117 protein-coding genes, 8 tRNA genes, 2 pseudogenes, 1 riboswitch and 1 other annotated feature (2 of these 129 cut by a window edge) are annotated in these 113114 nt (G+C 44.9%); of the genes and pseudogenes, 54 read left to right on the top strand and 73 right to left on the bottom strand.

The annotated features are described in order from the left end of the window. Positions 1–799: the 3' portion of a tRNA dihydrouridine synthase DusB gene (gene dusB / locus AB3F25_RS00920; protein ID WP_373603660.1), read on the top strand. The gene continues 182 nt to the left of window position 1, outside the view; 799 of the gene's 981 nt are visible here — the last part of the coding sequence; the start codon falls outside the window, past its left edge; the stop codon is at positions 797–799. After that, complete coding sequence (gene fis / locus AB3F25_RS00915; RefSeq protein WP_373603659.1) at positions 793–1095, top strand: DNA-binding transcriptional regulator Fis; 303 nt, start codon at positions 793–795, stop codon at positions 1093–1095. The genes dusB and fis overlap by 7 nt, the downstream gene beginning before the upstream one ends. 85 nt (positions 1096–1180) lie before the next feature. Here fis and AB3F25_RS00910 read toward each other — a convergent pair whose 3' ends face one another. Continuing rightward, positions 1181–1879: a tRNA1(Val) (adenine(37)-N6)-methyltransferase gene (locus AB3F25_RS00910; protein WP_373603658.1), complete on the bottom strand. Its 699-nt coding sequence runs from the start codon at positions 1877–1879 to the stop codon at positions 1181–1183. Positions 1880–1960: 81 nt separating this feature from the next. Between AB3F25_RS00910 and srmB the strand changes: the two genes are divergently transcribed. From srmB to mtgA, 8 genes are all read left to right on the top strand, one after another. Beyond that, positions 1961–3283, top strand: a complete 1323-nt coding sequence (gene srmB, locus AB3F25_RS00905; RefSeq protein WP_373603657.1) for an ATP-dependent RNA helicase SrmB — start codon at positions 1961–1963, stop codon at positions 3281–3283. Positions 3284–3611: 328 nt separating this feature from the next. Next, positions 3612–4418: a hypothetical protein gene (locus tag AB3F25_RS00900; RefSeq protein ID WP_373603656.1), complete on the top strand. Its 807-nt coding sequence runs from the start codon at positions 3612–3614 to the stop codon at positions 4416–4418. Continuing rightward, a complete protein-coding gene (locus tag AB3F25_RS00895) occupies positions 4419–4988 on the top strand; it encodes a septation protein A (RefSeq protein WP_373603655.1) in 570 nt (189 codons plus the stop codon). It abuts the gene before it with no gap. Continuing rightward, positions 4988–5467 carry an acyl-CoA thioester hydrolase YciA gene (yciA, locus tag AB3F25_RS00890; RefSeq protein WP_373603654.1) on the top strand — a complete coding sequence of 160 codons (480 nt, stop codon included), beginning with the start codon at positions 4988–4990 and terminating at the stop codon, positions 5465–5467. The genes AB3F25_RS00895 and yciA overlap by 1 nt, the downstream gene beginning before the upstream one ends. A gap of 11 nt (positions 5468–5478) precedes the next feature. Then, positions 5479–5775: a YciI family protein gene (locus tag AB3F25_RS00885; RefSeq protein WP_373603653.1), complete on the top strand. Its 297-nt coding sequence runs from the start codon at positions 5479–5481 to the stop codon at positions 5773–5775. Positions 5776–5971: 196 nt separating this feature from the next. Then, the gene (locus AB3F25_RS00880; RefSeq protein ID WP_373603652.1) at positions 5972–8137 is read left to right on the top strand and encodes a transglycosylase SLT domain-containing protein; all 2166 of its coding nucleotides are present in this window, start codon (positions 5972–5974) and stop codon (positions 8135–8137) included. Between the two features lie 32 nt (positions 8138–8169). Further along, on the top strand, positions 8170–8475 hold the full coding sequence (gene trpR / locus AB3F25_RS00875) for a trp operon repressor (RefSeq protein ID WP_373603651.1): 306 nt from the start codon (positions 8170–8172) through the stop codon (positions 8473–8475). After that, the gene (mtgA, locus tag AB3F25_RS00870) at positions 8456–9202 is read left to right on the top strand and encodes a monofunctional biosynthetic peptidoglycan transglycosylase (RefSeq protein WP_373603650.1); all 747 of its coding nucleotides are present in this window, start codon (positions 8456–8458) and stop codon (positions 9200–9202) included. Before trpR ends, mtgA begins: the two co-directional genes overlap by 20 nt. A gap of 45 nt (positions 9203–9247) precedes the next feature. Here the strand turns inward: mtgA and rplQ are convergent, their stop codons facing one another. From rplQ to AB3F25_RS00760, 22 genes and pseudogenes are all read right to left on the bottom strand, one after another. After that, positions 9248–9631, bottom strand: coding sequence for a 50S ribosomal protein L17 (gene rplQ, locus AB3F25_RS00865; RefSeq protein WP_373603649.1), 384 nt, complete (start codon positions 9629–9631; stop codon positions 9248–9250). 40 nt (positions 9632–9671) lie between these two features. Next, positions 9672–10655, bottom strand: coding sequence for a DNA-directed RNA polymerase subunit alpha (locus AB3F25_RS00860; RefSeq protein ID WP_373603648.1), 984 nt, complete (start codon positions 10653–10655; stop codon positions 9672–9674). A 31-nt stretch (positions 10656–10686) separates the two neighbouring features. Continuing rightward, positions 10687–11307 carry a 30S ribosomal protein S4 gene (gene rpsD, locus AB3F25_RS00855; RefSeq protein ID WP_373603647.1) on the bottom strand — a complete coding sequence of 207 codons (621 nt, stop codon included), beginning with the start codon at positions 11305–11307 and terminating at the stop codon, positions 10687–10689. A 30-nt stretch (positions 11308–11337) separates the two neighbouring features. Beyond that, a complete protein-coding gene (rpsK, locus tag AB3F25_RS00850) occupies positions 11338–11727 on the bottom strand; it encodes a 30S ribosomal protein S11 (RefSeq protein ID WP_373603646.1) in 390 nt (129 codons plus the stop codon). Positions 11728–11739: 12 nt separating this feature from the next. Continuing rightward, on the bottom strand, positions 11740–12096 hold the full coding sequence (gene rpsM, locus AB3F25_RS00845; RefSeq protein ID WP_373603645.1) for a 30S ribosomal protein S13: 357 nt from the start codon (positions 12094–12096) through the stop codon (positions 11740–11742). A 144-nt stretch (positions 12097–12240) separates the two neighbouring features. Then, on the bottom strand, positions 12241–12354 hold the full coding sequence (gene rpmJ / locus AB3F25_RS00840; protein WP_373603644.1) for a 50S ribosomal protein L36: 114 nt from the start codon (positions 12352–12354) through the stop codon (positions 12241–12243). 31 nt (positions 12355–12385) lie between these two features. Next, complete coding sequence (secY, locus tag AB3F25_RS00835) at positions 12386–13708, bottom strand: preprotein translocase subunit SecY (RefSeq protein ID WP_373603643.1); 1323 nt, start codon at positions 13706–13708, stop codon at positions 12386–12388. A 7-nt stretch (positions 13709–13715) separates the two neighbouring features. Further along, positions 13716–14150, bottom strand: a complete 435-nt coding sequence (rplO, locus tag AB3F25_RS00830; RefSeq protein WP_373603642.1) for a 50S ribosomal protein L15 — start codon at positions 14148–14150, stop codon at positions 13716–13718. Between the two features lie 2 nt (positions 14151–14152). Further along, entirely contained in the window at positions 14153–14332 is a 180-nt protein-coding gene (rpmD, locus tag AB3F25_RS00825) for a 50S ribosomal protein L30 (protein ID WP_373604300.1), read from the bottom strand. 6 nt (positions 14333–14338) lie between these two features. After that, positions 14339–14839 (bottom strand): 30S ribosomal protein S5, encoded by a 501-nt coding sequence (rpsE, locus tag AB3F25_RS00820; RefSeq protein ID WP_373603641.1) that lies wholly within the window; start codon positions 14837–14839, stop codon positions 14339–14341. Between the two features lie 14 nt (positions 14840–14853). After that, a complete protein-coding gene (gene rplR, locus AB3F25_RS00815) occupies positions 14854–15207 on the bottom strand; it encodes a 50S ribosomal protein L18 (RefSeq protein WP_373603640.1) in 354 nt (117 codons plus the stop codon). Positions 15208–15220: 13 nt separating this feature from the next. Further along, the gene (rplF, locus tag AB3F25_RS00810) at positions 15221–15754 is read right to left on the bottom strand and encodes a 50S ribosomal protein L6 (protein ID WP_373603639.1); all 534 of its coding nucleotides are present in this window, start codon (positions 15752–15754) and stop codon (positions 15221–15223) included. A gap of 15 nt (positions 15755–15769) precedes the next feature. Next, on the bottom strand, positions 15770–16162 hold the full coding sequence (gene rpsH, locus AB3F25_RS00805) for a 30S ribosomal protein S8 (RefSeq protein WP_373603638.1): 393 nt from the start codon (positions 16160–16162) through the stop codon (positions 15770–15772). Between the two features lie 36 nt (positions 16163–16198). Beyond that, positions 16199–16504 (bottom strand): 30S ribosomal protein S14, encoded by a 306-nt coding sequence (rpsN, locus tag AB3F25_RS00800; protein ID WP_373603637.1) that lies wholly within the window; start codon positions 16502–16504, stop codon positions 16199–16201. A gap of 11 nt (positions 16505–16515) precedes the next feature. Next, the gene (gene rplE, locus AB3F25_RS00795) at positions 16516–17055 is read right to left on the bottom strand and encodes a 50S ribosomal protein L5 (RefSeq protein ID WP_018356926.1); all 540 of its coding nucleotides are present in this window, start codon (positions 17053–17055) and stop codon (positions 16516–16518) included. A gap of 17 nt (positions 17056–17072) precedes the next feature. Beyond that, entirely contained in the window at positions 17073–17384 is a 312-nt protein-coding gene (gene rplX, locus AB3F25_RS00790; RefSeq protein ID WP_005635734.1) for a 50S ribosomal protein L24, read from the bottom strand. Positions 17385–17394: 10 nt separating this feature from the next. Further along, a complete protein-coding gene (rplN, locus tag AB3F25_RS00785; RefSeq protein ID WP_005548786.1) occupies positions 17395–17766 on the bottom strand; it encodes a 50S ribosomal protein L14 in 372 nt (123 codons plus the stop codon). A gap of 154 nt (positions 17767–17920) precedes the next feature. Next, positions 17921–18208 carry a DsrH/TusB family sulfur relay protein gene (locus AB3F25_RS00780; protein WP_373603636.1) on the bottom strand — a complete coding sequence of 96 codons (288 nt, stop codon included), beginning with the start codon at positions 18206–18208 and terminating at the stop codon, positions 17921–17923. A 9-nt stretch (positions 18209–18217) separates the two neighbouring features. Continuing rightward, positions 18218–18577 carry a sulfurtransferase complex subunit TusC gene (tusC, locus tag AB3F25_RS00775; RefSeq protein ID WP_373603635.1) on the bottom strand — a complete coding sequence of 120 codons (360 nt, stop codon included), beginning with the start codon at positions 18575–18577 and terminating at the stop codon, positions 18218–18220. Then, a complete protein-coding gene (gene tusD / locus AB3F25_RS00770) occupies positions 18574–18954 on the bottom strand; it encodes a sulfurtransferase complex subunit TusD (protein ID WP_373603634.1) in 381 nt (126 codons plus the stop codon). Before tusD ends, tusC begins: the two co-directional genes overlap by 4 nt. Before the next feature lie 127 nt (positions 18955–19081). Continuing rightward, positions 19082–19309: pseudogene (locus tag AB3F25_RS00765) on the bottom strand (PAS domain-containing protein); the annotation flags it as partial. Positions 19310–19414: 105 nt separating this feature from the next. Next, positions 19415–20137 carry an FKBP-type peptidyl-prolyl cis-trans isomerase gene (locus AB3F25_RS00760; RefSeq protein WP_373603633.1) on the bottom strand — a complete coding sequence of 241 codons (723 nt, stop codon included), beginning with the start codon at positions 20135–20137 and terminating at the stop codon, positions 19415–19417. Between the two features lie 90 nt (positions 20138–20227). Between AB3F25_RS00760 and AB3F25_RS00755 the strand changes: the two genes are divergently transcribed. Then, positions 20228–20449 carry a SlyX family protein gene (locus tag AB3F25_RS00755; RefSeq protein ID WP_373603632.1) on the top strand — a complete coding sequence of 74 codons (222 nt, stop codon included), beginning with the start codon at positions 20228–20230 and terminating at the stop codon, positions 20447–20449. Positions 20450–20561: 112 nt separating this feature from the next. On the opposite strand, the gene AB3F25_RS00750 is transcribed toward AB3F25_RS00755, so the two are convergent. Both AB3F25_RS00750 and AB3F25_RS00745 read right to left on the bottom strand, forming a co-directional pair. Next, positions 20562–21971 (bottom strand): multicopper oxidase domain-containing protein, encoded by a 1410-nt coding sequence (locus tag AB3F25_RS00750; RefSeq protein ID WP_373603631.1) that lies wholly within the window; start codon positions 21969–21971, stop codon positions 20562–20564. Continuing rightward, positions 21964–22704: a 1-acylglycerol-3-phosphate O-acyltransferase gene (locus AB3F25_RS00745; protein WP_373603630.1), complete on the bottom strand. Its 741-nt coding sequence runs from the start codon at positions 22702–22704 to the stop codon at positions 21964–21966. Before AB3F25_RS00745 ends, AB3F25_RS00750 begins: the two co-directional genes overlap by 8 nt. Positions 22705–22810: 106 nt before the next feature. Here AB3F25_RS00745 and lpxH point away from each other — a divergent pair, with 106 nt between their 5' ends. From lpxH to AB3F25_RS00715, 6 genes are all read left to right on the top strand, one after another. Continuing rightward, positions 22811–23527 carry a UDP-2,3-diacylglucosamine diphosphatase gene (lpxH, locus tag AB3F25_RS00740; protein ID WP_373603629.1) on the top strand — a complete coding sequence of 239 codons (717 nt, stop codon included), beginning with the start codon at positions 22811–22813 and terminating at the stop codon, positions 23525–23527. A 133-nt stretch (positions 23528–23660) separates the two neighbouring features. Beyond that, a complete protein-coding gene (locus AB3F25_RS00735; RefSeq protein ID WP_373603628.1) occupies positions 23661–24206 on the top strand; it encodes a carboxymuconolactone decarboxylase family protein in 546 nt (181 codons plus the stop codon). Positions 24207–24367: 161 nt separating this feature from the next. Beyond that, positions 24368–25162, top strand: a complete 795-nt coding sequence (locus AB3F25_RS00730) for a formate/nitrite transporter family protein (protein WP_373603627.1) — start codon at positions 24368–24370, stop codon at positions 25160–25162. 495 nt (positions 25163–25657) lie between these two features. Next, positions 25658–27265, top strand: a complete 1608-nt coding sequence (rmuC, locus tag AB3F25_RS00725; RefSeq protein WP_373603626.1) for a DNA recombination protein RmuC — start codon at positions 25658–25660, stop codon at positions 27263–27265. 79 nt (positions 27266–27344) lie between these two features. Beyond that, positions 27345–27896 (top strand): TIGR00645 family protein, encoded by a 552-nt coding sequence (locus AB3F25_RS00720; protein WP_373603625.1) that lies wholly within the window; start codon positions 27345–27347, stop codon positions 27894–27896. Beyond that, entirely contained in the window at positions 27896–28579 is a 684-nt protein-coding gene (locus tag AB3F25_RS00715) for an rRNA large subunit pseudouridine synthase E (protein ID WP_373603624.1), read from the top strand. Before AB3F25_RS00720 ends, AB3F25_RS00715 begins: the two co-directional genes overlap by 1 nt. 44 nt (positions 28580–28623) lie before the next feature. Here the strand turns inward: AB3F25_RS00715 and AB3F25_RS00710 are convergent, their stop codons facing one another. The 4 genes from AB3F25_RS00710 to selA form a co-directional block, all read right to left on the bottom strand. Continuing rightward, entirely contained in the window at positions 28624–30081 is a 1458-nt protein-coding gene (locus AB3F25_RS00710; protein ID WP_373603623.1) for a DASS family sodium-coupled anion symporter, read from the bottom strand. 154 nt (positions 30082–30235) lie between these two features. Continuing rightward, the gene (locus tag AB3F25_RS00705) at positions 30236–31135 is read right to left on the bottom strand and encodes a DUF3298 domain-containing protein (RefSeq protein WP_373603622.1); all 900 of its coding nucleotides are present in this window, start codon (positions 31133–31135) and stop codon (positions 30236–30238) included. Positions 31136–31143: 8 nt separating this feature from the next. Continuing rightward, positions 31144–33003 carry a selenocysteine-specific translation elongation factor gene (selB, locus tag AB3F25_RS00700; RefSeq protein ID WP_373603621.1) on the bottom strand — a complete coding sequence of 620 codons (1860 nt, stop codon included), beginning with the start codon at positions 33001–33003 and terminating at the stop codon, positions 31144–31146. Beyond that, complete coding sequence (gene selA, locus AB3F25_RS00695; RefSeq protein ID WP_373603620.1) at positions 33000–34385, bottom strand: L-seryl-tRNA(Sec) selenium transferase; 1386 nt, start codon at positions 34383–34385, stop codon at positions 33000–33002. The genes selB and selA overlap by 4 nt, the downstream gene beginning before the upstream one ends. A 120-nt stretch (positions 34386–34505) precedes the next feature. On the opposite strand from selA, the gene AB3F25_RS00690 reads away from it, so the two are divergent. Then, a tRNA-Sec gene (locus tag AB3F25_RS00690) sits at positions 34506–34600 on the top strand. A gap of 146 nt (positions 34601–34746) precedes the next feature. Here AB3F25_RS00690 and AB3F25_RS00685 read toward each other — a convergent pair. Continuing rightward, the gene (locus AB3F25_RS00685; protein WP_373603619.1) at positions 34747–35382 is read right to left on the bottom strand and encodes a hypothetical protein; all 636 of its coding nucleotides are present in this window, start codon (positions 35380–35382) and stop codon (positions 34747–34749) included. Positions 35383–35497: 115 nt separating this feature from the next. Next, entirely contained in the window at positions 35498–36799 is a 1302-nt protein-coding gene (locus AB3F25_RS00680; protein WP_373603618.1) for an anaerobic C4-dicarboxylate transporter, read from the bottom strand. A gap of 351 nt (positions 36800–37150) precedes the next feature. Between AB3F25_RS00680 and AB3F25_RS00675 the strand changes: the two genes are divergently transcribed. The 5 genes from AB3F25_RS00675 to AB3F25_RS00655 are packed head-to-tail and all read left to right on the top strand — an operon-like array spanning position 37151 to position 40812. After that, positions 37151–37597: a rhodanese-like domain-containing protein gene (locus AB3F25_RS00675; RefSeq protein ID WP_373603617.1), complete on the top strand. Its 447-nt coding sequence runs from the start codon at positions 37151–37153 to the stop codon at positions 37595–37597. An 11-nt stretch (positions 37598–37608) separates the two neighbouring features. Continuing rightward, positions 37609–38121: a protein-export chaperone SecB gene (gene secB / locus AB3F25_RS00670; RefSeq protein WP_373603616.1), complete on the top strand. Its 513-nt coding sequence runs from the start codon at positions 37609–37611 to the stop codon at positions 38119–38121. A 54-nt stretch (positions 38122–38175) separates the two neighbouring features. Beyond that, positions 38176–39180 (top strand): NAD(P)H-dependent glycerol-3-phosphate dehydrogenase, encoded by a 1005-nt coding sequence (gpsA, locus tag AB3F25_RS00665; RefSeq protein ID WP_373603615.1) that lies wholly within the window; start codon positions 38176–38178, stop codon positions 39178–39180. Positions 39181–39189: 9 nt separating this feature from the next. After that, positions 39190–39987 (top strand): serine O-acetyltransferase, encoded by a 798-nt coding sequence (cysE, locus tag AB3F25_RS00660; RefSeq protein WP_373603614.1) that lies wholly within the window; start codon positions 39190–39192, stop codon positions 39985–39987. Between the two features lie 9 nt (positions 39988–39996). Then, on the top strand, positions 39997–40812 hold the full coding sequence (locus AB3F25_RS00655) for a shikimate 5-dehydrogenase (RefSeq protein WP_373603613.1): 816 nt from the start codon (positions 39997–39999) through the stop codon (positions 40810–40812). A 51-nt stretch (positions 40813–40863) separates the two neighbouring features. Here the strand turns inward: AB3F25_RS00655 and AB3F25_RS00650 are convergent, their stop codons facing one another. From AB3F25_RS00650 to AB3F25_RS00640, 3 genes and pseudogenes are all read right to left on the bottom strand, one after another. Beyond that, entirely contained in the window at positions 40864–41349 is a 486-nt protein-coding gene (locus tag AB3F25_RS00650) for a hypothetical protein (RefSeq protein WP_373603612.1), read from the bottom strand. Between the two features lie 204 nt (positions 41350–41553). Beyond that, positions 41554–42311 (bottom strand): annotated as a pseudogene (gene udp, locus AB3F25_RS00645) (uridine phosphorylase). A gap of 286 nt (positions 42312–42597) precedes the next feature. Next, complete coding sequence (locus AB3F25_RS00640) at positions 42598–44082, bottom strand: helicase HerA-like C-terminal domain-containing protein (protein ID WP_373603611.1); 1485 nt, start codon at positions 44080–44082, stop codon at positions 42598–42600. 116 nt (positions 44083–44198) lie between these two features. Here AB3F25_RS00640 and AB3F25_RS00635 point away from each other — a divergent pair, with 116 nt between their 5' ends. From AB3F25_RS00635 to dtd, 4 genes are read left to right on the top strand one after another with little or no spacing between them, the layout of a single operon-like run. Further along, positions 44199–44873, top strand: coding sequence for an MOSC domain-containing protein (locus tag AB3F25_RS00635; RefSeq protein WP_373603610.1), 675 nt, complete (start codon positions 44199–44201; stop codon positions 44871–44873). Beyond that, on the top strand, positions 44863–45360 hold the full coding sequence (locus AB3F25_RS00630; protein ID WP_373603609.1) for a YchJ family protein: 498 nt from the start codon (positions 44863–44865) through the stop codon (positions 45358–45360). The genes AB3F25_RS00635 and AB3F25_RS00630 overlap by 11 nt, the downstream gene beginning before the upstream one ends. After that, on the top strand, positions 45357–46238 hold the full coding sequence (locus AB3F25_RS00625; RefSeq protein WP_373603608.1) for a virulence factor BrkB family protein: 882 nt from the start codon (positions 45357–45359) through the stop codon (positions 46236–46238). The genes AB3F25_RS00630 and AB3F25_RS00625 overlap by 4 nt, the downstream gene beginning before the upstream one ends. Then, complete coding sequence (gene dtd, locus AB3F25_RS00620; protein ID WP_373603607.1) at positions 46192–46626, top strand: D-aminoacyl-tRNA deacylase; 435 nt, start codon at positions 46192–46194, stop codon at positions 46624–46626. Before AB3F25_RS00625 ends, dtd begins: the two co-directional genes overlap by 47 nt. A 13-nt stretch (positions 46627–46639) precedes the next feature. Here dtd and AB3F25_RS00615 read toward each other — a convergent pair whose 3' ends face one another. Together AB3F25_RS00615 and coaA are read right to left on the bottom strand one after the other, a co-directional pair. Continuing rightward, positions 46640–46774, bottom strand: a complete 135-nt coding sequence (locus tag AB3F25_RS00615; RefSeq protein ID WP_373603606.1) for a hypothetical protein — start codon at positions 46772–46774, stop codon at positions 46640–46642. A 27-nt stretch (positions 46775–46801) separates the two neighbouring features. Beyond that, positions 46802–47737, bottom strand: coding sequence for a type I pantothenate kinase (gene coaA, locus AB3F25_RS00610; RefSeq protein ID WP_373603605.1), 936 nt, complete (start codon positions 47735–47737; stop codon positions 46802–46804). A gap of 216 nt (positions 47738–47953) precedes the next feature. On the opposite strand from coaA, the gene AB3F25_RS00605 reads away from it, so the two are divergent. The 5 genes from AB3F25_RS00605 (at position 47954) to tuf (ending at position 49632) form a co-directional block, all read left to right on the top strand. Continuing rightward, positions 47954–48029: transfer RNA gene (locus AB3F25_RS00605), tRNA-Thr, on the top strand. 31 nt (positions 48030–48060) lie between these two features. Beyond that, positions 48061–48145, top strand: a tRNA-Tyr gene (locus AB3F25_RS00600). A 41-nt stretch (positions 48146–48186) separates the two neighbouring features. Then, positions 48187–48261, top strand: a tRNA-Gly gene (locus AB3F25_RS00595). A 5-nt stretch (positions 48262–48266) separates the two neighbouring features. Next, a tRNA-Thr gene (locus AB3F25_RS00590) sits at positions 48267–48342 on the top strand. A gap of 105 nt (positions 48343–48447) precedes the next feature. Further along, entirely contained in the window at positions 48448–49632 is a 1185-nt protein-coding gene (gene tuf, locus AB3F25_RS00585) for an elongation factor Tu (protein WP_314885774.1), read from the top strand. Positions 49633–49922: 290 nt separating this feature from the next. Here tuf and ispF read toward each other — a convergent pair whose 3' ends face one another. From ispF to ftsB, 3 genes are read right to left on the bottom strand one after another with little or no spacing between them, the layout of a single operon-like run. Continuing rightward, the gene (gene ispF / locus AB3F25_RS00580; protein ID WP_373603604.1) at positions 49923–50399 is read right to left on the bottom strand and encodes a 2-C-methyl-D-erythritol 2,4-cyclodiphosphate synthase; all 477 of its coding nucleotides are present in this window, start codon (positions 50397–50399) and stop codon (positions 49923–49925) included. Next, positions 50396–51079, bottom strand: a complete 684-nt coding sequence (gene ispD / locus AB3F25_RS00575) for a 2-C-methyl-D-erythritol 4-phosphate cytidylyltransferase (RefSeq protein ID WP_373603603.1) — start codon at positions 51077–51079, stop codon at positions 50396–50398. Before ispD ends, ispF begins: the two co-directional genes overlap by 4 nt. After that, the gene (gene ftsB, locus AB3F25_RS00570) at positions 51079–51357 is read right to left on the bottom strand and encodes a cell division protein FtsB (RefSeq protein ID WP_373603602.1); all 279 of its coding nucleotides are present in this window, start codon (positions 51355–51357) and stop codon (positions 51079–51081) included. The genes ispD and ftsB overlap by 1 nt, the downstream gene beginning before the upstream one ends. A gap of 240 nt (positions 51358–51597) precedes the next feature. Between ftsB and AB3F25_RS00565 the strand changes: the two genes are divergently transcribed. Continuing rightward, positions 51598–52419 carry a 5'-nucleotidase, lipoprotein e(P4) family gene (locus tag AB3F25_RS00565; protein WP_373603601.1) on the top strand — a complete coding sequence of 274 codons (822 nt, stop codon included), beginning with the start codon at positions 51598–51600 and terminating at the stop codon, positions 52417–52419. A gap of 448 nt (positions 52420–52867) precedes the next feature. Continuing rightward, positions 52868–53452, top strand: coding sequence for a Crp/Fnr family transcriptional regulator (locus AB3F25_RS00560; protein WP_373603600.1), 585 nt, complete (start codon positions 52868–52870; stop codon positions 53450–53452). Between the two features lie 3 nt (positions 53453–53455). On the opposite strand, the gene AB3F25_RS00555 is transcribed toward AB3F25_RS00560, so the two are convergent. Together AB3F25_RS00555 and glpT are read right to left on the bottom strand one after the other, a co-directional pair. Further along, complete coding sequence (locus AB3F25_RS00555) at positions 53456–54325, bottom strand: DMT family transporter (RefSeq protein WP_373603599.1); 870 nt, start codon at positions 54323–54325, stop codon at positions 53456–53458. A 242-nt stretch (positions 54326–54567) separates the two neighbouring features. Further along, entirely contained in the window at positions 54568–56007 is a 1440-nt protein-coding gene (gene glpT / locus AB3F25_RS00550; protein ID WP_373603598.1) for a glycerol-3-phosphate transporter, read from the bottom strand. Positions 56008–56320: 313 nt separating this feature from the next. Between glpT and glpA the strand changes: the two genes are divergently transcribed. The 3 genes from glpA to glpC are packed head-to-tail and all read left to right on the top strand — an operon-like array spanning position 56321 to position 60574. Further along, complete coding sequence (glpA, locus tag AB3F25_RS00545) at positions 56321–58012, top strand: anaerobic glycerol-3-phosphate dehydrogenase subunit A (protein WP_373603597.1); 1692 nt, start codon at positions 56321–56323, stop codon at positions 58010–58012. Continuing rightward, the gene (gene glpB, locus AB3F25_RS00540; protein WP_373603596.1) at positions 58002–59285 is read left to right on the top strand and encodes a glycerol-3-phosphate dehydrogenase subunit GlpB; all 1284 of its coding nucleotides are present in this window, start codon (positions 58002–58004) and stop codon (positions 59283–59285) included. The genes glpA and glpB overlap by 11 nt, the downstream gene beginning before the upstream one ends. A gap of 8 nt (positions 59286–59293) precedes the next feature. Continuing rightward, positions 59294–60574, top strand: a complete 1281-nt coding sequence (glpC, locus tag AB3F25_RS00535; RefSeq protein WP_373603595.1) for an anaerobic glycerol-3-phosphate dehydrogenase subunit GlpC — start codon at positions 59294–59296, stop codon at positions 60572–60574. Positions 60575–60668: 94 nt separating this feature from the next. On the opposite strand, the gene hslU is transcribed toward glpC, so the two are convergent. From hslU to pckA, 4 genes are all read right to left on the bottom strand, one after another. Beyond that, a complete protein-coding gene (gene hslU, locus AB3F25_RS00530; protein WP_373603594.1) occupies positions 60669–62003 on the bottom strand; it encodes an HslU--HslV peptidase ATPase subunit in 1335 nt (444 codons plus the stop codon). Positions 62004–62021: 18 nt separating this feature from the next. Then, complete coding sequence (locus tag AB3F25_RS00525; RefSeq protein WP_373603593.1) at positions 62022–62339, bottom strand: multidrug efflux SMR transporter; 318 nt, start codon at positions 62337–62339, stop codon at positions 62022–62024. Then, positions 62339–62863 (bottom strand): ATP-dependent protease subunit HslV, encoded by a 525-nt coding sequence (gene hslV / locus AB3F25_RS00520; protein WP_373603592.1) that lies wholly within the window; start codon positions 62861–62863, stop codon positions 62339–62341. Before hslV ends, AB3F25_RS00525 begins: the two co-directional genes overlap by 1 nt. Before the next feature lie 405 nt (positions 62864–63268). Next, positions 63269–64885: a phosphoenolpyruvate carboxykinase (ATP) gene (pckA, locus tag AB3F25_RS00515; RefSeq protein WP_373603591.1), complete on the bottom strand. Its 1617-nt coding sequence runs from the start codon at positions 64883–64885 to the stop codon at positions 63269–63271. A 294-nt stretch (positions 64886–65179) separates the two neighbouring features. Between pckA and AB3F25_RS00510 the strand changes: the two genes are divergently transcribed. Further along, the gene (locus AB3F25_RS00510; protein WP_373603590.1) at positions 65180–67234 is read left to right on the top strand and encodes a TonB-dependent receptor domain-containing protein; all 2055 of its coding nucleotides are present in this window, start codon (positions 65180–65182) and stop codon (positions 67232–67234) included. A 40-nt stretch (positions 67235–67274) separates the two neighbouring features. Beyond that, the gene (locus AB3F25_RS00505) at positions 67275–68141 is read left to right on the top strand and encodes an alpha/beta hydrolase (RefSeq protein ID WP_373603589.1); all 867 of its coding nucleotides are present in this window, start codon (positions 67275–67277) and stop codon (positions 68139–68141) included. A 206-nt stretch (positions 68142–68347) separates the two neighbouring features. On the opposite strand, the gene AB3F25_RS00500 is transcribed toward AB3F25_RS00505, so the two are convergent. Then, positions 68348–70669 carry a Tex family protein gene (locus AB3F25_RS00500; RefSeq protein WP_373603588.1) on the bottom strand — a complete coding sequence of 774 codons (2322 nt, stop codon included), beginning with the start codon at positions 70667–70669 and terminating at the stop codon, positions 68348–68350. Between the two features lie 94 nt (positions 70670–70763). Between AB3F25_RS00500 and AB3F25_RS00495 the strand changes: the two genes are divergently transcribed. Beyond that, positions 70764–71342 carry a Uma2 family endonuclease gene (locus tag AB3F25_RS00495; RefSeq protein WP_373603587.1) on the top strand — a complete coding sequence of 193 codons (579 nt, stop codon included), beginning with the start codon at positions 70764–70766 and terminating at the stop codon, positions 71340–71342. Positions 71343–71344: 2 nt separating this feature from the next. After that, positions 71345–71824: a transcription elongation factor GreB gene (gene greB / locus AB3F25_RS00490; RefSeq protein ID WP_373603586.1), complete on the top strand. Its 480-nt coding sequence runs from the start codon at positions 71345–71347 to the stop codon at positions 71822–71824. A gap of 333 nt (positions 71825–72157) precedes the next feature. On the opposite strand, the gene slyD is transcribed toward greB, so the two are convergent. From slyD to rraB, 3 genes are all read right to left on the bottom strand, one after another. Then, positions 72158–72802, bottom strand: coding sequence for a peptidylprolyl isomerase (gene slyD, locus AB3F25_RS00485; protein WP_373603585.1), 645 nt, complete (start codon positions 72800–72802; stop codon positions 72158–72160). Between the two features lie 66 nt (positions 72803–72868). Further along, positions 72869–73603, bottom strand: coding sequence for an SIMPL domain-containing protein (locus AB3F25_RS00480; protein ID WP_373603584.1), 735 nt, complete (start codon positions 73601–73603; stop codon positions 72869–72871). Positions 73604–73650: 47 nt separating this feature from the next. After that, positions 73651–74103, bottom strand: a complete 453-nt coding sequence (gene rraB, locus AB3F25_RS00475; RefSeq protein ID WP_373603583.1) for a ribonuclease E inhibitor RraB — start codon at positions 74101–74103, stop codon at positions 73651–73653. Positions 74104–74208: 105 nt separating this feature from the next. Between rraB and truD the strand changes: the two genes are divergently transcribed. From truD to nlpD, 5 genes are read left to right on the top strand one after another with little or no spacing between them, the layout of a single operon-like run. Next, positions 74209–75222: a tRNA pseudouridine(13) synthase TruD gene (gene truD / locus AB3F25_RS00470; protein WP_373603582.1), complete on the top strand. Its 1014-nt coding sequence runs from the start codon at positions 74209–74211 to the stop codon at positions 75220–75222. 52 nt (positions 75223–75274) lie between these two features. Further along, positions 75275–76015, top strand: a complete 741-nt coding sequence (surE, locus tag AB3F25_RS00465) for a 5'/3'-nucleotidase SurE (protein WP_373603581.1) — start codon at positions 75275–75277, stop codon at positions 76013–76015. Between the two features lie 40 nt (positions 76016–76055). Further along, positions 76056–76631: a YqaA family protein gene (locus AB3F25_RS00460; RefSeq protein ID WP_373604299.1), complete on the top strand. Its 576-nt coding sequence runs from the start codon at positions 76056–76058 to the stop codon at positions 76629–76631. 13 nt (positions 76632–76644) lie between these two features. Further along, complete coding sequence (locus tag AB3F25_RS00455) at positions 76645–76830, top strand: lipoprotein (RefSeq protein ID WP_373603580.1); 186 nt, start codon at positions 76645–76647, stop codon at positions 76828–76830. A 13-nt stretch (positions 76831–76843) separates the two neighbouring features. Beyond that, positions 76844–78028 carry a murein hydrolase activator NlpD gene (gene nlpD, locus AB3F25_RS00450; protein ID WP_373603579.1) on the top strand — a complete coding sequence of 395 codons (1185 nt, stop codon included), beginning with the start codon at positions 76844–76846 and terminating at the stop codon, positions 78026–78028. 354 nt (positions 78029–78382) lie between these two features. Here the strand turns inward: nlpD and AB3F25_RS00445 are convergent, their stop codons facing one another. The 11 genes from AB3F25_RS00445 to AB3F25_RS00395 form a co-directional block, all read right to left on the bottom strand. Further along, the gene (locus AB3F25_RS00445) at positions 78383–78934 is read right to left on the bottom strand and encodes a transposase (protein WP_373603578.1); all 552 of its coding nucleotides are present in this window, start codon (positions 78932–78934) and stop codon (positions 78383–78385) included. A gap of 685 nt (positions 78935–79619) precedes the next feature. Then, complete coding sequence (locus AB3F25_RS00440) at positions 79620–80249, bottom strand: YkgB family protein (RefSeq protein ID WP_005697450.1); 630 nt, start codon at positions 80247–80249, stop codon at positions 79620–79622. Between the two features lie 201 nt (positions 80250–80450). Beyond that, on the bottom strand, positions 80451–84344 hold the full coding sequence (gene purL / locus AB3F25_RS00435; RefSeq protein WP_373603577.1) for a phosphoribosylformylglycinamidine synthase: 3894 nt from the start codon (positions 84342–84344) through the stop codon (positions 80451–80453). A 335-nt stretch (positions 84345–84679) separates the two neighbouring features. Beyond that, positions 84680–85399 carry a purine-nucleoside phosphorylase gene (gene deoD / locus AB3F25_RS00430; RefSeq protein WP_373603576.1) on the bottom strand — a complete coding sequence of 240 codons (720 nt, stop codon included), beginning with the start codon at positions 85397–85399 and terminating at the stop codon, positions 84680–84682. A 91-nt stretch (positions 85400–85490) separates the two neighbouring features. Further along, positions 85491–86741, bottom strand: a complete 1251-nt coding sequence (locus AB3F25_RS00425) for a NupC/NupG family nucleoside CNT transporter (protein ID WP_373603575.1) — start codon at positions 86739–86741, stop codon at positions 85491–85493. Positions 86742–86931: 190 nt separating this feature from the next. Then, a complete protein-coding gene (pdxH, locus tag AB3F25_RS00420; RefSeq protein WP_373603574.1) occupies positions 86932–87564 on the bottom strand; it encodes a pyridoxamine 5'-phosphate oxidase in 633 nt (210 codons plus the stop codon). An 80-nt stretch (positions 87565–87644) separates the two neighbouring features. Then, positions 87645–88292, bottom strand: coding sequence for a bifunctional phosphoribosyl-AMP cyclohydrolase/phosphoribosyl-ATP diphosphatase HisIE (hisIE, locus tag AB3F25_RS00415; protein ID WP_373603573.1), 648 nt, complete (start codon positions 88290–88292; stop codon positions 87645–87647). 272 nt (positions 88293–88564) lie between these two features. Beyond that, positions 88565–89338 carry an imidazole glycerol phosphate synthase subunit HisF gene (gene hisF / locus AB3F25_RS00410; protein WP_373603572.1) on the bottom strand — a complete coding sequence of 258 codons (774 nt, stop codon included), beginning with the start codon at positions 89336–89338 and terminating at the stop codon, positions 88565–88567. Then, positions 89320–90066, bottom strand: a complete 747-nt coding sequence (hisA, locus tag AB3F25_RS00405; RefSeq protein WP_373603571.1) for a 1-(5-phosphoribosyl)-5-[(5-phosphoribosylamino)methylideneamino]imidazole-4-carboxamide isomerase — start codon at positions 90064–90066, stop codon at positions 89320–89322. Before hisA ends, hisF begins: the two co-directional genes overlap by 19 nt. 168 nt (positions 90067–90234) lie before the next feature. Then, entirely contained in the window at positions 90235–90831 is a 597-nt protein-coding gene (gene hisH / locus AB3F25_RS00400; RefSeq protein ID WP_373603570.1) for an imidazole glycerol phosphate synthase subunit HisH, read from the bottom strand. A 390-nt stretch (positions 90832–91221) separates the two neighbouring features. Beyond that, positions 91222–91953 carry a glutathione peroxidase gene (locus tag AB3F25_RS00395; RefSeq protein WP_373603569.1) on the bottom strand — a complete coding sequence of 244 codons (732 nt, stop codon included), beginning with the start codon at positions 91951–91953 and terminating at the stop codon, positions 91222–91224. Positions 91954–92073: 120 nt separating this feature from the next. Between AB3F25_RS00395 and oxyR the strand changes: the two genes are divergently transcribed. Together oxyR and fabR are read left to right on the top strand one after the other, a co-directional pair. Continuing rightward, on the top strand, positions 92074–92979 hold the full coding sequence (gene oxyR, locus AB3F25_RS00390) for a DNA-binding transcriptional regulator OxyR (protein ID WP_373603568.1): 906 nt from the start codon (positions 92074–92076) through the stop codon (positions 92977–92979). Beyond that, entirely contained in the window at positions 92979–93605 is a 627-nt protein-coding gene (gene fabR / locus AB3F25_RS00385; RefSeq protein ID WP_373603567.1) for an HTH-type transcriptional repressor FabR, read from the top strand. Before oxyR ends, fabR begins: the two co-directional genes overlap by 1 nt. A gap of 38 nt (positions 93606–93643) precedes the next feature. Here fabR and ribB read toward each other — a convergent pair whose 3' ends face one another. After that, complete coding sequence (gene ribB / locus AB3F25_RS00380; protein WP_373603566.1) at positions 93644–94291, bottom strand: 3,4-dihydroxy-2-butanone-4-phosphate synthase; 648 nt, start codon at positions 94289–94291, stop codon at positions 93644–93646. Positions 94292–94376: 85 nt separating this feature from the next. Continuing rightward, positions 94377–94650, bottom strand: a riboswitch (FMN riboswitch). Positions 94651–94756: 106 nt separating this feature from the next. Between ribB and nadR the strand changes: the two genes are divergently transcribed. Both nadR and AB3F25_RS00370 read left to right on the top strand, forming a co-directional pair. Beyond that, positions 94757–95863 carry a multifunctional transcriptional regulator/nicotinamide-nucleotide adenylyltransferase/ribosylnicotinamide kinase NadR gene (nadR, locus tag AB3F25_RS00375; RefSeq protein WP_373603565.1) on the top strand — a complete coding sequence of 369 codons (1107 nt, stop codon included), beginning with the start codon at positions 94757–94759 and terminating at the stop codon, positions 95861–95863. A gap of 1 nt (position 95864) precedes the next feature. Beyond that, complete coding sequence (locus AB3F25_RS00370) at positions 95865–96554, top strand: metallophosphoesterase (RefSeq protein ID WP_373603564.1); 690 nt, start codon at positions 95865–95867, stop codon at positions 96552–96554. A gap of 50 nt (positions 96555–96604) precedes the next feature. Here AB3F25_RS00370 and AB3F25_RS00365 read toward each other — a convergent pair. The 9 genes from AB3F25_RS00365 to tal form a co-directional block, all read right to left on the bottom strand. After that, a tRNA-Arg gene (locus tag AB3F25_RS00365) sits at positions 96605–96681 on the bottom strand. 55 nt (positions 96682–96736) lie between these two features. Continuing rightward, positions 96737–96813, bottom strand: a tRNA-Arg gene (locus AB3F25_RS00360). 20 nt (positions 96814–96833) lie between these two features. Then, a tRNA-Ser gene (locus AB3F25_RS00355) sits at positions 96834–96927 on the bottom strand. A gap of 189 nt (positions 96928–97116) precedes the next feature. Continuing rightward, positions 97117–98205: a bifunctional histidinol-phosphatase/imidazoleglycerol-phosphate dehydratase HisB gene (hisB, locus tag AB3F25_RS00350; RefSeq protein ID WP_373603563.1), complete on the bottom strand. Its 1089-nt coding sequence runs from the start codon at positions 98203–98205 to the stop codon at positions 97117–97119. Between the two features lie 227 nt (positions 98206–98432). Continuing rightward, on the bottom strand, positions 98433–99491 hold the full coding sequence (gene hisC / locus AB3F25_RS00345; protein ID WP_373603562.1) for a histidinol-phosphate transaminase: 1059 nt from the start codon (positions 99489–99491) through the stop codon (positions 98433–98435). A 12-nt stretch (positions 99492–99503) separates the two neighbouring features. After that, a complete protein-coding gene (gene hisD / locus AB3F25_RS00340) occupies positions 99504–100790 on the bottom strand; it encodes a histidinol dehydrogenase (protein ID WP_373603561.1) in 1287 nt (428 codons plus the stop codon). 75 nt (positions 100791–100865) lie between these two features. Next, positions 100866–101765, bottom strand: a complete 900-nt coding sequence (gene hisG / locus AB3F25_RS00335) for an ATP phosphoribosyltransferase (RefSeq protein ID WP_373603560.1) — start codon at positions 101763–101765, stop codon at positions 100866–100868. Between the two features lie 31 nt (positions 101766–101796). After that, positions 101797–101924: a sequence feature (His leader region), on the bottom strand. 156 nt (positions 101925–102080) lie between these two features. Continuing rightward, positions 102081–102212, bottom strand: a complete 132-nt coding sequence (locus AB3F25_RS00330; RefSeq protein ID WP_373603559.1) for a hypothetical protein — start codon at positions 102210–102212, stop codon at positions 102081–102083. A gap of 187 nt (positions 102213–102399) precedes the next feature. Beyond that, complete coding sequence (tal, locus tag AB3F25_RS00325; RefSeq protein WP_373603558.1) at positions 102400–103353, bottom strand: transaldolase; 954 nt, start codon at positions 103351–103353, stop codon at positions 102400–102402. A 275-nt stretch (positions 103354–103628) separates the two neighbouring features. Between tal and yihA the strand changes: the two genes are divergently transcribed. Further along, positions 103629–104243: a ribosome biogenesis GTP-binding protein YihA/YsxC gene (gene yihA / locus AB3F25_RS00320; RefSeq protein WP_373603557.1), complete on the top strand. Its 615-nt coding sequence runs from the start codon at positions 103629–103631 to the stop codon at positions 104241–104243. 112 nt (positions 104244–104355) lie between these two features. Continuing rightward, positions 104356–105885, top strand: coding sequence for a YifB family Mg chelatase-like AAA ATPase (locus tag AB3F25_RS00315; protein ID WP_373603556.1), 1530 nt, complete (start codon positions 104356–104358; stop codon positions 105883–105885). Between the two features lie 92 nt (positions 105886–105977). On the opposite strand, the gene AB3F25_RS00310 is transcribed toward AB3F25_RS00315, so the two are convergent. Next, positions 105978–107273 (bottom strand): NAD(P)/FAD-dependent oxidoreductase, encoded by a 1296-nt coding sequence (locus AB3F25_RS00310; protein WP_373603555.1) that lies wholly within the window; start codon positions 107271–107273, stop codon positions 105978–105980. Between the two features lie 302 nt (positions 107274–107575). Here AB3F25_RS00310 and AB3F25_RS00305 point away from each other — a divergent pair, with 302 nt between their 5' ends. Together AB3F25_RS00305 and proS are read left to right on the top strand one after the other, a co-directional pair. Further along, positions 107576–108625: an extracellular solute-binding protein gene (locus tag AB3F25_RS00305; RefSeq protein WP_373603554.1), complete on the top strand. Its 1050-nt coding sequence runs from the start codon at positions 107576–107578 to the stop codon at positions 108623–108625. Between the two features lie 95 nt (positions 108626–108720). Beyond that, positions 108721–110436, top strand: coding sequence for a proline--tRNA ligase (proS, locus tag AB3F25_RS00300; RefSeq protein WP_373603553.1), 1716 nt, complete (start codon positions 108721–108723; stop codon positions 110434–110436). 248 nt (positions 110437–110684) lie between these two features. Here the strand turns inward: proS and cydC are convergent, their stop codons facing one another. Together cydC and AB3F25_RS00290 are read right to left on the bottom strand one after the other, a co-directional pair. Then, positions 110685–112343 carry a thiol reductant ABC exporter subunit CydC gene (gene cydC, locus AB3F25_RS00295; RefSeq protein ID WP_373603552.1) on the bottom strand — a complete coding sequence of 553 codons (1659 nt, stop codon included), beginning with the start codon at positions 112341–112343 and terminating at the stop codon, positions 110685–110687. After that, a protein-coding gene (locus tag AB3F25_RS00290) for an ABC transporter ATP-binding protein/permease (RefSeq protein WP_373603551.1) crosses the window boundary here: on the bottom strand, positions 112336–113114 show its 3' end. It continues 967 nt past the right edge of the window; only the last 779 of its 1746 coding nucleotides appear in the window; its start codon lies off the right edge, out of view — the gene reads right to left on this strand; its stop codon occupies positions 112336–112338. Before AB3F25_RS00290 ends, cydC begins: the two co-directional genes overlap by 8 nt.

Raw genomic sequence — 113114 nt, 5'->3', positions numbered from 1 at the left:
CGATGAATTGGGCTTCAATGCGGTGCAGATCGCAGGTTCCGAGCCGTTGGAAATGGCGCGAGCTGCAGTGGCGAATGTGGAATCTGGTGCGCAAATCATCGACATCAATATGGGCTGTCCTGCCAAAAAGGTAAATCGCAAACTTGCCGGCTCGGCATTGTTGCAGTTTCCCGAATTGGTGGAAAACATTCTGCGCGAAGTCGTCAAGGCGGTCGATGTGCCGGTAACCTTGAAAATTCGCACGGGCTGGAATAAATCTAATCGAAACTGCGTGCAAATCGGCAAAATTGCAGAACAATCCGGTATTCAGGCTTTAACCATTCACGGACGGACGCGAGAATGTCTTTTTAAAGGGGAAGCGGAATACGACAATATTCGCGCGGTCAAACAAGCCGTTTCGATCCCGGTGATTGCCAACGGCGATATTGATTGCGCGGCAAAAGCAAAACAGGTGCTTGATTACACCGGCGCCGATGCAATTATGATCGGACGTGCCGCGTTAGGCAATCCTTGGCTGTTTCAAGCAGTGGAAAGCTTAATTGAACGCGATACGATCATTCAAACACCAAGTTTAAGTGAAAAATGCGCTCAAATTTTGCGCCATATTCAAGAATTACACCAATTCTACGGCGCCTCAAAAGGCTACCGCATCGCCCGCAAACACATAGCTTGGTACTTACAGGAAATTCGACCTGGTTCCGTTTTTAGACAGACTTTTAACGCAATAAATGATCCGCAGGAACAACTTATTGTGTTGGAAGATTTTTTAAATTCAATTTTGGATAAAGCAAGATGTTAGAACAACAACGTAGTCCGTCTGAAGCATTAACCGTTTCAGTGTTAAACTCTCAATCACAAGTCACCAACAAACCGTTACGTGATTCCGTAAAACAAGCATTACGCAATTACTTATCTCAATTAGACGGGCAAGATGTGAATGATCTTTACGAATTAGTATTGGTAGAAGTCGAACATCCAATGTTAGACATGGTGATGCAATACACACGCGGTAACCAAACCCGCGCAGCGAATATGCTTGGCATTAACCGCGGCACCTTACGCAAAAAATTAAAAAAATATGGTATGGGCGGCTAATCACTCAACCTGTCGAAACATAGTTTGATATCAAACAACAGCACCGCATTGGGAGCGATTCCAATGCGGTGCTGTTTTTAAGCCGTTAAAATTTCAAATAAAAATCCTTCGTCAATGCGACAAATTCTGCGGTGTATTGATGGTGTTCGTCGTAAATCACCAATTCGTCTTGCCTTAACGCTCGCGACTGTTTGGCGAAAGTGATTAACATTCGCCGCGGCGTTTTGCCGATTTTAGTCATGACCGCGGTCTGCTTCACGCAATGCAGTTCGGCCGAATCCATCAGGCTTTTTACCGCCTCGAAAGGCACGACAAAACTTATTTCTCCGTTCGACGATAATCGTTGTGCAGCCCGATTTAACCAATCCGAATGACATTGTTGCATATAACGCGCCAGTTGCCGTTGCGCATTTTTACAGTGCACGCCTTGCGCAAAATAAGGCGGATTAGCCACAATTAAATCAAAGGGGGAAGCGGTCTCGGCCAAAAAATGCAATACATCGCCCTGATGCAGTTCAATGCGGTGCCGCCAAGGAGAGTCGTTGATATTTTGTTGCGCTTGTTGCGCCGCGGCGGGATCGAGTTCCACCGCATGAATCTGACAATCTGGCGCACTGCGCTGTGCCAGCATCAACGCCAACAATCCCGTGCCGCAGCCCATATCCAATATTCTTCGACAGTTCGTGACATCCGCCCAAGCGCCGAGCAAAATGCCGTCAGTGCCGACCTTCATCGCGCAGTCTTGTTGATTGATATGAAACTGTTTAAAGGTAAATCCGCTCATATATTTTTCCTAAACCGACCGTACTTTAACCGGTATTTCAGGTATAATCCGCGCCGATTTTAACAAAAAAGCCGCACAATAATGAATTTATCCCAATTTGAACAATTCGATCTTTCCCCCGAGCTTTTAAAAGCACTCGACCAAAAGGGCTACGTTCGTCCGACTGCGATCCAAACGAAAGCCATTCCGGCGGCTATGGAAGAACGCGATGTATTAGGTTCGGCGCCCACCGGGACGGGCAAAACCGTTGCCTTTTTATTGCCGGCATTACAACATTTGTTGGATTATCCACGCCGTAAACCGGGCCCGCCACGCGTTTTAGTGCTCACCCCAACGCGCGAGCTGGCCATGCAAGTGGCGGAGCAAGCGCAACAGCTGGCACAGTTCAGCCGTTTAGATATCGCAACCATCACCGGCGGCGTAGCCTATCAAAATCACGGCGAAGTATTTAATTCCAACCAAGATTTGGTGGTAGCAACGCCGGGACGTTTATTGCAATACATTAAGGAAGAAAATTTCGATTGTCGTTCAGTAGAAATATTAATTTTCGACGAGGCGGATCGTATGTTGCAAATGGGCTTCGGGCAGGATGCGGAAAAAATTGCGGCGGAAACCCGTTGGCGTAAGCAAACATTGCTATTTTCCGCGACGCTTGAAGGCGAATTGTTGACAGATTTTGCCGAACGTTTGCTCAACGATCCGGTGAAAGCGGAAGCGCAACCGAGTCGTCGTGAACGCAAAAAAATCAATCAATGGTATTACCACGCTGATAGTCGGGAACACAAGATCAAATTGCTCGCACGCTTCGTCGAAACAGAACAAGTAAGCCGCGGTATAGTGTTCGTACGTCGTCGCGAAGACGCACGCGAGCTTTCCGAAACTTTGCGTAAACGCGGCATTCGTTCCGCCTATTTAGAAGGTGACATGGCGCAAACGCAACGCAATAACGCCATTGATAAATTAAAATCAGGCATCGTAACGCTACTGGTGGCGACGGATGTGGCGGCGCGCGGCATTGATATTGACGATGTCAGCCATGTGATGAACTTCGACTTACCGTACAGCGCGGATACCTATCTGCACCGCATTGGACGCACGGCACGCGCCGGTAAAAAAGGCACCGCAGTATCTTTTGTGGAAGCGCACGATTATAAGTTGCTCGGTAAAATCAAACGTTACACGGAAGAAATTCTAAAAGCGCGAATTTTGGAAGGCTTGGAACCTCGTACTAAAGCACCGAAAGACGGCGAAATAAAATCGGTTTCCAAAAAACAAAAAATGCGTATTAAAGAAAAACGCGAAGAAAAGAAAAAAGTCGAGGCGAAGAAAAAAGTGAAAATACGCCATAAAGACACGAAAAATATCGGTAAACGACGCAAGCCGAGCGGATCAAAAAAAATTTAGTTCGGTGAGGCAACACTTTCGTCGTTGAACGGCATCAATATTGCCATTGCTCACGATTTTCTTTGCCAGGTAAAAATAGCACCGCATTGGAGCCCACCAATGCGGTGCTATTTTTAGTTGGTGCTAAAAAGCCACGGATTAAACCTTAGCAACGATAACCCCAGCAACGATAACCTAAGCAGTGAAAACTGACCGGCTCAATTTCAGGTTCACTTCATGCTCTCCGCCCAATACGTCAAATTTCACCGTCGCGGTTGCGCTGTGCAAACGGGGCGCCCAATAATTCTAAATTGCGTTATGCCCAAAGCGGAATTTTTACACAAGATAAATGGCACAAACCGCTAAACAAGGTATAATCAGCGCATTTTTTGACAAGGGAAATTCGATGAAAATTAACTTTACCCAAGTTTTGCAAGACAGTTGGCATTTTTTTCGTAATCAACAGAAAACCATGCTGCAATTGGTTTTCATGCTTTTTATTGTACAAGTATTGAGCGTCTTATTAACTCCCGATTTTATGGCGCAAGACGCCGTTTCGGGCGGTAATACATTGTCCGATTTAAGCCAAATCAATGCGTCGGACTTTTTAGCTTCTTTTTTACCGGCGCAATTAGCCAGTATTTTTATCAGCGCTTGGGGATTGATGACGATTCACCAAATCAGTCGGCACAATCCGCTTACGTTGAGCGCAAATTTTGTGTTGACCTTACGTCGTTTCATCGGTGTGATCGTGTTGGAAACTGTGAGTGTGCTTCCCGTGTTGTTCGGCGTCGCGCACATTGTCGGTGCCGCACTTAGCAACACGGCGCCTTCTATAGCCGCATTATTGATGATTTTCTTCGGCATATACTTTTTTATTCGGCTGAATTTAGCCTCACTCCATTACCTCACAACTCAAGACGGAATAGGCCAATCTTTACAAAAAATTTGGTGGCAAGGGCGCAATCAAAAAACCGCGTTGCTGATTTATGCTTTATTGGTGTATTTTGTTGCCCCGATGCTGATTCTGCAATTAAGTGTGCTTTCGGAGAATCTTACCTTTTCGGTTATCGTAAGCCTGACGGCTGCATTGATCAATATTTTTACATTAGTAGTAACTTATCGTTTTTACAGTTTATTTATGCAGGAGCCATAAATGAAGCAACTACTTGATTTTATTCCATTAATTTTATTTTTTGTAACCTATAAATTAGGTGGCGTACGCGAAGCAGCGATAGTATTGGTTATCGCCACGATTGCGCAACTGATCATATTGAAATGGAAATATGGCGCCATTGAAAAACAACAAAAAATAATGGCCGGCGCAGTAGTTTTCTTCGGTCTGCTTACCGCCTATTTCAACGAACTGCGCTATTTACAATGGAAAGTCACCCTTATCAATGGGTTATTCGCTGTCGTATTATTGGTGGCACAGTTTCAATTTAACACGCCTTTAGTAAAAAAATTACTCGGTAAAGACATTCAATTGCCGGAAAAAGCCTGGAATAGACTCAATCTCGGCTGGGCGACATTCTTTATTATTTGTATGTTAACCAACATTTATATCAGCCAAAATATGTCGGAAGAAGCTTGGGTGGATTTCAAATCTTTCGGCTTAATCGGAATGACGCTGATCGCCACGCTTATTTCCGGCGCCTATATTTATCGATTTTTGTCGCAACACGAACAAAAAAACGAAGGAAACAATCGTAAAGGAGAGCAATAATGATCTCGAATTTTATTGACAACAATGGTCGCCAATCGAAAGGCGTTTTATTACTACGCACCCTTGCCATGCCCTCCGACACTAATGCCAACGGCGATATTTTTGGCGGCTGGATTATGTCGCAAATGGATATGGGCGGTGCGATTTTAGCCAAAGAAATCGCTCACGGACGCGTGGTCACCGTTGCCGTGGAACGGATGAACTTCATCAAGCCGATTTCCGTCGGCGACGTAGTATGCTGCTACGGACAATGCCTAAAAGTCGGTCGGTCGTCGATTAAAATCAAAGTGGAAGTCTGGGTCAAAAAAGTCGCCAGCGAACCGTTCGGCGAGCGTTATTGCGTCACTGATGCAGTATTCACTTTCGTGGCCGTGGATAATCAAGGCAAATCCCGTACCATCCCGCGCGAAGGCAACCACGAATTGGAAAGCGCCTTAGCGGCGATTCAAGAATACGAAGCGCAACAACCGCATTGTTAAAAGGAAAAAGTATGTATTACGTGATTTTTGCACAAGATATCCCCGACACCTTGGAAAAGCGCCTCGCTGTACGCGAACGGCATTTAGCGCGCTTAACTCAATTACAAGCGGAAGGCCGTTTACTCACGGCCGGCCCGAATCCGGCCATTGACGCCGAAAATCCGGGCGAAGCCGGCTTTAGCGGCTCCACCGTGATCGCCCAATTCGATAACTTACTCGCTGCCAAAGATTGGGCGGCGCAAGATCCTTATGTGGAAGCCGGCGTTTACGGTGAAGTGATCGTCAAACCGTTTAAAAAAGTCTTTTAATTGAACAAAGGAAACGAAAAGCGAATCAAAAGATTCGCTTTTTTATCAGGCCAAAAATGGAGTCGCCCAAGAGCACCGCATTGAAGCCCCGTGTGACAAGCCTCCAATGCGGTGCTCAAATGACATCTCGCGGTTTTACTTTCAGCCTTTTTGGCGTAACCCAAAAACTAACGCAAAGACAATAGCCATGCTCAGTATGAAAAAACCTCTCCTTATTTCCCTCGCGCTTCTTACCGCGTTTACGCAATCAACACAAGCCAACCAAGCGAAGCAAGAATACGCCGAGAATACTAACTTAGCGAGCCAACAAAGCCAATGGCGACAAAAGCAACAAACGGCGGAATTAAAACGGCTGCAACAGCGTGCGACTTTTTTACAGTTTGAAAATCTGCTGAAAAGCGCGCTCAAAAATCAACGCGTTGCCGCAAACAAGCCGATTTTTCTGCAACTGTTACACGCGCTTGAAGGCTATCCGCTGCAACAAGACGCTTGGGCGGCATATTTCGACGCTCAAATTAAACAAATAACGCCGAATACTTCTCGAGATGAAACAATTGCGCTCAAAAATGAGCTGGAAGCTTATATTAACGAACATCCGAGCCATTTTCTGCACGCACGTTTGCAACAAAATATTCTCACGCTGCTGAATAATGCCGATGCGCCGGAATTAGTGGACTATGCAAAAAAAATCAAACCGCAAAGTTTGGCGATACAAGTCGCCGCATTGAATATGGAATATCGGCTCACCGAACAATCTCAAGACAACGCTCAATCGAATCAAACTCGGCAGAACGAGATTTTGCAACGCTTTGGTGCGCTTTGGCTGGCTAACGGTGAATTGACCGACGACGCGCCGCTTTGGGCGCAATGGAATGCCAGCGGTAGTAGAACCGCGGGCAATATTATTCAAAAAGCGCAAAATCTGTTCGCTCAAAATGATCTTAAAGGGTTACAACGCTTGGCAAAAGAATCTGAACGCGCGGGCAATACGCAAGAAGATTCGGGCATTTCGGCAGATTTACAACGTTTGGTGAATTTGCTGAAAAATCCGGCGAATTTAAAAGCGCTGGCAGATAAATCACCGCTTAGCGAAAATGACTATACGCGCTATCAATTTGCCGTCGTACAAGGCTTTAATCGCTATTTATACAGCATGCCGGAAAATATCGACGAGCCAAATTTCACGCCTTATGAACAATGGGCGCAAACTTGGCGATTAAGCGATGCGCAAATTCGCGACTGGAAAATTGCTTTTCTCAACCGCTTTTTTGATAACCCAAGCCAGAATTTTCAACACTGGCGCGATGTGGAGATCTTAAAACTGGCTGCAGATAACTTAATTGAACGCCGCCTGCGCATGGCCATTTGGCAAAAAACGGATTTACAACCTTGGCTGAACGCCTTGTCGCAAGAAGGCAAAGCGAAGCAAGAATGGCGTTATTGGTTGGCGAAAACGAATAAGTCAAAAACGCACGAAATGTTAAGCGCGCTGGCCAAAGAACGCGGTTTTTATCCGATGTTGGCCGCCACGACATTAATGCAAAATGAACTCGCTCTACAGCACCGCATTGAAGTGGCGTCATTAGCGGATAAAAACGCGCAAAACGAGATCGCCGATAAGTATCGTGCGGCTTTGTTAGAAATCGATGAACTGCGTCAACTGGATCGTCTTGGCGCAGCCAAACAACGTTGGCGTTTTTTATTGGAAAATCTGCCGCCAGAAAACAAACAAGCGATGCAAATCGCCTTGAGCGAATACGCGAATCAGCAAAATTGGTTCGATTTGGGCGTGGACGGGTCGATTATCGCGCAAGCCAAAGAAAATATTGCACTCCGTTTGCCAAATGCCTACAGCGATTATTTCGATATTGCGTTGAACACGCCAACGCACGCTCGATCTATCAGCAAAACCTTTGCGATGGCGATTGCGCGGCAAGAAAGCGCCTGGAACCCGATGGCGCAGTCGTCTGCGAATGCGCGGGGGTTGATGCAATTGTTGCCGGGCACCGCACAAGTTACAGCGGATAATAATCAATTACCGTATCAAAGTGAGCAGGATTTGTTCAAACCACTGAATAATATTTTGCTCGGCACCGCGCATTTGAACGAGTTAAACACGAAGTATCCCGATAACCGCATTTTGATTGCAGCAGCCTACAATGCGGGGGCGAGTCGGGTGGAAAAATGGTTGGCGCGTGCCGATGGCAAATTGGCAATGGACGAATTCATTGCGTCGATTCCTTTTTTTGAAACGCGCGGTTATGTGCAAAACGTATTAACATACGATTTTTACTACCAACTTTTACAACGTAAAGAAAATCCACAAACTTTTAGCAAAGCCGAATTTGATCGGCTATACTAAGCGCACTAGTTTAATAGTATAGGATGGTAACAATGTATATCAGTCGTAACTTAGCGCAGTGGAACGCATTTCTCGCAATGCTACGAACCGCTTTTGAACAAGGTAAAGCGCAAGAACTTTTAACTTTGCTTCTCACGCCTGACGAACGCGATGCTGTAGGATTGCGCTTACAGATCGTCTCACAACTATTAAAACAGGACTTATCGCAACGTGAAATCCAACAAAATCTGAATACCAGCGCAGCGACGATTACGCGCGGTTCAAATATGATTAAAACGATGGATCCGGATTTTATGCAGTGGGTGAAGCGGCATCTTGATGGCATTGAAACGAATTAATCGAATTGCAGCCGCATTTTTATGCTCATTTAACCTCAAACAGCGGAAGAAAAATTGGCAACGTATTGCGATCCAATTTTTCTTTGCTGTTTTTGCTTTTGTACTGCTGCTTCGTTTTGTACCTATTCCCTTTTCTGCCTATATGGCACAACAGCAAATCGGGCATTTTCTGCAAGGTGATTTTGCTTATCGAGCAAAATCCGATTGGGTGAGTTTAGATGAAATTTCGCCCGCCATGCAATTAGCCGTGATTGCTGCGGAAGATCAACGTTTCCCTGAGCATTTTGGGTTTGACTTTCACGCTATTGAACGCGCTTTTAAGCATAACGAAAAAAACAAACGTAGCATTCGTGGCGGTTCGACGCTTTCTCAGCAAACTGCCAAAAATCTTTTTTTATGGCACGGGCAAAGTTGGTTACGCAAAGGGTTAGAGGTACCGGCGACGATATTATTAGAATTAAGTTGGTCAAAAAGACGTATCTTGGAAGTATATTTAAACATTGCTGAATTCGGCGATGGTATTTTTGGTGTGGAAGCGGCAAGTCATTATTATTTCAACAAATCAGCCCAAAATCTGACTCAATCAGAAGCTGCACTGTTGGCCGCCGTATTGCCGAATCCGATTATTTACCATGTTAATAAGCCTAGCGCCCTGGTTCGCAAAAAGCAACAATGGATAATACGGCAAATGCAGCAACTGGGAATTGAATATTTAAAACGGTTATAAAAAAAGAGCGGTTAAAAATAACCGCTCTTTTTTTATTATCAATTATTATTCTTCAGATGTCTCAGCGACCTCTGGGCGATCAACAAGCTCAATGTAAGCCATTGGAGCATTGTCACCTGCACGGAAACCACACTTCAAGATACGGGTGTAACCACCTGCACGTTGAACGAAACGTGGACCTAATTCATTGAATAGTTTCGCAACAGTTTCAATGTTACGAGTACGAGCGAATGCTAAACGACGGTTTGCAACGCTATCTTCTTTTGCTAATGTAATTAACGGTTCAACTACACGACGTAATTCTTTAGCTTTAGGTAAAGTAGTCTTAATGATTTCATGACTAACTAAAGCACTAACTAAATTACGAAACATCGCTTGGCGATGACTACTATTACGGTTTAGTTGACGACCACTCTTACGATGGCGCATGATCTTATCCTTCTCAGAAAAATCTTAACCTATGACCAGACTAGTCTTCAGCAATACTTGCCGGTGGCCAATTTTCAAGGCGCATACCAAGTGACAAGCCACGTGAAGCAAGAACATCTTTAATTTCAGTAAGAGACTTCTTACCAAGATTAGGTGTTTTTAATAACTCAACTTCTGTACGTTGTACTAAGTCACCGATATAGTGAATTGTTTCTGCTTTCAAACAGTTAGCAGAACGAACTGTCAACTCTAAATCATCAACAGGACGCAACAAAATCGGATCAAATTCCGGTTTTTCTTCCTTGACTTCAGGTTGACGAACATCACGCAAATCAACAAATGCATCAAGTTGCTCTGCTAAAATTGTCGCAGCACGACGGATTGCTTCTTCAGGCCCTAACGTCCCATTAGTTTCCAGTTCAATAACTAATTTATCTAAGTCTGTGCGCTGTTCGACACGAGCCGCCTCAACATTATAAGAAATGCGCTCAACGGGGCTGTAACAAGCGTCAACAAGCAAGCGACCAATTGGACGATCATCCGCTTGAGCACGGGCCGAAGCCGGAACATATCCTCTGCCACGTTGAACACGAATACGCATACTAACAGATGCGCTTTCATCAGTTAAGTGACAAATCACATGATCCGGATTTACAATTTCAACATCACCATCATGAGTGATGTCCGCTGCGACAACAGGGCCAATTCCAGATTTATTTAGTGTCAGAATAACATCATCTTTATTCTGTACTTTAACCGCTAGACCTTTAAGGTTCAAAAGCACTTCAAGAATATCTTCCTGAATACCTTCCTTACTACTATACTCGTGCAATACACCTTCAATTTCCACTTCAGTTACAGCACAACCTGGCATTGAAGATAGAAGGATACGGCGTAATGCATTACCTAGAGTATGACCAAAACCACGCTCTAACGGTTCAAGGATCACTTTAGTATGACTTGAACCAACTTGTTCGACATCTACTAAACGTGGTTTTAAAAATTCTGTAACAGAACCCTGCATTTTATCCTCTCTATGCTTTTAAGCTTAACTATTATTTAGAGTAAAGCTCAACGATCAGATGTTCGTTAATATCTGCTGATAAATCAAAACGTTCAGGAATGCGTTTAAATACACCTTCCATTTTAGCAGTATCAACTTCTAACCAAGTTGGTTTTTCTCTTTGTTCTGCTAGCTCTAATGATGCTTTAATACGTGCTTGCTTTTTAGACTTTTCGCGAACTGCTATAACATCATTAATCGACACCTGGAAAGATGGGATGTTTACAACACGACCATTAACAACAATTGCTTTGTGGCTCACTAATTGACGAGCCTCCGCACGAGTCGAAGCGAACCCCATGCGATAAACAACATTATCTAATCTGCCTTCTAATAACACTAATAAGTTTTCACCAGTATTACCTTTTAAACGATTTGCTTCTTTATAGTAGTTACGGAATTGACGTTCTAAAATACCATAGATACGACGAACTTTTTGTTTTTCACGTAATTGACTACCATAATCAGACAAACGCGGTTTACGAGCACCGTGTTGACCAGGCACTGTATCAATTTTACATTTTGAATCAATCGCACGCACGCCTGATTTAAGGAATAAATCAGTACCTTCACGACGGCTGAGCTTGAGCTTAGGTCCCAAATATCTTGCCATTTTCTTTCTCCAACTATCCTATTACACCATTTAAACACGGCGTTTTTTCGGTGGACGACAACCGTTATGAGGAATCGGAGTCACGTCAGTAATATTCGTAATACGAAAACCCGCAGCATTTAATGCACGAATTGTTGATTCACGACCTGGACCCGGTCCCTTAACCATAACTTCCAAGTTCTTTAATCCAAATTCTTTAACGATTTCAGCACAACGCTCTGCAGCAACTTGTGCAGCAAATGGAGTTGATTTACGAGAACCTCGGAACCCTGAGCCACCGGCAGTTGCCCAAGCTAGGGCATTACCTTGACGATCAGTAATGGTAACGATTGTATTATTGAAAGATGCGTGAATATGTGCAACGCCATCTACAACTTGTTTTTTTACACGTTTACGTGTACGAAGTGGTGTTTTAGCCATTATCTACCCCGACTATTTCTTGATCGGCTTACGAGGACCCTTACGGGTACGCGCATTAGTTTTAGTACGTTGACCACGTACTGGTAAACCACGACGATGACGTAAACCTCGGTAACAACCTAAATCTAATAGACGTTTGATATTTAATGTTACTTCACGACGTAAGTCACCTTCAACAGTAAATTTACCAACTTCGTCACGCAGTTTGTCAATCTGCTCTTCAGACAATTCTCTGATCTTAACATCTTCAGCAATACCCGCAGCAGCACAAATTGCTTTTGAACGAGTTTTACCAATACCATAAATTGCAGTTAAAGCAATTACAGTATGCTTTTGATCAGGAATGTTAATGCCTGCAATACGGGCCACTATGCACTCCTATTTTTTTAAAATTAAATTGACATTCTGATCTTGAAAAGCCCGTTTTCAGGATACTCAAACAAAATGTCAATGACATAAATGAGTCGAGCAGTATAACTGCCCAACTAGTTCTTTGCAAGGAAAAATTATTAATTAACCTTGGCGTTGTTTATGTTTAGGGTCATTACACAGTACGTGTACAACACCTTCACGTTTAACAATTTTACAGTTACGACACATTTTTTTTACGGAAGCACGAACTTTCATTGCTTATCCTTTTATATTAATTGGACAATTATTATCCTAAACCTTTAAGGTTTGCTTTTTTCAACGCAGATTCATATTGAGATGACATTAAATGACTCTGTACCTGAACGATAAAATCCATAATTACAACAACAACGATCAATAGTGATGTTCCACCGAAGTAGAATTTAACATCCCATGCCGATGTCATGACATAAGGAACTAAACATACAAACGTTACATAAAGACCACCAATTAAGGTTAAGCGAGTCATTACTTTATCAATATAACGAGATGTTTGCTCACCTGGTCTAATCCCTGGAATAAATGCACCAGATTTCTTTAGATTATCTGCTGTATCACGTGGATTATATTGCATCCCTGTATAGAAGAAGCTAAAGAAAATAATTGCAATAGCATAAACGAGCAAATATAAAGGCTGACCTGGATTCAATAACATCGATAAATTATTGAGCCATTCAAACTTATCATTTTGACCAAACCATTGTGTTAATGTGGCAGGAAATAAAATAATACTTGATGCAAAAATTGCCGGCATTACATTTGCCATGTTAACTTTTAATGGTAAATGTGTTGAATGTCCACCTAAGATCTGTCGACCTTGCTGACGCTTAGCATACTCAATACGAATCCGACGCTGTCCTCTTTCTACGAAAACGACAAAATAAGTTACCGCGAAAACAACTGCTACAATGAGCAAGAGGACTAGTGGGTGCATTTGTCCTTGACGTGCTTGCTCAATTGTTTGCAGAATAGCTGAAGGGAGACCTGCTACAATACCACCAAAAACAAGAATTGAGATACCATTACCAATCCCCCTCTCTGTAACTTGTTCACCTAACCACATTAAAAACATAGTACCAGTAACCAAACTCACTACAGCAGTAAAATAAAAACTGAATCCGACATTTGGTACCAGTCCTGGCAGCATATTAGGTAAACCTGTAGAGATAGCAACAGCCTGAATACTTGCAAAAACTACGGTAGCATATCGCGTATATTTTGTAATTTTTCGTTGGCCCGCTGCACCTTCTTTTTTTAGCTCAGCTAAAGCAGGAGAGACCGTCACCAACAATTGAATCACAATAGAAGCCGAAATATACGGCATAATACCTAACGCAAGAATTGAAGCACGACTTAATGCACCACCAGAGAACATATTAAACATATCAATAATGGTGCCTTTTTGTTGTTCAACTAATTGAGCAAGTACAGCTGCATCAATACCAGGAACCGGAATAAATGAACCAATACGATAAACGATAAGAGCCAATAAAACAAAAATCAATCTACTTCTTAACTCGCTTTTGCCACTATCAGTACTTCTAGTTTGATAACCTGGTTGTTTAGCCATTTACTAATTATTCCTCAACTGAACCGCCGGCAGCCTCAATTGCTGCTTTAGCGCCCTTAGTTACACGTAAACCGCGAACAGTTACTGCTGATTTTAATTCCCCCGCTAAAATAACCTTAGCGAACAGAATATCTTTAGTTAAAACATTTGCAGTTTTTAATGCTTCCAAAGTGACTATATTACCCTCAACTTTAGTTAATTCGTTTAAACGAACTTCTGCGGTTACTGCAGCTTTCATTGAAGTAAAACCAAATTTTGGTAAACGACGGTATAATGGCATTTGGCCGCCTTCAAACCCACGACGAACACTGCCACCAGTACGAGACTTTTGCCCCTTGTGCCCACGCCCACCAGTCTTACCTAGACCTGAACCAATACCACGACCAAGGCGTTTAGCGCTATGCTTTGAGCCTTCAGCCGGGGATAGAGTATTTAAATGCATTATTACTCCTCCACTTTCACCATATATGAAACTTGGTTAATCATACCACGTACTGCAGCTGTTTCAATTAACTCGACAGTATGATGCATGTGACGAAGACCAAGACCACGCAAGGTAGCTTTATGCTTTGGTAAACGCGCAATTGAGCTACGAACTTGTGTTACTTTAATAGTTTTAGCCATCATTAATTACCCCAAAATTTCATCAACAGTTTTACCACGTTTAGCAGCAATCATCTCTGGTGATTTCATATTTGCTAATGCATCAATAGTTGCGCGAACAACATTAATTGGGTTGGTAGAACCATACGCTTTAGAAAGAACATTACGCACACCGGCAACCTCCAACACAGCGCGCATTGCACCACCTGCAATGATACCTGTACCTTCGCTAGCTGGCTGCATAAATACGCGAGAACCAGTGTGAACGCCTTTTACAGGATGTTGTAACGTACCTTCATTCAAAGCAACATTAATCATATTGCGACGTGCCTTTTCCATTGCTTTTTGGATCGCTGCCGGAACTTCGCGCGCTTTACCATAACCAAAACCTACTCGACCGTTACCATCGCCTACCACAGTTAATGCGGTGAAGCTCATAATACGACCACCTTTTACAGTTTTTGATACACGGTTTACTGCGATTAGCTTCTCTTGCAGTTCACCAACTTGTTTTTCGATGTTTGACATCTCAATTTACCTCATTAGAACTGTAGACCAGCTTCACGAGCAGCGTCTGCTAAAATTTGGACGCGACCATGATATTTAAAACCGGAACGATCAAAAGCAACAGCTTGTACGCCTTTTGCTAATGCGCGCTCTGCAACAGTTTTACCCACTACTGCAGCAGCATCTTTGTTACCAGTGTATTTTACTTGCTCACGAATTGCTTTCTCAACAGTTGAAGCAGCGGCAAGCACTTCTGAACCGTTCGGTGCAATAACTTGTGCATAAATATGACGCGGAGTACGGTGAATAACCAAACGAGTTACACCTTGCTCTCTCATCATATGACGTGCACGAGCTGCACGACGGACACGAGCTGATTTCTTATCCATAGTGTTACCTTAATTATTTCTTCTTAGCCTCTTTGATACGTACCACTTCATCAGCGTAACGTACTCCTTTACCTTTATAAGGCTCAGGACGGCGATAAGCACGAATATCTGCTGCAACTTGGCCGATTAACTGCTTATCTGCACCTTTCAGCACGATTTCAGTTTGAGAAGGGCACTCTGCAGTAATACCTGCCGGCAAAGTGTGCTCTACTGGGTGAGAATAGCCTAAGCTTAATGCAACTGTGTTGCCTTTAAGTTGAGCTCTGTAACCAACACCTACCAATACTAATTTCTTAGTGAAGCCTTCAGTAACTCCGATGACCATTGCATTAACTAATGCCCGAGCCGTACCCGATTGAGCATTCGCTTCAGCAAAACTTTCGCGAGGAATGAAGGTTAATTGATTATTATCTTGTTTAACTTCAACTGAGTTATGAATTGTGCGAGATAACTCGCCATTTTTACCTTTTACTGTTAATAGCTGACCGTCAAGTTTAACCTCAACACCGGCAGGAATATTAACAGGTGCTTTTGCAACACGAGACATTTTCCTACCTCTTTATTAAGCCACGTAACAGATGATCTCACCGCCTAAACCCGCTTGACGAGCCGCACGGTCAGTCATAACACCTTTGGATGTAGAAACAACAGCAACACCTAAGCCACCCATAACTTTTGGTAACTCATCTTTACGTTTATAAATACGAAGACCAGGACGGCTTACACGTTGAATACTTTCTACAACTGGTTTCCCTTGGAAATATTTTAAAGTAATTTCCAATTCAGGTTTTGCACCTTTTAAAACTTTAACGCTTTCGATATAACCTTCAGCAGCTAATACATTGGCAATTGCCACTTTTAGCTTGGATGAAGGCATACTGATCGCAACTTTGTTCGCAGTCTGACCGTTACGAATACGGGTCAGCATATCTGCAATTGGATCTTGCATACTCATTGTATTTTTTCTCCGATTCCAAAATAAAGTGGTATATTACCAACTCGCTTTCTTAAGGCCTGGAATTTCACCGCGCATCGCAGCTTCACGAACCTTAATACGGCTTAAACCAAACTTACGAAGAACACCGTGTGGACGTCCAGTTTGGCGGCAACGATTACGTTGACGAGATGGACTAGAATCACGTGGCAAAGTTTGTAACTTTAACACTGCGTCCCAGCGTTCTTCGTCAGAGGCATTTACATCAGAAATAATTTTCTTTAATTCAACACGCTTAACGTAGAATTTTTCAGCTAATTTAACGCGTTTTACATCGCGTGCTTTCATTGATTGTTTAGCCATTATAACCTGCCTTATTTACGGAATGGGAAATTAAAGGCAGCAAGTAGTGCTTGACCTTCTTCATCATTCTTAGCAGTAGTTGTGATAGTGATATCTAAACCACGTACACGATCTACTTTATCGTAATCGATTTCAGGGAAGATGATTTGTTCACGCACACCCATGCTGTAGTTACCACGACCATCAAATGATTTCGCGCTTAAACCGCGGAAGTCACGAATACGTGGAACAGCAATTGTAATTAAACGTTCAAAGAACTCCCACATACGCTCGCCGCGTAGTGTTACTTTACAACCGATTGGATATCCCTGACGGATTTTAAAGCCTGCAACAGATTTACGAGCTTTAGTCACTAAAGGTTTTTGACCGCTAATTGCTGTTAAATCCGCTACTGCGTTGTCTAGCAATTTTTTGTCGGTCAATGCTTCACCCACACCCATATTCAGGGTAATCTTTTCGATTCGTGGGACTTGCATGACAGATTTGTAGCCGAATTTATTTTTTAATTCGTTTACTACTTGATCTCTGTAGTAATCATGCAGTTTCGCCATCGCATTACTCCAGTTTATTAGATAATTTCATTATTAGATTTGAAGAAACGTACTTTTTTGCCGTCTTCAAATCTAAAACCTACACGGTCAGCTTTATTTGTTTTTGGATTAAAAATTGCAACATTTGAAGCATCAATTGCCGCTTCTTTTTTCACTAAACCGCCAGCTTTACCTAATGCAGGAACCGGTTTTTCATGTTTAGTAATAATGTTGATACCTTCAACAAACACTTTACCGTTTGGTAACACTTTAGTTACCTTGCCACGTTTGCCCTTATCTTTACCGGTAAGAACAATTACTTCATCATTTTGACGGATTTTAGCAGCCATTACATTCCCCTTACAGTACTTCTGGAGCTAAAGAAATGATCTTCATGAATTTCTCAGAGCGAAGTTCACGAGTCACAGGTCCAAAAATACGAGTACCGATTGGTTGCTCGGTGTTATTATTTAAAATTACACAAGCATTACCATCGAAACGAATAACTGAGCCATCTGGGCGACGAACACCCTTCTTGGTGCGCACAACAACTGCTTTCAATACATCACCTTTTTTCACTTTACCGCGTGGAATTGCTTCTTTTACGGTAATTTTGATAATGTCGCCAATTGCAGCATAACGACGGTGCGATCCACCTAGAACCTTGATACACATTACGCTACGAGCGCCTGAATTATCAGCGACATCCAGCATAGTCTGTTCTTGGATCATATTAGTGCTCCGTTAAGTTAAAAAAACACCCTTTCGGGACGACCTACTTACACACAGAGGCGTAAGAGGTTGCGGAATATAACATAACACGCAAGCCGAATCAATAAATTTTTAGTTTTAAATACGTAAGGTGCCCGAAGAGAAATGGTGTTTTTTACAATGCGATTTGAGGGAAAAATTGTTCGGTGAGTTTGACGAAATCCATTAGAGAAAGTGACCGTACTTTACTCCTTTGTGGTAAAAGCGTGGTCAAATTTCTGGCGGAAATATCCTGCTCCAAGACAAAACACGATGCTTTGCATTCTTTAAAATAATGAGGATATTTTATAGCCAGTAATACGCCATCTTGCCAAAGCACAACAGCGTCATTTTTGGTCATTGTAGCAAAATAGCCGGTTAATTCATCGTCACTATAAGCTGCTTGAGAAAAACAATAAAGCATGCAATTCCCTTAAAAAGTTAGTAATTTTTCCGCTTGATTTAATTTCGCCATCAATAAAGCACGGTCAATCTTTTCGGTAGATAAAATAAGCGTACCGTCTGTAATCCCGAATTTCTCTAGTGAATCGACACAGCTAAAGCGCTGTTTGATGCCATATAAATCAAGTAACTTGAAAACGCGGATAAAATCTTTTTGCAATAACAATTCCGGCTGTTGCCCGTTTAATAAATTTAGTACGCCGTCATCCATAAAGAACACGCCGATTTCATCTTCATCGCAAAACGCAGTGGCTGCGAGCACCGCATCCAGCCCTTCTCTGGCAAGGGATGAACCATGGGGTGGAGAACGAAATAAAAAGGCGATTTTCATAAGCTAATCACCCTATCAGCTGTTAATACTGCTGCCATAAATTCACCTAAGCCCGCGATAATAAATCCATTGGCCAAATTATATTTCGTTGAATTCTTTGCCGTTATCCGATCCACCACACCGCGGCGTTGCGAAGCCGCGACACATAAATGCAATGGCACATTGTACCGCTGAGAAAACGCCTGCCAACATTTCGTTAAATCGACTTCATCATTAGCGGAATAAACCAACCCATTGCCATTCGTCACCCCGTCCTGAAAGAAAAAAATTTGGCTAATGACATGCCCTTTTTCAATCAATGCTTCGGCGAATTGATACGCCAAATAAGCGCCTTGTTTACCGTAAACCGGGCTTTTAACAGCGAGAACGTAATTCATTATTCTTGGTCTTGTTTAAGTTGACGAATATAAAGGTAAATAGTATGACGCGAGATATTTAATCGTTCCGCGACTAAACATTCCCTTTCGCTCGCGTGAAATAAGGCTTTGACAGGCTTTTGCTCTACATATTACGCAGCGAACGTAAAGCCAAGGCGGTGATCGGCGAACCTACTTGGCGGTTAGCATTATGTCCGTTTGCAATACGAATGGCGGAATGCTCGATATCTTCCAATGAGTGCAAAACAATTTCGCAATACTCGCCGATAAGCGCGCTTACGCCATCCACCACCGCATTGTAGGAATTGAGAATTGTGCGATCTTCATCCGTGAAAATATGCTTATCATGTAACATGGACAAGTTCCAAAACTACGCTAAAAGTAACCGCACCTTTATACCGTAAAATTAATAAGAAAGCACAAGCAAAATGCCTGTGCTTCGATTAAATAAACTCATTTATTATTTTGCTTTAGGATTGACATCCAATACTTCAACTTCAAAATAAAGCGTGGCGTTCGGCGGAATGGCAGCACCCGCCCCTTGTTCACCGTAAGCTAATTCAGGCGGAAGCACCAACTCAATTTTACCGCCTTTTTTTACTAACTGAAGTCCTTCGGTCCAACCTTTCACTACTTGGTTTAAACGAAATTCGGCCGGCTGACCGCGTTCAACGGAACTATCAAACACTTTACCGTCCGGTAATTTGCCTGTGTAATTCACTTTAACAATATCGGTCGGTTTGATCGCATCACCTTTACCCGCTTCAATCACACGATATAACAAACCGGATTTAGTGGTTTTCACACCCTCTTTTTTGGCGAAGTCTGCGCGATATTTATCACCTTCCTCCTGCGCTTTTTGCGCAATTTCCTGCACTTTCGCTTGCTCTCTTTCCATCATTCTTTGTTCAAATCGTTCTAACGTTTTGGTTAATTCACCGATTTTTTCTTCGCTAATTTTACTATTTAATACATCGGCAACCGCTTGATTAACCTGTTCCGGATTTAATTTGATTTCTCCTTGATCCGCCATTAATTTAGCTTGCGTCATGGAATAAGCGGTTAATGCGTAAGACACGTCGTCATTAAATTTCGCGTCCGTTTTTTCATTGGCGAAAACACTACCAGATACGACCGTACCGACCATTAATGCGACAAGAGAATATTTTTGAATTTTTAACATCTTTATTAATCCTTTATAATAAAAAAACGCTGAATAGGTTAAATCGGATTTAAGCTATTCTCAACTTTTTTTTAAAATTAGAGAAAATTTATGCAAATCCAACAAATATTAGAGACCCGCATTGCAGAACTTGAAACAAAGCTCGCGTTTCAAGAGCAATCAATAGAAGAATTGAATCAAGCATTAATTCAACAACAATTCGATATGGATAAAATGCAGCTACAATTGCGCTACATTGCAAGCAAATTAAAAGACTTTCAACCGTCTAATATTGCCAGCCAAGCGGAAGAAGTACCGCCGCCTCATTATTAAACAAAAACGGATAATCAAAAAATAGTTATCCGTTTTTGTTTAATCACAATTTAAAATACTTTTTACTGCCTGACGACTTGTTCGCTCATAAAACTAGCCACACTTTACTGCATTACTGCACAACCATCGTGCCGATACATCCCATATCAGCCAACATTAAATTCGACGAACCAAAAATAAACGGATAAACATTAGAAGACGGTTGTTCAAAACGTACCAAAATTTGTATCTTTCCGTTCACCCAAACGGTGTCTTTCCAAGCGAGCTCGCTTTCTTGCGCGATCTCATCGTTATAAGATTCCACAATGAATTTTGCGCCTTGCACACTAAAACCGACGGGTCGGGAACTGGTTAAAATCCAGCGCTCGATGCTACCTTGTTTCGCCAACACGTCTATGCGACGCGGATCAAAACGTTTTTGGTTAATCAAGCCGTTCGTTACATCCAACTCGAAAGTACGTTCTTGTGCAACCTTCGCTTTTAGCATTAAACCTGTATCGGTTTCAAATTTTACTTCCATCTTTTGCGCAAAGGCGGAAAGTTCGCCTAAGGGACGCAATTCCAACACGGTATTATCCGCGAGTTCACCTTCGGAAGAAAAAAACTGTTTTACTCTATCGAAAACATCGCGTTTATGCCCGGAAATTAACGAAACGCCCTCACTTTCAGTTAAATTCACAAGGATTTCCACGCGCTCGCCTGGAGCCAATACAAAAGATTTAACGGTTTTTCCTTGCGGTAAAAATCCCAAATCTTGCGCAATTAACGTCATTTCTTGCTCGTTATCCAAGCGTAAATTATAAGCGCGCGCCAACGAAGCATTTACCAAGCGTAATCGCACCCAACCGCGCGGCACCTCTAAATACGGCGCTTCCGAACCGTTTACCAATAACCGATTGCCCACAAAATACGGTTGATTTTGCCTGAATAATTGAAGTCCGTCGCTGTTAAATTCCATATCTTGCAAAATTAACGGAATATCGTCCACGCCATATTTATTCGGAAGCGGCGATTTGATGCTTTGCTCATCTTCGATCAACCACATTCCCGCCAATCCGCGATACGTTTGATAAGCAGAATTGGCAAGCGTGGAAGAACGATACCAACAAGTTGAAGCAGGCTGCTCAATCGGCACAATCGGCGCCCAAGATTCGCCTTTTTTCAACACCCGTGTCGCACCACCGAATAATTCGCCGGATGCCTGCAAGCCCTGAATAGAAAGAGAAACGTGTTGCGGTAAATTATTATGGTAATTCAGTTTGGCAAAGCTGCCGGACTTAATTTTGATCGTCGGGCCTAAATAATTGCCATTGAATCCCCATACGCTGACTAAATGACTGCCGTCTAGGTTGTAGCCCATTTCTGCCATCGTCAGCACAATTGGGCGACCACGCCGCACATCAATTAACGGCGGTACCGTAAGCTTCGGACGGGAAGCTGCCAACAAGCGCGTGGGGAGGGCGGTTAATGCGGTGCTAATTAGGGAGCTCTTTAACAACTGACGACGAGAAAATCTAGGCATCCGAACATTCCTTTTGCGTTCGGGCGATTTCCGCGTCCAGCTCGGCAATACGTTTTGCCATCAAATCGTGGCAATAAGCCGCCAATTCGCGTACGTTTTCCTTGCTGTAATTGCTAGTATCAATCGGTTCCATCATTTCGCAAATCACTTTGCCGTTATCCCAACGATTTAACTTAATTTTGTTTTGCGTCGTCGAACACACAACCGGAATAATTGGCACACCGGCCGCCACCGCTGCATAAAACGCGCCGGTTTTAAACGGCAACAAGCCACGCCCGCGACTACGCGTCCCCTCCGGGAACATCCAGATCGATAAATTATCTTTATTTATGCGCTCCGCTAGCTTAGTCATCGTATTATGCGCTTTGGAACGATTGTCGCGATCCAGAAAAATATTGCCGCTCACCCAATACAAAATGCCGAAAAACGGCACCCAAATCAGACTTTTTTTCCCCACGCTCACAGTACGCGGCAACACCATGTAGGAAATGGTCACCATATCGTAATTATTTTGATGGTTGCCGATATAAATTGCGCGCCCTAAATTCGCTTTATTAGGTGGAAAACGATGCTCCACCTTTAGGCCGAATAACGGATATAAACGCCCGAACCAACGCGCCATCACACCTACATTGCTCGGATTTTTAAAACGAATGAAGGAATAAAGCGTACCCAGCACGCAAATTAAAATACAACAAACCGTGACAATCAGAATTCTAGCCAGTTTTAACATATCAATACCTATAAAAAATTTTCGCCTAAGTATAACAAAAAACGATCGCGAATTAGACGGGATTTTGGGTTTTATGCTAACCTAAACAAAAATTTAGGGTAATTTTATGAAAAGAACCTATTTCATTTCCGATCTACATTTAAGTGAAAATCAGCCTCAATTAGCCGCACTTTTCTTTGATTTTATGCAAAACCTCGCGCCGAATGCCGAGCGCGTTTATATTCTCGGCGATTTATTTGATTTTTGGATCGGCGACGACGAACAATCGCCTTTAATTGAACAAGTAAAAAATGCCATCAAACAACTAACTACATCGGGTGTAGCTTGCTATTTCATTCACGGCAACCGCGACTTTTTAATCGGTAAAGGTTTTGCGCAACAAACCGGTCTTCAATTATTACCCGATTATCAATGCATCGATCTTTACGGCAAGCCAACCCTACTCTGTCACGGCGATACCCTGTGTATTGATGATGTGAAATATCAACAATTTCGCCACAAAGTTCATCAACCCTGGCTACAATGGCTGTTTTGCCGCCTACCGTTAACAGTACGGTTAAAAATTGCGCAAAAAATTCGCACTCAAAGCAAGCGAAATAAGCAACAAAAGTCTGTTGAAATTATGGACGTCAATTTACCTTTTACCCGACAAATCATGCAACGTTTCAATGCGGTGCTATTAATCCACGGTCATACGCATCGCGAAGCAATTCATCAATATGGTGATAAAAAACGCATCGTTCTAGGCGACTGGCGCCCAAATTACGCTTCAATTCTAACGGCGACAGAAAACGGTGAAATTTATTTTCTTAAGTCACCTTAAAGCGCACCTAAAACTACTCGTTGAGTTTTAGCTACTTATAACTTTTTCATCTACCAAATAGCTTTTACTTCTTTCGCGCTTATCCATCGTGCGCGTAGAATCTTTTCCGACAATAATTTTATAGGAGAGTGTTATGTCCCAATTTACTATTCACACCGTCGAAACTGCGCCGGAAGCGGCAAAAGAAGCCTTGAAGGCAGTTAAAAATGCCAATGGATTTATCCCGAATTTAATCGGCGTGTTAGCCAATGCACCGGCTGCGCTCGAAACTTACCGCACCGTGGGCGGTATTAACGGCAAAAACAGCCTTACCCCGGCAGAGCGTGAAGTGGTACAAATCACAGCTGCAGTTGTGAATGGATGCGGTTTTTGTGTGGCGGGACACACCAAGATCGCCCTAAAAGTATTAAAACTACAAGAAGACTTAGTGAATCAAATTCGCGCTGTCGCACGCATCGAAAACGATAATAAACTCGATGCGCTAGCTCGTTTCACGCTTGCTGTGATTGTGCAAAAAGCCAAACTAACCCAGGCGCAATTACAAGCTTTCTTCAATGCGGGCTATAATCAAGAACAAGCGATCGATGTTATTTTAGGCGTTAGCTTGGCAACCTTATGTAATTACGTAAATAACATTGCGGAAACACCAATTAATCCTGAATTACAACCATTCGCATAAAATAAATACATAAATAAAAAACGGTAAGACATTGGTTTTACCGTTTTTTATTTATTTTTCATATAACAAAATCATCAAAGATATATAAACTAATTATTTCTCTTTTTATTTTTCGCTTGTTACATTTAAATCCTATCGTTTTTTAATAAAAAGGAAATAATATGCAACATCGTGATCTCTATCCCCATGAAATTTTGCAAGACGTCATTGACAAAAGTTACGCTAAATCACAAGGTCATCTCAAAACTTTAGCCATTTTAAGCTTCTTAGGCGGCGGTTACGTCAGTTTCGGTTATATGGCGTATTTAAAAGTTGTGAGCGGCATTCCGGGCGATTGGGGCGGCTTAGCGACCTTACTCGGTGCTGCAGTATTTCCAATTTGCTTAATTTGTATCCTGATCGGCGGCGGCGAACTTGCCACGGGAAACATGATGATGATGGCGCTAGGCCGTTTAAGTAAACGCGTAAGCCTCAACAAATTAGCACGCAACTGGGTGATCGTCAGTCTCGGCAATCTTGCCGGCGCGCTCTTTATGGCGTTTTTCTTAGGACATTATGTGGGGTTAGCAGAAGGTGCTGCGGCCGCCAAAACCATCGCCATCGCCGAAGCCAAAGTACAAATGGATTTCGGCCGCGCGTTTATTTCCGCCATTGCATGCAACTGGATGGTATGTATGGGCATTTGGTTCTATTTCGGCGCGAAACAAACCTCCGGTCGTATCCTTGCCATGTGGTTCCCGGTGATGATTTTCGTACTTATCGGTTTACAACATTTCGTCGCCAATATGTTCATTATTCCGGCGGGTATTTTTGCCGGCGCAAATGTGACTTGGAGTGAATTTTTCTTAAATATGATCCCGGTATTCCTCGGCAATGTTACGGGAGGTGCCGCCTTCGTCGGTGCATCCTATCTGTACGCCTATCGCCATTTATTAAAAGAAGATTACCAAATCTAACGATTAAAAGGCGGTCGACATCGACCGCTCCTCGCACAATGCTTCGGCTCCTACTCCTCATGTAAATCCGCCCGCTATTTTTAAATAAACGCCTTGTCATCATGCATATTGAATATCCTGAATTCGACACGGTTTTTTATTGCGTCCTTCGCTTTTTGCACTTACCATTTCGCACCCAACAATCGTGGAAAAACCGGTGTAAAATTTTAGCGAACTCAATTATCTTCTCGCTTTAACGCAAGCGTAAAATTTCCTAAAGGCTGAACGATTATTGGGCGCATTACCCTCGCTTAATCCACAGTATGAAAAGTTTGACAACAGGCCCGCGATTGCGGTGAATGCGGTGCTATTTACGATATCCAAAATTGTGCGAATTGTTAGATGTCTTATGAGCTGCTTTATGTGTACTCTCCGAGCCATCGCGGTACGCCAACGTATGCAAATTAACCGTGGATACGTCACAGTGACCAAATAAATTTCTAATTAGGATTTATAATGATTGAATTGACTTCTCCTCAAATTTTAACGCTCATCGGTGTGCTTCTTTTCATTCTGATCGGTTTGCTGTTTTTCGTCGCCCGCCGTACGCGCGACGTGCAAGAATTACGGCAGGATTTAAACAAAAGCCACCAAGATTTCAATCAACTTGCCGCACGCTTTGACGCATTAACGCAACAAAATAACCTATCGGAACAGCACCGCATTCGAGCACAGGCAGAACGCGAAGGCTTGCAAATTCGGCTAACGGAACGCGATGAAAAAATTGCTTATCTCAGTCAGGAATTGGATGAGGAACAACTGCGCAATGCGCAAATCGGCAGTCAAATCAGCGCTTTAAAAGAACGCTTCGGTATCGCCTCGGCACAAGCGGAAAGTTTGCAAAATCAGTTACAACAAAGCCAAAATCAACTTGTACGCAAAGAACAAGAACAGCAACAGTTAACGGAAAAATTGACCTCTCTTACGCAAGAACTGACGGGTTTAAAAACCCGGCTAGCGGAAAAAGAAAAGCATTTCGCCGAACAACAACAAGCGATTGAGCAATCGAAGCAACAGCTCGGTACGGAATTTCAAAATCTGGCGAACCGTATTCTGGAGGAGAAAAGTCGTTCCTTTAACCAAACCAATCAAACCGCCTTGGAAACCCTGTTGAAGCCGTTTCGCGAACAAATTGAAGGCTTTCAAAAACGGGTGAACGAAATTCATTCGGAAGCGCTGAAAGGCAATGCAGGGTTGGAAGCTGAAATCAAAAAAGTGTTACAAATCGGGCTGAATATGTCGCAAGAGGCCAGTCATTTGAGCACCGCATTGAGGGGCGAAAAGAAAACGCTCGGCAACTGGGGCGAAATGCAACTAGAGCGCGCCTTACAATTGGCGGGCTTAATCGAAAACGTGCATTACCGCGCGCAGGCGCATTTTAAAGATGAACAAGGCGGGCGTAATTATCCCGACTTCGTGCTGAATTTGCCGGATGACAAAAATATTATTATCGACAGCAAAATGTCGCTACCGGCGTATGAAAGCGCGGTCAATACCGAAGAGGATGCCGAACGTGAACGTTTACTGCGCGAGCATGTTAAAGCGCTGAAAAATCACATCGACGACCTGCATAAAAAAGATTACAGCAATTTGATCGGTATGCGCAGCCCGAATTTCGTATTAATGTTTATCGCGCTGGAACCCGCTTATATTGAGGCGCTGAAGCTCGATCCGAGTCTGTTTAATTACGGTTACGAAAAAAATGTGATTATGGTTTCGCATACCACGCTGATGCCGATTTTGCGCACCGTAGCGAACTTATGGCGCATCGAACGCGGTAACGCGGAAGCCAAAGAAATCGCGGAAAAAGCCGGCGAAATTTATAACCAGATTTGCTTGGTGGCGGAACGTTTAAATAAACTCGGCAACACACTTTCTACGGTCAGCAGTCGTTATAACGAAACCGTCACTGCCTTGGTAGGGCAACAAGGCTTAGCCGGCAAAGCGGAGCGCTTCAAAGATCTTTCCGCCAAAGCCAATAAAACCATGCCAAACGTAGCTTTGCTAAATAACGAGGTGGATTTAAGTCGTCTTGCTTTAATCACCCAAAAAGATGAAAAATAAACTCATATTCGTTATTGCTATTTTAAAAAAAACTGCTATTTTCTGGCGGTTTTTTATTTATCACGTTTAGGAAAGTTAAATGGAACATCAAAAACCACAAGATCCTTATGCAAAGTACAATTCACAGTCTAACCAATTAAGTAAAATTATTTTTGCCAGCCGTTGGCTGCAACTACCGATTTATCTCGGGCTTATCGTAGTGCAAAGTATTTATGCCTACAAATTTATGAAATCTCTATGGTATTTAATCGCCAATATCAACGAAATGGATTCCAACACTATTATGCTTACGGTATTGAATTTAATTGATGTGGTGATGATTGCCAACTTATTAGTAATGGTCACTATCGGCGGTTATGAAATTTTCGTTTCCAAGCTCAAAACCCGCAATCACCCCGACCAACCCGAATGGATGAGCCACGTGAATGCCACCGTGTTAAAAGTGAAGCTTTCCATGTCGATTATCACGATTTCCTCAATTCACATGTTGCAAACTTTCGTGAACATCAGTAATTTGCCGGAAAAAACTATAATGTGGCAGCTGTTATTGCATCTCGGTTTCTTGGTATCTGCCATCGCATTGGCCTATACCGACAAAATTCTGTACAGCACCAGTCATAAAACGCATTAATGTCGAACACGCCTTTTCTACGCCGAAACGCCGACAAAAACTCCGTTGGCGTTTCTTTTTGCCCGCGTAAGCGGAAACGCCAACCTGCAGCCGTTAAAACCCGCGTGATTTTATTCAACAAACCTTTCAATGTGCTCACTCAATTTACCGATGAAAGCGGACGTGCCACATTGAAGGATTTCATCCCGATTCCGCACATTTATGCGGCAGGAAGACTTGATCGCGATAGCGAAGGTTTATTGCTACTGACCAACGACGGTGCGTTACAGCACCGCATTGGAAACCCGCGGTTTAAGTTGGAAAAGACTTACTGGGTACAAGTAGAAGGCGAACCTGCCGAAGCAGATTTGGCCCGCCTACGTCAAGGTATCGAACTGAACGACGGCCCGACTAAACCCGCCAAAGTACGCCTGATTCACGCACCGAATTTGTGGCCGCGTAATCCTCCGATTCGCGAGCGGAAATCCGTTCCGACTTCATGGCTGGAAATTAAAATCAGCGAGGGACGCAATCGCCAAGTGCGTAGAATGACCGCACATATCGGTTTTCCGACTTTACGTTTGGTTCGTTACAAAATCGGCAATCTTTCCATTAAAGGTTTAGCGAACGGCGCATATCGGGAATTATCGACAGAGGAAATTAACGCATTATGCGCCGCATTGAAAAGCGAAAAACGCCCATAAAAAAGCGGTCAAATCATATTTGACCGCTTTCTCTTTTCACTAAATTACCACCAACCGAGTAATTTCATCCAAAGTCCACCGACTACGAACCAAATAATCAATGAGAAAATTGACGCGATAAAACTCACGCCCCACCATTGACCGGTGGTGTTATAACCGGAGCCAAATAATGCCGGTCCCGGGCCGCCCGCGTATTGAGTCAGACTCATGGAAAGCGTAGACGTATAACCCAAACCAATGGCTGCGATCATCGGCGGTGTACCGACCGCAATGGCCGCGGCCAAGAACGCTAAGTACATGGCGGAAATATGTGCCATTGCAGAAGCGAAGAAATAGCGAGTGTAGAAATACACCAATACCAAAATAGTGAATGCAATCGGCCAATCAAACACGCCCACATAGTTGGAAATGTGCGACGAAACCCATGTGATAGTGCCGTATTTGTTCAATGCGTTCGCCATCATCACCAATACCGCAAACCAGAACATAGTGTCCCACGCAGTGGTTTCCGCCACGATATTTTTCCAACTCATAATATTGCTAAGCAATAAAATCAACAAACCGATAAAAGCGGACGTCGTGGCAGAAATGCCGAACATTAAATCGCCCACCGTCCAAAGCACTAATAACAATAAGAAATCAAGTGCCAAAATAATTTCCGCACTGGACATCGGTCCCATCGCTTTTAATTCGCTTTTTGCCATTTCCGCCATTTTCGGTGTGTCTTTTAGTTCCGGTGGATAAATTAAATAAACTAAATAAGGCAACAGAATTAAACTCACAATGCCCGGCACGATAGCGCCGATAAACCATGTCGTCCAAGTAATTTCTACACCTTGCCCCTTCGCCAATTCAGCGATGAGCGGGTTGCCCGCCATGGCGGTTAAGAACATAGTGCAAATAATCGTATCGATTTGTGAAACGGCAATGGCTAAAAACGCCCCCGCGCGCCGCGCCGTCGGCCCCGGCTTGGAATCGTACGTATCGGCGATAGATTGCATAATCGGGTACATAATACCGCCCCCGCGTGCAGAGGCGGAAGGAATACCCGGACCGATTACTAAATCCGCCAGCGCCACCCCGTAAGCAACGCCCATCATGCGTTTACCAAAACGCGCGACGAAATAAAGCGCGATTCGTTTACCCAAACCGGTTTTAATCACCGCACGAGATAAAAACATCGCAATACCGATAAGCCAAATGGTCGCGTTGGAAAAACCGGACAACATTGCCACTTCGTCTTTGCCGGCTTTAATCGGCGTTAAACCGGTTAAGCCGCTAATCACCAAAGCCACCAAGGTCGCCGCGCCCATCGGCATGGCTTTGGCGATAATCGCCACAATGGTCGCCACAAATAACGCGAACATACCCCACGCGCGTGGCGTCAGACCTTCCGGAACGGGAACCAAATAAATTCCCAATCCTACCAAAATTGAAATCAACAACCCTTGCCACTGAAAGCCTAATTTGACTTCCACGGCAGGCGCTTTAGCATCTGACATTGCGGTCCTCCTCCAAATAAAAATAACGAAAAATGAGTAAGCTTAAGTTACCTTTCGCATTATGCACCTGAAAAATAAATTCACAAAGCGCCAATTGATGATTTCCTTAAAAAAGGCGATTACCGAACTTCGTTTTGAGCACCGCATTGAAGCCTCATTCGTTCGCTTCCGAGACGAGCTTCACATAATTTTGCTGTTTAAAAGAGGCCTTTAATAAGTCTTCCAATTGCCACCAACCTAAGGTTAAATCCTGCTCGCCGGCGGCGTAAGGGGCGATTTCATACGCCCCGTAAATAAAATGCACGCCATTGAAATCCAAATAAAAATTATCGGAAACATTAAAATCTTGTTTACCGACAAAAGTCTCATCGTCTTTCACTTCGCCATTACGGATATAAACCTCCCACAATAATGCTTTAATTTTTGACAAGACATTTGCATCGAATAAATCGGTTAATTGCAAAATTCGATGGGTCGTCATATCTAACGTGAAATACCGTTTTCCGCCCATGCCATGAGCGCCGCCGCTAAAACCGTAATAGCCGATGGCAAACGTCGCCAATTTTTCCCTCTGGCCGATAAAATCGACCCAGCGCTTATCCTCGTAACCGATACTTGGTATTTCGAGCATTTCTTTTTTGGTGTCGTCCAACTGTTTTTGATATGCTGCAACGAATTCCTCGCGAGTCGGCACGTTGCCGTTTTCACGCGTCAACTCTGCCCACAACAAAGCATTTAACCAATCCGCATTGGTCTTTAAAGTTGAAACGGAATACTCAATCTTGCCTTCCTCCGGTGCATATTCCTTTGATTTTGGATAATTAATCGTTTCGGATTTTTGGAATACCACCTCTTCTTCCGCAAAAATGCTCGGAATAAGATTATCCGCGCGCATTTTTTGTACCGATAAATCCATCTCAAGCCGTTTGTTCTGCTCTGTTAATTGCGAGACGGTTCGATTAAGTTCATCTATTTGGGCTTGCGACTCTTTGTCTTGGCAACCGGCGGTAAGAAGAACGCTCAGAATCAGCGCGGAAATTAATTTGCTTTTCATATTTTTCCTTATAAATCAAATACATTTTTATCACGCAAAATATGATCGTTGCCTTTTCGCCGTAAAAAACCGACACGATCAAAGTATTCCATCAATTGCACCGTCAATTTACGCCCGAAGTTCAAACGGTCACGCACCTCATTTACCGAAGCTTTGCCTTCTTGTTCAGCGATTTGTTTAATCAAACGCGCATAAGCATAAACCGTTTCCGTCAAGAAAAAACGATCTTTTACAATCGGCGTAAGATAGCCAAGTTTTCCCGCTTTATACATAAAATTACGCATCACGGTTTCATCCGTCGCTAACGCATTCGCCATATCACGTACCCAAATGGCTTGCCCATCAGCTTTTTCAAATTCATTTAACACATCCGCCCAGCGCGCTTGTTCTTCGCTGCTAAACTCAATTTTATGTTCGGGTAAATGCAGCCAACCGCGCGTTTGCTGCAAGCTGCCATTATCTAGCATGTCATCAATAAAATGATTAATCAGCTTTTCCGGTTGATTCAGCGCCGCCATACGATAAAGCCGCGCTTTACTAACGCCGAGTTGATCATTGTGCTGCGCGTGATAAAGGGAAAGTGCGGTGACAATTTGCTGCGTTTTTTCTTGCACATAATCAGCGCTAAAACACCAGTCTTGATACCGAACAGCACCGCATTGAAAGAGCATCTCGTCCAGTTGCACGGCATTTAGTTGTTCCAACCACATTAATTGACGTGCCGCGACGGCATTATGTTGCAAGCTTAGCGCAAGGCGTTGCGAGGCATTTTGTGCCATGGCTAAATGGCCGAGGAAGGTTAAACGCGCTTCGGTGCGTTTATGGCGTTTCGGTGAATTAATTTCCAGCACGCGTGCGCCGGCAATTAAACTTTTTGCATCGCCGCTGCGCAAAATGAGTCTATCATCGAACGCGAGGAACAACGGCGAATCCAACATTATTTCCGCTAAAGTGCGGTCATTCTTCGCCACATTTTTGCCTTTGAGCAAGGTTAGTTTGCCTGTCGTGCGAGCGGCGCCGTGATAAACGTGTACAGGCTGGCTTTCGTTCAATGCGGTCTCCGCCCAAATTTCCACAGTGAGACGATCTGTCGGCGGTAGCGGTTCCTCTTGCAATAACCAATCACCGCGTGTTATCGGTGTACGAGCCAGATCCGCATTCAAATTTAACGCTAAACGTTGTCCGGCCAATCCTTGTTCGCTCGGCGTGTTTTGCGCATGAATGGCTTTCACACGCACTTTTTGCCCCGAAGAAAGATAAAGCTCATCATCCACGCTCACCGCGCCTGCGAATGCGGTGCCGGTAACTACCGCGCCCGCTCCTTTCACACTAAATACACGATCGATGGCGTAACGAAACGGCTTATTCGTATCAGCCAATTCCGGCAACTTCTGCAAATAATCACGCAATTCGGCAATGCCTTGACCGGTTTCGGCCGAGGTCACAAAATAATTTGCCTTGCATAAAAAATCATAATTTTGTTTGATTTGTTGGATTAATGCATTGATTTGTTGCGAGTTTGCACGATCTGCTTTGGTAAGCACCACCATGATTTCGTGAAATTGTAACTGACGCAAAATCGCCAAATGTTCCTTAGTTTGCGCCGCAATGCCTTCGTCTGCCGCCACAATTAACATTGCGTAATGCACACCGCCAAGACCTGCCAGCATATTCGATAAAAATTTTTCGTGTCCCGGCACATCAATAAAACCGAGCACTTTTTCTGCCAATGGAAGATAGGCATAACCTAGATCAATGGTCATACCGCGCTTTTTTTCTTCCGGCAAATGCGCCGTACTGGTACCTGTGAGCGCTTTTAACAGCGCGGTTTTACCGTGATCGACATGGCCTGAAGTGACAATAATCATAGTTCGTCTACCGTATTCAAAAGAGTTTCAATATCCGCCACGCTGCGCAAATCCAGCCACAGTTTGCCGTTTTCCATACGTCCGATAATTGGTTGGGAAAGCTGTTTAAAACGTGTAGAAAGTGCGCTCAGTTTTTGTGGCGTTTTTTCAGAAAGCGTCACCGCGACAGAAGGAACGCGTTCCATCGGCTGCGAGCCGCTGCCGATTTGCGCCAAACTATCTTCAATTTGAAGCTGAAAATCTGCATTTAAACGGGATTCCAAGCGGGCTTTTAAGCGTTCGGCATCGGCACGCAATTGTTCGACAGATTTTGTCAGCAAACGCAAAGTCGGCAAGCGTTCACTGAGTTTTTCCGGATTCAAATATAAGCGTAAAGTAGCTTCCAACCCCGCTAAAATCACTTTGTCGCAACGCAACACGCGTTTTAGCGGATGAGCTTGCAATCGCTCTATCCAAGCTTTTTTACCAACAATAATGCCCGCCTGCACACCACCGAGCAATTTATCGCCCGAGAATGACACCAAATCCACGCCCTGCGCCACTTTTTCTTGCACCGTAGGTTCTTTCGGCAAACCGTATCGACTCAAATCCATCAACGCACCACTACCTAAATCGGTTATGACCGGCACATTCATTTCCCGCCCGAGTTCCGCCAACTCCGCTTCGGAAACTGCTGAGGTAAAACCGCAAATTTGATAGTTACTGCTGTGAACTTTCATCAAAAAGGCGGTATTTTCATTAATTGCGTTGCGATAATCGTTCAAATGTGTGCGATTAGTTGTACCTACTTCCACCAGCCGGCAACCGGCTTGTGCCATAATGTCCGGAATGCGGAATGCACCACCAATTTCAATCAGTTCGCCGCGCGAAATAATCACTTCTTTACCTTGCGCAAAAGTCGCCAGCATCAATAACACCGCCGCCGCATTATTATTCACTACGCAAGCAGCTTGTGCACCGGTTAAACGGCATAGCAATTCGCTGATGTAGTTATCGCGGTGACTGCGTTTCCCCTCATCCAAATCATATTCCAATGCTACGTTTTGTCGCATTGCGGCAAGCGCTGCCTGTTGTGACTCTTCCGACCAAAGAGCGCGACCGAGATTAGTGTGCAAAACCGTGCCGGTAAGATTATGTACGGCTTTGATTTGTACTTGATTTTGTTGCTGCAAATATTGTTGCAGTGCGGCAAAAGTGCGCTCAAAATCCAAGAAATTTGTTGGTAATTGTTGATGTTGCTGAATAAATTGACGGGCTTGCACTAATAATGTGCGACAAGCCACCACCACAGCGCTATGCCCGAATTCACTAATGAGTTGTTCGCCTTGCGGCATTTTGAGAAGTTTATCAACGGAAGGCAATTGTTGAAAAAGTGCGGTCATCTTGAGGCTCGTTTAAAAGACATTAAAATTTAAAAAATATTGAAATTTGAAAAACATTGAAATCTGAAAGACATTGAAATGCCCCGTAATTTACGCTAAAGTAACCGCAATTTCAACCGCGGAAGGGCGTCATCTCCGGTGAGGTGGCAGGACTTCAAATCCTGTTGGGGACGCCAGCGTTCCCGGGTGGGTTCGACTCCCATTCCCTTCCGCCAATTATCAAGTGCTTTATCAAAAGTTTCTTTCGGCCTAAAAAAGCGGCGCGTCGTCCCCCAAATCCACACCACCAAAACAAAAAACAACGTTACCTTTCAAAATAGCACCGCATTGAGCGCTTTCAATGCGGTGCTATTTGGTGATCTCAATTTACAAATTCGCTAAATTCCAATTCGTAATCATCGCCGTCTCGGCTGTATTTGATATAGCGCGGGAATTGCTCGCCGGCAAATTTTTTCACCATAATATCTTTGTTACCGGTTTTGAACGTGTAGGTAATTTCCGTGACGGTTTGCTTGCGGTATGTCGTCTGCTTTTCGCTTTTATTCAAGCGCACGTTTTCCATCGGATACAGTTTTTTGCCATTAGTAATTTGGAAGCTATTCGGTAACTTGTCGTAGTAACTTAATTGAAACGCCATGGTGAATAAATCAAAGGTCGGTAATGTTAATGGCTCGCTTTCCAGACCGTTTTTCACTTTGCCGTATTCGATGGTGGTCGGTGAAATTTTGGATACTGCATAAGGTTTGCCGTTGCGAACATCTTGATAATTCACCATTTTAAATTGATTTTCAGTTTGTGAACCGCGTGACGAAAATACGATATTGTAAAGCGGAATATTGATTTTTGCGTTGATAAAATATTGTACGCCGTCCGCATTGAAATGTACGTAAGCGGGCATTAAGTAGTTTGAACTGTATTTGATGTTGTAATCAACAACAGAATGTGCGGTCGGGATGTAGGCAATACAGAGGGCAAAAAGGAGTTTGATAAATTTCATTGATTATCCTTAAATTAAAAGTCGCCTTTTAGAGCGACGTTCAAGTCAAAAGTTTCCCATGAAAAAACCATCTTGTCGGCGAACAAGATGGTTTTTCTATTCGTTTAATGAGGTATTACAAAACCGCACCAGCCATTAAGAAACCAAAGAACACGGATAAAGCGATGGCAATCACTCCCGGAACCAAGAAAGGATGGTTGAATACGTATTTTCCGATACGGGTGGAACCGGTGTCATCCATTTCTACCGCAGCAATTAAAGTCGGATAAGTCGGTAAAATGAACAATGCAGAAACCGCCGCAAAGGCTGCAATCGCGGCCTCAGGAGAAACGCCTAATAACAATGCGGTCGGATATAACGCTTTAGCGGTTGCCGCTTGAGAGTAAAGTAAGGTACTTGCGAAGAACAAGATAACCGCTAAGCTCCAAGGATATTGTTGTAAGAATTCAGCAGATACCGCTTTGATTTGATCAATGTGACCTTCCACAAAAGTATTACCTAACCATGCTACGCCCAATACGCAAATAACCGCAGACATCCCTGATTTAAAGGTGGCCGCATTGGTAATATTAGCAGTATCTACTTTACATGCCATTGTGATGATTGCCGCGGTGGCTAACATAAAAGAGATGATGGCATTATCGCGAGAAAGAATCGGATTTTCGATTAAACCCACAGTTTTACTAATTGCCGTCGCATAAAGCATCACCACCAAAATCGCGAATACGAAAATCATTACCGAGCGCTTCGCGTAAGGTTTAATGTCGATTTGCATTTCGCCGCGCATAGTGATTAAGCCTTTGGCTAAACGATCTTGGTAAACTTCATCAACTTTTAAGTCTTTGCCTAAGAAGTTACAAATCACCGCAGTAACCATACAAGCCGCATAAGTGGTCGGGATCCAAATGCCTAACAATTGTAGGTAGCTTAACCCGAAGTTTTTCTCAAGTTCCGCCGAAAGGAAAACTACCGCCGCGGAAATCGGTGATGCGGTAATCGCAATTTGTGAAGCGATGACAGCAATGGAAAGCGGACGGGAAGGACGAATACCTTGTTCTTTCGCCACTTCCGCAATCACCGGTAAAGTTGAAAATGCAGTGTGACCGGTACCGGCCAATACAGTCATAAAATAAGTCACAGTTGGTGCGAGGAACGTAATGTATTTCGGATTTTTACGTAAAATTTTCTCGGCTAATTTTACTAAGAAATCCATTCCGCCCGCCACTTGCATCGCGGCAATCGCCATGATTACGGACATAATCACGGAAATCACGTCAAACGGAATCGCCCCCGGTTTTAAACCGAGGAGGGAAAGCGCTACAACGCCCATACCGCCCATAAAACCGATACCGATACCGCCTAATCTGGCGCCAAGGTAAATAAAAAGCAGGACGACTAAAAGTTGAACCCAAATCATAATTTTCTCCAGTTATTATCAAATGTTAAATCGTGGCCATACTAGCAATAAAAAATTTGCAAATCTATAACCTAGATCAATAAATATCCGCGAAATAATCTGTGTTATCGTTAAAATTATGATTGATTGCACTTACGGGATAAAATGCGCTTCCCACAAGATTCTATAACGGTTTTCAAGGCCCCAATGCGGTGCTCACAGAGGATCTCGCCGAGGCGTTGGAGGAAAAGCCGTTTTCTTCTTTATTCACCTCATCACCGATAAGAATTTTTTTGAAAGATAGCTCAAGTACGGTTATACTTAAGCCTTCTTTCAGCCGAACATTAATCAACTTAAATTATTGAGACGACAATGCAAGAATTTCTGCCAGACGCAATCGAATTTGCACATAAACACACCCTACTGACTGTTTCTTGGGTTGCGATTTTCGCCATGGTAATTTACGCCTATTTCAAATCCGCCACCGAAAAATTCAAAACCGTTCAATATTCCGAAGCAATTCGTTTAATTAATAACGAAGACGCCTTGGTGGTGGATTTGCGTACATTGGACGAATTCCAACGCGGCCATATTATTAATAGCGTCAACCTACTTCCGAGCGACATCAAAAACGCCAACCTCGGAAAAATCGAGCAACACAAAGAAAAAGCACTGATTTTAGTGGATGCGAGCGGTGTGAACGCATCGACGTCCGCCGCATTATTAAGTAAACAAGGATTTAACAAAGTTTACGTATTAAAAGAAGGTATCTCGGCTTGGACAGGCGCAAATTTACCGATCGTTAAAAAACATAAATAAGGATTAACACTATGTCACAACAAAACCCACAACCTGAAGTCGCCGCCGAAGAATCCCAAGCGGTATTTCAAATTCAACGTATTTACGTGAAAGATGTGTCTTTCGAAGCGCCGAATCTTCCGCATATTTTCCACCAAGAATGGAAACCTAAATTGGGCTTTGATTTAAACACCGAGACCGTACAATTAGGCGATGATTTATATGAAGTCACCTTACACGTGACCGTGGAAACGACCATGGAAGAATCCGGTGATCTCGCTTTTATTTGTGAAATCAAACAAGCGGGCGTGTTTACCATCAGCGGCTTGGAAGATGTACAAATGGCGCATTGCCTAACCTCGCAGTGTCCAAACATACTGTTCCCTTACGCACGCGAATTAGTGTCGAGTTTAGTAAATCGCGGAACCTTCCCGGCATTAAATCTTTCCCCGGTAAACTTTGATGCGCTATTCATTGAGTATATGACTCGCCAGCAAGAAGCTGAAAACGCGCCTGCCGAAGAAACGAAAGAAATGCAACATTAATTCTCGACAAACTGGGCAGATCTTTGATCTGCCCTTTATTTTTGAGGAGAAATCATGCCAATTCAATCTCCCGTCACCATCCTTGGCGCGGGCTCCTACGGCACCGCATTGGCGATATCTTTTTCACGTAACGGTTCGCCTGCTTATCTATGGGGACATAATCCGGCACACATTGAACAAATGCGAGCGGAAAAACAAAATCGCCGCTTTCTACCGGATATTCCGTTTCCCGACGAATTACACCTTGAAAGCGATCTGGCGCAAGCGCTAAACCGTTCGCAAGATATTTTAATCGTCGTACCAAGCCACGCGTTTAATGAAATTCTTGAGAAAATTAGACCACATCTACAGCCGCATCATCGTTTAATTTGGGCAACCAAAGGCTTAGAACGTGACAGCGGACGATTACTGCAAACGGTGGCGGAAGAACAGCTCGGTACGCAATATCCGCTAGCCGTGCTTTCCGGCCCGACTTTTGCCAAAGAACTGGCGCAGGGTTTGCCAACTGCGATTACTTTAGCATCGAACAATGCGTCGTTTGCGCTGGAATTTCAAGCGCGCATTCACTGCAGTAAGCATTTCCGCGTGTATGTGAACCAAGATATGATCGGCGTGCAACTTGGCGGCGCTATTAAAAACGTAATTGCGATCGGCGCCGGTATTTCCGATGGCATAGGCTTTGGTGCCAATGCGCGCACCGCATTGATTACGCGCGGCATCGCAGAAATCACTCGCTTGGGCGTGTCGCTCGGCGCGAATCCGAATACCTTTATGGGAATGTCCGGCTTGGGCGATTTGGTATTGACTTGCACCGACAACCAATCGCGTAACCGTCGTTTCGGCTTAATGTTGGGCGAAGGATTGGATACGCAAACAGCGATGTCAAACATCGGGCAAGTTGTCGAGGGCTTTTACAATACCAAAGAAGCCTATTTACTGGCACAACGGCAAGGTGTCGAAATGCCGATTACGGAGCAAATTTATCAAATGCTCTTTTGTGGCAAAAACGCACAAGAGGTCGCATTAAGTTTGCTCGGACGCGAACGTAAAGGCGAATAAGGAGAAAAAATGACGTTAGAAGTATGGCGACATATTCGTCAAGAAGCAAAAGCATTAGCGGAGTGCGAGCCGATGCTCGCCAGCTTTTTTCACTCGACTATTTTAAAACATCAAAATCTTGGTAGCGCTTTAAGTTACTTGCTCGCCAACAAACTTGCCAATCCGATTATGCCGGCGATTTCTTTACGTGAGATTATCGAGGAAGCCTATAGCGCTGATCCGAAAATTATCGATTGCGCCGCCTATGATATTCGCGCGGTGCGCCAGCGTGACCCGGCGGTGGAATTGTGGTCAACACCGTTATTGTATTTAAAAGGTTTTCATGCGATTCAAAGCTATCGCATCACCCATTATTTATGGCAACAAAATCGAAAAGCCCTTGCCCTGTATTTGCAAAATCAAATTTCTGTTGCTTTTGATGTGGACATTCATCCCGCCGCTAAAATCGGCCACGGCATTATGTTCGATCACGCCACCGGTATCGTGGTAGGCGAAACCTCGGTAATTGAAAATGATGTATCAATTTTACAAGGTGTCACCTTGGGCGGTACCGGCAAAGAATCCGGCGATCGTCATCCAAAAGTACGTGAAGGCGTGATGATCGGCGCCGGCGCTAAAATTCTTGGCAATATCGAAGTGGGCAAATACGCCAAAATCGGCGCCAATTCCGTAGTACTCCAATCGGTTCTCGAACACGCCACCGCTGCCGGTGTCCCCGCCCGTGTTGTAGGACAAGACAAAGGCGCCAAACCGGCATTCGATATGAATCAATATTTTATTGATGATGGAATAAATTTAAATATCTAAGGAAATAAAATGCTCAACAAAGACACCCGACTCTGCATCTCTCTGTCCGGTCGTCCCGGTAATTTCGGCACGCGATTTCACAACTATCTTTACCAAAAACTCGGCTTAAATTTCATTTATAAAGCCTTCACTACCGACGATATCGAACATGCAGTGAAAGGCGTGCGGGCGTTAGGGATTCGTGGTTGTGCCGTGTCCATGCCGTTCAAAGAAAGTTGCATGCCGTTTTTAGACGAAATCTCCGCCTCTGCCCAAGCTATCGAATCCGTCAACACCATCGTCAACGACAATGGATTTTTACGCTCCTATAATACTGATTACATCGCCATCGTTAAACTTATTGAAAAATATCAACTCGATCAAAACGCTTCTGTAATCATACAAGGCAGCGGTGGCATGGCGAAGGCGGTGGCGGCGGCATTTAAAAATTCCGGTTTTGAAAAAGTCAAAATCTTCGCCCGCAATGAAAAAACCGGTAAACACTTGAGCGCGCTTTACAACTACGATTACATCAACACCCTCGTCAATCAAACCGCCGATATTCTGATTAACGTTACACCAATCGGCATGCAGGGTGGCAAAGATGAATTTGAACTTGCTTTCCCCGAAGCCATGATCCGCCAAGCGAAAACCGCTTTCGACGTGGTTGCCCTGCCCGCTGACACCCCACTAATTAAAACTGCCCGAGCCTTAGGAAAACAAACGATCTCCGGTGCGGAAGTTATCGTCTTACAAGCGGTCGAACAATTTGAACTTTACACCGGCAAAAGACCAACCGAAGAACTCATTGCTGAAGCCGCGGAATATGCGAGAAACAATGCATAATGTGCGGTGAATTTTGAGCCTGTTTTGAGCTTACGATAGCGCGGGCGAAAATTAGCGGCGATTTTTACTGCAATCGTAAGCCACAGCGTTTTTCGGATAATCGTAGCCTGCTTTCACTTGTCGGTAATCCACTCGGCTACATTTCTTCAATATAGGATCATCTTGTTCGACTACTCGAATAACGACGGGAAAGTCGATTCTTTTATCATATGAAGAAAACGGGCCGAAAGGTCCCCACAACGGCACAGAGGATTCCATGATAACCGCGCCGTCTAATAAAAAGCCGACGCCTTTCAAATCAGTTGCGTTGAAATTACCGTCATGCGTAAATCGGCACGGATCATTTCTGGTTTGGTATCCATGCCCCTTTGTTGAGCTAAGGATGAAGCAATTAAAAACACGATCTCCATCAATTTCCCAATAATAAGGTTGCCCCTTAACAGCCACATAAGGTTCGGGAAGCGGGTGGCGCGGACTTTCACAGGCGGTTGCCAGAATGCAACAAAAGCAAGATAGGAGTATTTTTACAGTTTTCATAAGCTATTAAATTTTCCGATAAAGCCAAATATTAGGCGTTTTTAAACGGTTAAGAACGCCTTTCCCCGAAATTATATCGCAGTTACAAATGTTGAAATTACCCCTACCAAATAGCACCGCATTGGAGCCGCTTTCAATGCGGTGCTATCGTTTATGCTTAATTTAAACGGTTTGTGCACTTGCTACATAATTTCGTCTTTTCAATTATGAGAGCAATTTTCTCGCCGCCTCGACCACGACGGAAACCGCTTTTTCTTCCGTCTCTTTCATCGTTGATTCATTCGGTATTTCTTGTTGAGTGCGGTTGACAATCACGCCCGCCACCATGCCCGCGCGCAAACCGAGCGCATTACACATTGTGAACAACGTCGCCGATTCCATTTCATAGTTCATCACATTCAGTTCTTGCCATTGTTTAAGTAGGCCTTGGTAATCGCGATAAACTTTGCCGCTATAAGTATCGTAACGTTCTTGGCCCGGATAGAAAGTATCGGAAGATGCCGTAATACCGACAAAAGGCTTGAGCCCTTTTCCAGCACCGCATTGAACAGCGCCGTAGTGCATTCAAAATTCGCCACCGCCGGATATTCGATCGGCGCAAAATGGCGACTTGCACCATCTAAACGTACCGCCCCGGTGGTAATCAAAATATCGCCCACATTAATATGCGGCTGAATCGCACCGGTGGTACCAATACGCAAGAACGTACGCACGCCAAGTTGCGCCAACTCCTCCACGCAAATGGAAGTAGACGGCCCGCCGATACCGGTGGAACACACGACGACCGCCTGTCCGTTCAAATACCCCAGCCAAGAGGTAAATTCACGCGTGCTGGCAAGAAATTCGGGATTATCAAGTCGTTTCGCGATGCGTTCGCTACGCGCCGGATCGCCCGGCACAATAGCGAGTGTAGCTCCTTTGAGTTGAGATTTGGTGAGATTAAGGTGGAATACATCTGACATAGTCGTCTCCCTATTGTCGTTTTGTTTGAGATCGTAGTCTTTTCTTTTGCTCACACAAAAGAAAGTAGCAAAGGAAAGCGCCTCCGACTAAACCGCCGCTCCTTTTTTGCGTTTGGGTGAACCTCTTATTTAGCACCGCATTGGAGCCTTATCTGACAAGGGTTCAATGCGGTGCCAGAAGGCACGCTTAAATCACGCGCCGATAAATCTACTGTGTAAATTGCCTGAACGAGAATGAAATTTTTAGAACAACAATGCCGTCGGACGAAACCCAATGAAGCGATGCCTACTTTTTCAGGGCACCTAAAATTCCCCGCATAATCTGCTTTGTTACCTCATTACGAATGTTGCGCCCTACCGATTTTGCCACGCTGTTCACTATTTGTTCCGTAGGGCTAAGTTTTTCGCCGCGTTTTTGCGGACCGAAAAGTATACGGCTGAGGCTGCCGAAAAGACCGTTGTCTTCTTGCGCCTGTTTTTGTTGCTCGGCAGTTAAATCCGCCTGTGTGTTTAACACTTCAAATGCCGATTCGTTATCCACATAATCTTTATAGAACGCGTACAAATCGTCGTCTTTCACCCAAGCGGCGCGCTGTTCGACGCTAATCGGCGCCAATTGGCTTTTTGGCGGAAAAATAGAGGCAATTTCGACCGGTGTCGGCATGCCTTTTTCATCTAAGAAAGAAACCAGCGCCTGCCCCACGCCAAGGGTGGAAATGGCTTCCATCACATTCACTTTAGGATTGGAACGGAACGTATCCGCCGCTGATTTCACCGCTTTTTGATCGCGCGGCGTAAAAGCGCGTAAAGCGTGCTGCACACGGTTGCCAAGCTGGCCGAGCACGGTATCCGGCAAATCCAGCGGATTTTGCGTGACGAAATAAATGCCCACGCCTTTGGAACGAATTAAGCGCACAACCTGTTCCACTTTATCTACCAATACGCTTGGCGCACCGTCAAACAGCAAATGGGCTTCATCGAAGAACATCACGAATTTCGGTTTGTCGGGATCGCCTACTTCCGGTAGTTGTTCAAATAATTCCGCCATTAACCAAAGCAAGAACGCGCTGTACATGCGCGGAGAGTTAATTAATTTTTCCGAATTAAGCACATTAATGATGCCGCGGCCGTCACGGGTTTGTAACCAATCTTCCAGATTCAGTGCCGGTTCACCGAATAAATTTGCCGCACCTTCATTTTCCAGCGTTAATAAAGCGCGTTGAATGGCACCCACGCTGGCGGCGGACACATTGCCGTATTCCACTTGGAAAGCTTTGGCATTTTCCGCCACATACTTCAACATGGCGCGCAAATCTTTTAAGTCAATAAGCAATAAACCTTTGTCATCGGCAACGCGGAATACAAGGTTGAGCAAGCCTTCTTGAGTGGCATTTAAATTTAATAAACGGGAAAGTAACAATGGCCCCATTTCGGAAATGGTGGTGCGTAGCGGAATGCCACTTTCGCCGAATACATCCCAGAACGATACGGGATAACCGCTTAAATAGCTTTCGCCACCTAAATTGAATTGTTCGATGCGTTCGGCGATTTTACCTTGCATGGTACCCGGTCGTACCAAGCCGGAAAGGTCGCCTTTCACATCCACTAAAAATACCGGTACGCCGTCATCACTGAAAGCTTCCGCCATTTTACGTAAGGTGACGGTTTTACCGGTGCCGGTGGCACCGGCGATTAAGCCGTGACGGTTAGCCATTTTGGCGGTAATTCCGAGCGTGTGCCCCAGTTCGTTACGGGCAAGATCGTATTGCATAAATGTTCCTTGCTATTTGTGTTTTTTGGCGTAAGGAATAATAAGGAAAAAACCAATTACGGTCAAAAATAAGAGGTTTTCGGGTATAATTCCGTACGTTTTATTAGGAGTTTGAAATGTCCAAAGCAAAAATTTTGATGATAAAAATTGGGGAAGTCGAGCAACTCACTTTTGCGGACGGTTCGATGTATGAAAGTGCGATTCGCAAACGGCCGGTCAATGCGGTGCTGATCCATGAGTGTGGCGCGGTCGGCAATGATGTGGGCTTAAAAAAGCACCACGGTGGGCCGGACAAAGCGCTATTTTTTATGTCTGATGTATCTTTTTCCGCATTAAACGAATTGCTTGGCGAAAATTTTACTTACCACGGCACGGCAATTTACGGAGAAAATTTTGTGGTGTCGGGCTTTGACGAGGATTCCGTGTGCGTGGGCGATCGCTTTAAAATCGGTTCGGCCGTATTGGAAGTGTCGCAACCGCGTAAGCCTTGTGAGCGCTTATCGAAAAATACCGAAAATGAAAACACTCAAAAAATCGTGCATCAGTCCGGTTGGACGGGTTGGTATGTGCGTGTAATTGAAACGGGCGAAATCACGAAAGGCGACGAAATGATTTTGCAATGTCGTCCTTATCCGCAATTGACCATTCGTCATTTGAATGGCTTGTTGTCAGGCAAACCGACTACGGAAGAATTGGAACAAGCCCTTGCCGTCGAGGAATTGGCGCCGGCATTTAAACGTTCATTAAATTCACAATTAAGCAAAATTCAGGAAATTAAAAATGCGGCCTAATTCGAGCGAATTTTTTAGCTCCCTTTGCCCTTGTCAATCAGGCAAGGATTACCGCACTTGTTGTGGCTTATTTCATACGCATCAAGCGCAACCTACAACCGGCGAGCAACTGATGCGCTCCCGTTATTGCGCCTACGCGCTGAAAAATATTTCTTATATTGTAGAAACTACCGTGCCCGCCCAACAAACTTTGCTCGACATTGCGGCGTTGAAAAATTGGGCGGAGACGACACAATGGCTCGGCCTACAAATTTTGCGCACGGAAGCCTTAACAAAAAGTCATTGCGCAGTGGAATTTAACGCCCTTTTTAAAGAAGTTAAAGGAGGAAAAGAGGGCGAACAATCGCATCATGAACGTTCGATTTTTGTGAAAATGAATGAACGTTGGTACTTTGTGGATCCCACCGTAACGCTACCGACAATGAAACAACCTTGCATTTGCGGTTCTCGCAAAAAATTCAAACATTGTTGCGGGGCATGGTTATGAAATTAAGTTCGTTTTTACAACGTTTTTACTTGCGCTTCAAACAAAACAAACTCTCGCAAGCCGCCGGTGCGCTTACTTACAGCACCATGTTGGCCATTGTGCCATTGATTATGGTGGTATTTTCCATTTTTTCTGCCTTTCCGGTGTTTAACGAAGTGACCGATGCACTGAAAGAATTTATTTTCGCCAATTTTGCACCTTCCGCCGGCGATGTGGTCGGGCGATATATCGATGAATTTGTGAACAATTCTAAAAAAATGAGTGCGGTGGGTATCGTAAGTCTCATCGCTGTGGCATTAATGTTGATGAATTCTATCGATCGTACGCTCAATGGCATTTGGCAAGGCACCGACAGTCGCCCGATTTTTACCTCATTCGCCATTTACTGGCTGATTTTAACCCTTGGCCCTTTGCTTATCGGTGCCAGCATTGCGGCGAGCGCGTATGTGAAGGCGATGCTTACAAGCGCCGAACATTTATCCTTCGGCCTGAAGTTGCTCGGTTTGGTGCCGTTTTTGTCTACTTGGTTTATTTTCACCGTGATTTATATGGTGGTGCCGAATAAAAAAGTCAGCATCAAACATTCCGCTGCCGGCGCCTTGATTGCAGCGCTGTTTTTCACTTTAGGCAAACAGGCGTTTGCTTGGTATATCGCGACGTTTCCGTCCTATCAATTGATTTACGGCGCCATGGCGACCTTACCAATTATGTTGTTATGGATTCAACTAAGCTGGATGTTCGTGTTGCTCGGCGCACAACTGGCGGCTGTACTGGCAGAAACGAAACCGGGAAAAATACACTTGGAAAATCAAACGAATATAGAGAAACAATATGATTGCATTAATTCAGCGCGTGACCCAAGCCAAAGTGGAAATTGACGGTGAAATCGTCGGACAAATCGGCAAAGGCTTGTTGGTATTACTCGGTGTAGAAAAAGAAGATAATTATACAAAAGCGGATAAATTAGCGGAAAAAGTGTTGAATTACCGTATTTTCGGCGATGAACACAATAAGATGAATCTTAATGTACAACAAGCGGGCGGTGAATTACTGGTCGTATCGCAATTTACGCTGGCCGCCGATACGCAAAAAGGCTTGCGCCCGAGCTTTTCAAAAGGCGCGGCACCGGCTCTTGCCAACGAATTATACGACTACTTTTCGCAACGATGCGCAAAAAAAATTCGCGTGGCGAACGGCCGTTTCGCCGCTGATATGCAAGTCAGTCTGACCAATGACGGCCCGGTGACATTCTGGTTAACATCGTAACGATATAACGGCGCTATCGTTCAAGTTGCTTTTCAGCACCGCATTGGAAGCGCACCAAAGCATTCGGCGACAAGAAGTGCATTTTCATCTCAAACAATCGAATGCGGTGCCGTACGGTCAGGCCGTAAACGACCGGAATGAAATCCATGATAAAGAAATAACGAAAGCGACCGCTTTACTTGCGCAATTTAATCAATTCAACGGCGTGGTCGGCGCCTTTGGTTAAAATCAAATCGGCACGTTCGCGCGTCGGCAAGATATTTTCGCGCAAATTCAGGCCGTTAATGTTTTCCCAAATACTAGCGGCTGTGGCAATCGCTTCTTGTTCAGACAGTTTGGCGTAATGTTTGAAGTAGGAATTTGGATCGCTAAAGGCGCTTTGGCGAAATTTCAAGAAGCGTTTGATATACCATTCTTTTAACAACACCTCTTGCGCATCCACATAAATGGAAAAATCCACAAAATCGGAAACAAAGGTTTGATTGCTGTTATTACCCGCGGTTTGTAACACATTCAGCCCCTCTAGAATCAGAATATCGGGCTGCTTGATCTCGGTAAATTCGTGCGGAACGATATCGTAGGTTAAATGGGAATAAATCGGCGCTTGCACTTTTTCTTTGCCGGATTTGATTTCAGCCAAAAAGCGAATTAATTTTGCCGTGTCATAAGAAACAGGAAAACCTTTCTTGTGCAGTAAATTATCTTGCTTAAGTTTTTGCAACGGATGGAGGAAACCGTCGGTGGTAATAAGATCGACTTTTCGTTCATTCGGCCAATGCGAGAGCAACGATTGCAAAATCCTCGCCGAAGTGCTTTTACCTACCGCAACACTGCCGGCGATGCCGATAATATAAGGAACTTTCGGATTTTGTACGCCAAGAAAACGATTGAGTACCGTTTGGCGACGGAGATTTTCTTCAATGTAATAATTAATCAAACGAGTGAGAGGTAAATAGATTGTACTCACTTCATTTAGCGAGAGCGCTTCGTTAAAGCCTAATAAAGGCTTGAGATCTTGTTCGGTGAGTTTTAACGGCACCGATTTTCTTAAGTCCGCCCATTGTTCACGGCTAAAGCTTAAAAATGGAGTGAGTTGGTTTGAGAATACCACGTTTGATTAGGTGAATTACTGAAAATCGTTAGGGGAAAAATATACCTTATAAAGGGCAGCCGTGCATTGTTTTTCTTAATATTTGTCGAAAATAACAACTCAAAAATAATGATTTTGCTTGTAAATTAGGCGAATAACGAAAAAAACAGTTTTTTTTAGAAAAAAGACTTGTCAGCTAAACTTTTTTACATATAATACGCCTCACTTATTTACGACGCCGACTTAGCTCAGTAGGTAGAGCAACTGACTTGTAATCAGTAGGTCATCAGTTCGATTCCGATAGTCGGCACCATTCTTACGTAAATTAAGTATTCATTTAGTGTGGAGGGGTTCCCGAGCGGCCAAAGGGGGCAGACTGTAAATCTGTTGGCTCAGCCTTCGAAGGTTCGAATCCTTCTCCCTCCACCATCTTTTAGATGAATCTGATGGGACAGACGAATTTAGGACTTGCGGGCATCGTATAATGGCTATTACCTTAGCCTTCCAAGCTAATGATGCGGGTTCGATTCCCGCTGCCCGCTCCACAAACGCTGATATAGCTCAGTTGGTAGAGCGCACCCTTGGTAAGGGTGAGGTCGGCGGTTCAAATCCGCCTATCAGCACCAGCCTCAAAAATTCTCTTCCTTTTATATTAAAATCAAAAAATTTTATTGGTTAATGTGGTTTAATTTACCCATCGATAACCGTGTCTATTTAGAGGATCTCTTTAAATGTCTAAAGAAAAATTTGAACGTACAAAACCGCACGTTAACGTGGGTACAATCGGCCACGTTGACCACGGTAAAACAACTTTAACAGCAGCAATCACTACTGTATTGGCAAAACACTATGGTGGTGCAGCTCGTGCATTCGACCAAATTGATAATGCGCCTGAAGAAAAAGCGCGTGGTATCACCATTAACACATCCCACGTAGAATATGACACCCCAACTCGTCACTACGCACACGTAGACTGTCCGGGACACGCCGACTATGTTAAAAACATGATTACCGGTGCGGCGCAAATGGATGGTGCTATTCTTGTAGTAGCAGCAACTGATGGTCCTATGCCACAAACTCGTGAACACATCTTATTAGGTCGCCAAGTAGGTGTTCCGTACATCATCGTATTCTTAAACAAATGCGACATGGTAGATGATGAAGAGTTATTAGAATTAGTTGAAATGGAAGTTCGTGAACTTCTTTCTCAATATGACTTCCCGGGTGACGATACTCCAATCGTACGTGGTTCTGCACTACAAGCATTAAACGGTGTTGCTGAATGGGAAGAAAAAATCCTTGAATTAGCAAGCCACTTAGATACTTATATCCCAGAACCTGAACGTGCTATCGACCAACCGTTCCTTCTTCCAATTGAAGACGTGTTCTCTATCTCCGGTCGTGGTACTGTAGTAACAGGTCGTGTAGAGCGCGGTATTATTCGTACCGGTGATGAAGTTGAAATCGTAGGTATCAAACCAACTGCGAAAACAACCGTAACCGGTGTTGAAATGTTCCGTAAATTACTTGACGAAGGTCGTGCAGGTGAAAATATCGGTGCATTATTACGTGGTACAAAACGTGAAGAAATCGAACGTGGTCAAGTATTGGCAAAACCGGGTTCAATCACTCCGCACACTGATTTCGAATCTGAAGTGTACGTATTATCTAAGGAAGAAGGTGGTCGTCATACTCCATTCTTCAAAGGTTACCGTCCACAATTCTATTTCCGTACCACTGACGTAACCGGTACTATCGAGTTACCTGAAGGTGTGGAAATGGTTATGCCTGGCGATAACATCAAAATGACTGTATCCTTAATCCACCCAATCGCGATGGACCAAGGTTTACGTTTCGCTATCCGTGAAGGTGGTCGCACAGTAGGCGCCGGCGTGGTTGCGAAAATCATCAAATAATTATTTGATAAATTAACTAAAAAGGCGACTTGAAAGAGTCGCCTTTTTGTTTACCTAAAATAAATCAATATAGTAGCCAAAACAGGAATAATTACAGAATAATAGTTCAATTTATTCATGTAGAAATCGTTTTTATGCGTTTTTATGGCATTATGTAGCAAATACAAAACCATTCGAACGAAATATGAATTTGCATTATAAAAATAGCACCGCATTGAAAGTCGTTTCAATGCGGTGCTATTTTGTGAGGTCATTTAGGCCTTGTGCAACAACTACATAATTTCTCGTTTTCATTGTTTTATAAGAAGTGCAACAGCTTCACAGGCAATCCCCTCACTTCTTCCGGTAAAACCTAACTTTTCTGTTGTTGTTGCTTTTATATTTACCGATTCAATATCGCATTGTAAATCCGTTGCAATGACGCCACGCATATCATCAATGTGCGAACGCATTTTCGGCGCTTGTGCAATAATCGTTACATCTATATTCCCCACTTTATAACCTTTGGCCCGCACTTGACGAAATGCTTCACGAAGTAGCTCTCGGCTATCCACGTTTTTGTATCGCATATCCGTATCCGGAAACAGTTTACCGATATCTCCCAATGCCGCCGCGCCCAACAATGCATCCGTTAAGGCATGCAATGCGACATCACCATCGGAGTGGGCAATAAACCCAGTATGGTAAGGCACTTCTACGCCACCGATGATGAGCGGACGATCTTCACCAAATGCGTGAACATCAAAGCCGTGTCCGATTCTTATCATAATATTTTCCTTGTTAAGTAAAACTCCGCTAAAGCCAAATCTTCCGGTCTTGTGATCTTGATATTATCGCGTCGTCCCATCACTAAATGTGGTTGAAATCCGGCAAATTCCATGGCTGATGCTTCGTCAGTAATGGTGAGTCTTTGTCGCACCCCTGTATTTAGGGCGTTTTTCAGTAAATCCAGCGGAAAAAATTGTGGCGTTTGCGCTTGCCAAAGTTGTGAACGATCTTCCGTCGCAATAATATTGCCAGCGATATTTGCACGTTTAACAGTATCTGTTACCGGAACCGCTAAAATGGCACCGTTTTCATCCGTCGTTGCCAACAGCTTATCCAAATCCGGTGTTGTTAAACAAGGTCTTGCCGCATCGTGCACAAGCGCCCAAACATGCTCTTCCGACACCGCATTCAAGGCGCTTAAAACGGACTCTGCACGCGTTGCGCCCCCTTCTACAAGTTGAATTTTCGGGTGAAAAAGTACAGCAAGTTCAGCCGCGTAAGGATCGTTTTTGCCGAGCGCTACAATCACACGAGAAATCGCAGGATGGGAAAGCATAATCTCTAACGTGTGTTGCAAAACGGTTTTGCCTAGAATCGTTAAATATTGCTTAGGTTTATCGGCTTGCATACGAGATCCCACGCCAGCGGCCGGAATAATAGCGATGATTTTTCGAGACATTATTTGTGCTCTTTTACAATGTGATAGAAAATTTCGTGCTCCTTCACCATGTCATACTGCATTCTGGCGCGCTCTTCGATGGACTCAAACCCTTTAGTCAACCCTTGAATTTCTGCCGAAACCATTTGATTTCGTTGCATAAGTCTTTCATTTTCAGTTTTATTTTCGATAATTTTGGCAGCGACTTCTTTATAATCTAAATAACCGTTTTTGCCGAACCAAAAATCATATTGAAATAGCGCGAGAATTCCAATTAATATTGCTGTAAATAATCGCATAATTTACTCGGTATAACTTAAAAGTGTCTATAGTTTAGCTTGAAACGGTATGAAAGGCGATGGAAAAGTACGGTTGATTTTCACGAGTTTTTTAGTCAAATTTGACTGATTGTGATCTTAATCACAAATCTAGTGAAATTAACGAATAATGCCGAAAAATTTCGGCAAAAAACTAGAAAAGCGACAAAATGTCTTGTTATACTTTTTGCGTTTTATTTTGTTTCGATAGAGGAAAACACCATGAAAAAAACGTTAAAATTGACTGCCTTGACAGCGATTTCTGTCTTTGTTTTAGCGGGTTGCGCACACAAAATGGATCCGCAAGAGCATGCCAATATGCAATTACAACAGCAAGCCGTGCTCGGTTTAAACTGGATGCAAGATTCCGGTGAATATCAAGCGTTAGCGTATCAAGCCTACAATGCGGCCAAAGTGGCCTTTGATCATGCCAAAGTAACAAAAGGTAAGAAAAAGGCTGTGGTTGTGGATTTAGACGAAACGATGTTAGACAACAGCCCTTATGCGGGTTGGCAAGTTAAAAATAATAAGCCTTTCGACGGCCAAGACTGGACCCGTTGGGTTGATGCACGTCAGTCTCGCGCGGTGCCGGGTGCGGTGGAATTTAACAATTATGTCAATTCCCACAAAGGTAAAGTGTTCTACGTCACTAACCGTAAAGACAGCACAGAAAAAGCCGGTACCATCGATGATATGAAACGCTTAGGCTTCAACGGTGTAGATGAGTCGGCGCTTTACCTGAAAAAAGACAAATCTGCCAAAGCGGCGCGTTTTGCCGAGATCGAAAAACAAGGTTACGAAATCGTGCTTTATGTGGGCGATAATTTAGATGATTTTGGTGATGCAGTGTATGGCAAATTAAATGCGGAACGCCGTGATTTCGCAGCAAAAAACCAAGCGAAATTCGGCAAAACTTATATCGTATTACCTAATGCGAATTATGGCGGCTGGGAAGGTGGTTTGAAAAAAGATTACTTCAAAGGCGATACACAGGATAAAATCAAAGCGCGTTTGGATGCGATTCAAGCTTGGGACGGCAAATAGCCTCGCTTGGCTAAAAACAATTGATAGACGGATTTAATTAAAGGGCCGAGTTCCTTATTCTACGGAGCTTGGCCTTTTTATTGGCCCGTCATTGACCTTCGCCACCAGCACCGCATTGAAACCTGATGAGGCGTGCCTTCGCTTTAGTCCATTCGACGATTGAGATAAACAGAATTACTGAATTTCCCGTCCGTATTCATATAGATAAAGCCTGTTTTGAATCATCAACATCTCAAGTGAGCGAAGATTTCAATCGATCGTTATATTGCCTTAGGATAATTTAAATCAGTAAATTTTATTTTTACCTAGAGTGAAATATTTTTTATTAAATCAATATTTATTTAATAAATGTTATTTTGTTACGAAGTTAACACTTTTACATCTTGCCCGTGGCAGATTACCAATTGAATTTGTATAGTAAAGCAAATGACATCAGAAGGATTGTATTATGCTTTATTTACCTCAGCAATTAACACACTGCCTCGTTTCGGAAAGTAAAACCCTTGAACGAAATAGTGTTATTTATTCTCAAGGCGAACGCACTCAGGTTTTTTATTTTCTTCAAAGCGGCCTAGTCGGTCTTTATCATGGGCTTGAGAACGGCAAAGAAACACTTATTCGCCTGTATCACGCGAAGCAATATTTTGGCTTTCGTACGTTATTTAGCGATACAACCTATCACTGCAGCGCCCGCGTATTGCAAGAAGCAGTTGTTACGCGTATTCAACCTACATCGCAAGCGCGTTTTATTGCGGATAATTCTCAATTTTCCCAATATTTGATTAAACAGTTAGCCGGCGAATTATATGATGCCGAGCATCGTTTAACCAAAACTGCCCATAAACGCAGTTACGATCGTGTAGCGGAGGCCATCGCTAATCTAACGGAAAGTTATCCCGATTATCCTTGGACGTATCGCGAAGTGGCGGAATTCTGTGGTTGTGAAACGGAAACCGCAATCCGTATTAGCCGCGAGTTGAAGAAAAAAGGTATTTTGGATAAATCCAATCGCCATCTTCGTATGAACAGCTAAACCTCATTTTGAGGACCGCATTCGAGCCAGTAGCGTCACCGATGCAATAATCACCACAGCGCCAAACCAAAAAGAAAGGGTTGGCGCGTTATCCCACAGTAACCAATCAAACACACTTGAGAAAATTACGCCGGTAAAGGCAAAGGGCGTGATAACATTCGCCGGCGCATGTCGGAAAGCGCGGGTTAATAACAGTTGAAAAATTAAGCCAAAGCCGCCGATTAATAGCAGTAGGCCGAATTCGCGTAAGTCAGGCATTTTCCATTGGTGAATGAAAAATATCGGCAAAAGTAAAGTACCGATTAAGTGAAAATAAAATACGATGTTTTTCGGTGAATTGTGCTTATTAAGTTCTTGTAGGCTGATGAATGCCATTGCTGAGAGCACCGCACCGCCTAAGCCGACAAACACGTAAAACGGCTCGACGCTGCCGTTATGATTAGCGAGTAAGATCATTGATACGCCGAAAAAGCCGATTAAGCTGCAAGCCAGCACATTAAGCGGTGTTTTTTGGCGAAAGAATAGCAGTAAGAGCGGGATAAACAGTGTTGAAGTGTTAATTAACAATACGCTAATCGAGAGCGGTAAGAATGCGACGATATAAAAGTTAAGCAACATACTTGCCACCCCCGCCAAGTTGCGCAATAACAGAAATTTCCATTGGCGGATTTCCACTTTGAAATCGCGATCTTTAATCATAAACGGCAATAAAAACAGTAAGCCGAGCAAAAAACGCGAAAACAAAGTTTCGCTAGCCGGCATCGTGGAAGAGGCAATTTTGACGAACGCGTTCATCAGAGTAATACTGAAATACGCGGAAATCATAAAAATAATGGCTTTATGATAAAGCGTGTTGGCGGGTTGATTTTGCATAAGTCTTTCTAGAAATACGAAGCGGTATTTGGTCTGAATTTCAATGAACTTTTTGATGAACAGAAAATGATTTCGTTCGATGCGATATCACCTTAATCGTGCATCATAAGAAAAACCGGCGAGATATTATTTAAAATGTTGTTTTCAATGCGGTGCTTAAAACGAAGTTCACTCTGTTGCAACAAGGCATTGATACAAAAAAAAAGCGGCAAGCTTTTGCTTGCCGCCACTAAACCGATTCCTTATTTACCGTAGGTATCGCCAATTTTTGCTTTATGTTTACCTTCTTCAATCATTACGATGAAGAGTAAGATAATAGCTAAAATACCACCGCCGATCATGACGTAGAAACCGCCGTCCCAACCGTAGTGTTGTGCAGCCCAACCGATAACCGCTGATGCAGATACGGTACCACCTAAGTAACCGAATAAACCGGTGAAGCCTGCTGCAGTACCTGCTGCTTTTTTCGGCGCTAATTCAAGCGCATGTAAACCAATTAACATTACAGGACCATAGATTAAGAAACCGATTAGGGTCATTAATACGAAGTCGGTTAATTGATATGGGTTTTCATACCATGCGCTGTAGTTTGCTAACTCAGCTTCAGGTGTAGCCGGATTCATCCAATATGCTGCCACTGCTACAGTAGTTAAGATCATAAAGATAAAACCTGTTAAACCACGTTTTCCTTTGAATAAATGGTCAGATACCCAACCACAAAGTAATGTACCGGGAACCGCCGCTAATTCATAAATGGTGTATGCCCATGCGGTACCTTTGATATTGAAGTGTTTTACTTCACTTAAATAAACCGGAGACCATTTCAATACGCCGTAGCGGATTAAATAAACGAACACGTTAGCAATTGCGATGTACCATAACAATTTGTTTTTTAATACATAAGTAATGAAAATTTCTTTTGCAGTTAAGTCGTTTTCATAAGTTTTTTCGTTATAGTCATCAGGATAGTCATTACGCCATTTTTCGATGGACGGTAAACCACAAGATTGCGGAGTATCGCGCATAACGAAGTACACCGGAATGGCGCAGATCATCGCAGCAATACCAGGATAGTACAAAGATTGTTGCCAGATGTCTTTCGCTTGCGCTTCAATACCGTGAGTACTGAAGAAGATTGCACTTGCCAATAATACCATCGCACCCGGCATCATACCGCCGATATTGTGCGCTGTATTCCAAATTGACACGATAGTACCGCGTTCGGATTTAGACCACCAGTGAACCATGGTACGGCCACATGGAGGCCAACCCATACCTTGGAACCAACCGTTTAAGAAGATCATCACCCACATAATTGCAATGCCGGAAGTCGCCCATGGGAATAAGCCCATTAAGGTCATACATAAACCGGAGAGTAATAAACCGAATGGTAAGAATACACGCGGGTTAGAACGGTCTGACATCCCTGCCATCACAAATTTTGATAAACCGTAGGCAAGACCGGCCGCTGAACCGATGACACCAAGTTCTGCTTTAGTATAAAGGCCGGCTTGAATTAAACCTGGTTGCGCTAAGTCAAAGTTTGCACGAACAAAATAGTAAGCGGCATAACCAAAGAAGATCCCTGCGAACACCTGCCAACGTAGGCGTTTATACGTGGAATCAATTTTTTCCGCCGGTAATTCCGCAATATGCGGGGCGGGTTTAAATGGTCCAAACATAACTTTTCTCCAATTTATTAGTTTTTATGGTGAGTTCTTTGTTGTTATTCAAAGAATATAAAAATAGGAGTGCATAATAAAAGAAAATTAAAAATAAAAAAGCGGATTTATCAAAAAATGTGATTTAATTCACAAAAAAACGACTTAATGAGCGAATGCGAAAATATTTTGTGAGGCATATCACAAAAATATTTTCTTTTTCGCTCAAAACGTTGTTAATTTAAACAGACTTCAATAAAATGCCCATAATTTTTATGGTATCGTTTTTAACTATAAGATTTTAAATTAAATATAGTGGGCTTTGGGGGTAAACATGGGATTATCGCCTAATTTATATCGAGATGCGGGTGATCTTTCACCACTCTCAACGGATGTGATTATCATCGGTGGTGGCGCAACGGGTGCGGGAATTGCACGCGATTGTGCGCTTCGTGGCATTGATTGTATTTTACTGGAGCGTCGCGACATCGCCACCGGCGCCACCGGTCGTAATCACGGTTTATTGCATAGCGGTGCGCGTTATGCAGTGAACGATCAAGAATCCGCGGAAGAATGTATTAAAGAAAACCGCATTTTGCGCAAAATCGCGCGCCACTGCGTGGATGAAACAGAAGGCTTGTTTATTACGTTGCCTGAAGATTCGCTGGACTATCAAAAAACCTTCCTTGAGAGCTGTGCCAAATCCGGTATTGATGCACAAGCGATTGATCCTGATTTAGCCAAAATTATGGAGCCTTCCGTCAATCCGGATTTAGTCGGTGCGGTGGTCGTACCGGACGGCTCTATCGACCCATTCCGTTTAACGGCTTCCAATATGATGGATGCCGTCGAAAATGGCGCGAAAATGTTTACCTATTGCGAAGTGAAAAATTTAATTCGTGAAGGCGGCAAAGTCATCGGTGTGAACGTGTACGATCACAAAAACAAAGCCGAACGCCAATTCTTTGCGCCGTTAGTCGTGAATGCGGGCGGTATTTGGGGGCAAGGCATTGCGGAATACGCCGATCTCAAAATTAAAATGTTCCCGGCCAAAGGCGCTCTGCTCGTCATGGGGCACCGCATTAATAAATTGGTTATTAACCGCTGTCGTAAACCGGCAGATGCAGATATTCTCGTGCCGGGCGATACTATTTGTGTTATCGGCACCACATCCAGTCGCATTCCTTACGATCAAATTGACAATATGGAAGTGACACCGGAAGAAGTGGATATTCTGTTCCGCGAAGGGGAAAAATTGGCACCAAGTTTGCGCCATACCCGCGTGCTTCGCGCTTATGCAGGCGTACGCCCGTTGGTGGCGAGCGATGATGACCCATCCGGGCGTAATGTGAGCCGCGGTATCGTGCTTCTCGACCACGCAGAACGTGACGGTTTAGACGGTTTCATTACCATCACCGGTGGTAAATTAATGACTTACCGCCTAATGGCTGAGTGGGCAACAAACTTAGTTTGTAAAAAACTTAATAAAACCGCGACTTGCGTGACGGCGGATCAACCGCTTCCGGGTTCCACCGAAAGCCGTCAAGAAACCAATCAGAAAGTCATTTCTCTCCCTAGCACCATTCGCTATTCTGCGGTATATCGCCACGGTTCACGCGCCACTCGTTTGTTAGATAAAGAACGCTTGGATCGTTCCATGGTGTGCGAATGTGAAGCGGTGACTGCCGGTGAAGTGCGCTATGCGGTGGATGAATTGGATGTCAACAATCTTGTGGATTTACGCCGCCGCACCCGCGTGGGCATGGGCACTTGCCAAGCAGAACTTTGTGCTTGCCGTGCTGCCGGTTTGATGAACCGTTTTGAAGTCGCCACACCACGTCAATCTACCACCCAACTTTCCGCCTTTATGGAAGAACGCTGGCGCGGCATTGAGCCGATTGCTTGGGGCGAAGCCATTCGTGAAGCCGAGTTTACTTCTTGGATGTACGGCAGCGTATTGGGCTTGAATGATGTGAAACCGCTTGAGACACAAGCGCAACAGGGGACGGATAGCAATGAATTTTGATGTAGCCATTATCGGCGGTGGTCTTGCCGGTTTAACTTGCGGCATTGCCCTTCAACAACGCGGCAAACGTTGCGTGATTATTAATAACGGCCAAGCAGCCATCGACTTCGCTTCCGGCTCTCTTGATCTGTTAAGCCGTATGCCGGATGGAAGTGCGGTTGAAAATATCAACGAAAATTTGACCGCACTTCGCACCGCATTACCGGCGCACCCTTATAGTTTATTAGGTGCGGAAAAAGTGATTGCCAAAGCGCAAGATTTTGAACGCTTAGCCAATGCGCTCAATTTAGATTTAATCGGCTCCAGCGAAAAAAATCACTGGCGAGTGACCGGTCTTGGTAGTCTACGTGGCGCGTGGCTTTCACCGAACAGCGTACCGACCGTGCAAGGTAACGAAACCTTTCCGCACAAACGCATTGCAGTGCTGGGCATTGAAGGTTATCACGATTTCCAACCGCAACTGCTAGCCGCGAATTTAGTACTTAATCCGCAATTCGCCCATTGTGAAGTGACGAGCGGATTCTTAAATATTCCGCAATTAGATGAACTTCGCCAAAACGCGCGTGAGTTCCGCAGTGTGAATATTGCGCAATTATTAGAACATAAGTTAGCGTTTAATGATTTAGTCAGCGAAATCATCGAGTCGGCACAAGGCGCCAATGCGGTGCTCTTACCGGCGTGCTTCGGTTTGGAAAATCAAGAATTTATGAATGCATTGCGCGACGCGACAAAACTCGCCTTATTTGAATTGCCAACATTGCCGCCGTCTTTGCTCGGTATGCGTCAACGCATTCAATTACGCCGTAAATTTGAATCGCTCGGCGGTTTAATGATTAACGGAGACAGTGCACTTAACGCGCATTTTGAAGGCGACCGAGTACATTGTATTAAAACCCGTTTATTAGAAGATGAAGAAATCATCGCGGACAATTTCGTCTTGGCAGCCGGCAGTTTCTTCAGTAAAGGCTTGGTGTCCGAGTTCGATAAAATTTATGAACCGGTGTTTGAATCCGACATTATCGGCGTGGAAGGCTTCAACGACAAAGATCGCTTCAGTTGGACAAATCACCGATTCGCGAATCCGCAGCCTTATCAATCGGCAGGCGTGGCAATCAACGAACATTGCCAAGTGCAAAAGTGCGGTCAATTTTTAGCGAATTTATATGCTACAGGTAATGTGATCGGCGGTTTTAATGCCCTTGAGCTCGGCTGCGGCTCGGGCGTGGCAGTGGTGACTGCGTTGGCAGTGGCTGATGAAATTTTAGCGAAATAGGGGGCGATATGGATACGAACATTCAACGATTAATCGAAAGCGCAAAGCGCTCGCTCAACTCCCCGGCAAGTCACAAATACATTGATGAAAGTTTTGAAAGCTGCATTAAATGTACTGCTTGTACCGCCGTTTGTCCGGTTTCGCGCAATAATCCGCTTTATCCGGGCCCGAAACAATCCGGCCCTGACGGTGAGCGTTTACGTTTAAAATCCGCCGAGCTTTACGATGACGCCCTTAAATATTGCACTAACTGCAAACGCTGTGAGGTGGCTTGTCCGTCTGATGTAAAAATCGGTGACTTAATCGTACGCGCCCGTAATAATCACTTGGCGCAGGCGAAGAAACCATTAATGAACAAATTGCGTGATGCGATTTTAAGTAACACGGATGTAATGGGTAAAATCAACTCGCCACTAGCGCCAATTGTAAACACTATTACGAGTTTAAAAGCCACCAAATTTATGTTGGAAAAAACGCTTAAAATCAGCAAAGAACGTACACTGCCAAAATATGCTTTTGGCACGTTCCGCAGCTGGTATATGAAAAATGCGTTAAAAGACCAACAAAAATTTCACCGTAAAGTGGCGTATTATCACGGCTGTTACGTAAACTACAACAATCCGCAGCTTGGCAAAGAATTTTTGAAAGTATTCAACGCCATGAATATCGGCGTGATGTTGCTTGAAAAGGAAAAATGTTGTGGCTTGCCGTTAATGGTGAACGGCTTCCCTGAACGCGCACGCAACATTGCGCAATTCAACACTGATTATATTGGCAAAATGGTGGATGAAAATGGCTTAGATGTGATTAGCGAAGCCTCCAGTTGTTCGCTCAATTTACGTGATGAATATCATCATGTTTTGGGTATCGATAACGCTAAAGTGCGCCCGCATATTCATATGGTAACGCCTTTCTTGTACCAACTTTTCAAAGAAGGCAAAACCCTACCGCTCAAACCGCTTAAGTTGCGTGTGGCATACCACACCGCGTGTCACGTGGATAAAGCCGGCTGGGCGCCTTACACGTTGGAAGTGTTGAAACAAATACCAGGGTTAGAATTAGTGATGCTACCGTCACAATGCTGTGGTATTGCCGGAACTTACGGCTTCAAGGCAGAAAATTACGATGTGTCACAAGCCATCGGTAAAACCTTATTCGATAACATCAACGAAGGCGGGTTTGACTACGTCATTTCCGAATGCCAAACTTGTAAATGGCAAATTGATATGTCATCGAATGTGACTTGTATTCACCCATTGACCTTGCTTTGTATGTCAATGGAAGCATAAATTCAAAATAACAATCCGCACTTAAAAGTGCGGATTAGATTATTCCCTCAAAAATACCTGAAGATAATACTTAAGGTTTAGCACAAATTGAATTTTAAAGAATAAAGCGACTTAAGTCTTCGTTCTCGATCACATCGCCGAGCGCTTCGCTGACATACGATGCATCAATGCTGACGGTTTGTTCGTCCATATCACTGGCATTGAAAGATATTTTATCCATCAAGCGCTCCATCACCGTATGCAAACGGCGCGCACCGATATTTTCGGTTTTCTCATTGACGCGGAATGCCGCCTCGGCGATTTTCTTGATTGCATCTTGAGTAAATTCGATATTCACACCTTCCGTGGCCATTAAGGCTTTATATTGCTCGGTCAAAGAGGCATTTGGCTCGGTGAGAATACGCTCAAAATCCTCAGCGGTGAGTGCGGAAAGCTCCACACGAATCGGCAGACGCCCTTGTAATTCCGGAATCAAATCAGACGGACGCGCCACTTGAAACGCACCGGAGGCAATAAACAGAATATGATCGGTTTTTACCATACCGTGCTTGGTATTGACGGTAGAACCCTCTACCAACGGCAACAAGTCTCGTTGCACGCCTTCGCGCGACACATCTGCACCGCTATATTCGCCTTTTTTACAGATTTTGTCGATTTCGTCGATAAACACGATGCCGTTTTGTTCCACTGCATCAATGGCTTTTTGTTTCAATTCTTCCGGGTTAATCAACTTCGCGGCTTCATCGTCAATTAAGGTTTTAAGAGCATCCTTAATTTTCATTTTACGTTTTTTAGTTTTTTCACTGCCGAGATTTTGAAATATGGATTGCAACTGGCTAGTCATTTCTTCCATGCCTGGAGGCGCCATAATTTCCACCCCCATAGATACACCAGCAGCAACATCAATTTCGATTTCTTTCTCGTCTAGCTGTCCTTCCCGTAATTTTTTGCGGAAAGCTTGACGTGTACTACTGTTGCTATCATGATTCTCCACCTCGCCCCATTGATTTTTTGCCGGCGGCAGCAACGCATCTAAAATACGCTCCTCCGCTGCATCTTCCGCTTTAACGCGATTTTTAGCAATTTCTTGTTGGCGAACCAATTTCATTGCACCATCGGTTAAATCTCGAATAATGGAATCCACTTCTTTACCCACATACCCTACTTCGGTAAATTTAGTGGCTTCCACTTTAATGAACGGTGCATTGGCTAATTTTGCCAAACGACGGGCAATTTCAGTTTTCCCCACGCCGGTCGGCCCAATCATAAGAATATTTTTCGGGGTCACTTCATGGCGCATTGGCTCTTGCAACTGCATTCTGCGCCAACGGTTTCTCAGAGCAATCGCCACTGCGCGCTTGGCGTCGCTTTGGCCAATGATATGTTGATCTAATTCAGAAACTATTTCACGAGGTGTTATTTCAGACATAATTTTTCCTTACTATAACTAGGCTGCCATTTTTAAAACGACAACACCACTAACAATTAATAATGCACCAATGATCCGCCAAAAGGTGAGCGGATCTTGATAGAACAGCACGCCAACAATAAAGGCTCCCGCCGCACCAATGCCTGTCCATACACCATAAGCGGTTCCTATCGGGATAGTACGTTGCGCTAACCACAATAATACCCCGCTACCAAACATAAATATTACGGCAATCACAATACCGGAAATTCGCGTCTCCGGATTATCTGCCATTTTCAACCCAATCGGCCAACCAATTTCCAGCAAACCGGCAAAAATCAAGCAAAGCCAAGCCATTAAGGTAATTCCTCAATAGTGAAATTAGTGTTGGTGAATACGCAAATCTCACCGGCGATTTTCAACGATTTCTCCACAATTTCACGCGCCGATAAATCAGTATTTTCCACCAAAGCACGGGCGGCAGATAACGCGTAGTTGCCGCCGGAACCAATGGCAAGAATCTGATCTTCCTCCGGTTGTACTACATCGCCGATACCGGTGATAATCAAACTTTCTTTCTCGTCCGCCACGATTAGCATCGCTTCCAATTTACGCAACGCGCGGTCGGTGCGCCAATCTTTCGCCAATTCCACCGCACTTTTCAGCAAATGCCCTTGGTGCATTTCTAATTTACGTTCAAACAATTCAAATAAGGTAAAAGCATCTGCCGTACCACCGGCAAATCCCGCCAACACTTTGCCGTTATACAAACGACGTACTTTGCGTGCGTTACCTTTCATCACCGTATTGCCTAAAGAAACCTGTCCATCGCCGCCAACGACGACTTGTCCGTTGCGACGGACACTTACGATTGTTGTCATTTTTTATCCTTTTATTTAAGAAAATTTTCCGCTATATGGCGATGAATTAAAAAAATTCAAGCTATTTGGGCAATTAAAAAATCTCCCAATATGCCCTGTTACGCGAAATCAAAATTACACTCATTGAGCGCCTCGAAACCTTTTCAAAGCGTAAGTCATTGCAACATTATTGCCGAACTATTGAAATAGCACCGCATTGAGAACGGCTTCAATGCGGTGCTGTTTGGGGCACTCGATTAATGACTCGGCAAGTTTTTTTACCAAGCTCGAACATCTTGCTCGTTTTTTTAAATTTATAACTAATGCCGTAATAACGACTCCAATTGCCGAATATTAATTATCAGACAAAAAAACACCGCACTTTGATTTACCAAAGTGCGGCGGATTTTTAACAAATTTTTATAACTACGCTTTAGGACCGGCAGAAATCAATGCTTTGCCTTCTGCATTAGTCGCGTATTTTTCGAAGTTCTTCACGAAACGACCGGCAAGATCTTTCGCTTTTGCCTCCCATTGCGCTTTGTCAGCGTAAGTATCGCGCGGATCTAAGATAGCAGAATCAACGCCCGGTAAGGCTTTAGGAATTGCTAAATTGAAGATCGGTAATTCGCTCATTTGGGCTTTTTCGATTGAACCATCTAAGATGGCGTCGATGATACCGCGCGTATCTTTAATGGAGATACGTTTACCCGTGCCGTTCCAACCGGTATTCACCAAGTAAGCTTCTGCCCCTGCCGCTTGCATGCGTTTTACTAACACTTCCGCATATTGGGTAGGGTGAAGCGTTAAGAATGCCGCACCGAAACAGGCAGAAAAAGTCGGTGTTGGTTCGGTGATACCGCGTTCTGTACCCGCTAATTTCGCCGTAAAGCCGGATAAGAAATAGTATTTGGTTTGTTCCGGTGTCAACTTAGAAACCGGTGGCAACACACCGAACGCGTCTGCCGTTAAGAAAATTACCTTAGTGGCATGACCGGCGCGGGAAACCGGTTTAACAATGTTATCGATGTGATAAATCGGATAGGACACGCGGGTGTTTTCTGTTTTAGAACCGTCATCGAAATCTACGGAACCGTCTGCACGCACAACCACGTTTTCTAATAACGCATCACGACGGATTGCGCGATAAATATCCGGTTCGTTTTCTTCGGAAAGGTGGATAGTTTTTGCGTAGCAACCGCCCTCAAAGTTAAAGATACCCACATCGTCCCAACCGTGTTCGTCGTCACCGATTAATTGACGTTTCGGATCAGTGGAAAGCGTGGTTTTACCGGTACCGGACAAGCCGAAGAATACCGCCACATCACCGTCTTTACCTACGTTAGCAGAACAGTGCATTGCACCCACGCCTTTCAACGGTAAGAAGTAGTTCATCATGGAGAACATCCCTTTCTTCATTTCACCACCGTACCAAGTACCGCCGATTAATTGAATGCGTTCAGTTAAGTTAAAGGCCACGAAGTTTTCGGAATTTAAGCCTTGTTCTTTCCAATTCCGATTGGTCACTTTAGAACCATTCATTACTACAAAATCCGGCTCAAAGTTTTTAAGTTGTTCTTCCGTCGGGCGAATAAACATGTTTTTCACAAAGTGCGCTTGCCACGCCACTTCGGTCACAATGCGCACCGCAATGCGGTCCTTTTCGCTGGCGCCGCAAAAACCATCAATGACAAACAAACGTTTACGAGAAAGTTGATTGGTGACCAAATCTTTCAAGTGTTGCCATGTGGATTGATTCATCGGTTTATTGTCGTTTTTCGCTGCATCGGAAGTCCACCAAACGATATCTTTGGTTTTTTCGTCTAATACAATGTATTTATCTTTTGGCGAACGACCGGTAAAAATACCGGTATCCACGGCCACCGCACCGGTGGTGGTTAATGTGCCTTTCTCAAAGCCTTCCAAACCCGGTTTAGTTTCTTCTTCAAATAATTGTTCATAGCTCGGATTGTAGACAACTTCTTTTACGTCATAAATGCCAAGGGCTTCGAGTTCTTTAACTACTTTTTTCACGTCTGTCATAAGTCACCTCTATAGATCAAAGTTTAAAATTTAGTTAGGTTTATTCTAAAGAAAGACCATTAAAAAAAATGTTAACTAGATCTCATTTTGGGAAATCAACTCCATTTCATGCTTTTTTTAGTTGAAATCTGTGATGAAAGTCAAAAATAATCAAAGCAAAAAATAATGAAAGATAGCGGAGGATATTTTGAGTGAAACGATCGAAATTTAACATTAACTGAATTGCTTCTTTGAGATTTTAACAAGTTTCTGTATGATAAATAGGAATAATTCTTAATAACCAAAGGAACCTTTATGAAACTAATGAAACTTACCTCAATCAGCTTAGCCTTAAGTGGCATTTTTGCCGCAAACGCGACGGCAAATGAGCAAAAAACGGAAAAACTTGATGAAATCGTGGTAACTGCCGCAGGCACTTCGCAAGCTCTTAAAGATGCGCCGGCAAGTATTAGCGTCATAAATCGGCAACAGCTAAAACAACATCCGGTCAATAATCTGGAAAATGCATTACAAGACGTACCTGGTGTAAATGTCAGCGGCAGTAATGCCAATCGCACAGATATTTCCTTACGCGGTTTACCGCCTGACTACACGTTAATTATGGTGGACGGTCGTCGTCAGAATACGCGCGAATCCCGTCCGAACGGTAACGGTGGTTTTGAAGGCGGGTTTATGCCGCCATTGAATGCAATTGAACGCATTGAAGTGGTTCGTGGCCCAATGTCTTCCCTGTATGGTTCCGACGCTATGGGTGGCGTAGTGAACATTATTACGAAAGACGCCACGGAAGAATGGACCGGCTCACTTTCAAGCGGTTTTACCGTGCACGATAAAACCGCATTCGGTGACGGTTATCACGGTAACTTTTTTGTTTCCGGCCCGCTAATTAAAAATTTACTCGGTTGGCAAATTTATGGCGGCGGTAATTATCGCCAAGAAGACGAAATCGTCGGTGCATCTAATAAAAATAAAAACCGCAATCTCAATACGAAATTGACTTTCACACCGACCGATAAACAAACCTTTATTTTAGAAGGCGGTCGCCACTTCCTCGAAAAAGATGAAACACCGGGAAAATCTATCGCACTTTTCACAACGCGCGGCGGCAGTACAACGCCTAATAACCCAAGCAACACACGAGCAATTCGTAATCATTGGTCACTAACCCACCGAGCGGATTGGAATTTTATGGCCTCAGAATTGAGTTTTTATCAAGAAAAGGCAAAACGCGAAGTCAGCACAAACGGCGTAACAGATTCCCGCAAACCGGAAATTACCAACAATGTTTTTGATGGGAAATTAATGTTACCGGCTGCAAATCATTTCTTTGTCTTCGGCGGACAATATCAACAGGCCAAACTGCGAGATGATTCGGTATTAAGCGTTAACCGCAGAGTACGCCCGATTAGAGTGAATTATGAAAACACTACAAATAAAATTAAACAATATGCGTTCTTTGCTGAAGACGAAATCAATTTTGCCGATAAATTCTTACTGACTCTCGGTAGCCGTTTCGATCACCATGAAAAATTCGGTACCCACTGGAACCCTCGTATCTACGGCGTATACCATATTAACGATCAATTCAGCTTAAAAGGTGGCGTGGCGAAAGCTTTCCGCGCACCAAGTATTCGTGAATTAAGCGAAAGCTACATTACTTCGACCGAACGCGGTGCCGGCGTGATTTACGGTAACCCGAATTTAAAACCGGAAACCAGCATAAATGAAGAATTGAGTTTAATATACAACCGTGATGACTTGAACGTCGGTCTGACCGTCTTTAACACGGATTTTAAAAACAAACTTACCAGTCACGACACCGGCCGAACAGATCCGGCGACACGCGCCCGTTTATACGAATATAGCAACGTCGGCAAAGCCAATATTAAAGGACTGGAAATGAGCGCACATATTCCGTTCAACCCACGTTGGAATATGGATCTTTCCTATACTTATCAACATTCCAAACGCAAATCCGATGAAGATTTATCGGCTTCTCGCGCCAGCTTGCGCGGTTTACCGTTAGATAACACGCCGAAACATAGCGCCAGCGCTAAACTGAATTGGATGGCCAACGACAACTTCAGCGCTTATACCCGCTTAGCTTATAAAGGCAAACAAATTTGGGCGAATCCGCGTAATGGTGACAACCGTAATCGCTACCGCACTCGCGCCGGTTACGTCACACTGGATGTCGGTGGTACTTACCAATTCAGTCCGAACGTCTCCTTAAACGTTGCGCTGTTAAATCTCACCAATCAAATCGGCGAACGCGTGAACACCAACGGCGGCAGCTGGACCGTGGAAGACGGTCGTCGTCTCTGGACGAATTTAAATATCACATTCTAACGACGTATCGCGGCATTTTACCGAATGCCGCCGTTCTATTATGCTGAGACTATTTTTTCTAGTTTTCATCGGGTTCAGCGCTACACGCATCGTGCAAGCCGAACCCGATTTTCAAATTCCGCAAATTCAACCGAGCATGCAACAACATTATTTTTTTCATCAGCAAGATATGCCTTTTGAAAATAAAATCTATCGGCTGTTTATTGCCGAAGCGAAAACCAAAACCGCGCAAAAACCAAGCGTGCTTTACCTGCTGGACGGCAACGCACAGTTTCCTTTAGCAGTAAATGCGGTGGATCCGAACAAGCCGTTGCCGTTAATTATCGGTATCGGTTACGTTTCAGATAAAGCTTACGTCTTGGAGGAACGCACGCGTGATTACACCTTCCCGGCACAAGGCGAAGCGTTCCGTCAAGGCGGACAGGCAGCAGGTTTTTTACGCTTTTTGCAAACCAAACTCAAACCTGATATTGCCCGACATTACGCACCAAATGAAGCGCGCCAATTTTTCTTCGGCCATTCTTTCGGCGGCCTATTCGGCATTTACGTGTTGTTTCATCAACCGGATTTATTTCAAGATTACACCCTCGCCAGCCCTTCATTATGGTGGGGAAACGGTGAATTTTTGGCGCGCGAAAAACCTTGGCTTGCCGCGAAGCCGGACTTCGTTTCAGTTACGTTGGGGGAATTTGAATTATATCCACAACGCGACCCCGACATTCGCCCCGAACAACAGGATAAAATTCGTCAGCGACAAAAAATGGCGCCAATGAACGCGCAAGATTTTGCCAACGCTCTTGCAGAACAAGGTGTGAAGACGCAATTTAAATTAATCGAAGGAAAAAATCACGGCACTTCAATTAAAGACGCGATTCGACTTACGCTGGAACGGATTCAAAATCGGTAAAAACAAGGCGATATTTTATCGCCTTTTCTTTCGCATTTATTTCGGACGTCGCCGCCCTAAAACGCGACCGGATTTGTTGAACCGCTTATCAAACAAGCAAATAGCACCGCATTGAAGCGACTTCCAATGCGGTGCTATTTTGATAACACGTGGCGAAAGCGAAACGGCAAATGTCAGCGTTGTGTAACAACGGAGTCAATGCACCGTTATTTCTTCCAATTTTTTAACGCATCGGCAAAGGCATTGCCCATAGCGCCGTTGCCGTACACATTGCCGCGCACATTGCGCGCTTGGCGAGGCACATTGCTACGAGGTTTGGCGGATGAAGTGCGGTCGGCTTTATCGCTATTTTTCGCCGTATTTTCATCCAATCGCATCGTCAGTGCGATGCGTTTGCGCGGCACATCCACGTCCAATACTTTCACTTTCACAATATCGCCGGTTTTTACCACTTGATGCGGATCTTCGATGAATTTGTCACTAAGTGACGAGATATGCACTAATCCGTCTTGATGTACGCCGATATCGACGAACGCGCCAAAATTGGTCACATTCGTAATGGTGCCTTCCAGAATCATACCGGCTTTCAAATCCGTGATGTCTTCCACGCCATCGGCAAATGTGGCGGTTTTAAATTCGCCGCGCGGGTCGCGTCCCGGTTTTTCCAATTCCTTGAAAATGTCTTGCACCGTCGGCAAACCGAAACGTTCGTCGGTAAATTGGTTCGCATCCAGTTTAAGCACCGCATTGGAGCCCATCAATTCGTGAACGGATTGTTGTGTGGCGTGCAGAATTTTTTCCACCAAAGCATAAGCTTCCGGGTGAACGCCGGAAGCATCGAGCGGATTTTTACCGTCGGCGATGCGCATAAAACCGGCGCATTGCTCAAAGGCTTTCGGCCCTAAGCGAGGCACTTTTTTCAGTTGTTCGCGGCTGTCGAAGCGGCCGTTTTCGTCACGATAAGCCACAATATTTTGCGCCAACGTCTTTGTCATTCCCGCCACGCGCGCCAATAACGGCGCCGATGCGGTGTTCAAATCGACGCCCACGGCATTTACGCAGTCTTCCACCACCGCATCGAGTTTACGCGCAAGTTGGCTTTGATTTACGTCGTGCTGATATTGCCCTACGCCAATGGCTTTCGGTTCGATTTTCACCAGTTCGGCAAGCGGATCTTGCAAACGACGTGCAATGGACACCGCACCGCGCAACGAGACATCTAAATTCGGGAATTCGTTTGCCGCAAATTCTGAAGCCGAATAAACGGATGCGCCGGCTTCGGAAACCACCACGGTTTGCGGTTTATTCTCTTTGATTTCTTTAATCACTTCTTTGGCAAAGCGTTCGGTTTCGCGCGATGCGGTGCCGTTACCGATGGCGATGAGTTCCACTTTATGCTTGCGAATTAAGCCGAACAGCGTCATCTGGGCCTCGGTTTCACGGCCGGTGTGCGGGTAAACGGTAGCGGTATCCAATAATTTCCCGGTGTTATCCACCACGGCGACTTTCACGCCGGTACGTAAACCCGGGTCAAGCCCCATGGTATTTTTAGAACCGGCGGGGGCGGCCATTAAAAGTGCGGTGAGATTAAGGGCAAAAACGTCAATGGCTTCTTCTTCCGCTTTCTCGCGCAATGCGCCCATTAATTCGGTTTCTAAGTGCAGGGAAAGTTTGATTTTCCACGTCCAAGCAATCACTTGTTCGCGCCATTTATCGGCCGGCTGTCCGTTCAAATGCACCCCCAAATGGTCGCGAATAATCTCTTCGCAATAACTGTGGCGCGCGCCCTCTTCTGCATCGGGATCGGCATTTAAGCCGAGTTGCAAAATGCCTTCGTTACGTCCGCGCAACATCGCCAATGCGCGGTGCGAAGGCACATTTTTAAGTAATTCCGTATGCTCAAAATAATCTTGGAATTTCGCCCCTTCGGCTTCTTTGCCTTCAATTACTTTCGCTTCAATTTGCGCATTTTGCTGTAAATATTGGCGCACTTTTGCCAATAATTGAGCATCTTCGGCAAAACGTTCCATCAAAATATAACGCGCGCCGTCCAATGCGGTCTTCGCATCCGGCACGCCTTTTTCCGCATCGATAAAAGAAATTGCGGCAGATTCCGGCTCGTTTTCCGGCGCGTTCCACAATAAATCGGCAAGCGGTTCCAATCCCGCTTCAATGGCGATTTGTCCCTTAGTGCGGCGTTTCGGTTTAAAAGGCAAATAGAGATCTTCCAACTCGGTTTTGCTTTGTGTCGCTTCGATTTGCGCACGCAATTCGTCGGTGAGTTTGCCTTGCTCATCAATGGATTTCAAAATGCTTTGACGACGCTCTTCCAACTCGCGCAAATAGCCCAAGCGGGTTTCAAAATGACGCAATTGCGTATCGTCCAAACCGCCGGTCGCCTCTTTACGATAACGGGCGATAAAAGGAATGGTGTTGCCATCATCCAACAGTTGAATGGCGGCGAGTATTTGCTGTGGCGCTACGTTGAGTTCTGCTGCAATAATTTGGCTAATTTGTTGATTTAACATATCAATACGTCCGGTTAATGAAAATGGGACATAGCATACTGGTTTTGGTAAGATGGCTCAAATATAATTCGATCGTTTTTAGTAAGGAGGATTTATGACGACTATTACCAAATTGTCCCAGCTAGATTTAAATAAATCCTACACCTATGCCGATTATTTAATGTGGCAGTTGAAAGAACGGGTGGAATTAATTAAAGGCAAAATTATGCCGATGTCGCCAGCTCCGGCCCGGATGCATCAAAAAATCTTGCGTAAAATTAATCGCGCCTTTGATTCTCATTTTGCGGAACATCTTTGCGAAGTATATTTTGCCCCTTTTGATGTCCGTTTCCCCGATGAAAAAGGCAATATCAAAACCGTCGTACAACCGGATTTGTGCGTCATTTGCGATCCTTCAAAACTTGATGATCGCGGTTGTTTGGGCGCACCTGATTTAGTGGTGGAAATTCTTTCGCCGGGCAATTCCAAGCGTGAAATGAAAGACAAATTCGAGCTTTATCAAGAAAACGGCGTGGCGGAATATTGGGTAGTGCGTCCAGAAGAAAAAAACATTCAAATTTTTCTGTTGGAAAAGGGCAAATATATCGGTCTTGCGCCGATTACCGAAGGCGATATGGCGGCATCGACGCGCTTCCCCGAGTTACGCTTTTCCACCGAAACCTTATTCGATTAATTATGGCAAAATCAAATTACATCACACGCCAAGGTTGGAACGCCTTGGATCAAGAACTCAAATTTTTGTGGAAAGAAGAACGCCCGAGAGTCACGCAAGCGGTGTCTGATGCGGCAGCATTGGGCGATCGCAGCGAAAATGCCGAATATATTTACGGCAAACGTCGGCTACGCGAAATCGATCGCCGCGTACGTTTTTTAACCAAACGTTTGGAAGTGCTGCAAATCGTCGATTACCACCCGAAACAAGAACAAAAAGTCTTCTTTGGCGCTTGGGTAGAACTGGAAGAGGAAAACGGCGAGATAAAACAATATCGTCTGGTTGGCAGCGACGAATTTGATCCCGTCAAAAACTGGATTTCTATCGATTCGCCGGTAGCGCGCGCCTTAATCGGCAAAGAAGTCGACGACGAAGTCAAGGTCGAAACTCCGTCCGGACGCGTAACGCTGTATATAAATCAAATTTGGTATGAAAAAGTGTAAGTTAAAGTTTAGACCGCGCGATAGTACACAAGGCGCGTAATTTTCTTACCAACGACAGTCCGATTGCCACGACAGCCAATTAGCACCGCATTGCCCCCCCGTACGGCAAGGGTTCAATGCGGTGCTAAATTTGAATGACAACTTCAGCAAACCGATTTGGCATCGTGGCAACCCTTTAAAGCAATGTAACAAGTACATCATGAAATCAATAAAGGCGCGCAATCGATAAGATCATGCTACCTTTTGAACTTTTGAATCAGCACCGCATTGAACGCGCGTCAAAACAAAAAAGGCAACCTTAGGTTGCCTTTTTTATTATGCAGAATGCTGTGATTAATGTCCGCCGCATCCACAGCCGCCATGACCATGATCGTGGCCATGTTCGTGTTTGTGAGCGCCGCCACAACAACCGCCATGTTCGTGTTCGTGCTCATGTTCGTGAGCATGGTGATGGCCGTGCCCGCCACAACCGCAACCGTGGCCATCTTCATCATCATGATGATGGTGATCGTGCGCGCCATGCACGTGGCCGTGAGCGATTTCCTCTAAAGTCGCTTCGCGGGTAGCGACCACTTCTACGGTAAAGTGTAATTCTTGACCGGCTAACATATGGTTACCGTCCACGACGACTTCGTCACCGTCCACTTCGGTAATCACCACCGGAACCGGGCCGATGTCGGTGTCTGCCAAGAAACGCATTCCCACTTGCAATTCATCTACGCCTTGGAACACCTCTTTTGGCACGCGTTGCACCATGCTTTCGTTGTATTCGCCGTAACCTTCCTCCGGTTGCACACGCACTTCGAATTTATCGCCCACCGCTTTGCCTTCAAGGGCTTTTTCAAGACCGATGACTAAATTATTGTGGCCTTGTAAATATTCCAACGGTTGATTCGCCGGCGCCTCGTCCACTAACACGCCGTCTTGCGTGCGCACTTGGTAAGCAATGCTCACCACCACGTTTTTTGCTACGTTCATTGCAGTTTCCTTATTTGTATAAAAAGTGTCGCCATTGTATAGAAGAAAAAAGAATTGTATAGCAAATTAATCGCTAAACAACTCGATTCGTCCCTTAACACGCATACGCACGGTTTCTTTGCCATTCTCCAACGGCACCGCATTGGAGGCAGATTCCGAAAGCGTAAGCGCAGATTTCGCCGTCGGCTCATAATAGACGGGCGCATAATTGTGTTCATTGGCTGCAGAGATATTCAAATCCATCACGCGATAATTTTTCATCTGCAGAGTATTTTGAATTAACAAAGCTTTATTTTTGAATTTTTCCAGAACGGCTTGAGTGAGTTCGTTTTCTACATGCGTTAATTTCTCGTCGGACACCGATGCTGAAATATTTTCGATTGCGAGCGTATCGTTTAAGGCGTTAATTACGTCGGACAGCGCTTGCGAATCTTTGCTTTCCAACATAAGTTCAACGCGCGCCAGCCAGCCGCTTTGTTTGCCTTTGCCATCATATTGTACCATGGTATTACGCGTGTTGCCTTGAATTGCCACTGCAGGATATTGTTTGGCGATGCCGATTGCTTTATTTAAACGCGTATTAACGGTTTTATTGAGCGCCGACAAATTTTTGCCTTCGCTTTGATAGAATAAATTCACTTGCATTAAATCGCGTTCGATTTGGCGTTCCGCCTCGACATTGAAGGCGATGACATTGAAGGCGATGACATTGTTCGGTTGTGCGGCGTTGGCGTCAGCGCGCGCCGATAAAACAAAAGAAAAGGCCAATAAAGTGAGACTTAAGGTTTTTAATTTCATCATTTCTCCGTAAAAAAAGACCGCACGATTTCGATGCGGTTTGAAGTTAATTAATGTAAACGCTTGCCTTCGGCTTCCTCTTCGACTTCTTCCTCCTCCTCTTCGTCCTCTTCGTCGAAAAATTCGCCGTCATTACCATATTCGTCTTCGTCGGCGTTCGGATCCTCAAAATAGGTGCCCCAACCGTCGTAAACGCCTTGATGCCGTTCGATTAACGGCAAAATTTCTTTTTGTTGCGCATCGATAATTTCTGCCTTTAATTCCACTTCGCTAATAATGTCGAAACAAAAAAGCGGCTTGCCGTCATCATCCTCAAACTCTTCCGCTTCGGACACTTCATAGCCCATTTTGAACGCATCCAGCGCGATTTTTTCTAATAAATCGAAATTATCATGCGCCACGTGATGTTCAATAATATAAAGTGCAGTAGGATCGCTGCCGTCGTTTAATAAATCGGCGATAATTTCGCGAGTTTCACTTTGAAGCTCGGTAAAGTCAGTCATAATCGGTTCCTTATTGGGGGTAAAAAGTGCGCTTATTTTAGTGGATAAATAGGCGAAAGTCGCATAAAATTTCGCTCCGTTATTTTCCGATAAAACCCCGAAATCATGCTCGAACAATTGCCTTATCTCACCTTAAGCGCGCCACCCCAATCCACCGCGTTGCTAAAACAACAATGTGCCGATTTTATTGTAAAAGAAGATCTCGGCTACGACATGTCGGGCGAAGGCGAATTCGTGGCATTGAAAGTGCGCAAAACCGGCGCAACCACTTTATTTGTCGGTGAAAAATTGGCGAAATTTGCGGGCGTATCGGAACGCAATATGGGTTATGCCGGCTTAAAAGATCGTCAAGCCGTTACCGAACAATGGTTTTGCCTACAAATGCCGGGACGAGAAACACCGGATTTCAGCCGCTTTGAATTGGAGGGCGTGGAAATTTTAGCCGTGACCCGACATAACCGTAAAATCCGTACCGGCAGCTTACGGGGCAATTATTTCGAAATTTTATTACGCGGCGCGCAACCGACCGATGAACTGAAAACGCGCTTGGATTTGGTGCAAAATGTCGGTTTTCCGAATTATTTTACGGAACAACGTTTCGGTCGCGACGGTTATAATCTGACGCAGGCATTGCGTTGGGCGCAAGGTGAAATTAAGGTAAAAGAGCGTAAAAAACGCAGTTTTTACCTGTCCGCTGCGCGTAGCGAAATTTTTAATTTAGTGGTGGCGGCGCGCATTGAGCAAGACGTGGCGAATCGAATTTTGCCGAACGATATCCTGCAATTAAACGGCTCACACAGTTGGTTTCGGGTTGCGGAAGGTGAAAATAGCACCGCATTGGAGGCCCGTCTGGCGCACAATGATATCTTACTCACCGGGCCGTTAATCGGCGAACCGAACCTCGCCGCCGCAGACATCGAAAATACCATTGTGGCGCAACACGATGCGTTTGCACCGTTGATGAAACAGGAAAAAATGAAAGCCGCGCGCCGTCCGTTATTAATGCGCGCGCAGGATTTTCATTGGCAATTTATCGAAGACGGGCTGAAATTAAATTTTTACCTACCGGCAGGCAGTTATGCCACCGCATTGGTTCGAGAATTAGTTAAGCTTTGTTGAGCTCACAAATATGACATCTGCGATCTATAGCCCCCAATCATAAGGAAGTACAATGCGAATTTTATTAAGTAATGACGACGGCTTTCACGCCGAAGGCATTCGGGTTTTAGCGGCGGAATTGCGCAAATTTGCCGATGTAGTGATTGTCGCACCGGATCGCAACCGCAGTGCGGCTTCCGGTTCGCTGACCTTAGTGGAACCGTTACGTCCGCGCCATTTGGATAACGGTGATTATTGCATTAACGGTACGCCGGCGGATTGCGTACATTTGGCGTTAAATGGCTTTTTGTCCGGCCGAGTGGATTTGGTGGTGTCAGGTATTAACGCCGGTTGCAATATGGGCGACGATACGCTGTATTCCGGCACTGTAGCTGCCGCATTGGAAGGGCGTCACTTGGGCTTACCGGCCATCGCGGTGTCGCTGGACGGCCGTCAGCATTATGAAACGGCAGCGCGTGTGGTGGCGGATTTGATTCCGAAATTGCATAACCAATTATTAAACCCGCGTGAAATTATTAACATTAACGTGCCGGATCTACCTTACGACGAACTCAAAGGTTACCAAGTGTGTCGCTTGGGTTATCGTTCTTCCGCGGCGGAAGTGATTAAACAAAAAGATCCGCGGGATGAAGCCATTTACTGGATCGGTCCTTCAGGCTTGCCGCAAGACGAAAGCGAAGGTACGGATTTTTACGCGGTGAAAAACGGCTATGTTTCCATCACACCGATTCAAGCGGATATGACGGCGCATCACTCATTGCAAGCTTTACAAGGCTGGTTGGAACGTGAATAATGCGTTTTTTTGTCGAATTTAAATGCAAAAGATGAATCGAATAAATATTTTTGGCGCAATGTACGATAAAACCATGGCTTGGTCGAAGCACCGTTTTGCGGCGCTTTGGCTGTCTTTCGTGAGCTTTATCGAAGCGATCTTCTTCCCGATTCCGCCGGATGTGATGTTAATTCCGATGTCCATGGCAAAACCAAAAAGTGCAATCAGATTCGCGCTCTATACAACGATTGCTTCGGTCTTAGGCGGAATGATCGGTTATGCTGTTGGTTATTTCGCCACCGATTGGGTGCAAGGTGTCGTGCAACAATGGGGGTACGGCGCACATTGGGCAAAGGCGGTCGGCTGGTTCGAACAATGGGGCGTGTTGGTAGTGTTTGTTGCCGGCTTCAGCCCGATTCCGTATAAAGTTTTTACGATCTGTGCGGGCGTGATGCAAATGGCATTTTTGCCGTTCGTCCTAACCGCGCTGATTTCTCGCGCAGCGCGTTTCTTGCTCGTAGCGAAATTAGCCGCTTGGGGCGGGGAAAAATTCGCCGCAAAATTACGCCAATCTATCGAAATTATCGGCTGGTCGGTTGTTGTACTTGCCGTAATTGCTTATTTAATTTTGAAATAAAATAGGATAAATAATGAACAAATTATTACTTGCCTTATCTATCGCGTTCGTACTAAGCGCGTGTTCTTCCGAACCACCAAAAGACGCCGAAAGCTTACCGGACGGCATCATGCTGCCGGTGGAGGGGACCGGCGCTATCGCCGGCGGTAGCTTTATGCCGGAAATCGAATATCAAGCTATGCCGAACGGAATGAAATAAGAAGGAAAAATAAATGAACAAATCGTTTTTACTCTTGCCTTTAAGCGTTGCGATTTTGACGGCCTGTTCTTCAAATACGCAAGCACCGATTGAAAATGCCGGCGGCTCTCTTTCTCCGGGAATAATGCAACCGGTTGATAATCGCAATGCCGGCGGTAGTTGGCAACCTGAAATTCAACAAAATTCCATGCCGAACAATATGGGTAACAGCGTGCCCGTCGGCAAACAAGCACCGCAACCAAATTTCCAACCAACTTATCAGCCCGCTGCGCAAACGCAAACACAAACGCAAACTCAAACCGTGAGCAAAACCGTTTCCGATTGTAGTGGAGCGCAGCATGTTAATGTGCCGCGCAACCCAAATACCAATGCGCCGGATTACAGCCAGATCCAAAAAGGTTCTTACAAAGGTGCCACTTATAAAGTGAACAAAGGCGACACCATGTTCCTTATCGCATATCTGGCAGGTATTGACGTAAAAGAGTTAGCGGCCTTGAACAATATGTCCGAACCTTATCATTTAAGTGTAGGGCAAACCTTGAAAATCGGTAATTGTTCAACTAAAACCGTCACCTCGACCGTCGCTGCGAGCACCGCATCGAACGCGATGAACAACACACCGGCAGTCACCTATACGCCGGGCGCAAACGGCACGCAAATTGGTTCTGACGGCAGCATTATCGGCCCGGTTAAATCCGGCGCCGGCGTACCTTCCGTCACACCAACACCGACTTATAACACGTCAAGTAACACACCAAGCGCACCGGTCGCCACGGAAGAAAATACGACGGCAACAAACGCTAATGTTATCGCGCCGATCGCTTCTAATGTTGCTTGGCAATGGCCGGCAACAGGTAACATCATCCAAGGTTTTTCTAATTCCGACGGCGGTAATAAAGGAATCGATATCGCGGGCTCACGTGGTCAAGCGGTTAAAGCGGCAGCCGCGGGGCGCGTGGTCTATGCCGGCAACGCACTACGCGGTTACGGCAATCTAATCATTATTAAACATAACGATGATTTCTTAAGTGCTTACGCACACAACGATAAAATTCTCGTTGCCGACCAACAAGAAATCAAAGCGGGGCAAGAAATCGCCAAAATGGGCAGCTCAGGCACCAATGCGGTAAAACTCCACTTTGAAATTCGCTACAAAGGCAAATCGGTGGATCCGACCCGTTACTTACCGAGACATTAATTCGACTGCCACCCACACAAACGCCGCAATCTCTGTTATTGCGGGTTTCCACTAAAAATAGCACCGCATTGAAGCCTTCAATGCGGTGCTATTTTTAACTCCGACAAATCCCCGCTGACGTGCGTCTCCCGACGCGTGCCCAAAATTCAGAACGTAAAAAAGCACGCGTCAGGAGACGCGCGCTATCGTGGGGTAATAATTGTGATATGAACAATTTAAATTACACAATCACATATAGCATTTCCCTACGATGGCGCAAGCATCCACGCTTGTTCCTATAACTAAAATGAAAAAAGCACAAGCATGGACGCTTGTGCTAATCATGGGGCTATCGTGGATTTTTAAGCGCACTTTTTAACTGAGAATATCAATGTCTAAAACAGGATCAACCGCCTGCCAATAGTTTTTCGCACTGCTATATTTCCAATCCTGCGGCTCAGACACAAACCCGCTCACCACCGGATTTTGATGAATGTACTCTAGCTTCTCGTCAAAAAATTTATCGGAATGAATTTCAATGGGTTGGTTATGGTGTTGCCAGAATTGGTAGTGAGTGACATTGGAGCTTTTTTTTCCTGCCCTTTTGAACATCCACAACAACCATTCTTTACGACTTTCTTGTTGATTATCACGAATTAAATTCACCAGATTCGTTGCTGTAAATTTTTTTAAATCCCTTATCAGCTCAGATGGATTCTCTTTTTTAGCTTGAAATAATAAATGAACATGGCTAGGTATTATGCAATATCCATAAATCAGCATTCCACGTTCTTTTCGAAAGAATGATAACGCTTGAATCATCAGTTCAAAATAGGATTCTCGAATAAAAACATCAATCCAATATACGGTTGCAAAACTAACAAAATAGATTCCTTCTTTATTATTAAATTTATATTTTCTGCTCATCACACACCTCAAAATTGGTAAAACATAATTAACAGATAGTAAAAATTCTACAATTGAACTCTCATTTTGGAACTCAGATCACAAAACAAAATTAATTTCTATAAACAAGGATGACACATTCTATACTGCCGGAATAACGCTGGCGCGCGTCTCCTGACGCGTTCCTAAATTCAAAGCATAAAAAAGCACGCGTCAGGAGACGCGCGCTATCATCGCGGGCAGGCTAGCAACAAGCAAGGTTACGTACAGAAAAAGTAGGCGAAAAAACTCAGAAAAAATCGACCGCACTTTTTTGCTGCATCACACCTTAGAATTAGCACAGAATGATATTCAACAATTAAACACTTATCTTGGAACTCAGATCACAAAACAAAATTAATTTCTATAAACAAGGATAACACATTCTATACTGCCGGCATAGCGCTGGCGCGCGTCTCCCGACGCGTGCCTAAATTCAAAGCATAAAAAAGCACGCGTCAGGAGACGCGCGCTATCTTGGGGCTAGCAACAACCAGTCACATATGGAAAAAGTAGGCGAAAAAATTCAGAAAAAATCGACCGCACTTTTTAGCGTAGTGTACCACTACAAATCCATTCTACCCCCAAAAAAAACCATTAACACAACTCCTCCCCTATCAATAACAAAAAAGGCTTGCCATTTATCCCAGCAAGCCTTTTAAACTAATTAAGCAAATTGTTTTTTATTTTCTAAATAGCGTTTCGCACATTCTGCTGCAGCAACTAAGCCGCCTGCCATCATAATAATATCTTTAATCACGAGTCGGCCAGCACCTGAGAGATATGGGAAGCCATAATTAGGTGTTGGGAAGTCCCCGCCTAAATTCGGCACCCAGGTTTCTGGCGTAAATATGAGGAACGACAGCGTGACTATCGACATACCAAAGGTGAGTAAGCCTCCAAATAGTCCAAGTGTTGGAGACCAAATTCCTGCTAATACTAAAATACCAATTGTCACAATGATTGCGCCAATAATATAAGAAGCGGTATAGGTGCCATTGGCTTTATGCCATTCGATATTTTTTGCAACCATTTTGCCTTCAGGGTTTTTATATAAGGTATATTCTTTTACTAAAACACCCTTATCATTTGTCACTTCATTTGCACCGTTTTTGTAAAGGAAGCTTAAGAAAGGACTATTTGACACAAAGTGTGCAATACCATCTGCTTCATATTGGCAAACTTTTAAACCTCCAATCCAAACCATCACAACACAAATCGCAATGCGGATAAAGTTAATAAATTGACGTTGCAATGGCGCAACAATATTAGCTAGCAATGTAACTAATGCACTCATTCAGAACTCCTTATTTAGTTCAATGGATATAACGGACATAATGTCCAAGAATTTTTATATAAAGTATTTATATAAATCATTAACAATATTACTATCTAATATTGTTGGCATTTTTTATTACTAAAATTTATGCAATAAAAAAGAGATAACAATTTCTTAGTATCTCTTATTTTGTATTAATTTACTGTGAGCAAGCTCACATTATTTGAAATTCACTCTCGCATTCCTAAACACCCGCATCCAAGCCCCATCTTCACCCCACTCTTCCGGATGCCATGAGTTGCTCACAGTGCGGAAAACGCGTTCCGGGTGTGGCATCATAATGGCGACGCGGCCGTTGGTATTGGAAAGGGCGGTGATGCCAAGGGCGGAGCCGTTCGGGTTTGCCGGGTACACTTCTGTCGGGTTGAGGTTGTTGTCGATGTATTGCGCCACAATCAAGTTTTGTGCTTGAAGTGCGGTTAAATTTTCAGGCGTTTTGAATTCCACTCTGCCCTCGCCGTGGGAAACGGCAATTGGCATGTGGGAGCCTGCCATGCCTTGGAACCACAGGGAGTTGCTTTCGTTAATGCGAACCAAGGCGGCACGGGCTTCAAAACGTTCGGATTTATTGCGCACGAAACGCGGCCAATTTTCCGTGCCCGGGATGATTTCCGCCAAGGTGGAAAGCATTTGGCAGCCGTTGCAAATGCCAAGTGCGAGCGTGTCTTCACGTTCAAAGAATTGGCTGAATTGATCCCGTAAGTGTGGGTTAAATAAAATGGATTTCGCCCAACCACCTCCGGCGCCAAGCACGTCGCCGTAAGAGAAGCCGCCACACGCTACCAAGGCATTGAAGTGTTGCAAGTCATAACGGCGATTATGCAAGTCGCTCATGTGAACGTCGATAGCTTCAAAGCCGGCGCGGTCAAATGCCGCCGCCATTTCCACATGGCTGTTGACCCCTTGCTCACGCAATACTGCCACTTTTGGACGTTTGCCAGTGGCGATATAAGGCGCTGCTATGTCTTCGCTCGGGTCGTAGGTTAAATGGGCGGAGAAGCCTTTGTCCTGCGGATTTTTCTTCGCCGCAAATTCTTGGTCGGCACATTCAGGGTTGTCGCGTAAACGTTGCATTTGATGGGTCAATTCCGCCCAAATGCCGCGCAATTCGGAGCGTTTTTCATTAAGTAACACTTTGTTGCCGCGAGTGATTTCAATTTCGTCGTCTTCGGTCACGGCGCCCAATTCTTTCACTAAGTGCAACACGTTGTGTTTGGCGAAGACATCGCGCACGAGACTCAAATCGCTGTCGCGCACTTGAATTACCGCCCCCAATTCTTCGTTAAATAACACCGCTAAATCGTTGTCGCCCAAGGCGCTGATATCCACTGCCACGCCGCAATGTCCGGCAAATGCCATTTCCGCCAAGGTGACGATTAACCCGCCATCGGAGCGGTCGTGGTATGCCAATAATTTTTCTTGCGCCACCAATTCCTGCATGGCGTTAAAGAAGTTTTTCAATGCGTCGGCGTTGACCACATCCGCCGGTTTATCGCCAAGTTGCGCATACACCTGCGCTAACGCCGTAGCACCCAAGCGGTTGTTGCCTTCGCCCAAATCCACCAACAACAAGCGTGATTGCCCTTTGTCAGTGCGTAATTGTGGGGTAACGGTTTTGCGCACGTCTTCCACACGGGCAAAGGCGCTGATAATCAACGAAAGCGGTGAAGTCACAGTTTTTTGCTCGCCGTTTTCCTGCCAAGTAGTTTTCATGGACATAGAATCTTTGCCCACTGGAATGGTTAAGCCTAATTGCGGGCAAAGTTCTTCGCCCACGGCTTTCACCGCGGCATATAATCCAGCATCTTCGCCTTTGTGGCCTGCGGCGGACATCCAGTTGGCAGACAATTTAATGCGTTTAATGTCGCCGATATTCGTAGCGGCAATGTTGGTGAGGGATTCTGCCACGGCTAAACGGGCAGAGGCAGCGAAATCGAGTAATGCTACCGGCGTACGTTCGCCCATAGACATGGCTTCGCCGTAGTAGCTGTCTAATGTCGCCGTGGTTACTGCGCAGTCTGCTACCGGCACTTGCCACGGACCGACCATTTGATCTCGCGCCACCATGCCGGTCACCGTACGGTCGCCGATGGTGATTAAGAAGGTTTTTTCCGCTACTGCAGGCAAACGAAGTACGCGATGTAACGCTTCTTTTAATTGAATTTGACTTTGTTCAAGCGGTTCGCCATTAACGCTTGCCGTCTGCACGTCACGGGTCATTTTCGGGGTTTTGCCGAGCAACACGCCCATCGGTAAATCAATCGGATTGTTGTTGAAATGGTCATCGTGTAACGTTAAATGTTCTTCTTCCGTGGCTTCGCCGATCACCGCATAAGGCGCGCGTTCACGGCGGCACAGTTCCTCAAAGTTCGGTAGTTTTTCTGGGTGAACGGCAAGCACATAACGCTCTTGCGATTCGTTACACCAAATTTCCAACGGGCTCATTTCGCGTTCGTCACTTAGGATTTTACGGAGTTCAAATTTACCGCCACGGCCGCCGTCATGCACCAATTCCGGCATGGCGTTGGATAAGCCGCCCGCGCCCACGTCGTGAATAAAGGCAATCGGGTTGTCATCGCCCAGCTGCCAGCAACGGTCGATCACTTCTTGGCAGCGGCGTTCCATTTCCGGGTTATCTCGTTGTACAGAAGCGAAATCTAGGTTTTCTTTGGATTTACCGGATGCCATAGAAGACGCCGCACCACCGCCCAAGCCGATGTTCATGGCAGGCCCGCCAAGCACAACCAGTTTTGCGCCCACCGGAATGTCGCCTTTTTGCACGTGTTCGGCACGAATGTTGCCGATACCGCCTGCCAACATGATCGGTTTGTGGTAGCCACGCACTTCTTCGCCGTTGAAACTGTTGACTTTTTGTTCGTAAGTACGGAAATAGCCGAGCAATGCCGGACGACCAAATTCGTTGTTAAACGCCGCGCCACCTAACGGGCCTTCCAACATAATATCTAAGGCAGAAGCAATACGGTTCGGTTTGGAAAGTGGCGCTTCCCAAGGTTGTTCAAAGTTTGGAATGCATAAGTTGGACACAGAGAAGCCCACCAAACCCGCTTTTGGTTTGGCGCCGCGACCGGTCGCGCCTTCGTCACGGATTTCACCGCCGGAGCCCGTTGCCGCACCCGGGAACGGGGAAATGGCGGTCGGGTGGTTGTGGGTTTCCACTTTCATCAAAATGTGGGTGTCTTCATTGTGATAACGGTAAATGCCGTCTTGATCCGGGAAGAAGCGTCCCGCTTTGGAGCCTTCCATCACCGCGGCGTTGTCTTTATACGCGGAAAGCACGAAATCAGGGGTTTTCTCAAAGGTATTTTTGATCATTTTGAACAGGGATTTATCCTGTTTTTTGCCGTCAATAATCCAGTCGGCGTTAAAAATTTTGTGGCGACAGTGTTCCGAGTTAGCTTGCGCGAACATATACAGTTCGATGTCGTGCGGGTTGCGTCCAAGTGCGGTGAAATTTTCCATTAAATAATCGATTTCATCTTCCGCCAATGCCAAACCCAGCTCCACGTTGGCACTTTCTAAGGCACGGCGTCCGCCGTTTAAAATATCCACGGTTTTGAACGGCTTCGGTTCTTGTTGACGGAACAACACTTCTGCCTCTGCCGCCTTGCGCACCACAGTTTCCATCATGCGGTCATGTAAAAGTGCGGTCAGTTTTTCTGTTGTTTTTTCGTCTAACGGCTGTGTCAATTCAAAGTAATACGCCAAACCACGTTCAATGCGTTCCACTTCGTTCAAACCACAGTTATGGGCGATGTCGGTCGCTTTGGACGACCAAGAAGAAATGGTGCCGATGCGTGGAATCACAATAAAACTTTCCCCTTTGGCTTCATGTTCGGCAAGAGTCGGGCCGTAATGGAGCAATTCTTTGAGCTTAATTTTCTGCTTCTCCGAGAGCACCGCATTGAGTTCTACAAAATGCACGTATTCGGCATATACGGCGTTCACCGGCAGATCATTTTGTCGAAATTTTTGCATTAAGGCGTTGATACGGAATTCGGAAAGGGCAGGCGAGCCACGGAAAATTTGGAACATGAGGATTACCTTTGAGGTTGAATTGAAACAAAAATTGCGGGCTATTATAAAGGAAAATTGAGGGAAACGAAAACGTTTGCGCAACAGTTGACTTGGGTTTGAGGGCTTTTGTCGGTGCGTTTTTTGTGTAATGCGATGCTGAATTAGTAAGCCGTCAATGCGGTGCTAAATCAGCAAGTCGTCAATGCGGTGCTAAATCAGCAAGTCGCCAATGCGGTGCTGAATCAGCAAGTCGTCAATGCGGTGCTAAATCAGTAAGTCGTCAATGCGGTGCTAAATCAGTAAGTCGTCAATGCGGTGAAATTCACCGCATTTTTCTTTCTTAAAAACGCCAATTACGCGTTTTTATCATCAATTAAAATACTTTCTAATGCGATTTCGATCATTTCATTGAAAGTCAATTGACGCTCTTCGGCACTGGTTTGTTCGTGCGTACGAATGTGATCCGAAACGGTGCAGATCGTTAATGCGCGTGCGCCAAATTCGGCTGCGACGCCGTAGATGCCCGCCGCTTCCATTTCCACGCCGAGGATGCCGTATTTTTCCATTACGTCGAACATTTCAACGTCCGGCGTGTAAAATAAATCGGCGGAAAATAAATTACCCACTTTGACCGGAATACCTTTTTGTTTAGCCGCTTCAACCGCCGCACTGGTCAAACCAAAATCGGCGATAGCGGCGAAGTCGTTATCCTTAAAACGAATGCGGTTCACTTTGGAGTCGGTACAAGCCCCTAAACCGATAATCACGTCGCGCACCTTGACGTCCATTTTCACGGCGCCACAAGAACCAACACGAATGAGTTTTTTCACACCATATTCGGTAATTAATTCTTTCGCGTAGATGGAGCAAGACGGAATGCCCATGCCATGTCCCATTACGGAAATTTTACGGCCTTTATAAGTGCCGGTAAAACCGAGCATATTGCGCACGTTGGTCACTTCTTTGACGTCTTGCAAAAATGTTTCGGCGATATATTTAGCGCGTAGCGGATCGCCCGGCATCAGCACCGCATCGGCAAATGCACCTTCGGGTGCGTTAATGTGTGGAGTCATGCTATTACCTCTTTTTTGACTAAATTAGAATAAAGGCACCAGGCATACCCGTGGTCGTGGTGCAAAAAACTTTCGGAAAATCGTCCGTACTTTATAGTGCCGCGCCGCTTAACCCAATAAAAAGACCTGCAATAGTAGCGTTCATTAAGTTAGCCAGCGTACCGGCAACGACTGCTCTCAAACCTAAGCGTGCGATGTCGCCACGACGATTCGGAGCAATTCCGCCCAAGCCGCCGATTAAAATAGCGATAGAGCTGAAATTAGCGAAACCACACAGGGCGAAAGTGATAATCGCTTTGGTTTTTTCGCTTAATACCACAGCCGTATCCGGTTGTAAGTATTTGGCAAATTCAAGATAGCCTACGAATTCATTCACTGCGAGTTTCATCCCGATCATTTCACCGGCAATACCGGATTCTTGCCAGGATACGCCGATTAAGTACGCAAGCGGTTTAAAGATCCAACCAAAGATGGATTGTAAGGTTAACTCGCCGTAACCAAACCAACCTCCGATACCGCCTAAAATGCCGTTAATCAACGCGATTAACGCCACGAATGCGATCAACATCGCACCGACGTTTAGAGCCAATTGCATACCCGCACTGGCGCCGCCTGCCATGGCTTCTAACAGGTTGGACGGTTTCTCGGCATCGGTGATTTCAGGTTGAATATCGTTAAATTTTTCGGTTTGCGGATAAAGAATTTTTGCAAACAACAAACCCGCCGGCGCCGCCATGAATGATGCGGCGATTAAGTAAGTCAGCGAAACGCCCATCCCCGCGTAGCCCGCCATTACAGAACCCGCGATGGATGCGGTGCCACCGGCCATGATGGCGAACAGTTCGGATTCGGTCATCCGGCTGATATAGGGTTTTACCACTAACGGCGCTTCGGTTTGCCCTACAAAAATGTTTGCCGCGGCAGACATAGATTCCGTTTTGGAAGTACCCAATACTTTTTGCAATGCGCCGCCGATGATTTTAATCACGACTTGCATAATGCCTAAGTAGTAAAGTACGGAAATCAATCCGGAGAAAAAGACAATGATTGGCAACACTTTCACGGCAAAAATAAAGCCGGTCGGTTTGCTTGGATCGGCTAAGCCGCCAAATACAAAGTTAATCCCTTCGTTACCGTAGGCAATCACATCAGCCACAGCATCGGCAGTCGCGCCTAAGGCGTTTTTACCTGCCGGTACATATAAAATAAGGGCCGCAAATCCGATTTGAATTGCAAGAGCCCCTATCACTGTTCGCCAGTTGATTGCGCGACGATTGTTAGAAAATAAAATTGCGATGGCGAGTAATACCACCATACCCAGAATGCCCATTAAAACATCCATACATACCTCGGCTCATTGAATTAAAAATGGCTTCATTCTACAGTTTTTTGCCAAACTATGTGAGCTTTTTTGGGAAAATAACGCCAATTTCGAATGAATTGGAATCGCTCAATATATGAACGCACACCGCATTTTTTCGTATGAACCAACTAGACGATTTTTTTACGTTGAAGAAAGGGCACAATTACCGCTAAGGCGAAAGGCGTTCTCGAATCCATTCGCTATTTTCTAAGCGATAACGAATGCGATCATGCAAACGGCTTGGACGACCTTGCCAAAACTCGACCGCATCGGGCACCACTAAATAGCCGCCCCAATGCGGTGGTCGTGGGACATTCAGAGGATGCTTGGCCGCCATTAATGCGGCTCTGGCGAGCAATGATTGATAACCGGAAATAACCGCACTTTGTTCGCTCGCCCAAGCGCCGATGCGACTGGAATACGGACGACTGGCAAAATATTCGTCCGATTGTGCGGCAGGAATTTTCACCGCTTTGCCTTCAATACGTACTTGACGTTCCAATTCGGGCCAAAAGAAAGTCAATGCAACGAACGGATTACATTCGATAGCGCGTCCTTTGCGACCGTGATAATTGGTAAAAAATACGAAACCTTGTTCGTTTACTTCTTTTAACAATACAATGCGGCCGCTTGGTCTGCCGTTTTCATCTACCGTTGCCACATTCACCGCAGTCGGTTCGTTTACTTGACCGGTTATCGCTTCATTCAGCCAAAGCTCAAATTGTTTAATTGGGTTCTCATGACAATCGTGCTGCGATAACACACGTTTACGGTATTCTTCGCGAATATTATGTAAATCCATCGGGTTTCCTTTATTGCTATAAGTTTACTCTTTTAACAAGCATTTCGCGTTTTACTAAAAAGGACAAAAACATCAATATATTATTTATTCGCCCCTTCCTGATGCAATCCGATCCCTTGATGGCGCTCTTGTAACTTAGCAATAATATCGCACCAACGTAGTTCTTGATTATGTAATAGCACGGTTAAGTGATAAACCAAATCCGCCGCTTCGGAAATGATTTCCGCTTTGTCACGGGTTACTGCGGCAATGGCCGTTTCCACGCCCTCTTCACCAACTTTTTGAGCGATTTTGTTGATGCCTTTAGCATGTAGAGTTGCTGTGTATGAGCTTGTAGGCGCAGCGTTTTTCTTCTCGGCAAGATGCTGCTCTAATTTAGCGAACCACGTCCAGTTTCCGACCGCTTCTCGCTCAAATCGATGGAAACAGCTTTTTTCCCCCGTATGGCACGTTGCTCCTATGGGATTCGCCAAAATCAATAAGGTGTCCTGATCGCAATCCAAGCTCATATCCACCACGTTTAAAAAATTGCCCGAGGTTTCCCCTTTCGTCCACAGACGGTTTTTCGTACGGGAAAAAAACGTCACTCTTTTCTCCGCTAAGGTTTTCTCCAACGCCTCCGGATTCATATACCCGAGCATCAGCACTTCGCACGTCGTCGCGTGTTGCACGATAACGGGGAGGAGGTTGTTGATTTTTTGCCAGTTGATGTTTTGTGTGTTTAGCATCGTTTTTCCTCAAAATTTAGTCTAAAAAGGTTACAAAGAAATTACGATAGCCTCAAAATTCCTCATAATGCTTAATCGTATTTTCTGCTGTCATATCGTGATCGTAATTTGTCGTTGTCGCACCTTAAATGAACTCACAAAATAGCACCGCATTGAATCGCCCTCCAATGCGGTGCTATTTTATGACTCCGATTCATACTTCATTCAGATGGCTTTATATATTTGCTACATGATACTGAAAAATACTTTCAAAAACGACCGCACTTTTCGCGTTAGCACCGCACTTCCACGCCTTCCTGCGCCAAATAATCTTTCAGTTCACCGATATTAATAATCTGCTTATGGAACACGCTTGCGGCTAGCGCGCCATCCACGTTAGCGTCAATAAAAGCATCTCGGAAATGCACCATTTCGCCCGCGCCACCGGAAGCGATGAGCGGAACGTGGCAAGCTTGGCGCACCAGTTTCAGTTGCGCTAAATCATAGCCGTTGCGTACGCCGTCTTGGTTCATCATATTTAATACAATTTCGCCGGCGCCGCGTTGTTGCACTTCGGCTACCCAATCTAACAACTGCCAGTTGGTTTGACGGGTGCGTTTTTCATCGCCGGTGTATTGGTTCACCCAATATTTGCCTGTTTCCTGCTCGAACCAACTGTCGATACCCACCACAATGGCCTGCACGCCAAAACGTTCCGCCAGACGGGAAATCAAATCCGGGTTGGCAAGAGCGGGAGAATTAATGGAAATTTTATCCGCGCCGAAAGCAAAAATCTGTTCCGCATCCGCGATGGTTTTAATGCCACCTGCTACGCAGAACGGAATGTCGATGACTTGCGCTACGCGTTCTACCCAGCTTTTATCCACGGTGCGACCGTCAGAAGAGGCGGTAATGTCATAGAACACGAGCTCGTCAGCGCCTTCTTGCGCATAACGTTGCGCCAGCGGCACGATGTCGCCGATGATTTCATGATTACGAAACTGTACGCCTTTCACCACCTGTCCGTCGCGCACGTCCAAACAAGGAATTATCCGTTTTGCCAACATTCAATTGCCTCCGCTACATTAAATTTGCCTTCCAACAAAGCACGCCCCACAATTACGCCCGCCACGCCTGTGCCTTTGAGAGCCTCGATATCCGCCAATGAACCGATGCCGCCGGAAGACTGAAACTGCACATCCGGAAACTTGGCGCACACTTCACGATAAAGTTGCACGTTGGAACCCGCCAGCGTGCCGTCGCGGGAAATGTCAGTGCAAAGCACATGTTGCAAGCCAAAAGTGCGGTAGTTTTCCACGACGTTTTCTAGGGTCAGCGCACTGCTTTCCTGCCAACCTTTAATCGCTACCAGTTTCTGCCCGTTTTCAATGCGCACGTCTAGCGCCAACACGAATTTCTCCGCGCCATATTTAGTAAACCAACCTTGCACCATATCCGGTTGTGTCACTGCCGTAGAACCAATCACCACGCGGTTCGCGCCCACCGCAAGCAAATCGGCAACATCTTGTTCGGTACGAACGCCACCGCCCACCTGAATGTTGCTTTGCGTGGCGGAGATAATCTTGCCGATAAGTGCGGTTTGTCTTTTCGTTGGCTCTTTGGCACCGGTTAAATCCACCAAATGCAACTGCTGCGCACCTTGTTGTATATAGCTTGCGAACTGCTCAATAGGATTGTCGCTGTAAGTGGTTTGCTGCGCATAATCGCCCTGATGCAGGCGGACAACGTGCCCGTCGATAAGATCGAGGGCGGGGATGATTTGTGATGTTTGCATAGGTTTTCCTGTGTAATGTAATCAGTTCCCCTCTTTAGCAAAGAGGGGTTAGGGGAGATTTGGCAGAAGTCATTTTCAACCTTGTGAGAGATTAGACATCGTAATCAAATCTCCCCCTGCCCCTCTTTTCTAAAGAGGGGGGATCGTGCGTTATTTTAGAACTGTAGTCTATTTCACCTTCTCCACAAAATTTCTCAATAACAACGCGCCGTTTTTACCTGAGCGTTCCGGATGAAACTGCACGCCGTAGAAATTTTTATTGGCGATAGAGGCGGAAAAATCTACGCCGTAATGGCTTGTCGCAAGCGTGTTTTGATTGGGTTGCACGGCGTAGCTGTGCACAAAATAAAAATGACTGTCCTGTTTAATGCCGGTAAACAGCGGATGGTCTGGCATGTAATGCACTTTGTTCCAGCCCATGTGTGGCAACGGCAAGCCGCTGTCAGGGATGAGATCCGTCTGACCGTTCATTAAACCGAGCGTTGCCACATTGCCTTCGGTGGAAAATTCAGTCATCAGCTGCATACCCAAGCAAATACCGAGCATCGGTTGGGTGGCACTGCGAATGCAATCAATCAGGTTACGTTCTGCCAAATTCCGCATCGCCGCCATTGCCGTGCCCACACCGGGCAGCAGCAATTTATCGGCAGATTGAATTTTGCGAATATCTCGCGTAATTTCGGTACGATAACCTAAGCGGTCAAAAGCAAATTTGACGGAGGAGAGATTAGCGCAGCCGGTGTCGATAATAGTGATATTTTGCATAATTTCCTTTTTATAAAATTAATTCTTGTTGTAACTTGCAATTTTTTTATTTGCTCATATTTACATACTTAAGTATATAACTTTTGTTATATATGATACATATGGTCAATTTTTACTAACATTTAGAGGACATAGATTATGAAATATTATCCCGGGAAATCAGTGCCTCAATCGGGTATCTACGGACAATACTCCGAAAGTGGTACAAAAGTAAATGAAGTAACCTGTGTAAAAGGCGAACCATTTCCACCTACCCCACACCCTAATATGTATTACCAATTAGTGAGAGCAACTCGTTAATTGACATAAAATAAAAAAACCGAATCTCAAATGAGATCCGGTTTTTAATCATACAAATCCTAAATAAATAACGCTAAATCACTTTCCTGATTACGCAAAATATTTTTCTAAATCGTCGCTACCACCAATGTATTCGCCGCCAATGAAAACTTGTGGCACACTGGTTTTTCCGGTAATCGCACGCACGGAAATGGTGCTTGCATCACGACCTAACACGATTTCTTCAAAAGTAAATCCTTTTGCTTTTAACAATGCCTTTGCTTTTGCACAGAACGGACAACCCGGTTTTGTGAACACGGAAACGGACGGTTTGGCTGTCCAACCCGGTTTTAAATATTTCATCATCGTATCCGCATCGGAAACTTTAAACGGATCACCAGGCTCTTCCGGTTCAATGAACATTTTTTCAACTACGCCGTTTTTCACCAGCATAGAATAACGCCATGAACGTTTGCCAAACCCTAAATCTTCTTTACCAACAAGCATACCCATACCTTCGGTAAATTCGCCGTTACCATCCGGGATAACCGTGATATTTTCAGATTCTTGATCAGCTTTCCAAGCGTTCATCACAAAAGTATCGTTTACTGAAACGCAGATAATGTCATCCACGCCAGCCGCTTTAAACTCGCAAGCCAATTCGTTATAACGCGGTAAATGCGTGGATGAACAAGTCGGCGTAAACGCACCCGGCAATGAGAACACAACAACGGTTTTGTTATCGAACAATTCGCTTGTCGTCACATCGACCCAAGCATCGCCTTGACGCGTGTGGAATGTAACGTTCGGTACTTTTTTACCGGTCATATCGGTTAAAGCCATATTTTTCTCCTTAATTTGAGGTGAAGTTTTACTTGCGGGCTGGATTATAATGAAACTTATGATATAGTTACAATCAATTAATTCTATACTATTGATTGAATTTTTCTATAAGGAAACACCATGAACATTCGCGATTTAGAATACTTAGTAGCGCTATCAGAACATAAGCATTTCCGCCGCGCGGCGGACTCTTGTAATGTCAGCCAACCGACTTTGAGCGGCCAAATCCGCAAATTAGAAGATGAACTCGGCATTATTTTATTAGAACGCACCAGCCGCAAAGTATTATTTACTCAATCCGGTATGTTACTTGTGGAACAGGCCCGTACCGTATTGCGCGAAGTGAAATTATTAAAAGAAATGGCGAGCAATCAAGGCAAAGAAATGACCGGCCCGTTACATATCGGTCTAATCCCGACACTGGGGCCTTATTTACTGCCTTACATCGTACCGACTTTAAAAGAATCTTTCCCGGATTTGGAAATTTTTCTTTACGAAGCGCAAACCAGCCAACTGCTAGAACAACTTGAAACCGGCCGATTGGATTGTGCGATTTTAGCCCGCGTTCAAGAAACCGAACCTTTTATCGAAGTACCGATTTTCAACGAAAAAATGCTGCTGGCCGTTTCGGAAGCCCACCCTTGGTCAAAAGAAGAAAAAATTTCGATGAATCAACTTAAAGGACAAGAAATGCTCATGTTGGACGATGGCCATTGTTTGCGTAATCAAACCATGGATTACTGTTTCGCCGCCGGTGCAAAAGAAAATTCGCATTATCAGGCAACCAGCTTAGAAACCTTACGTAATATGGTAGCCGCCAATGCAGGAATGACGTTTATGCCCGAGCTTGCAGTATTAAATGAAGGCTCACGTAAGGGAGTAAAATATATTCCTTGCTACTCCCCGGAACCTACTCGTTCTATCGCTCTCGTGTACCGACCCGGTTCACCATTACGGAACCGCTATGAACGCGTCGCCAATGCGGTCGGATCTGCGGTGAAGTCTATTCTTGCGGGAGAAAAATAATGGCCGGTGTTCGTGCAATCCAAAAAGAAAAAACCCGCCGTGCCCTTGTAGATGCGGCGTTCAATCAACTTAGCGCGGAAAAAAGTTTTTCTAATTTAAGTTTACGTGAAGTGGCGCGTGAAGCCGGTATTGCGCCAACTTCTTTTTATCGTCATTTCGGTGATATGGACGAGCTCGGTTTGGAAATGGTGGACGAAGCCGGTTTGATGTTGCGCCAACTCATGCGCCAAGCGCGCAAACGTATTGATGCAGGCGGCAGTGTAATTGCCGTTTCGGTGGGCACCTTTTTTGAATTTATCACCAATAGTCCTAATATCTTTCGCTTATTACTGCGTGAAAGCTCCGGCACCTCCCAAGCGTTTCGCACCGCCGCCGCACGAGAAATCAAACATTTTGTGGACGAACTGGCGGAATATATCGCCCAGAAAAACGGTTACTCTCAATATATTTCTTACGTACAAGCAGAAGGCATCGTCACCATTGTTTTTACTGCCGGCGCCAATGCGTTGGATATGAATAAATCGGAACGGGATCAACTTAAACAACGCGTCATTCTACAGTTACGGATGATCGCAAAAGGCGCTGACTTCGCCGCCCATAAAGAAAAACATACGCAACATAAGTAACCCATTGCCACTCCGATTTGCTCCCGTACCGGCTTAACCTAAACCTTATGCGCCAAACGATACGCCACTAAGTCTTCAATGGTCAGCACCGAATAACCTGACTTTCGGGCGAATGCCACGATTTCAGGCGCACGCGCCATCGTGCCGTCGTCGTTAGTGATTTCACAAATTACACCGGCTGGCTTAAAACCGGCAAGGCGGGCCAGATCAACGGAAGCTTCGGTGTGACCGCGACGCGTTAATACGCCGTCATTAGCGGCGCGAAGCGGGAAAACATGTCCCGGACGATGTAAATCCGCCGGCACCGCATTGTCGGCGATTGCGGTTTGAATCGTCGTCACGCGATCCGCCGCGGATACACCGGTAGAAACCCCCTTTGCCGCCTCGATCGTCACTGTGAATGCGGTTCTGTTTACGCTGTTGTTATGTTCCACCATCGGCGGTAAATCAAGTTGTCGGCAACGTTCGTCGGTAATGCACAAACATACAATACCGCTGCCGTAACGAATAAGTTGCGCCATTTGTTCCTTCGTAATGGTTTCGGCCGGGAAGATTAAATCACCTTCGTTTTCGCGATCTTCATCATCTAATACAAGCACGCCGTTGCCGCTTTTGAAGGCATTGATTGCGTTAAGCACGCGTTCTTCGGCATTATTGCCGAACGGGGATAAAATTGACTGATTCATCGTAATTTCCTTTTGTCGCTTTAAAATTAACCAGAATCAGGGCTGAGAAATGCAAATAAAAAGAACGGGTTGGCAAGCCAATCCGCTTTATTCTCTTTCATCCAGACTTTACTGTCGGCCTTGGAATTTCACCAAATCTGCTGTCTTTGGAAAACGTGTCGCTTTTTGCCGCTGTACGCAGTGGTAGGCATTTCAATGCGGTGCTATTTCGCACTTCCATTTTATTCCTTTCGTCACTGAATAAGCTTTTTTCTTCAAACGAAGAAGGTGAAGGCAATAAGCCAAAATACCCATTATTTTCCAAACGCTCGTGGGCTGTCACCACCGGTAGGGAATTTCACCCTGCCCTGAGAATGCGCGCTCAGTATAGCGTAAAATCTCCCTTCAGAAAAATCAGAACGTGAAAAATCCGCCTATTTCGCCTACAATAGTCGGCATTCATTCTTATGTGACAAAAGGTCAGCCATGTCAGCAACGAAAGAAAAAAAAATCGGCGTAATTTTTGGCAAATTTTATCCCGTGCATACCGGCCATATTAATATGATTTATGAGGCATTCAGTAAAGTGGATGAACTGCATGTGATTGTCTGCAGCGATACCGAGCGCGATTTAAAATTGTTTTACGATAGCAAAATGAAACGTATGCCGACGGTGCAAGATCGCTTGCGTTGGATGCAGCAGATTTTTAAATATCAGAAAAATCAAATTTTCATTCACCATTTAATTGAAGACGGCATTCCGAGCTATCCGAACGGCTGGCAATCTTGGAGTGAGGCGGTAAAAACGTTGTTCTACGAAAAAGGTGTTCAGCCATCTGTCGTATTCAGTAGCGAACCGCAAGACAAGGCGCCTTACGAGCAATATTTAGGTTTGGAAGTTTCGTTAGTGGATCCGGATCGTACATTCTTTAACGTATCTGCCACAAAAATTCGCACTACACCGTTTCAATATTGGAAATTTATCCCGAAAGAAGTGCGTCCGTTTTTTGCAAAAACCGTGGCGATTTTAGGCGGCGAAAGCAGCGGTAAAAGCGTCTTAGTGAATAAACTGGCAGCGGTTTTTAATACCACTTCCGCTTGGGAATATGGACGCGAGTTTGTATTTGAAAAGCTCGGCGGCGATGAGCAGGCAATGCAATATTCCGATTATCCGCAAATGGCGCTAGGGCATCAGCGTTACATTGATTACGCAGTACGCCATGCGCATAAAATTGCCTTTATCGACACGGATTTCATCACTACTCAAGCGTTTTGTATTCAGTACGAGGGCAAAGCTCATCCGTTTTTGGATTCAATGATCAAAGAATATCCATTTGATGTGACCATTTTGCTAAAAAACAACACGAAATGGGTGGATGACGGTTTACGCAGTTTAGGTTCGCAAAAACAACGCCAACAATTCCAACAATTATTAAAAAAATTATTGGATAAATACAAAGTGCCTTATATTGAAATTGAGTCGCCAAGTTATTTGGATCGTTATAACCAAGTGAAATCGGTGATCGAAAAAGTGTTAAACGAAGAAGAATTGGACGGTTTACGAAACGGTCCAAGCATTTTGAAAAGCAAATAAGATGATTTTATATGCAGGCGATCCGCACGGAAATTACGACCACCTCTATCCTTTCGTGCAGCAAAATGAGAAGGTTGCCTTGATTATTCTGGGCGACTTGCAACTTTCTTCGCCGGACGCATTGGATAAACTAGCACAATATTGCGATATTTGGTTCATTCACGGCAATCATGACAGCAAAACCGTTGCCGCCTTTGAAGCGATTTGGGGAACGCAATGGAAAACCCGTAATTTGCATAATCGTATTGAAAATATTCAGGGCACCCGCATTGCGGGCTTGGGCGGCGTGTTTCGAGGACAAATCTGGATGCCGCCGAATCGTCCGATGTTTTTCGATCCGATTCATTACTGTCAATACAGTCCACAAGAAAAAATCTGGCACGGTGGCGTACCGTTGCGCCACCGCACATCAATTTTTCCTTCCGATATTGAAGTTCTTGAAAATAAACAAGCGGATGTGTTGATCTGTCACGAAGCGCCGAAACCGCATCCAATGGGCTTCCAAGTCATTAATGATCTCGCCCGGAAAATGGGCGTAAAACATATTTTCCACGGGCATCACCACGACAATTATATTTATCGCACACAATATCCTTACAAAATTACAAATGTCGGGTTTCGCAGTCTAACAGACGCGGAAGGTAATTATCTATTGAAAAACATTGATGATCGGGAAGAACACTGGAGTTAAACCGATGCTTTTAAAACTAATGAATTAGGAAGTAGATAAAGGAGAGAAGTTGGCGCACCCGAAAGGATTCGAACCTTTGACCGCTCGGTTCGTAGCCGAGTACTCTATCCAGCTGAGCTACGGGTGCGTAGTTGGTATTTTAGTTATCCGTGACCATTTAGGAAGATAGAGCCGTTCTAAAATGGCGCACCCGAGAGGATTCGAACCTCTGACCGCTCGGTTCGTAGCCGAGTACTCTATCCAGCTGAGCTACGGGTGCAGTATAAATAAAATTACAAATGGCGGTGAGAGAGGGATTCGAACCCTCGATGGAGTTTTTGACCCCATACTCCCTTAGCAGGGGAGCGCCTTCAGCCTACTCGGCCATCTCACCACAACCAGTTTGTGAGGCGGTATGATACGTTTTTTTAGCAATATGTCAAACTCTTTTTTGAAAAAGGAAGCTTGTTTGAATATTTTCTCTGCAGATCGTGCAAATAAAATACGGCTATTTTAAACGCTATTTTTTGCCATTAAAGAACCGACGATGCCAATCTTCGCATTCTACAATTATTAGTAGTAACTATAAGACGCCCTTTGAACTCGGCAACTCCTCCCCCTCAATCCGAATCGCCTGTCTTAACGTTCTCCCAAATACCTTAAACAAACTCTCAATTTTGTGGTGGTCGTTGTCACCGGTCGCTTTTAAATGCAATGTCGCAAGCAGTGAAAAGGCGAGAGATTGGAAAAAGTGTTCGGTAAGTTCGGTGCTAAAATCACCCACCTTATCCCGTTTGAATTTGGCACTGAATTTGATCCACGGGCGACCGGATAAATCCAAAGCGCATTCTGCTTTGCATTCGTCCATTGGCAACACGAATCCAAAGCGGGCGATGCCGCGTTTGTCACCGATAGCTTGTTTCAATGCGGTGCCGATCGCGAGGGCTGAGTCTTCCACGGTGTGGTGTTCGTCAATGTGTAAGTCGCCTTTACAAGTGACATTCATACGAAAACCACCGTGGGTAGCGATTTGATCCAGCATGTGGTCAAAAAAGCCCACGCCCGTGCTGATTTGGTTCATGCCCGTTTCGTCTAGCCATACTTGAACTTTGATGTCCGTTTCTTTGGTTTTACGGACGACTTCTGCGTAACGCGGCGGGCGGTTGCCGATGTTGCTAACGGGCTCACAGAGCAATTTTTCTGCAATCAGATCCCAGTTTAATTTTTCAGGGTGATATTGCAGCGCGCGAATGCCAAGGTTTTCCGCCAATTGCACGTCGGTGGCGCGATCGCCAATGACAAAAGAACGGTCAGGATCGAACAATTTTTTGTCGATATATTTTTTCAAAAGTTTGGTTTTGGGTTTGCGACAAGCGCAGTTATCTTCCGGTTTGTGCGGGCAAATCAGCACCTCGTCAAATTCAATGCCTTGCGATTTAAACAGCGCCATCATGGCATCGTGCGGTTTGTCGAAATCTTCTTGCGGGAAAGAATCCGTGCCTAGCCCGTCTTGATTGGACACCATTACAAAACGGTATTTGCCTTTGAGCTTGAGCAGCGCGGGAATCACGTTCGGCTCAAATTTCAGTTTTTCCAGACTATCGATCTGAAAATCGGTTTTCGGTTCGTCAATCAGAGTGCCGTCGCGGTCGATGAAAAGGGTGGGTTGCATGGTTTTTTCCTCTATCAATGTATATAAACTCGTGATCCGATCCCCCTCTTTAGAAAAGAGGGGTAGGGGAGATTTGATTGCGATGTTTAAATTTTCGTATGAGCTAATTTTCACTTCTGCCACAAACGCTTGCGTTTGAACGTTGCTTTAGCAACAGCACGGAGTGTGAGCGAAGCGAACAAATCTCCCCCTGCCCCTCTTTGCTAAAGAGGGGAGTTTTTTTAGCATTATTTTAGTATGGCAATCGCCTCCACCACTCTCTCATTCTCCTCCTTCGTCCCCACCGTAATCCGAATGCAATTTTGCAAATTTAACGCCTTGTTTTGATCGCGTAGGATAATGCCTTGTTCCCACAATGCCTTGAAAACGCGCTCACCATCTTGGCATTTTATAAGCAAATAATTGGCTGCGCTGTCGTAGACTTTTTCCACTTGAGGTAAGGTGGAAAGCGCTTTAGCAAACCACTGCCGATTGGTTAAGATCTCCTGTGCGCGGGCTTGTACAAGGGCGATATTCTGTGCCTGCAAGGCTTGTTCCGCAATGTCGGCGCTTGGTACCGGGATGGGATAAGGGGCAATCACTTTGCTGAGAATTTGAATTAGCACCGCATTGGCTAACACAAAACCGCAACGCAATCCTGCCAAGGCAAAGGCTTTGGAAAGGGTACGAATAATGGCTAAGTGGGGGTAATTTTGCAGCTCTTTTGCGAGTGTCGCTTCAGGACAAAATTCGATGTAGGCTTCATCCACCACCACAATGGCTTTGCCGGCAGTAAATTGTAAAAGCTCAAGCAAATCCGACCGTTTAAGTAAATTGCCTGTCGGGTTGTTCGGGCTACACACAAAGACGACTTTCACGCCTTCTAGCTGCTGTTTAATTTCGGCAAGATTTAGTTGAAAATCTGCCGTTAATGGTACGGTTTTGCACGCTACACCTGCCGTTTCTGCACTCACGGCGTACATGCCATACGTAGGCGGGCAGAACAAAATGGCGTCTTGGTTTGGCTCGCAAAACGCTCGAATAATCAACTCAATGCCTTCATCGCCACCACGAGTCACCAACACATTTTCAGGCTGTACGCCGGCGTAATTGGCATACCCTTGCACCACCGCTTGCGGTTGCGGTTCTGGATAGCGGTTTAAATCTTTGCCCGAAAGTTGAAACGTTGGCGAAGTGGGATATTCGTTTGCATTCAGCCAAATCGTGCCGTTGCCACCCAGTTTGCGGGCGGATTGATAGGGCGTAAGCACTTGTACGTTTTGTCGGGATAATGTTGTGATTGTCATGTCGTTTTCCTCTTATTGCAACTTCGCTAATCTCAAACTCACTGCCATTTTGTGCGCATCCAGCTGTTCCGCCTGCGCCATCAATTCCACAGTTTCGGCCAATTCTTTGAAGCCTTGCGGGGTGAGTTCCTGCACGGTCATGCGTTTGCTGAAATCCGCCAAGCCAAGGCTGGAATAGGTGCGCGTGTAGCCGTAGGTTGGCAGAACGTGATTGGTGCCGCTGGCGTAATCGCCCATGCTTTCCGGCGAATAAGCGCCGAGGAAAATAGAACCGGCATTATCCAGTTGAGGCAGTAATTCACGGGCGTTTTGCGTTTGTACGATTAAATGTTCCGGCGCGTATTCATTGCTGATGGCAACACATTGCGCCAAATCTTCAGCGATCAGAATACGACTGTGGGACAACGCTTTGCGGGCGATGTCTGCACGAGGCAGTTGGGCAAGCTGTTGTTCCACACAAAGTGCGGTCTGTTTTGCCAGCGTTTCGCTCGGCGTGACCAAAATCACTTGCGAATCTGCACCGTGTTCCGCTTGGGAAAGCAAATCGGAGGCAACGAATTCAGGATCCGCCTGTTCATCCGCAATCACCAACACTTCCGATGGCCCTGCCGGCATATCGATGTTGGCACCGTTAATCATTTGGCTGACTTGGCGTTTGGCTTCTGTCACAAAGGCATTACCCGGCCCGAAAATTTTATCCACCTTCGCCACGCTTTGCGTACCTAACGCCATCGCCACCACCGCTTGCGCACCGCCCACCGCATAAATGGTTTGCACGCCACACAGATTGGCAGCGTAAAGAATTTCATCCGCAATTGGTGGCGGTGAACACAGCACGATTTTCTTACAACCTGCGATTTTCGCCGGAATGGCAAGCATCAGCACCGTAGAAAATAACGGCGCGGAACCACCCGGAATGTATAAACCGACACGATTAATCGGGCGCGTCACCACCTGACAACGGACACCAGGCTGGGTTTCGATATCCACCGCCTGTGGTTTCTGTGCTTCGTGAAAGGCCGTGATATTGCGCTTGGCATTCTGAATTGCCTGTTTTAACGGCTCAGGAATACGCGCCGTCGCCTCCGCAATTTGTTGTGGAGTCACGATCAAGCTATCGAGTTTGATTTTGTCGAATTTCTCCGTGAGTTCAAACAACGCCTTATCGCCATCCTGTTTCACAAATTTAACGATATTTTCCACCGCACTTTTAATCTCATTTGAAGCAGAAATCGCAGGGCGGGTAAGAGCTTGTTGTTGCTCTGTTGCAGAAAGATTATTCCAATTTAGTGTTTCCATAATACAAAACCTTCCTTTTATTTAACGCTGTTTTTATTTGGTTGCTTTCTTTGGCAACACAAAGAAAATAACAAATCACTCCAACATTTTTTCAATCGGTAACACCAAAATTGAACTGGCTCCGACTTCTTTCAATTGTTCCATGGTTTCCCAGAACAGATTTTCTTGGCTGACCACGTGCATGGCTACTTTGGAATTATCATGCGCCAGCAGCAGAATCGTTGGATTTTCCACACCGGGTAAAAGTGCAGTAATTTCTTCGAGTTTATTTTTCGGCGCGTGTAGCATAATGTATTTGGATTCGGCGGCTTGTTGCACGCCTTGAATGCGGGTGAGCAGTCTATCTACCAAGACTTGTTTATCGCTGCTTAAAGGTTCTGCACGTTGAATTAAACAGGCTTTGGAGCGGTAAATCACTTCCACTTCTTTCAAGCCATTGGCTTCCAAGGTGGCGCCGGAAGACACCAAATCACAAATGGCATCGGCCAGTCCGGCACTCGGAGCAACTTCCACCGAGCCGTTCAGTAACGTGCTTTTAAACGGCACACCTTGTTCTTTCATATAACGTTTGAGTAAATTCGGGTAGGAGGTGGCAATGCGGGCATTGGCGAAATCCTGCACGTTGTTGTATTGCTGATCGCGATCGACAGCTAAAGATAAACGACAACCGCCAAAATCCAACTGACGCAGTTTTTTATAAGCGACTGTTTCTCCGGCAGCCAAGCGTCCTAATTCTTCTTCCTCAAGCACGTTTTCACCGATAATGCCGAGATCTGCCACACCGTCAAAAATCAAGCCGGGAATATCGTCATCACGCACTCGCAGGATTTCAATAAGCATATTTTCCGCATATGCGATGAGGCGTTGCTCATTCCAGTTAATTTTAACACCGCATTGACTCAGCAATTCCGCGCAGTCTTTGCTTAAACGACCTTTCTTTTGCATGGCAATGCGTAAACGTTGTTTGTCAGTCATGTTGTTACCCTCATTCTGTGAAAATCTAAAAAAGCAAAACCCCTCGAAAGTTGCCTTCCGAGGGGTTGTATCATTATGACGTCGTATTACTCGGAAGATGTACAATATCTTCCAGCCATACACACACGCCTGAAAGATAATCAGGTGCGGTGGTGATGGCGGTTAGTACGAATTAAGTTCATCATATTGTTCCTTAAAAATAGAATGACCCGACTATAATCAAATCGCTTCCTCATTGCAAATACTTTTTGTTAAATGTGAGGAAGTAAATCGGTATAAAAAAATGCGGTGAATTTCACCGCATTTTTTATAATTTTATTCCGTTGCGTTTTTAAAAGACACTTCCGGATCAGGTTCATGCGTAATACGATTGCGCAAGTCACGACGGATAACCTCAATGGGTTTCAATGCGGTGCTGATTTCACTATCTGACTGTAGGTAATTCATTCGAAACTGCATAAATTATCGGCAATCCAAAGCGAAATAGGACACAGATTCTTTAACAATTGAGCGATCCAGTCAAGATTAAATGCAGATTTCTACTAAAAAAGAGTGATTTCTCTAACTTAGAGATATAAAAAACGGTCGTTATTTCATCAAATAACGACCGTCTTCATTGCAGGTTTGACCAAAATTATAATTTTGCCGCAAGCATTACTTCTAATTTTTCTTGGTCAATGGCGAATTTACGAATACCTTCGGCCAGTTTTTCAACAGCCATCGGATCGCTGTTGTGCTGCCAATAAAACTCTGCTTCGCTCAATGGTTGTGGCTTGGCTTTCAGCTCGCCTTGATAGTCAAGTTTACGTACCAATGCGGTCGAGTTTTCTTGTAACGCTTTTAACAAAGTCGGCGCAATGGTTAAGCGGTCACAACCGGCAAGCTCGACGATTTCACCAACATTGCGGAAACTTGCCCCCATCACGACGGTATTATAGCCGTGTGCCTTGTAGTAATTATAAATTTTAGTCACCGAAATTACGCCCGGATCTTCTGACGGCGCATACTCTTTTTTGTCGGAATTGGCTTTGTACCAGTCCAAAATACGCCCTACGAACGGCGAAATTAAGTACACGCCCGCTTCCGCGCACGCACGTGCTTGAGCTTCGGAGAATAATAAAGTCAAGTTACAATTAATGCCTTCTTTTTCCAGAATTTCCGCCGCACGGATACCTTGCCAAGTGGACGCAATTTTAATCAAAATACGCTCGTTTGAAATGCCCGCTGCATTGTAAAGCGCGATAAGTTTACGCGCTTTCTCTACCGTCGCTTGAGTGTCGTAAGAAAGGCGCGCGTCTACTTCAGTGGAAATACGTCCCGGCACAATTTTTAAAATTTCCAAGCCGATATTTACCGCCAATTTATCTTCCGCATCAACCAGTTGTTGCGCTTTATCCGCGCTTTGCGCTTTCGCGTAAGCGATCGCTTCGTCAATCAACGGAGCATATTGCGGCAGTGCGGACGCGCTTAAAATTAATGAAGGATTGGTCGTCGCATCTTGCGGTTGGTATTTTTTGATCGCTTCGATATCGCCGGTATCGGCCACTACCACGGTCATGCTGCGAAGTGAATCTAATTGAGTTGTCATTGTGTGCTCCTTGTCTCGATTGATGGGCGCTACGATATCATAATTCAGATTTGAAGTGATAGTGAGAAACGCGAATATTACCGATAGTTTTTAACGACGCATTAACTTTTTATTTTCCAATCACTATGGTCGACGGCAACCGGTTTGGCAAATAAAGTGACAATCAAAAACAGCACCGCATTGGAAAGTTTTGCCGCACCCAAAAACAATCTATGCTATGCTACGCGGCAATTTTCGAGCGCAATGGCACTATCAATAAGTAATAAGGAATTTTTATGCCTGTCAAATTGAATTACCACAAAACGCATTTTCTAACCAGTTCACCGAATATCCACGCGATTCCCAGTGATACGGGCATTGAAATCGCCTTTGCCGGTCGTTCCAATGCGGGAAAGTCCACCGCATTGAACGCGCTGACCAACCAAAAAAGCCTTGCCCGTACTTCCAAAACGCCGGGGCGCACGCAGTTAATCAATTTGTTTGAAGTGGAGCCGAACTGTAAATTGGTGGATTTGCCGGGTTATGGCTATGCCGCCGTGCCGGAACAAATGAAGCGCCAATGGCAAAAATCTCTCGGTGAATATTTGCAAAAACGCGAATGTTTGGCAGGGCTCGTGGTGTTGATGGATATTCGTCATCCGTTAAAAGATCTCGACCAACAACTGATTGAATGGGCGGTTTCCGCCGATTTGCCGGTGTTGTTATTACTGACCAAAGCGGACAAGTTGAGCCAAAGTGCAAGAGCCAAGCAAGTTAAAATGGTGCGTGAAGCCATTTTGCCGTTCCAAGGTGATATTCAAACAGAAGCCTTTTCAGCGCAAAATAAAATCGGCATCGACAAACTCGCGGCCAAATTAGACGAATGGTTTTCGCCGGTTTTTGTCGAGTAAAATCTGTACTTTGCGAGCCGGATCGCAAAAAAAGCGTCTGATGAATGATTTCGTCAGACGCTTTTTTTATCGTGCGAAAACTTTTTTAAGTTTAATGTATGTTAAGGATATTATGTCCCTCGCTATTGTTTACAGCCGCGCCTCCATGGGCGTACAAGCACCGCTCGTCACCATAGAAGTTCACTTGAGTAACGGCAAACCGGGTTTTACGCTTGTCGGATTGCCGGAAAAAACGGTAAAAGAAGCGCAAGATCGGGTACGCAGCGCGTTAATGAACGCACAATTCAAATATCCGGCCAAACGCATTACCGTTAATCTGGCACCGGCGGATTTGCCAAAAGAAGGCGGACGATTCGATTTGCCCATTGCACTAGGCATTCTTGCTGCCTCGGAACAGCTTGATATAAGCCGTTTGAAGCAATTTGAATTTGTCGGCGAACTGGCATTGACGGGCCATTTACGCGGCGTGCATGGTGTCATTCCGGCCATTCTGGCGGCACAAAAATCAAAACGCGAACTGATCATCGCCAAGCAGAACGCGAATGAGGCTTCGTTAGTCTCCGAACAAAATACTTATTTTGCACAAACCTTGTTAGATGTGGTGCAGTTTCTCAATAATCAGATGAGATTGCCTCTCGCCTCCGATTTAACGCAAGAAGATGTGATTGATTTTCCCGGCAAGAATCCGCTTGATTTAACCGATATTATCGGGCAGCAACACGCTAAACGGGCGCTAACCATTGCCGCCGCAGGACAGCATAATCTGTTATTTCTAGGCCCACCAGGTACCGGCAAAACCATGTTGGCAAGCCGATTGACCGGGCTTTTACCGGAAATGAGCGATCAAGAAGCGATAGAAACCGCCTCCGTCACCAGCTTGGTGCAAAACGAATTGAATTTTCAGAACTGGAAACAACGTCCCTTTAGAGCACCGCATCACAGTGCCTCTATGCCGGCGCTAGTGGGCGGCGGAACCATTCCGAAACCCGGCGAAATTTCTCTCGCCACCAACGGCGTACTTTTTCTTGATGAATTGCCGGAATTTGAACGCAAAGTCTTGGATGCGCTGCGCCAACCGTTAGAAAGCGGTGAAATCATCATTTCACGTGCCAATGCGAAAATTCAATTTCCTGCGCGTTTTCAATTAGTCGCGGCAATGAATCCGAGTCCGACCGGACATTACACCGGCACGCACAACCGCACTTCGCCACAACAAGTCATGCGTTATTTGAATCGTTTATCGGGGCCGTTTTTAGATCGCTTCGATCTCTCCATCGAAGTGCCGTTATTGCCGCAAGGCAGTTTACAAAATTCCGGTGATCGCGGCGAAACCAGCGAGCAAGTGCGAGAAAAAGTATTAAAAGTACGCGAAATTCAACTGGCAAGGGCGGGAAAAATCAATGCTTATTTAACCGGCAAAGAAATTGATCGTGATTGTAAATTAAATGAAAAAGATGCGTTATTTTTGGAAAAGGCACTCAACAAGCTTGGCCTTTCCGTGCGCGCTTATCATCGTATTTTGAAAGTTTCGCGCACAATTGCCGATCTCAACGGCGAAACCCAAATCGGCCAACCGCACTTGGCGGAGGCGCTGGGATATCGCGCAATGGATCGATTACTACAGAAGCTGGCGAATATGTGAGCAGTACGGATAAGCGTTATGGTGTCAAAATAGCACCGCATTGAAAGCAATTCCAATGCGGTGCTATTTTGCGTGTTGGTTGCAAAGAATTTTTAACGAAATCGATCTAAAAATTTGTAATATTGCACGCCGATTTTAGTCGCTAAATTCTTCACGATTTTCCCACCATACACCGACGGAACTTTCAGTCCTTCAAAAATTCGCAAGCGTTGATCATCACCCAAAATCGCTTCCGCCACGATACGACCGGCCAGCCCGGTGAGCGCCACGCCATGTCCGGAATAACCTTGTGTGAAATAAATGTGTGGAGAAATACGACCGAAATGCGGAGTGGAATTCATCGTCATATCAATCGGTCCCGCCCAACCGTAATCAATTTTCACGTCTTCCAGTTGTGGGAAAACATGCAGCATATTTCGCCGCATAACGGCGATCATGTCTTTTTCCGAACTGGAATCACTGCCAAAAAGCAGGCGATTATCCGCGCTTAAACGATAATAATCGAGCAATAAATTGTTGTCGCACACCGACATGCCGTTGTTAATCAGCGAATCCGCCAGCGTTTGGCTCAAAGGTTCGGTCGCGATAATAAAACTTTCTACCGGCAGAATTTTACGATTAATGCCATGATGAATGGAGTTCGGCAAAACATCGATATAGGCGTTGACCGCCAAAATGACGTCTTGCGCGATAACCGCACTGCGGTCGGTTTTCACTTCCAGCGCGCCGTTTTTCTCAATTAAATCCACCACCGGCGATTGTTCGAAAATCTGCACACCCAGATTAAGGCAGGCTTTCGCCAAACCAAGGCAATAATTGAGCGGATGCAAATGGCCCGAATTACTGTCGTACAAGCCACCCACATAAATATCGCTGCCAAGATGTCGTTTTAATTGCGCTTTATCCCAAAGCTGCATATTTTGATAGCCAAAATTTTCGTGGCTGGCTTTTTCCATTTCAATCAAATCATCCATGCGACGATCGTTTAACGCCAAGGTGGCATAGCCTTTTTTCCAATCACATTGAATGCCGTATTTGGCAATGCGTTCGTCGATGATGTCAATGGCTTCCAAAGACATTTCCCACAGCTTGCGCGCTTTGTCGAAGCCCACTTGTTTAATGTATTCGTCAATACCTTCTTCAAAGCCGTTAATCGCTTGCCCGCCGCTTCGTCCGGAGGCGCCGAAACCTACGCGTGCGCCCTCCAATACAATCACTTTTTTACCTTTTTCAGCCAGTTCTAAGGCGGCGGATAGCCCAAAAAAGCCGGCGCCAATTACGCATACGTCAGCTTGTTCAATTTGGCTTAAAGCAGGCAATTGGAAGTCTTGATTGCGAGAATCAAAATAATAGGAAGGAATATGTTCTTGATGGGCGAAAGTCAGCATAAAAAAGTCCGTTGAAAAAAATCGGCGAAATCTTACCCCGCCCGGGAAATATGTCAAACCCTTTAGAAAAAATGCTATACTGCCGCGCGCGTAAATTTTGCGCGTTTACTTGGCTTAATTCACAATTTTCACGCCTCTGTTTGGGGCCAACCGTCGCAGAACAGTGGCGGGAGTGGCAACGGGAATGGCAACGGAAGTGCCAATCAGCACCGCATTGAAATCCTTCCCCTCCGTAACGGCAGGCGAAATATTGTGGAAACGTCTGTTCCTATTAGGTTTATTTCCCTTCGGAGGTCAATAAATTGAAAAAATCCTTTGTTCGTTCCATCAAAAAAATTCTCCTTTCCGGCGTCGCACTTTTTGCGACATCCGCTTTCGCTAACAAACTCTATGTCTATAACTGGACGGACTATGTGCCTTCTGATCTTGTTGCCCAATTCACCAAAGAAACCGGCGTGGAAGTAATTTATTCCACCTTTGAAAGCAACGAAGAAATGTATGCCAAATTAAAATTGACGGAAAATACCGGCTCAGGTTACGACTTGGTATTTCCTTCAAGCTATTACGTAAACAAAATGATCAAGGAAAATATGTTACAACCCCTTGATAAAAGTAAACTTTCTAATTTAAAACAAGTGCCTAAGCATTTATTAAATAAAGAATTCGATCCGGAAAATAAATATTCCTTGCCTTATGTTTATGGCTTAACCGGAATTGAAGTCAATTCCGACGACATCGACCCGAAAACCATTACGAGCTGGGCGGATTTATGGAAACCGGAATTCAAACACAAAGTATTGTTAACCAGCGATGCACGCGAAGTGTTCCACATAGCATTATTGTTAGAAGGTAAATCGCCGAACACGACGCATGAAGACGATATCAAAGCCGCTTACGAACGCTTGGTGCAATTATTGCCAAATGTGATTACGTTTAACTCCGACTCGCCAGAAGTGCCTTACGTACAAGGCGAAGCGGCTATCGGTATGATTTGGAACGGTTCCGCCTATTTGGCGCACAAAGAAAACCCGAGCCTACAGTTTGTATATCCAAAAGAAGGCGCAATTTTCTGGATGGATAACTACGCCATTCCAAGAACGGCCAAAAATGCCGAAGATGCGCATAAATTCATTGACTTTTTACTTCGCCCTGAAAACGCCAAAGTGGTGGTAGAACGCATGGGTTTCTCTATGCCAAATGAAGGTGTAAAAGCCTTATTGAGCCCGCAACTTGCCAATGACACAACCCTTTTCCCACCGGCGGAACAAGTGGAAAAAGGCATTATGCAAGGCGATGTCGGCGAGGCCGTGGATCTTTACGAAAAATACTGGAATAAACTGAAAACCAATTAATTTTTCTTTCTCAAAAGTGCGGTTAAAAATAACCGCACTTTTTGTTATACTCTCGCCGTTTTTTTTCTCAATTTAAAGCATTTAAGGTTAAATCAATGCGTACAAGTCAATATTTATTCTCCACGTTAAAAGAAACTCCGGCGGAAGCGGCAATTGTCAGCCACCAATTAATGTTACGCGCAGGCATGATTCGTCCCCTCGCCGCGGGGCTTTACAACTGGATGCCGACCGGTTGGCGTGTGTTACGCAAAGTGGAAAAAGTGATCCGTGAAGAAATGGATAAAAGCGGTGCGCTGGAAATTAAAATGCCGGTGGTGCAACCGGCAGAATTGTGGCAGGAATCCGGTCGTTGGGATCAATACGGCCCGGAATTATTGCGCTTTACCGACCGCGGCGAACGCGGTTTTGTAATCGGACCGACCAACGAAGAAGCCATTACCGATTTAATGCGTCGCGAAATTAGCTCTTATCGCCAATTGCCGATCAATCTTTATCATATTCAAACCAAATTCCGTGATGAAGTGCGCCCGCGTTTCGGCGTCATGCGCAGTCGCGAATTCATTATGAAAGACGCCTATTCTTTTCATACCGATAAAGAAAGTTTGCAACAAACATACGATGTGATGTACCGAACTTACAGCAACATTTTCACCCGTTTAGGCTTAGATTTCCGCGCTGTGCATGCGGATACAGGTTCTATCGGCGGTAGCGCCTCCCATGAATTTCAAGTGCTTGCCAACAGCGGCGAAGATGATGTAATTTTCTCCACCGAATCCGATTACGCAGCGAATATTGAACTTGCTGAAGCAATAGCCGTCGGCGAGCGCGCGGCGCCAAGCAAAGCGATGGAACTTATCGACACTCCGAACGCGAAAACCATTGCAGAATTGGTGGAACAATTCAATCAACCGATTAAAAGCACGGTCAAAACACTTATCGTTAAAGGTGCAAGTGAAGAACAACCGTTAGTGGCTTTAGTCATTCGCGGCGACCACGAACTTAACGAAATCAAAGCGGAAAAACTGGAAGAAGTGGCGTCCCCGTTCGAATTTGCCGAGGAAGCAGAAATCAAAGCAAAAATCGGCGCAGGCGTGGGCTCGCTTGGTCCGGTTAATCTAAATATTCCGGTAATTATCGATCGCAGCGTGGCATTAATGTCCGATTTCAGCGCAGGCGCCAATATCGACGGTAAACACTACTTCAATATCAACTGGGAGCGTGATGTAGCCCTGCCGAAAGTAGCGGACATTCGTAATGTAGTGGAAGGCGATCCGAGCCCGGACGGCAAAGGCACGCTTTTAATCAAACGCGGGATTGAAGTGGGACATATTTTCCAACTGGGCAAAAAATATTCCGAAGCGATGAACGCGACCGTACAAGGCGAAGACGGCCGCCCGATGGTAGTGACTATGGGTTGTTACGGTATCGGCGTAACCCGCGTGGTCGCTGCCGCCATCGAGCAACATCACGACGAACGCGGTATTATTTGGCCGACCGATGAAATCGCACCGTTTACTGTTGCAATCGTGCCGATGAATATGCACAAATCCGAAACCGTACAACAATACGCCGAAGCACTCTACCTCACCCTACAAGCGCAAGGCATAGATGTGATTTTTGATGATCGTAAAGAACGCCCGGGCGTCATGTTCGCAGATATGGAATTGATCGGCGTGCCGCATATGCTGGTTATCGGTGAGAAAAACCTTGCGAACGGCGAAATCGAATATAAAAACCGCCGTAGCGGTACAAAAGAAATGGTTGCCAAAGAACAATTATTGGACTTCTTGAAAGGAAAATTAGCGGCATAAATTAAAAAGGACTGAGCTCGCCAAAATATCGAGATCAGTCCTTGAGTTTATCATCGTCCGACTTTTGAGGCGGTCAAAAATGACCGCCTTTTTTATTGGCCTCAAAGCAAGTCATCATGAACAAATAATGGCCACGCAAAATCGACAAAGCAAAACGCAGTTCGCGATCAGCACCGCATTGAAGCCTTGCGGGACAAGGTTCTAGCCGAATCGATTTAGGATTGAACCATTCACTCCGACTTTCTTATCTATGACATCCTTCCGCTCTCAATACCAATCACCTGATCACAAATCGCCATGGTGGATTGTCGGTGGCTGACGAGTACAATGAGTTTATCGGCTTTGACATTCCGCAAAGATTGCAAAATGATGGCTTCGTTTAAGCTGTCTAAATTGCTGGTCGGTTCGTCGAGCAAAATAATCGGCGCGTTGTGCAAGAAGGCACGGGCGATACCGATACGTTGTTTTTCGCCATCGGAAAGATTGCCGCCAAGCTCCGTCATTTTGGTTTGGTAGCCTTCCGGCAAGCTCATAATAAAATCATGAATAGACGCCTGTTTTGCTGCTTCGATAATTTGTTCTTGCGTGGCGGATCGATGCGCCAAGCGGATATTTTCTTCGATGGTGTCGTTGAAAATATAGGTTTGCTGTGTGATGTACGCCATATTGTCGCGCAGGCTGGCGGTATTGATGTTCGCCAACGGTTCGCCGTTAATGCGGATTTGCCCTTGTTGCGGGTCGTAAAAACGCATTAACAGTTTCAACAAAGTGCTTTTGCCGCTACCACTTCTACCGTGAATGCCGAGAATTTGTCCTTTTTTCAACTGCAAATTAATGCCGGAAAGAATTTGTTCTTCGCCGTAAGCAAAATCAAGATTTTCCACCGCAATATCAGAAACATCCGTTAAATTGACCGCATTTTCTACGTCTTTCAACGCCGGTTGTTCCGCTAATAAGCTCAACACGCGCTCGCCGGAAGCCAAGGTTTGCAAGAGATTACTGGAAAGATTGCTCAAGGCAATCACCGGGCCATAGCTCGACATCAGCAAAATCACGCCCACAAGAAAACCGGCAAAATCTAATTTATCCAGACTAAATAAAATCAACCCGGTAAACAAAATAATGATGTTGAACACGGAAACCGCAATTTCCGTATAAACACGCACTTTCGCTTCTTGATCTTTAATTTTACGGAACGCGCCGTCGATGGCTTGACTGCGTTGTTGGATTTCGTCTAAACGTTGTTTGGCATAGCCAAAGAGCTGGATTTCTTTCATTCCGCGCACGCTGTCTAAAAAGAAATCGTTCATTTCGCCCACCAGTTCGCGGTATTTTCTGCCGTCTTCACGTGCGAGTTTGGTGGTGATAATCGGCAACACCACGCCAATGCAAAGATAAGCGATCAACGCCACCAACGCGAACCACGCGGAAATATGCGCAAACACGGCAACTAAAATCGCGGACGTAAAGAACGCAATCATAATCGGCGCAATAGTGTGCGCGTAAAACACTTCGAGCAATTCGATGTCGTTGGTGACAAGGGAAACCAGTTGCCCCGCTTGTTTATCCTGCAACTTCACAAACGCCAATCGACGCAACGCGGAAAAGACTTTATCGCGCAAAAGCGCAAGCAATTTGAAGGCAATGTAGTGACCGGACATTTGCTCCAAATAACGCAAAATTCCCCGCGCCACCGCAAGGGCGATAAGTGCGGTCAAAATCTGGGTGAAATTTAAATGCCCTTCAAAACCAAGCAAATGGCTCAATCCCATCGCGCCCAATACCATAATAAAAATCGCACTCAAGAAACCAAGCGTGCCCATGGTGATGGTAAACGCCATAATGTGCGCGAGCGGTTTAACGAGCGCAAGCAACTGCCACATCACTAAAAATCCATTCTTACGCATGTGCCACCTCTCTGATTTGTTCTAAAGATTTTTGTTGTTGGAACATTGCCGAGTACGCGCCGTTTTCTGCCATTAAGGCGCTGTGCGTACCTTGTTCAATCAATTTGCCTTTATCCAACACATAAATGCAATCCGCATTCACGGCGTTGGCAAGGCGGTGAGAAATCATCACAATGGTTTTGTGTTGTTTAAATTGTTGGATGAACTGCAAAATCACTTCTTCGCTTTCCACATCAATATTGCTGGTGGCTTCGTCAAAAATATACACTTGCGCATCATGCAACAGCGCACGCGCTAAGGCTAAACGCTGAATTTGTCCGCCCGATAAATTCGTCCCACGACTTAACAACGGCATATCCAATCCGCCATTTTCGCGCACAAAATTCGCTAAATTCACTTGTTCCAAACATTGATAAATTTGCTCATCTGTTGCACCGGTTTTCGCCATTAACATATTGTCGCGCAACGAGCCTTTGAATACATAGCTGCTGTGGCTAACCAAAGAAACATTTTGGTAGAAGGAAGTGCGGTCAATCTCGGCAGAGTTTTGTCCGTTAAACAAAATCTCCCCTTGTTGCGGTTTGTAAAAGCCCATCAACAGGGAAACCAAGGTGGATTTTCCGCAACCGCTTTTGCCCACAAAGACGGTGAGTTGATTCGGTTGAATAATTAAATCCAAACCTTGAATTGCCGGTTTTTCTGCGGAATAAGCAAAATGTAGATTTTTGATTTCTACTTGAACGTTATTTTTTGCTGCAAAATCCACCACAC

Origin of the sequence: Aggregatibacter sp. HMT-949, assembly GCF_041734645.1 — a bacterium.
In the GTDB taxonomy this organism is placed as follows: domain Bacteria; phylum Pseudomonadota; class Gammaproteobacteria; order Enterobacterales; family Pasteurellaceae; genus Rodentibacter.
Note: the sequence above shows the minus strand (reverse complement) of the source record. Positions and strands in the feature narration are given on the sequence as shown.

Excerpts from the sequence above, each read along its gene's own strand:
- AB3F25_RS00760 (WP_373603633.1), bottom strand. The coding sequence starts at position 20,137 with ATGTTAAAAATTCAAAAATATTCTCTTGTCGCATTAATGGTCGGTACG.
- AB3F25_RS00315 (WP_373603556.1), top strand. The coding sequence starts at position 104,356 with ATGTCCCTCGCTATTGTTTACAGCCGCGCCTCCATGGGCGTACAAGCA.
- AB3F25_RS00635 (WP_373603610.1), top strand. The coding sequence starts at position 44,199 with ATGTCCAAAGCAAAAATTTTGATGATAAAAATTGGGGAAGTCGAGCAA.
- rpsE (WP_373603641.1), bottom strand. The coding sequence starts at position 14,839 with ATGTCAAACATCGAAAAACAAGTTGGTGAACTGCAAGAGAAGCTAATC.
- AB3F25_RS00900 (WP_373603656.1), top strand. The coding sequence starts at position 3,612 with ATGGCACAAACCGCTAAACAAGGTATAATCAGCGCATTTTTTGACAAG.
- AB3F25_RS00715 (WP_373603624.1), top strand. The coding sequence starts at position 27,896 with ATGTCGAACACGCCTTTTCTACGCCGAAACGCCGACAAAAACTCCGTT.
- AB3F25_RS00480 (WP_373603584.1), bottom strand. The coding sequence starts at position 73,603 with ATGATGAAATTAAAAACCTTAAGTCTCACTTTATTGGCCTTTTCTTTT.
- AB3F25_RS00495 (WP_373603587.1), top strand. The coding sequence starts at position 70,764 with ATGACGACTATTACCAAATTGTCCCAGCTAGATTTAAATAAATCCTAC.
- AB3F25_RS00860 (WP_373603648.1), bottom strand. The coding sequence starts at position 10,655 with ATGCAGGGTTCTGTTACAGAATTTTTAAAACCACGTTTAGTAGATGTC.
- ispD (WP_373603603.1), bottom strand. The coding sequence starts at position 51,079 with ATGTCTCGAAAAATCATCGCTATTATTCCGGCCGCTGGCGTGGGATCT.
- AB3F25_RS00735 (WP_373603628.1), top strand. The coding sequence starts at position 23,661 with ATGTCCCAATTTACTATTCACACCGTCGAAACTGCGCCGGAAGCGGCA.
- hisH (WP_373603570.1), bottom strand. The coding sequence starts at position 90,831 with ATGCAAAATATCACTATTATCGACACCGGCTGCGCTAATCTCTCCTCC.
- fis (WP_373603659.1), top strand. The coding sequence starts at position 793 with ATGTTAGAACAACAACGTAGTCCGTCTGAAGCATTAACCGTTTCAGTG.
- hslV (WP_373603592.1), bottom strand. The coding sequence starts at position 62,863 with ATGACAACAATCGTAAGTGTCCGTCGCAACGGACAAGTCGTCGTTGGC.
- AB3F25_RS00675 (WP_373603617.1), top strand. The coding sequence starts at position 37,151 with ATGCAAGAATTTCTGCCAGACGCAATCGAATTTGCACATAAACACACC.
- glpC (WP_373603595.1), top strand. The coding sequence starts at position 59,294 with ATGGATACGAACATTCAACGATTAATCGAAAGCGCAAAGCGCTCGCTC.
- truD (WP_373603582.1), top strand. The coding sequence starts at position 74,209 with ATGCTCGAACAATTGCCTTATCTCACCTTAAGCGCGCCACCCCAATCC.
- glpT (WP_373603598.1), bottom strand. The coding sequence starts at position 56,007 with ATGTTTGGACCATTTAAACCCGCCCCGCATATTGCGGAATTACCGGCG.
- AB3F25_RS00500 (WP_373603588.1), bottom strand. The coding sequence starts at position 70,669 with ATGTTAAATCAACAAATTAGCCAAATTATTGCAGCAGAACTCAACGTA.
- AB3F25_RS00640 (WP_373603611.1), bottom strand. The coding sequence starts at position 44,082 with ATGCAATACGATCTTGCCCGTAACGAACTGGGGCACACGCTCGGAATT.
- hslU (WP_373603594.1), bottom strand. The coding sequence starts at position 62,003 with ATGTCTGAAATAACACCTCGTGAAATAGTTTCTGAATTAGATCAACAT.
- dtd (WP_373603607.1), top strand. The coding sequence starts at position 46,192 with ATGATTGCATTAATTCAGCGCGTGACCCAAGCCAAAGTGGAAATTGAC.
- AB3F25_RS00895 (WP_373603655.1), top strand. The coding sequence starts at position 4,419 with ATGAAGCAACTACTTGATTTTATTCCATTAATTTTATTTTTTGTAACC.
- AB3F25_RS00425 (WP_373603575.1), bottom strand. The coding sequence starts at position 86,741 with ATGGATGTTTTAATGGGCATTCTGGGTATGGTGGTATTACTCGCCATC.
- cydC (WP_373603552.1), bottom strand. The coding sequence starts at position 112,343 with ATGCGTAAGAATGGATTTTTAGTGATGTGGCAGTTGCTTGCGCTCGTT.
- hisG (WP_373603560.1), bottom strand. The coding sequence starts at position 101,765 with ATGACTGACAAACAACGTTTACGCATTGCCATGCAAAAGAAAGGTCGT.
- selB (WP_373603621.1), bottom strand. The coding sequence starts at position 33,003 with ATGATTATTGTCACTTCAGGCCATGTCGATCACGGTAAAACCGCGCTG.
- AB3F25_RS00525 (WP_373603593.1), bottom strand. The coding sequence starts at position 62,339 with ATGGCTTGGCTTTGCTTGATTTTTGCCGGTTTGCTGGAAATTGGTTGG.
- AB3F25_RS00330 (WP_373603559.1), bottom strand. The coding sequence starts at position 102,212 with ATGAATTACCTACAGTCAGATAGTGAAATCAGCACCGCATTGAAACCC.
- tal (WP_373603558.1), bottom strand. The coding sequence starts at position 103,353 with ATGACAACTCAATTAGATTCACTTCGCAGCATGACCGTGGTAGTGGCC.
- AB3F25_RS00370 (WP_373603564.1), top strand. The coding sequence starts at position 95,865 with ATGATTTTATATGCAGGCGATCCGCACGGAAATTACGACCACCTCTAT.
- tuf (WP_314885774.1), top strand. The coding sequence starts at position 48,448 with ATGTCTAAAGAAAAATTTGAACGTACAAAACCGCACGTTAACGTGGGT.
- hisIE (WP_373603573.1), bottom strand. The coding sequence starts at position 88,292 with ATGCTAAACACACAAAACATCAACTGGCAAAAAATCAACAACCTCCTC.
- rpsK (WP_373603646.1), bottom strand. The coding sequence starts at position 11,727 with ATGGCTAAAACACCACTTCGTACACGTAAACGTGTAAAAAAACAAGTT.
- AB3F25_RS00880 (WP_373603652.1), top strand. The coding sequence starts at position 5,972 with ATGAAAAAACCTCTCCTTATTTCCCTCGCGCTTCTTACCGCGTTTACG.
- glpA (WP_373603597.1), top strand. The coding sequence starts at position 56,321 with ATGGGATTATCGCCTAATTTATATCGAGATGCGGGTGATCTTTCACCA.
- rplF (WP_373603639.1), bottom strand. The coding sequence starts at position 15,754 with ATGTCTCGTGTTGCAAAAGCACCTGTTAATATTCCTGCCGGTGTTGAG.
- hisF (WP_373603572.1), bottom strand. The coding sequence starts at position 89,338 with ATGTTGGCAAAACGGATAATTCCTTGTTTGGACGTGCGCGACGGACAG.
- ribB (WP_373603566.1), bottom strand. The coding sequence starts at position 94,291 with ATGAATCAGTCAATTTTATCCCCGTTCGGCAATAATGCCGAAGAACGC.
- hisD (WP_373603561.1), bottom strand. The coding sequence starts at position 100,790 with ATGGAAACACTAAATTGGAATAATCTTTCTGCAACAGAGCAACAACAA.
- rraB (WP_373603583.1), bottom strand. The coding sequence starts at position 74,103 with ATGACTGACTTTACCGAGCTTCAAAGTGAAACTCGCGAAATTATCGCC.
- slyD (WP_373603585.1), bottom strand. The coding sequence starts at position 72,802 with ATGAACGTAGCAAAAAACGTGGTGGTGAGCATTGCTTACCAAGTGCGC.
- rmuC (WP_373603626.1), top strand. The coding sequence starts at position 25,658 with ATGATTGAATTGACTTCTCCTCAAATTTTAACGCTCATCGGTGTGCTT.
- rplN (WP_005548786.1), bottom strand. The coding sequence starts at position 17,766 with ATGATCCAAGAACAGACTATGCTGGATGTCGCTGATAATTCAGGCGCT.
- yihA (WP_373603557.1), top strand. The coding sequence starts at position 103,629 with ATGCCTGTCAAATTGAATTACCACAAAACGCATTTTCTAACCAGTTCA.
- rpmJ (WP_373603644.1), bottom strand. The coding sequence starts at position 12,354 with ATGAAAGTTCGTGCTTCCGTAAAAAAAATGTGTCGTAACTGTAAAATT.
- rplQ (WP_373603649.1), bottom strand. The coding sequence starts at position 9,631 with ATGCGCCATCGTAAGAGTGGTCGTCAACTAAACCGTAATAGTAGTCAT.
- AB3F25_RS00680 (WP_373603618.1), bottom strand. The coding sequence starts at position 36,799 with ATGATTTGGGTTCAACTTTTAGTCGTCCTGCTTTTTATTTACCTTGGC.
- AB3F25_RS00560 (WP_373603600.1), top strand. The coding sequence starts at position 52,868 with ATGCTTTATTTACCTCAGCAATTAACACACTGCCTCGTTTCGGAAAGT.
- secY (WP_373603643.1), bottom strand. The coding sequence starts at position 13,708 with ATGGCTAAACAACCAGGTTATCAAACTAGAAGTACTGATAGTGGCAAA.
- lpxH (WP_373603629.1), top strand. The coding sequence starts at position 22,811 with ATGAAAAGAACCTATTTCATTTCCGATCTACATTTAAGTGAAAATCAG.
- rpsH (WP_373603638.1), bottom strand. The coding sequence starts at position 16,162 with ATGAGTATGCAAGATCCAATTGCAGATATGCTGACCCGTATTCGTAAC.
- rplE (WP_018356926.1), bottom strand. The coding sequence starts at position 17,055 with ATGGCGAAACTGCATGATTACTACAGAGATCAAGTAGTAAACGAATTA.
- rpsN (WP_373603637.1), bottom strand. The coding sequence starts at position 16,504 with ATGGCTAAACAATCAATGAAAGCACGCGATGTAAAACGCGTTAAATTA.
- hisB (WP_373603563.1), bottom strand. The coding sequence starts at position 98,205 with ATGCAACCCACCCTTTTCATCGACCGCGACGGCACTCTGATTGACGAA.
- AB3F25_RS00685 (WP_373603619.1), bottom strand. The coding sequence starts at position 35,382 with ATGAAATTTATCAAACTCCTTTTTGCCCTCTGTATTGCCTACATCCCG.
- AB3F25_RS00615 (WP_373603606.1), bottom strand. The coding sequence starts at position 46,774 with ATGGATTTCATTCCGGTCGTTTACGGCCTGACCGTACGGCACCGCATT.
- rplO (WP_373603642.1), bottom strand. The coding sequence starts at position 14,150 with ATGCATTTAAATACTCTATCCCCGGCTGAAGGCTCAAAGCATAGCGCT.
- AB3F25_RS00510 (WP_373603590.1), top strand. The coding sequence starts at position 65,180 with ATGAAACTAATGAAACTTACCTCAATCAGCTTAGCCTTAAGTGGCATT.
- AB3F25_RS00750 (WP_373603631.1), bottom strand. The coding sequence starts at position 21,971 with ATGCCTAGATTTTCTCGTCGTCAGTTGTTAAAGAGCTCCCTAATTAGC.
- tusC (WP_373603635.1), bottom strand. The coding sequence starts at position 18,577 with ATGAAAATCGCCTTTTTATTTCGTTCTCCACCCCATGGTTCATCCCTT.
- AB3F25_RS00655 (WP_373603613.1), top strand. The coding sequence starts at position 39,997 with ATGCTCAACAAAGACACCCGACTCTGCATCTCTCTGTCCGGTCGTCCC.
- fabR (WP_373603567.1), top strand. The coding sequence starts at position 92,979 with ATGGCCGGTGTTCGTGCAATCCAAAAAGAAAAAACCCGCCGTGCCCTT.
- AB3F25_RS00555 (WP_373603599.1), bottom strand. The coding sequence starts at position 54,325 with ATGCAAAATCAACCCGCCAACACGCTTTATCATAAAGCCATTATTTTT.
- glpB (WP_373603596.1), top strand. The coding sequence starts at position 58,002 with ATGAATTTTGATGTAGCCATTATCGGCGGTGGTCTTGCCGGTTTAACT.
- trpR (WP_373603651.1), top strand. The coding sequence starts at position 8,170 with ATGTATATCAGTCGTAACTTAGCGCAGTGGAACGCATTTCTCGCAATG.
- AB3F25_RS00885 (WP_373603653.1), top strand. The coding sequence starts at position 5,479 with ATGTATTACGTGATTTTTGCACAAGATATCCCCGACACCTTGGAAAAG.
- rplX (WP_005635734.1), bottom strand. The coding sequence starts at position 17,384 with ATGGCTGCTAAAATCCGTCAAAATGATGAAGTAATTGTTCTTACCGGT.
- proS (WP_373603553.1), top strand. The coding sequence starts at position 108,721 with ATGCGTACAAGTCAATATTTATTCTCCACGTTAAAAGAAACTCCGGCG.
- greB (WP_373603586.1), top strand. The coding sequence starts at position 71,345 with ATGGCAAAATCAAATTACATCACACGCCAAGGTTGGAACGCCTTGGAT.
- AB3F25_RS00755 (WP_373603632.1), top strand. The coding sequence starts at position 20,228 with ATGCAAATCCAACAAATATTAGAGACCCGCATTGCAGAACTTGAAACA.
- gpsA (WP_373603615.1), top strand. The coding sequence starts at position 38,176 with ATGCCAATTCAATCTCCCGTCACCATCCTTGGCGCGGGCTCCTACGGC.
- AB3F25_RS00455 (WP_373603580.1), top strand. The coding sequence starts at position 76,645 with ATGAACAAATTATTACTTGCCTTATCTATCGCGTTCGTACTAAGCGCG.
- tusD (WP_373603634.1), bottom strand. The coding sequence starts at position 18,954 with ATGAATTACGTTCTCGCTGTTAAAAGCCCGGTTTACGGTAAACAAGGC.
- hisA (WP_373603571.1), bottom strand. The coding sequence starts at position 90,066 with ATGCAAACATCACAAATCATCCCCGCCCTCGATCTTATCGACGGGCAC.
- AB3F25_RS00650 (WP_373603612.1), bottom strand. The coding sequence starts at position 41,349 with ATGAAAACTGTAAAAATACTCCTATCTTGCTTTTGTTGCATTCTGGCA.
- pckA (WP_373603591.1), bottom strand. The coding sequence starts at position 64,885 with ATGACAGACGTGAAAAAAGTAGTTAAAGAACTCGAAGCCCTTGGCATT.
- mtgA (WP_373603650.1), top strand. The coding sequence starts at position 8,456 with ATGGCATTGAAACGAATTAATCGAATTGCAGCCGCATTTTTATGCTCA.
- surE (WP_373603581.1), top strand. The coding sequence starts at position 75,275 with ATGCGAATTTTATTAAGTAATGACGACGGCTTTCACGCCGAAGGCATT.
- pdxH (WP_373603574.1), bottom strand. The coding sequence starts at position 87,564 with ATGGATTTACATAATATTCGCGAAGAATACCGTAAACGTGTGTTATCG.
- AB3F25_RS00730 (WP_373603627.1), top strand. The coding sequence starts at position 24,368 with ATGCAACATCGTGATCTCTATCCCCATGAAATTTTGCAAGACGTCATT.
- rplR (WP_373603640.1), bottom strand. The coding sequence starts at position 15,207 with ATGGATAAGAAATCAGCTCGTGTCCGTCGTGCAGCTCGTGCACGTCAT.
- purL (WP_373603577.1), bottom strand. The coding sequence starts at position 84,344 with ATGTTCCAAATTTTCCGTGGCTCGCCTGCCCTTTCCGAATTCCGTATC.
- rpsD (WP_373603647.1), bottom strand. The coding sequence starts at position 11,307 with ATGGCAAGATATTTGGGACCTAAGCTCAAGCTCAGCCGTCGTGAAGGT.
- deoD (WP_373603576.1), bottom strand. The coding sequence starts at position 85,399 with ATGACTCCACACATTAACGCACCCGAAGGTGCATTTGCCGATGCGGTG.
- selA (WP_373603620.1), bottom strand. The coding sequence starts at position 34,385 with ATGACCGCACTTTTTCAACAATTGCCTTCCGTTGATAAACTTCTCAAA.
- ispF (WP_373603604.1), bottom strand. The coding sequence starts at position 50,399 with ATGATAAGAATCGGACACGGCTTTGATGTTCACGCATTTGGTGAAGAT.
- AB3F25_RS00625 (WP_373603608.1), top strand. The coding sequence starts at position 45,357 with ATGAAATTAAGTTCGTTTTTACAACGTTTTTACTTGCGCTTCAAACAA.
- srmB (WP_373603657.1), top strand. The coding sequence starts at position 1,961 with ATGAATTTATCCCAATTTGAACAATTCGATCTTTCCCCCGAGCTTTTA.
- AB3F25_RS00720 (WP_373603625.1), top strand. The coding sequence starts at position 27,345 with ATGGAACATCAAAAACCACAAGATCCTTATGCAAAGTACAATTCACAG.
- cysE (WP_373603614.1), top strand. The coding sequence starts at position 39,190 with ATGACGTTAGAAGTATGGCGACATATTCGTCAAGAAGCAAAAGCATTA.
- AB3F25_RS00310 (WP_373603555.1), bottom strand. The coding sequence starts at position 107,273 with ATGCTGACTTTCGCCCATCAAGAACATATTCCTTCCTATTATTTTGAT.
- yciA (WP_373603654.1), top strand. The coding sequence starts at position 4,988 with ATGATCTCGAATTTTATTGACAACAATGGTCGCCAATCGAAAGGCGTT.
- oxyR (WP_373603568.1), top strand. The coding sequence starts at position 92,074 with ATGAACATTCGCGATTTAGAATACTTAGTAGCGCTATCAGAACATAAG.
- AB3F25_RS00705 (WP_373603622.1), bottom strand. The coding sequence starts at position 31,135 with ATGAAAAGCAAATTAATTTCCGCGCTGATTCTGAGCGTTCTTCTTACC.
- AB3F25_RS00565 (WP_373603601.1), top strand. The coding sequence starts at position 51,598 with ATGAAAAAAACGTTAAAATTGACTGCCTTGACAGCGATTTCTGTCTTT.
- AB3F25_RS00745 (WP_373603630.1), bottom strand. The coding sequence starts at position 22,704 with ATGTTAAAACTGGCTAGAATTCTGATTGTCACGGTTTGTTGTATTTTA.
- AB3F25_RS00910 (WP_373603658.1), bottom strand. The coding sequence starts at position 1,879 with ATGAGCGGATTTACCTTTAAACAGTTTCATATCAATCAACAAGACTGC.
- AB3F25_RS00630 (WP_373603609.1), top strand. The coding sequence starts at position 44,863 with ATGCGGCCTAATTCGAGCGAATTTTTTAGCTCCCTTTGCCCTTGTCAA.
- AB3F25_RS00440 (WP_005697450.1), bottom strand. The coding sequence starts at position 80,249 with ATGAGTGCATTAGTTACATTGCTAGCTAATATTGTTGCGCCATTGCAA.
- nadR (WP_373603565.1), top strand. The coding sequence starts at position 94,757 with ATGTCAGCAACGAAAGAAAAAAAAATCGGCGTAATTTTTGGCAAATTT.
- AB3F25_RS00710 (WP_373603623.1), bottom strand. The coding sequence starts at position 30,081 with ATGTCAGATGCTAAAGCGCCTGCCGTGGAAGTCAAATTAGGCTTTCAG.
- hisC (WP_373603562.1), bottom strand. The coding sequence starts at position 99,491 with ATGACAATCACAACATTATCCCGACAAAACGTACAAGTGCTTACGCCC.
- secB (WP_373603616.1), top strand. The coding sequence starts at position 37,609 with ATGTCACAACAAAACCCACAACCTGAAGTCGCCGCCGAAGAATCCCAA.
- AB3F25_RS00395 (WP_373603569.1), bottom strand. The coding sequence starts at position 91,953 with ATGGCTTTAACCGATATGACCGGTAAAAAAGTACCGAACGTTACATTC.
- AB3F25_RS00445 (WP_373603578.1), bottom strand. The coding sequence starts at position 78,934 with ATGAGCAGAAAATATAAATTTAATAATAAAGAAGGAATCTATTTTGTT.
- AB3F25_RS00780 (WP_373603636.1), bottom strand. The coding sequence starts at position 18,208 with ATGCTTTATTGTTTTTCTCAAGCAGCTTATAGTGACGATGAATTAACC.
- nlpD (WP_373603579.1), top strand. The coding sequence starts at position 76,844 with ATGAACAAATCGTTTTTACTCTTGCCTTTAAGCGTTGCGATTTTGACG.
- rpmD (WP_373604300.1), bottom strand. The coding sequence starts at position 14,332 with ATGGCTAAAACTATTAAAGTAACACAAGTTCGTAGCTCAATTGCGCGT.
- AB3F25_RS00505 (WP_373603589.1), top strand. The coding sequence starts at position 67,275 with ATGCTGAGACTATTTTTTCTAGTTTTCATCGGGTTCAGCGCTACACGC.
- ftsB (WP_373603602.1), bottom strand. The coding sequence starts at position 51,357 with ATGCGATTATTTACAGCAATATTAATTGGAATTCTCGCGCTATTTCAA.